At 64.9% G+C, this 115,343-nt stretch carries 96 protein-coding genes, 1 tRNA gene, 1 rRNA gene, 1 pseudogene and 1 riboswitch (1 of these 100 running past the window's edge); of the genes and pseudogenes, 62 read left to right on the top strand and 37 right to left on the bottom strand.

Going from position 1 to position 115,343, the window contains the following annotated elements; genetic code table 11:
* Both rrf and VD964_RS07080 read left to right on the top strand, forming a co-directional pair.
* Window positions 1-107, top strand: a 5S ribosomal RNA gene (gene rrf, locus VD964_RS07075); the annotation flags it as partial.
* Between the two features lie 79 nt (window positions 108-186).
* Window positions 187-263: transfer RNA gene (locus VD964_RS07080), tRNA-Met, on the top strand.
* Between the two features lie 115 nt (window positions 264-378).
* Here VD964_RS07080 and VD964_RS07085 read toward each other — a convergent pair.
* The 3 genes from VD964_RS07085 to VD964_RS07095 all read right to left on the bottom strand — a co-directional run bounded on the left by VD964_RS07085 (window position 379) and on the right by VD964_RS07095 (window position 2,127).
* Complete coding sequence (locus VD964_RS07085; protein WP_324866976.1) at window positions 379-525, bottom strand: hypothetical protein; 147 nt, start codon at window positions 523-525, stop codon at window positions 379-381.
* Between the two features lie 64 nt (window positions 526-589).
* A complete protein-coding gene (locus VD964_RS07090; protein WP_324866978.1) occupies window positions 590-1,000 on the bottom strand; it encodes a cyclophilin-like fold protein in 411 nt (136 codons plus the stop codon).
* A gap of 38 nt (window positions 1,001-1,038) precedes the next feature.
* Window positions 1,039-2,127, bottom strand: a complete 1,089-nt coding sequence (locus VD964_RS07095; RefSeq protein ID WP_324866980.1) for an alpha/beta hydrolase — start codon at window positions 2,125-2,127, stop codon at window positions 1,039-1,041.
* A 363-nt stretch (window positions 2,128-2,490) separates the two neighbouring features.
* Here VD964_RS07095 and VD964_RS07100 point away from each other — a divergent pair, with 363 nt between their 5' ends.
* From VD964_RS07100 to VD964_RS07110, 3 genes are all read left to right on the top strand, one after another.
* The gene (locus tag VD964_RS07100) at window positions 2,491-3,690 is read left to right on the top strand and encodes an MFS transporter (RefSeq protein ID WP_324866982.1); all 1,200 of its coding nucleotides are present in this window, start codon (window positions 2,491-2,493) and stop codon (window positions 3,688-3,690) included.
* Between the two features lie 68 nt (window positions 3,691-3,758).
* Window positions 3,759-4,808: an NAD(P)-dependent alcohol dehydrogenase gene (locus tag VD964_RS07105; RefSeq protein ID WP_324866984.1), complete on the top strand. Its 1,050-nt coding sequence runs from the start codon at window positions 3,759-3,761 to the stop codon at window positions 4,806-4,808.
* A 79-nt stretch (window positions 4,809-4,887) separates the two neighbouring features.
* Window positions 4,888-5,685 (top strand): carboxymuconolactone decarboxylase family protein, encoded by a 798-nt coding sequence (locus VD964_RS07110; protein ID WP_324866986.1) that lies wholly within the window; start codon window positions 4,888-4,890, stop codon window positions 5,683-5,685.
* Between the two features lie 129 nt (window positions 5,686-5,814).
* Here VD964_RS07110 and VD964_RS07115 read toward each other — a convergent pair whose 3' ends face one another.
* A complete protein-coding gene (locus VD964_RS07115; protein ID WP_324866987.1) occupies window positions 5,815-6,711 on the bottom strand; it encodes a LysR family transcriptional regulator in 897 nt (298 codons plus the stop codon).
* Between the two features lie 201 nt (window positions 6,712-6,912).
* On the opposite strand from VD964_RS07115, the gene VD964_RS07120 reads away from it, so the two are divergent.
* The 3 genes from VD964_RS07120 (at window position 6,913) to VD964_RS07130 (ending at window position 8,978) form a co-directional block, all read left to right on the top strand.
* The gene (locus VD964_RS07120; RefSeq protein ID WP_324866989.1) at window positions 6,913-7,308 is read left to right on the top strand and encodes a (R)-mandelonitrile lyase; all 396 of its coding nucleotides are present in this window, start codon (window positions 6,913-6,915) and stop codon (window positions 7,306-7,308) included.
* Window positions 7,309-7,371: 63 nt separating this feature from the next.
* A complete protein-coding gene (locus VD964_RS07125) occupies window positions 7,372-7,836 on the top strand; it encodes a (R)-mandelonitrile lyase (RefSeq protein ID WP_324866991.1) in 465 nt (154 codons plus the stop codon).
* Between the two features lie 191 nt (window positions 7,837-8,027).
* Window positions 8,028-8,978 (top strand): MBL fold metallo-hydrolase, encoded by a 951-nt coding sequence (locus VD964_RS07130; protein ID WP_324866993.1) that lies wholly within the window; start codon window positions 8,028-8,030, stop codon window positions 8,976-8,978.
* A gap of 14 nt (window positions 8,979-8,992) precedes the next feature.
* On the opposite strand, the gene tyrS is transcribed toward VD964_RS07130, so the two are convergent.
* The 4 genes from tyrS to VD964_RS07150 all read right to left on the bottom strand — a co-directional run bounded on the left by tyrS (window position 8,993) and on the right by VD964_RS07150 (window position 12,322).
* A complete protein-coding gene (gene tyrS / locus VD964_RS07135; RefSeq protein ID WP_324867181.1) occupies window positions 8,993-10,237 on the bottom strand; it encodes a tyrosine--tRNA ligase in 1,245 nt (414 codons plus the stop codon).
* Between the two features lie 247 nt (window positions 10,238-10,484).
* Window positions 10,485-11,144: a YcbK family protein gene (locus VD964_RS07140; RefSeq protein ID WP_324866995.1), complete on the bottom strand. Its 660-nt coding sequence runs from the start codon at window positions 11,142-11,144 to the stop codon at window positions 10,485-10,487.
* A 116-nt stretch (window positions 11,145-11,260) separates the two neighbouring features.
* The gene (locus VD964_RS07145; RefSeq protein ID WP_324866997.1) at window positions 11,261-11,374 is read right to left on the bottom strand and encodes a JAB domain-containing protein; all 114 of its coding nucleotides are present in this window, start codon (window positions 11,372-11,374) and stop codon (window positions 11,261-11,263) included.
* Window positions 11,375-11,608: 234 nt separating this feature from the next.
* Window positions 11,609-12,322: a hypothetical protein gene (locus tag VD964_RS07150; RefSeq protein ID WP_324866999.1), complete on the bottom strand. Its 714-nt coding sequence runs from the start codon at window positions 12,320-12,322 to the stop codon at window positions 11,609-11,611.
* Window positions 12,323-12,887: 565 nt separating this feature from the next.
* Between VD964_RS07150 and VD964_RS07155 the strand changes: the two genes are divergently transcribed.
* The 4 genes from VD964_RS07155 to VD964_RS07170 all read left to right on the top strand — a co-directional run bounded on the left by VD964_RS07155 (window position 12,888) and on the right by VD964_RS07170 (window position 18,991).
* Window positions 12,888-15,782 (top strand): DEAD/DEAH box helicase, encoded by a 2,895-nt coding sequence (locus tag VD964_RS07155; protein WP_324867001.1) that lies wholly within the window; start codon window positions 12,888-12,890, stop codon window positions 15,780-15,782.
* A gap of 782 nt (window positions 15,783-16,564) precedes the next feature.
* Window positions 16,565-17,446, top strand: a complete 882-nt coding sequence (locus tag VD964_RS07160) for a hypothetical protein (protein WP_324867003.1) — start codon at window positions 16,565-16,567, stop codon at window positions 17,444-17,446.
* A gap of 469 nt (window positions 17,447-17,915) precedes the next feature.
* Complete coding sequence (locus VD964_RS07165) at window positions 17,916-18,605, top strand: hypothetical protein (protein ID WP_324867005.1); 690 nt, start codon at window positions 17,916-17,918, stop codon at window positions 18,603-18,605.
* Window positions 18,602-18,991, top strand: coding sequence for a hypothetical protein (locus tag VD964_RS07170; protein WP_324867007.1), 390 nt, complete (start codon window positions 18,602-18,604; stop codon window positions 18,989-18,991). Before VD964_RS07165 ends, VD964_RS07170 begins: the two co-directional genes overlap by 4 nt.
* 532 nt (window positions 18,992-19,523) lie before the next feature.
* Here VD964_RS07170 and VD964_RS07175 read toward each other — a convergent pair.
* The 3 genes from VD964_RS07175 to VD964_RS07185 all read right to left on the bottom strand — a co-directional run bounded on the left by VD964_RS07175 (window position 19,524) and on the right by VD964_RS07185 (window position 22,049).
* A complete protein-coding gene (locus VD964_RS07175) occupies window positions 19,524-19,649 on the bottom strand; it encodes a hypothetical protein (protein WP_324867009.1) in 126 nt (41 codons plus the stop codon).
* Between the two features lie 1,533 nt (window positions 19,650-21,182).
* The gene (locus VD964_RS07180) at window positions 21,183-21,413 is read right to left on the bottom strand and encodes a hypothetical protein (RefSeq protein ID WP_324867011.1); all 231 of its coding nucleotides are present in this window, start codon (window positions 21,411-21,413) and stop codon (window positions 21,183-21,185) included.
* Window positions 21,414-21,740: 327 nt separating this feature from the next.
* Window positions 21,741-22,049: a hypothetical protein gene (locus VD964_RS07185; protein ID WP_324867013.1), complete on the bottom strand. Its 309-nt coding sequence runs from the start codon at window positions 22,047-22,049 to the stop codon at window positions 21,741-21,743.
* A 209-nt stretch (window positions 22,050-22,258) separates the two neighbouring features.
* Here VD964_RS07185 and VD964_RS07190 point away from each other — a divergent pair, with 209 nt between their 5' ends.
* From VD964_RS07190 to VD964_RS07205, 4 genes are read left to right on the top strand one after another with little or no spacing between them, the layout of a single operon-like run.
* Window positions 22,259-27,790, top strand: a complete 5,532-nt coding sequence (locus VD964_RS07190; protein ID WP_324867015.1) for a DEAD/DEAH box helicase — start codon at window positions 22,259-22,261, stop codon at window positions 27,788-27,790.
* Entirely contained in the window at window positions 27,787-29,889 is a 2,103-nt protein-coding gene (locus VD964_RS07195; protein WP_324867017.1) for a 3'-5' exonuclease, read from the top strand. The genes VD964_RS07190 and VD964_RS07195 overlap by 4 nt, the downstream gene beginning before the upstream one ends.
* Window positions 29,886-32,747 carry a helicase-related protein gene (locus VD964_RS07200; protein ID WP_324867019.1) on the top strand — a complete coding sequence of 954 codons (2,862 nt, stop codon included), beginning with the start codon at window positions 29,886-29,888 and terminating at the stop codon, window positions 32,745-32,747. The genes VD964_RS07195 and VD964_RS07200 overlap by 4 nt, the downstream gene beginning before the upstream one ends.
* Window positions 32,748-32,764: 17 nt before the next feature.
* Window positions 32,765-36,592 carry an Eco57I restriction-modification methylase domain-containing protein gene (locus VD964_RS07205; RefSeq protein WP_324867021.1) on the top strand — a complete coding sequence of 1,276 codons (3,828 nt, stop codon included), beginning with the start codon at window positions 32,765-32,767 and terminating at the stop codon, window positions 36,590-36,592.
* Between the two features lie 64 nt (window positions 36,593-36,656).
* Here VD964_RS07205 and VD964_RS07210 read toward each other — a convergent pair whose 3' ends face one another.
* The 3 genes from VD964_RS07210 to VD964_RS07220 form a co-directional block, all read right to left on the bottom strand.
* On the bottom strand, window positions 36,657-37,343 hold the full coding sequence (locus VD964_RS07210; RefSeq protein ID WP_324867023.1) for a recombinase family protein: 687 nt from the start codon (window positions 37,341-37,343) through the stop codon (window positions 36,657-36,659).
* Between the two features lie 483 nt (window positions 37,344-37,826).
* Window positions 37,827-38,039, bottom strand: a complete 213-nt coding sequence (locus VD964_RS07215) for a response regulator (RefSeq protein ID WP_324867183.1) — start codon at window positions 38,037-38,039, stop codon at window positions 37,827-37,829.
* 377 nt (window positions 38,040-38,416) lie between these two features.
* Window positions 38,417-40,006: a lysozyme inhibitor LprI family protein gene (locus VD964_RS07220; RefSeq protein WP_324867025.1), complete on the bottom strand. Its 1,590-nt coding sequence runs from the start codon at window positions 40,004-40,006 to the stop codon at window positions 38,417-38,419.
* Window positions 40,007-40,560: 554 nt separating this feature from the next.
* On the opposite strand from VD964_RS07220, the gene VD964_RS07225 reads away from it, so the two are divergent.
* The 4 genes from VD964_RS07225 (at window position 40,561) to VD964_RS07240 (ending at window position 42,515) form a co-directional block, all read left to right on the top strand.
* Window positions 40,561-40,869 carry a hypothetical protein gene (locus VD964_RS07225; protein WP_324867028.1) on the top strand — a complete coding sequence of 103 codons (309 nt, stop codon included), beginning with the start codon at window positions 40,561-40,563 and terminating at the stop codon, window positions 40,867-40,869.
* On the top strand, window positions 40,866-41,048 hold the full coding sequence (locus VD964_RS07230) for a hypothetical protein (protein WP_324867030.1): 183 nt from the start codon (window positions 40,866-40,868) through the stop codon (window positions 41,046-41,048). Before VD964_RS07225 ends, VD964_RS07230 begins: the two co-directional genes overlap by 4 nt.
* A 401-nt stretch (window positions 41,049-41,449) precedes the next feature.
* Window positions 41,450-41,992: a hypothetical protein gene (locus VD964_RS07235; protein ID WP_324867032.1), complete on the top strand. Its 543-nt coding sequence runs from the start codon at window positions 41,450-41,452 to the stop codon at window positions 41,990-41,992.
* Between the two features lie 127 nt (window positions 41,993-42,119).
* Window positions 42,120-42,515 carry a hypothetical protein gene (locus tag VD964_RS07240; RefSeq protein ID WP_324867034.1) on the top strand — a complete coding sequence of 132 codons (396 nt, stop codon included), beginning with the start codon at window positions 42,120-42,122 and terminating at the stop codon, window positions 42,513-42,515.
* A gap of 439 nt (window positions 42,516-42,954) precedes the next feature.
* On the opposite strand, the gene VD964_RS07245 is transcribed toward VD964_RS07240, so the two are convergent.
* Window positions 42,955-44,016 (bottom strand): hypothetical protein, encoded by a 1,062-nt coding sequence (locus VD964_RS07245; protein WP_324867036.1) that lies wholly within the window; start codon window positions 44,014-44,016, stop codon window positions 42,955-42,957.
* Between the two features lie 165 nt (window positions 44,017-44,181).
* On the opposite strand from VD964_RS07245, the gene VD964_RS07250 reads away from it, so the two are divergent.
* The 3 genes from VD964_RS07250 (at window position 44,182) to VD964_RS07260 (ending at window position 46,153) form a co-directional block, all read left to right on the top strand.
* Window positions 44,182-44,772, top strand: a complete 591-nt coding sequence (locus VD964_RS07250) for a hypothetical protein (RefSeq protein ID WP_324867038.1) — start codon at window positions 44,182-44,184, stop codon at window positions 44,770-44,772.
* A gap of 338 nt (window positions 44,773-45,110) precedes the next feature.
* Window positions 45,111-45,467, top strand: coding sequence for a hypothetical protein (locus VD964_RS07255; protein ID WP_324867040.1), 357 nt, complete (start codon window positions 45,111-45,113; stop codon window positions 45,465-45,467).
* A 224-nt stretch (window positions 45,468-45,691) separates the two neighbouring features.
* Window positions 45,692-46,153, top strand: coding sequence for a hypothetical protein (locus tag VD964_RS07260; RefSeq protein WP_324867042.1), 462 nt, complete (start codon window positions 45,692-45,694; stop codon window positions 46,151-46,153).
* Window positions 46,154-46,240: 87 nt separating this feature from the next.
* On the opposite strand, the gene VD964_RS07265 is transcribed toward VD964_RS07260, so the two are convergent.
* Together VD964_RS07265 and VD964_RS07270 are read right to left on the bottom strand one after the other, a co-directional pair.
* A complete protein-coding gene (locus VD964_RS07265) occupies window positions 46,241-46,633 on the bottom strand; it encodes a hypothetical protein (RefSeq protein ID WP_324867044.1) in 393 nt (130 codons plus the stop codon).
* Window positions 46,634-46,667: 34 nt separating this feature from the next.
* Window positions 46,668-47,186 carry a hypothetical protein gene (locus VD964_RS07270; protein ID WP_324867046.1) on the bottom strand — a complete coding sequence of 173 codons (519 nt, stop codon included), beginning with the start codon at window positions 47,184-47,186 and terminating at the stop codon, window positions 46,668-46,670.
* Between the two features lie 200 nt (window positions 47,187-47,386).
* Here VD964_RS07270 and VD964_RS29880 point away from each other — a divergent pair, with 200 nt between their 5' ends.
* Both VD964_RS29880 and VD964_RS07275 read left to right on the top strand, forming a co-directional pair.
* Window positions 47,387-47,617 carry a helix-turn-helix domain-containing protein gene (locus VD964_RS29880; RefSeq protein WP_414637105.1) on the top strand — a complete coding sequence of 77 codons (231 nt, stop codon included), beginning with the start codon at window positions 47,387-47,389 and terminating at the stop codon, window positions 47,615-47,617.
* 636 nt (window positions 47,618-48,253) lie between these two features.
* Window positions 48,254-48,496 (top strand): hypothetical protein, encoded by a 243-nt coding sequence (locus VD964_RS07275; protein ID WP_324867048.1) that lies wholly within the window; start codon window positions 48,254-48,256, stop codon window positions 48,494-48,496.
* A 41-nt stretch (window positions 48,497-48,537) separates the two neighbouring features.
* Here VD964_RS07275 and VD964_RS07280 read toward each other — a convergent pair whose 3' ends face one another.
* From VD964_RS07280 to VD964_RS07295, 4 genes and pseudogenes are all read right to left on the bottom strand, one after another.
* Window positions 48,538-49,806, bottom strand: a complete 1,269-nt coding sequence (locus VD964_RS07280; RefSeq protein WP_324867049.1) for a tyrosine-type recombinase/integrase — start codon at window positions 49,804-49,806, stop codon at window positions 48,538-48,540.
* Window positions 49,807-49,978: 172 nt separating this feature from the next.
* Window positions 49,979-50,770, bottom strand: a pseudogene (locus tag VD964_RS07285) (JAB domain-containing protein); the annotation flags it as partial.
* 109 nt (window positions 50,771-50,879) lie between these two features.
* The gene (locus VD964_RS07290; protein ID WP_324867051.1) at window positions 50,880-51,833 is read right to left on the bottom strand and encodes a hydroxyacid dehydrogenase; all 954 of its coding nucleotides are present in this window, start codon (window positions 51,831-51,833) and stop codon (window positions 50,880-50,882) included.
* A 27-nt stretch (window positions 51,834-51,860) separates the two neighbouring features.
* The gene (locus VD964_RS07295; protein WP_194914376.1) at window positions 51,861-52,529 is read right to left on the bottom strand and encodes a 4-carboxy-4-hydroxy-2-oxoadipate aldolase/oxaloacetate decarboxylase; all 669 of its coding nucleotides are present in this window, start codon (window positions 52,527-52,529) and stop codon (window positions 51,861-51,863) included.
* Between the two features lie 296 nt (window positions 52,530-52,825).
* Here VD964_RS07295 and VD964_RS07300 point away from each other — a divergent pair, with 296 nt between their 5' ends.
* Window positions 52,826-53,914 (top strand): tripartite tricarboxylate transporter substrate binding protein, encoded by a 1,089-nt coding sequence (locus VD964_RS07300; protein ID WP_324867056.1) that lies wholly within the window; start codon window positions 52,826-52,828, stop codon window positions 53,912-53,914.
* Window positions 53,915-54,063: 149 nt separating this feature from the next.
* On the opposite strand, the gene VD964_RS07305 is transcribed toward VD964_RS07300, so the two are convergent.
* The gene (locus tag VD964_RS07305; protein WP_324867058.1) at window positions 54,064-55,032 is read right to left on the bottom strand and encodes a tripartite tricarboxylate transporter substrate binding protein; all 969 of its coding nucleotides are present in this window, start codon (window positions 55,030-55,032) and stop codon (window positions 54,064-54,066) included.
* 664 nt (window positions 55,033-55,696) lie between these two features.
* Here VD964_RS07305 and ykgO point away from each other — a divergent pair.
* The 8 genes from ykgO (at window position 55,697) to VD964_RS07345 (ending at window position 66,294) form a co-directional block, all read left to right on the top strand.
* Complete coding sequence (ykgO, locus tag VD964_RS07310) at window positions 55,697-55,822, top strand: type B 50S ribosomal protein L36 (RefSeq protein WP_012973122.1); 126 nt, start codon at window positions 55,697-55,699, stop codon at window positions 55,820-55,822.
* A gap of 208 nt (window positions 55,823-56,030) precedes the next feature.
* The gene (locus VD964_RS07315) at window positions 56,031-57,518 is read left to right on the top strand and encodes an FAD-linked oxidase C-terminal domain-containing protein (RefSeq protein ID WP_324867185.1); all 1,488 of its coding nucleotides are present in this window, start codon (window positions 56,031-56,033) and stop codon (window positions 57,516-57,518) included.
* 16 nt (window positions 57,519-57,534) lie between these two features.
* Window positions 57,535-58,845, top strand: a complete 1,311-nt coding sequence (locus VD964_RS07320; RefSeq protein ID WP_324867072.1) for an FAD-binding protein — start codon at window positions 57,535-57,537, stop codon at window positions 58,843-58,845.
* A gap of 17 nt (window positions 58,846-58,862) precedes the next feature.
* Window positions 58,863-60,188 (top strand): glycolate oxidase subunit GlcF, encoded by a 1,326-nt coding sequence (glcF, locus tag VD964_RS07325; protein WP_324867074.1) that lies wholly within the window; start codon window positions 58,863-58,865, stop codon window positions 60,186-60,188.
* 219 nt (window positions 60,189-60,407) lie between these two features.
* A complete protein-coding gene (pcsA, locus tag VD964_RS07330; protein WP_324867076.1) occupies window positions 60,408-61,115 on the top strand; it encodes a phosphatidylcholine synthase in 708 nt (235 codons plus the stop codon).
* 97 nt (window positions 61,116-61,212) lie between these two features.
* Window positions 61,213-61,953, top strand: a complete 741-nt coding sequence (locus VD964_RS07335) for a DUF72 domain-containing protein (RefSeq protein ID WP_324867078.1) — start codon at window positions 61,213-61,215, stop codon at window positions 61,951-61,953.
* A gap of 116 nt (window positions 61,954-62,069) precedes the next feature.
* Window positions 62,070-64,895: a DUF2339 domain-containing protein gene (locus VD964_RS07340; RefSeq protein ID WP_324867080.1), complete on the top strand. Its 2,826-nt coding sequence runs from the start codon at window positions 62,070-62,072 to the stop codon at window positions 64,893-64,895.
* 82 nt (window positions 64,896-64,977) lie between these two features.
* On the top strand, window positions 64,978-66,294 hold the full coding sequence (locus VD964_RS07345; RefSeq protein ID WP_324867082.1) for a hydroxyacid-oxoacid transhydrogenase: 1,317 nt from the start codon (window positions 64,978-64,980) through the stop codon (window positions 66,292-66,294).
* A gap of 429 nt (window positions 66,295-66,723) precedes the next feature.
* On the opposite strand, the gene VD964_RS07350 is transcribed toward VD964_RS07345, so the two are convergent.
* On the bottom strand, window positions 66,724-68,520 hold the full coding sequence (locus tag VD964_RS07350) for an acyl-CoA dehydrogenase (RefSeq protein ID WP_324867084.1): 1,797 nt from the start codon (window positions 68,518-68,520) through the stop codon (window positions 66,724-66,726).
* 249 nt (window positions 68,521-68,769) lie between these two features.
* Here VD964_RS07350 and VD964_RS07355 point away from each other — a divergent pair, with 249 nt between their 5' ends.
* Window positions 68,770-69,816 carry a hypothetical protein gene (locus tag VD964_RS07355; protein ID WP_324867086.1) on the top strand — a complete coding sequence of 349 codons (1,047 nt, stop codon included), beginning with the start codon at window positions 68,770-68,772 and terminating at the stop codon, window positions 69,814-69,816.
* A gap of 114 nt (window positions 69,817-69,930) precedes the next feature.
* Window positions 69,931-70,956: a nicotinate-nucleotide--dimethylbenzimidazole phosphoribosyltransferase gene (gene cobT, locus VD964_RS07360; RefSeq protein WP_324867088.1), complete on the top strand. Its 1,026-nt coding sequence runs from the start codon at window positions 69,931-69,933 to the stop codon at window positions 70,954-70,956.
* A gap of 121 nt (window positions 70,957-71,077) precedes the next feature.
* On the opposite strand, the gene VD964_RS07365 is transcribed toward cobT, so the two are convergent.
* From VD964_RS07365 to VD964_RS07380, 4 genes are all read right to left on the bottom strand, one after another.
* Window positions 71,078-71,650 carry a hypothetical protein gene (locus tag VD964_RS07365; RefSeq protein WP_324867090.1) on the bottom strand — a complete coding sequence of 191 codons (573 nt, stop codon included), beginning with the start codon at window positions 71,648-71,650 and terminating at the stop codon, window positions 71,078-71,080.
* 19 nt (window positions 71,651-71,669) lie between these two features.
* A complete protein-coding gene (gene dapE, locus VD964_RS07370; protein ID WP_324867092.1) occupies window positions 71,670-72,818 on the bottom strand; it encodes a succinyl-diaminopimelate desuccinylase in 1,149 nt (382 codons plus the stop codon).
* 138 nt (window positions 72,819-72,956) lie between these two features.
* Window positions 72,957-73,799, bottom strand: coding sequence for a 2,3,4,5-tetrahydropyridine-2,6-dicarboxylate N-succinyltransferase (dapD, locus tag VD964_RS07375; protein WP_324867094.1), 843 nt, complete (start codon window positions 73,797-73,799; stop codon window positions 72,957-72,959).
* A gap of 109 nt (window positions 73,800-73,908) precedes the next feature.
* Complete coding sequence (locus VD964_RS07380; protein WP_324867096.1) at window positions 73,909-74,628, bottom strand: pyrimidine 5'-nucleotidase; 720 nt, start codon at window positions 74,626-74,628, stop codon at window positions 73,909-73,911.
* A 220-nt stretch (window positions 74,629-74,848) separates the two neighbouring features.
* On the opposite strand from VD964_RS07380, the gene VD964_RS07385 reads away from it, so the two are divergent.
* The 4 genes from VD964_RS07385 (at window position 74,849) to VD964_RS07400 (ending at window position 79,348) form a co-directional block, all read left to right on the top strand.
* A complete protein-coding gene (locus tag VD964_RS07385) occupies window positions 74,849-76,582 on the top strand; it encodes a sensor domain-containing diguanylate cyclase (RefSeq protein ID WP_324867098.1) in 1,734 nt (577 codons plus the stop codon).
* Window positions 76,579-77,907 carry a DUF2336 domain-containing protein gene (locus tag VD964_RS07390; protein ID WP_324867100.1) on the top strand — a complete coding sequence of 443 codons (1,329 nt, stop codon included), beginning with the start codon at window positions 76,579-76,581 and terminating at the stop codon, window positions 77,905-77,907. Before VD964_RS07385 ends, VD964_RS07390 begins: the two co-directional genes overlap by 4 nt.
* Before the next feature lie 30 nt (window positions 77,908-77,937).
* A complete protein-coding gene (locus VD964_RS07395) occupies window positions 77,938-78,570 on the top strand; it encodes a hypothetical protein (RefSeq protein ID WP_324867102.1) in 633 nt (210 codons plus the stop codon).
* A gap of 106 nt (window positions 78,571-78,676) precedes the next feature.
* Window positions 78,677-79,348 (top strand): hypothetical protein, encoded by a 672-nt coding sequence (locus tag VD964_RS07400; RefSeq protein ID WP_324867104.1) that lies wholly within the window; start codon window positions 78,677-78,679, stop codon window positions 79,346-79,348.
* 7 nt (window positions 79,349-79,355) lie between these two features.
* On the opposite strand, the gene VD964_RS07405 is transcribed toward VD964_RS07400, so the two are convergent.
* Window positions 79,356-80,708, bottom strand: a complete 1,353-nt coding sequence (locus VD964_RS07405; protein WP_324867105.1) for a pentapeptide repeat-containing protein — start codon at window positions 80,706-80,708, stop codon at window positions 79,356-79,358.
* Window positions 80,709-81,041: 333 nt separating this feature from the next.
* On the opposite strand from VD964_RS07405, the gene ffh reads away from it, so the two are divergent.
* From ffh to thiC, 17 genes are all read left to right on the top strand, one after another.
* Window positions 81,042-82,427 carry a signal recognition particle protein gene (ffh, locus tag VD964_RS07410; RefSeq protein WP_324867187.1) on the top strand — a complete coding sequence of 462 codons (1,386 nt, stop codon included), beginning with the start codon at window positions 81,042-81,044 and terminating at the stop codon, window positions 82,425-82,427.
* 61 nt (window positions 82,428-82,488) lie between these two features.
* Window positions 82,489-82,845: a 30S ribosomal protein S16 gene (gene rpsP, locus VD964_RS07415; protein ID WP_149197599.1), complete on the top strand. Its 357-nt coding sequence runs from the start codon at window positions 82,489-82,491 to the stop codon at window positions 82,843-82,845.
* A 67-nt stretch (window positions 82,846-82,912) separates the two neighbouring features.
* Window positions 82,913-83,494, top strand: coding sequence for a ribosome maturation factor RimM (gene rimM, locus VD964_RS07420; RefSeq protein ID WP_324867109.1), 582 nt, complete (start codon window positions 82,913-82,915; stop codon window positions 83,492-83,494).
* Window positions 83,495-83,553: 59 nt separating this feature from the next.
* Window positions 83,554-84,300 (top strand): tRNA (guanosine(37)-N1)-methyltransferase TrmD, encoded by a 747-nt coding sequence (trmD, locus tag VD964_RS07425; protein ID WP_414637107.1) that lies wholly within the window; start codon window positions 83,554-83,556, stop codon window positions 84,298-84,300.
* Window positions 84,301-84,341: 41 nt separating this feature from the next.
* The gene (rplS, locus tag VD964_RS07430; protein ID WP_109150133.1) at window positions 84,342-84,737 is read left to right on the top strand and encodes a 50S ribosomal protein L19; all 396 of its coding nucleotides are present in this window, start codon (window positions 84,342-84,344) and stop codon (window positions 84,735-84,737) included.
* Window positions 84,738-84,838: 101 nt separating this feature from the next.
* A complete protein-coding gene (gene rpmH, locus VD964_RS07435) occupies window positions 84,839-84,973 on the top strand; it encodes a 50S ribosomal protein L34 (RefSeq protein ID WP_098740538.1) in 135 nt (44 codons plus the stop codon).
* An 8-nt stretch (window positions 84,974-84,981) separates the two neighbouring features.
* Window positions 84,982-85,368: a ribonuclease P protein component gene (gene rnpA / locus VD964_RS07440; RefSeq protein ID WP_324867117.1), complete on the top strand. Its 387-nt coding sequence runs from the start codon at window positions 84,982-84,984 to the stop codon at window positions 85,366-85,368.
* 15 nt (window positions 85,369-85,383) lie between these two features.
* A complete protein-coding gene (gene yidD, locus VD964_RS07445) occupies window positions 85,384-85,710 on the top strand; it encodes a membrane protein insertion efficiency factor YidD (protein WP_324867119.1) in 327 nt (108 codons plus the stop codon).
* A gap of 54 nt (window positions 85,711-85,764) precedes the next feature.
* A complete protein-coding gene (yidC, locus tag VD964_RS07450; RefSeq protein ID WP_324867122.1) occupies window positions 85,765-87,492 on the top strand; it encodes a membrane protein insertase YidC in 1,728 nt (575 codons plus the stop codon).
* A 78-nt stretch (window positions 87,493-87,570) separates the two neighbouring features.
* Window positions 87,571-87,858 (top strand): hypothetical protein, encoded by a 288-nt coding sequence (locus tag VD964_RS07455; protein ID WP_324867124.1) that lies wholly within the window; start codon window positions 87,571-87,573, stop codon window positions 87,856-87,858.
* Window positions 87,855-88,232, top strand: a complete 378-nt coding sequence (locus VD964_RS07460) for a helix-turn-helix transcriptional regulator (RefSeq protein ID WP_324867126.1) — start codon at window positions 87,855-87,857, stop codon at window positions 88,230-88,232. Before VD964_RS07455 ends, VD964_RS07460 begins: the two co-directional genes overlap by 4 nt.
* The gene (gene yihA / locus VD964_RS07465; protein WP_324867128.1) at window positions 88,229-88,912 is read left to right on the top strand and encodes a ribosome biogenesis GTP-binding protein YihA/YsxC; all 684 of its coding nucleotides are present in this window, start codon (window positions 88,229-88,231) and stop codon (window positions 88,910-88,912) included. The genes VD964_RS07460 and yihA overlap by 4 nt, the downstream gene beginning before the upstream one ends.
* Window positions 88,913-88,924: 12 nt before the next feature.
* On the top strand, window positions 88,925-90,220 hold the full coding sequence (locus VD964_RS07470) for a cation:proton antiporter (protein WP_324867131.1): 1,296 nt from the start codon (window positions 88,925-88,927) through the stop codon (window positions 90,218-90,220).
* Between the two features lie 82 nt (window positions 90,221-90,302).
* Entirely contained in the window at window positions 90,303-91,202 is a 900-nt protein-coding gene (argB, locus tag VD964_RS07475) for an acetylglutamate kinase (RefSeq protein WP_194914345.1), read from the top strand.
* Between the two features lie 19 nt (window positions 91,203-91,221).
* Window positions 91,222-91,521 (top strand): hypothetical protein, encoded by a 300-nt coding sequence (locus VD964_RS07480; protein ID WP_324867134.1) that lies wholly within the window; start codon window positions 91,222-91,224, stop codon window positions 91,519-91,521.
* 40 nt (window positions 91,522-91,561) lie between these two features.
* A complete protein-coding gene (locus VD964_RS07485; protein WP_324867136.1) occupies window positions 91,562-92,545 on the top strand; it encodes a magnesium transporter CorA family protein in 984 nt (327 codons plus the stop codon).
* Between the two features lie 79 nt (window positions 92,546-92,624).
* Window positions 92,625-92,758, top strand: a riboswitch (TPP riboswitch).
* Between the two features lie 149 nt (window positions 92,759-92,907).
* The gene (thiC, locus tag VD964_RS07490) at window positions 92,908-94,632 is read left to right on the top strand and encodes a phosphomethylpyrimidine synthase ThiC (protein ID WP_324867138.1); all 1,725 of its coding nucleotides are present in this window, start codon (window positions 92,908-92,910) and stop codon (window positions 94,630-94,632) included.
* 212 nt (window positions 94,633-94,844) lie between these two features.
* On the opposite strand, the gene greB is transcribed toward thiC, so the two are convergent.
* Together greB and VD964_RS07500 are read right to left on the bottom strand one after the other, a co-directional pair.
* A complete protein-coding gene (greB, locus tag VD964_RS07495; RefSeq protein WP_324867140.1) occupies window positions 94,845-95,396 on the bottom strand; it encodes a transcription elongation factor GreB in 552 nt (183 codons plus the stop codon).
* A gap of 100 nt (window positions 95,397-95,496) precedes the next feature.
* Window positions 95,497-98,580: a ribonuclease E/G gene (locus tag VD964_RS07500; RefSeq protein WP_324867142.1), complete on the bottom strand. Its 3,084-nt coding sequence runs from the start codon at window positions 98,578-98,580 to the stop codon at window positions 95,497-95,499.
* 685 nt (window positions 98,581-99,265) lie between these two features.
* Between VD964_RS07500 and VD964_RS07505 the strand changes: the two genes are divergently transcribed.
* Window positions 99,266-100,831 carry an N-acetylmuramoyl-L-alanine amidase gene (locus tag VD964_RS07505; protein WP_324867145.1) on the top strand — a complete coding sequence of 522 codons (1,566 nt, stop codon included), beginning with the start codon at window positions 99,266-99,268 and terminating at the stop codon, window positions 100,829-100,831.
* A gap of 239 nt (window positions 100,832-101,070) precedes the next feature.
* Window positions 101,071-103,605, top strand: coding sequence for a penicillin-binding protein 1A (locus VD964_RS07510; RefSeq protein WP_324867146.1), 2,535 nt, complete (start codon window positions 101,071-101,073; stop codon window positions 103,603-103,605).
* 40 nt (window positions 103,606-103,645) lie between these two features.
* On the opposite strand, the gene VD964_RS07515 is transcribed toward VD964_RS07510, so the two are convergent.
* A complete protein-coding gene (locus VD964_RS07515) occupies window positions 103,646-104,749 on the bottom strand; it encodes a hypothetical protein (RefSeq protein ID WP_324867148.1) in 1,104 nt (367 codons plus the stop codon).
* A gap of 21 nt (window positions 104,750-104,770) precedes the next feature.
* Window positions 104,771-106,207, bottom strand: a complete 1,437-nt coding sequence (locus tag VD964_RS07520) for an MBOAT family O-acyltransferase (protein WP_324867149.1) — start codon at window positions 106,205-106,207, stop codon at window positions 104,771-104,773.
* Window positions 106,208-106,554: 347 nt separating this feature from the next.
* Between VD964_RS07520 and prfB the strand changes: the two genes are divergently transcribed.
* Both prfB and VD964_RS07530 read left to right on the top strand, forming a co-directional pair.
* A protein-coding gene (gene prfB / locus VD964_RS07525) for a peptide chain release factor 2 (protein ID WP_324867151.1) occupies window positions 106,555-107,686 on the top strand; the annotation gives its coding sequence in 2 pieces (ribosomal slippage) (window positions 106,555-106,623 and window positions 106,625-107,686; 1,131 coding nt in all).
* 142 nt (window positions 107,687-107,828) lie between these two features.
* Entirely contained in the window at window positions 107,829-108,155 is a 327-nt protein-coding gene (locus VD964_RS07530) for a peptidoglycan-binding domain-containing protein (RefSeq protein WP_324867153.1), read from the top strand.
* Between the two features lie 2 nt (window positions 108,156-108,157).
* On the opposite strand, the gene VD964_RS07535 is transcribed toward VD964_RS07530, so the two are convergent.
* From VD964_RS07535 to VD964_RS07550, 4 genes are all read right to left on the bottom strand, one after another.
* Window positions 108,158-108,394, bottom strand: coding sequence for a hypothetical protein (locus tag VD964_RS07535; RefSeq protein WP_324867155.1), 237 nt, complete (start codon window positions 108,392-108,394; stop codon window positions 108,158-108,160).
* 203 nt (window positions 108,395-108,597) lie between these two features.
* Complete coding sequence (otsB, locus tag VD964_RS07540; RefSeq protein WP_324867157.1) at window positions 108,598-109,386, bottom strand: trehalose-phosphatase; 789 nt, start codon at window positions 109,384-109,386, stop codon at window positions 108,598-108,600.
* A 963-nt stretch (window positions 109,387-110,349) separates the two neighbouring features.
* Entirely contained in the window at window positions 110,350-110,673 is a 324-nt protein-coding gene (locus VD964_RS07545; protein WP_324867159.1) for a hypothetical protein, read from the bottom strand.
* A gap of 107 nt (window positions 110,674-110,780) precedes the next feature.
* Complete coding sequence (locus tag VD964_RS07550; RefSeq protein ID WP_324867161.1) at window positions 110,781-111,683, bottom strand: ROK family protein; 903 nt, start codon at window positions 111,681-111,683, stop codon at window positions 110,781-110,783.
* 218 nt (window positions 111,684-111,901) lie between these two features.
* Between VD964_RS07550 and VD964_RS07555 the strand changes: the two genes are divergently transcribed.
* Window positions 111,902-114,361 (top strand): ankyrin repeat domain-containing protein, encoded by a 2,460-nt coding sequence (locus VD964_RS07555; protein ID WP_324867163.1) that lies wholly within the window; start codon window positions 111,902-111,904, stop codon window positions 114,359-114,361.
* A 23-nt stretch (window positions 114,362-114,384) separates the two neighbouring features.
* On the opposite strand, the gene VD964_RS07560 is transcribed toward VD964_RS07555, so the two are convergent.
* Window positions 114,385-115,343, bottom strand: the 3' portion of a protein-coding gene (locus VD964_RS07560) for a caspase family protein (protein WP_324867189.1). The gene runs 739 nt beyond the window's last position; only the last 959 of its 1,698 coding nucleotides appear in the window; the start codon falls outside the window, past its right edge — the gene reads right to left on this strand; it ends in the stop codon at window positions 114,385-114,387.

Raw genomic sequence — 115,343 nt, forward strand, 5'->3', positions numbered from 1 at the left:
CATGGCGAGGTGTCAAACACCCGATCCCATCCCGAACTCGGCCGTGAAAAGCCTCCGCGCCAATGGTACTGCGTCTTAAGACGTGGGAGAGTAGGTCGCCGCCAGGTCACTCAGGCTCAAGAGACGTCAAACCGAAGCAAACACGCTGGCATCGTCACGAAGTCCATCACCCCATACCGAGACATCCGCGGGGTGGAGCAGCCCGGTAGCTCGTCAGGCTCATAACCTGAAGGCCGCAGGTTCAAATCCTGCCCCCGCAACCAAATCAAGAAAAGCCGCTGAAGCGCATCGCGCTTCAGCGGCTTTTCGTTGTTGGGCGCATCCACCGGATCCCGATGGGACCCGACGGGGGCCGTGCAGGTCGAGAACGCGGCGGGGTCATTCGCGATGACGCAGCGCTTCGACCACGGCCACGAAGGCCGCTGAAGATTGGCGGCGGCTTGGGTAGCAGAGATGGTAGCCGTCCCAATAGGACGACCAGTCCTGGAGGACGCGCACCGACCGCCCATCGGCAACATACGGCAAGATTATCTCTTCCGGAATGTAGGCAGCGATGCAGAAGGCAATCGGCCGGCATCCGCGCCGCTGCTTACCGTGCGTGCTGGACCTGGACCGAAATCGGGCCGGGGCGGTCGAAGATCGACACATCGCCGGTCACCGTGCCGAGAATGACGATCCCCGGTTGAGGCACGCGTCCGCTTCGATAATAGATCACGAAGTGATCTGGCCCCCACAGGCCGAGCGTCCCGCTTGAAAAGTCGCGTTGCCGCGCGGCCTCCGGCAGAGCTGCCGGCAGGTTGCCGGTCTTTTCCTGACGCAGGTGGTCATGCATCTCGACTGTGATCGGCAACGTCTGCACCAGCGAACGGGTGGCGGCGTTGTCGACCAATTCGGCCGTGACATTTCCCCATTCGGAGGAAATCAGGATGCGGTCTTGCGCCATGGCATGCCCTGTCCATAGAAGTGCGACACCGGCGGCAATCGACGATAAGCGTCGCATGACGTTCTCCTTGAGCTTTGCGTCCTGCGTCACCTCGCCTACGCGGTGAGGTGCTGGTTGAAGAAGCGGGCCAGCTTGTCGAACGGGATCAGGTCCACGCGGTCGTAGAGATCGACATGGCCGGCTCCCGGCACCCAGACAAGCTCCTTCGGCTCCGCGGCGCGCCGATATGCGTCTTCGCTGAACTCCTTGGAGTGAGCCTGGTCGCCCGCGATGAACAGCATCGGACGGGGAGAGATCGTCTCGATGTCGTTGAACGGGTAGAAGTTCATGAACTTGACGTTGCTGGACAGCGTTGGATGAGTGGTGAGGAGAGGCGATCCGCCCTTGGGCGTGTATTCGCCCCGCGGCATGCGATAGAAATCGTAGAATTCGCGCTGAATGGGATGAGTGTCCGCCGTCAGCTGATGCACCGTCCCGCTGGTGTATTTGGTCTCTCCGCCGGTGAACTCCACATAGCGCTGCTCGGCCGCCTCCGCAATGATCCGCTTGCGCTGCTCGACCGTCTGGGAATGCTGGAGCGCATCGCGGTTGGCGGCGCCCATGTCGTACATGCTGACCGTGGCGATGGCCCTCAGGCGCGGGTCGATCTTGGCCGCGCTGATGACGAAGCTCCCGCTGCCGCAGACCCCGATCGCGCCGATCCGTATCCTGTCGACGAACTCCCGGGTGCCCAGGAAATCGACCGCGGCGCTGAATGCCTCGGCATAGATATCCGGCGAAACCAGATTGCGAGGCTGGCCGTCGCTCTCGCCCCAGAACGGCAAATCGATGGACATGGTCACGAATCCTTGCTCCGCCATCTTCGTGGCGTACAGGTTCGCGCTCTGCTCCTTCACCGCGCCCATCGGGTGGCCGACGATGATCGCCGGGGTCTTCGACGTGCGGTCGAGGGTTTTGGGGGTGAAGAGATTCCCGGCGACGGTCATCTGGTATTGGTTCTTGAAGGTGACCTTCTGGAGGCTTACCCTGTCGCTGGTGTAGAAGTTGGCCGCGCCTTTGGACATGTCCTGGGCCATCGCAGCCGGCAGGTCGAGGACCGACATCATGCCGAGCGCGGCAGCACCGGCACCGGTCATCTTCAGGAGCGTGCGCCGGTCGACATCGATGTCGGCGAGCGCGTCCACGGCGCGTTGATCCCCATTTTGCCTGTTCATTGCTGTGGCTCCTCTCACGCCTGGGCTTTCCCACGGGCCCGGTTTCTTCACGGCAAAACTCTAGGCGGTATGGGGCGCGTGCATTAGACGGCGCGTTTCGCTTGCCGTTATGAATTCCGCTCATCAATTCCGGGCACGCAGGGCCGGGGGAATCGGGCTGATTGATGAGTGCAACTCATAACCGCATGCGGTCATCAGCCGCTAATGGCTGACGAGCCCCTCGACCATCTATGCCCCACCGGATGGACCCAACCCTGATGGGCGAGGCCAGCCCCCGGCAGGCGAGGTCCGCCGCTCCGTTGGCGCCCATCCTCCACACGCTCAGGCAATCGCATGCAGGTTCAAGTCACTTCCCAAAGCGGCGCAACCGCGGTCCGGCCGGCGGCGTGGGGCGCCGTCTTCGCGATGTCGCTCTGCGTCTTCGTGCTGATCGCGTCCGAATTCATGCCGGTCAGTCTGCTGACGCCGATCGCCACGGACCTGATCCTGACCGAAGGCCAGGCCGGACAGGCCATCTCGGTGTCCGGCATCTTCGCCGTGTTGACCAGTCTGTTCATTGCCTCGGCGACCGGGCGGCTCGACCGCAAGGCGGTGCTGTCGTCCTTGACCGGATTGATGGTGCTGTCGGGGGCCGTCGTCGCCTTCGCACCGGATTATACGACGCTGATGATCGGCCGGGCGCTGCTCGGCGTGGCGATCGGCGGCTTCTGGTCGATGTCCACGGCAACCGTGATGCGGCTGGTGCCGGAGTCCTCGGTGCCGCGGGCTCTTGCCATCCTCAACGGCGGCAACGCGCTCGCGGCCACCATCGCGGCTCCGCTGGGAAGTTTCCTGGGTGCTTTCGTCGGATGGCGCGGCGCATTCTTCTGTGTGGTGCCGCTCGCGGCTATCGCCCTGGCCTGGCAGTTGATGAGCCTGCCGGCGATGCCCGGCGAACGCCGCTCCGGCACCGGGAATGTGTTCCGGCTCCTCGGCCGGCCGAAGGTAGCCTTCGGCATGGCGGCGATCCTGTTCCTGTTCATGGGGCAGTTCGCGCTGTTCACCTATCTGCGGCCGTTCCTGGAAACGGTGACGGGCGTCGATGTCTCCATGCTGTCGCTCATCCTGCTGGTGGTCGGCGTGACCGGTCTCCTCGGCACGATGCTGATCGGACCGGTGCTGATCCGCAGCCTGTACGGCGTCCTCATCGTGATCCCGCTGCTGATGGCCGGCATCGCCGTGGCGCTAATCGCCTTCGGCGGCTGGGTCGCGGGGACGGTGCTGCTGCTGGGCGCGTGGGGACTGATCGGCACGCCGGCGCCGGTCGGCTGGGGAACATGGCTGTCGCGGACCCTGCCGGCGGATGCAGAGGCCGGCGGCGGCCTGATGGTCGCGACCATTCAGTTCGCGATCACGCTGGGCGCGACCGTCGGGGGGACGCTGTTCGACCTGAGCGGTTATCAGGCCACGTTCGGTATCAGCACCGTCTGTCTCGTGATGGCCGCCCTTCTGGCATTCGGGGCGTCGCGCGCGGCCCGGCTTCAGCCGGCGTGACACGGACCGGCTTCAACCGGCGTGACGGGAACACCTCACACATGACATGTGACTCAAGGAGCACTTCGATGGCCGTCAAAGCCTATGGCACCTATGCCGCCGACAAGCCCCTCGAACCGCTGGAGATCACGCGCCGGGTTCCCGGTCCGCATGATGTTCAGATCGAGATCGCCTTTTGCGGCATCTGCCATTCGGACCTGCATCAGGCGCGCGCGGAATGGGCCGGCACGCAGTGGCCGTGCGTTCCCGGACACGAGATCGTGGGACGCGTGTCGGCGGTCGGCGCGCATGTGTCGGGCTTCAAAGCGGGCGATCTCGTCGGCATCGGCTGCATCGTCGACAGTTGCAGGCACTGCCCGGACTGCGAGGACGGGCTGGAGAACTATTGCGACGCCATGGTCGGCACCTACAATTCCCCGACGCCGGATGCGCCCGGCCATACGCTTGGCGGTTATTCGCAGCGCATCGTGGTGCACGAGCGTTATGTGCTGCGGATCAGGCACCCGGAGAGCCAACTCGCCGCGGTTGCGCCGCTGCTGTGCGCGGGCATCACCACCTACTCGCCGCTGAAACACTGGAAGGCCGGACCGGGGAAGAAGGTGGGCGTGGTCGGCATCGGCGGTCTCGGCCATATGGACATCAAGCTCGCCCATGCGATGGGCGCGCATGTGGTGGCGTTCACCACCTCGGAATCCAAGCGCGAGGCGGCGCTGGCGCTCGGCGCGAACGAGGTCGTGGTCTCCCGCAATCCCGACGAGATGGCCGCCCATGCCAAGAGCTTCGACTTTATCCTGAACACCGTCGCGGCCCCGCATGACCTCGATGCGTTCCTCGTGCTGTTGAAGCGTGACGGGACGATGGCGCTGGTGGGGGCGCCGGCCACGCCGCACCCTTCGCCCAACGTGTTCGACCTGATCATGAAGCGCCGCGCGCTTGCCGGTTCGATGATCGGCGGTATCGCCGAGACGCAGGAGATGCTCGATTTCTGCGCGGAGCACGGCATCGTCGCCGACATCGAGATGATCCGCGCCGAAACGATCAACGAAGCCTATGAGCGGATGCTCAAGGGCGACGTGAAGTACCGGTTCGTGATCGACAACGCCTCCCTGGCCAGCTGATCGCAACGGTCGGGACGAGGGAAAGGGCCGGCCCATCTTGCCGATCGAGGTCTCAGGATTTCGCCGAATGGAGATACCGATGAAACGTTTTGCCGCGACGGTCGCATCCCTCGCTCTGCTCGCCTCCTCGACAGCCCATGCCCAGCAGGGCGCGGCCGCGTCGGACTCCGGAACCCGCAAGATCACACTGACGTCCGAGGATCTTCGGGCGGTCTCGCCGGCGCTGGAGAAGTACGCGCAAGCCGCCGTCGACGGCGATCTGTGGAAACGCCCGGGCCTGTCGCCGCGCGACCGCAGCATCGTCACCGTGGCGGCCCTCATTGCCCGCAACCAGCAGATCGGGATGCCGCGCCACGTCAATTTGGCGCTCGACCACGGCGTCAAGCCGGGCGAACTGTCCGAGATCATCACCCATCTCGCCTTCTACTCCGGATGGGCGAATGCCATGGCGGCGGTGGCGGTCACGAAGGATGTCTTCGCCCAGCGGCGTATCGCGGCCGACCAGCTTCCCCCGGCCTCGCCCGAACCGCTTCCCCTCGACGAAGCCGCCGAGGCACGGCGCACAGCGGGCGTGGCGCAGAATTTCGGCGCGGTGGCCCCGGGGGTCGTGCAATACACGACGGAGGTGCTGTTCCGCGACCTCTGGCTGCGCCCGGATTTGGCGCCGCGGGACCGCAGCCTGGTCACCGTCAGCGCCCTGATTGCCTCGGGGCAGGTCGCGCAGATCCCCTACCATCTCAACCGGGCGATGGACAACGGCCTGACGCGTGAGCAGGCCTCGGAAGCGCTCACCCATCTTGCCTTCCATGCCGGCTGGCCCAATGCCTTCTCGGCGCTGCCCGTCTTCAAGGAGGTATTCGAAAAGCGCCCCGGTTGACGGCATCCCTACAGTGTCGTGCGTTTAATGTGAAACGCACGACACTGTAGCTTTATGTTTGGCGATCGGATTCACGCTCCAAATCGATTCCGATTTTACGCGATCCGATCTAGGCCGCCCGTCCGCTCCTCATGTGCCCCGGTAGCGCAGCGCGTCGACGAGCAGGGCGAAGGCCGGCGAGGACTGCCGGCGGCTCGGGTAGTAGAGGTGGTATCCGGACCAGAGGGGGCACCAATCCTCCAGCACGCGCTGGAGGCGTCCTTCCTCGAGATGCGGCCTCGCCAGATCCTCAGGCACGTGGGCGAGCCCGAAGCCGGCCACCGCCGCATTGAGGATGTGAAAGATGCTGTTGAAGACGAGTTGGCCGTCCACCCGCACCCGCAGTTCGTGGCCGTCCTTCTCGAATTCCCACGCATAGATCCCCCCGTGCGTGGGAAGCCGCAACGTGACGCAGGTGTGGCCGATCAGGTCTTGCGGCGTCCCCGGCACCGGGTGCCCGGCGAAATAGGAGGGCGCTCCAACCACCGCGAAGCGGATGTCGGGCCCGATCCGCGCCGAGATCATGTCCTTGGCCACCTGCTCGCCGAGGCGCACGCCGGCGTCATACCGCTCGGCAACGATATCGGACAGGCCGTAGTCGTTGATGAGTTCGACCTTGATGTCCGGGTACGCGCGCAGGAAAGGCTGCAGCTTCGGCCAGAGGAGGCCGTCGATCGCGTAATCGGTGGCGGTGATCCGGATGGAACCGGCCGGCGTGTCCCGGAATTCGCTCAGGGCGTCAAGTTCGGCCTCGATCTCGTCGAACCGGGGGCCGATGGTCAGCAACAGGCGCTCGCCGGCGTCCGTCGGGGAGACGCTGCGGGTGGTGCGGGTCAGCAGCCGAATGCCGAGCCGCTCCTCGAGTTGGCGAACGGTGTGGCTGAGTGCCGACTGCGAGACGCCGAGCTTGGCGGCGGCTTTGGTGAAGCTCTGCTCCCGCGCGACGGCCAGGAAGGCGATGAGATCGTTGACGTTTTCGCGCGGCATCGATGAAGCCCTTCCACGGGATCGGGCGAGTTCCGGCACTGTACCGGAAACCCGGTCGTCACGTTATCGCCTTCCCGCACATCATTCATGAGCGGTATCGATAGACCCATGCGCGATCCAGCGGCTAATCGCCGGCGCCTGCACCGACTAGAGTCTCGTTGACAGCAGCCCGGCAGGTGCCGCGACCGGAGGATCGAAACCATGCACATCACGCGCGTTGGCTCGCAGCCGTCCACCAAGGGGCCGGAAGAGTGGTTCACCGGCACGGTCCGCATCGACCCGCTCTTCCAGGCGAACGCCCCTGCACGCGCAATGGCCGCCAGCGTCACGTTCGAGCTCGGCGCCCGAACGGCCTGGCATACCCATCCTCTGGGGCAAACCCTGATCGTCACGGCCGGCGTCGGCAGGGTGCAGCGGGAGGGAGGCCCGGTCGAGGAGATCCGTCCGGGCGACGTGATCTGGTTCCCTCCCGGCGAGAAGCACTGGCATGGCGCGTCGCCCACCACCTCCATGACGCACATCGCCATCCAGGAGCAGCTCGACGGCAAGGCCGTCGACTGGATGGAGAAGGTCACCGACGACCAGTACGGCGGCTAGCCGCGTCCGCAGCCGGCCGCCGAAGACCCGCTTCGGAACCACGCAAACCCAGGAAGGATGACCATGAAACGGCTCGTCGCCGTCACCCTCGCGCTTGCTCTCGCCGGTGCGGCACAGGCCTCCGCCGAGAGCATGGTGATCTCGCCGAACGGCTCGCGACCCTCTGCCAAGGGGCCGGATCAGTATTTCACCGGGTCCGTCGTCGTGGATCCCCTGTATCCGGCCAACGATCAGACATCGTCATCGGGTGGCCTCGTCACCTTCGAACCGGGAGCACGCTCCGCCTGGCACACCCATCCGGCCGGCCAGATCCTCATCGTCACCACCGGGATCGGCTGGGTGCAGGAGGAAGGCGGTGCGAAGCGGGAGATCAGGCCGGGCGATGTCATCTGGACCCCGCCGGGGGTGAAGCACTGGCACGGGGCCACCGCTGGCAACGGCATGAGCCACATCGCCGTCACCAATATGGCCGGCGGCAAAAATGTCGAGTGGATGGAGAAGGTCACCGACGACCAGTACCTCAGATAGGTGAAGCGGATCGGCATGGGGCCGCCGAGCCGGTTCCATGCCCCCGCGACCGAATCGGCGAAGGCCCTTCCCGTCCGAGGGATGCAAACGCGTTGCATGGTTTCAAGTGAAACGATATGGTTGGGCCAACCGATCAATGGCGGCCATATCGGACGATGCTTCGATGGAGGCCGCGCCTGGGGAGAAACGGGATGTCCAAGAACTTCGCCTCGCATGCCGACCTGGAGGAAAAGGCGGTCAGCTTCGACCGGCTGTCCGACAACGCCTATGCCTATACGGCGGAGGGCGATCCCAACACCGGCATCGTCATCGGCGACGATGCGGTGATGGTGATCGACACCCAGGCGACGCCGGTGATGGCGCAGGACGTCATCCGCCGAATCCGCGAGGTCACCGACAAGCCGATCCGCCATGTCGTGCTGTCGCATTACCATGCGGTGCGCGTGCTGGGCGCGTCCGGCTATGCGCCGGAGCAGATCGTCGCCAGCGAGGACACCCGCGACCTGATCGTCGAGCGTGGCGAAGCCGACATGGCGAGCGAGATCGGACGCTTCCCCCGTCTGTTCCGCGCCGTCGAATCGGTCCCCGGCCTCACCTGGCCGACCATCACCTTCCGCGGCAAGATGACGATATGGCTGGGCTCGCTGGAGGTGCAGTTGCTGCAACTCGGCCGTGGCCACAGCAAGGGCGACACGGTGGTGTGGCTGCCGCAGCAGAAGATCCTGTTCTCCGGCGACCTCGTCGAATACGGCGCGACTCCCTACTGCGGAGACGCCTACTTCACGAATTGGCCGGCGACGCTCGACGCCATCGCGTCGCTGAAGCCGGAGAAGCTGGTGCCCGGCCGCGGCGCCGCCCTGACCACGCCGGAACAGGTGGAGGAGGGGCTGCGCGGCACCCGCGCCTTCACCAGCGAGTTGTTCGAGCTGGTGAAGCAGGGGGTCGCCGCCGGCAAGGACCTGCGGACGATCTACAAGGACACCTACGCCGCGCTGAAGCCGAAGTTCGGCCATTGGGTGATCTTCGACCACTGCATGCCCTTCAACGTCACCCGCGCCTATGACGAGGCGACGCAGTATCCCGACCCCCGCATCTGGACCGCCGAGCGCGACCTGGAGATGTGGCGCCAGCTGGAGGGCTGACGCCACCGGCCCTGTCAGGGGGTCAGGAGCACGCGGACATGGCGCTTGCGGCCGGCCGACAGAACGGCGGTGGCCGTGAGCGCCGCCGTCTCGTCGGTCACCGGTTCGCCGTCCAGCCGGGCGCCGCCCTCGCGGATCAGGCGGCGCGCCGCGCCTTTCGAGGCGCACAGGCCGGCTGCAACCAGCGCATCGACCAGCGGCACGCCGTCGGCCCCCTCACGCTGCAGGGTGATCTCCGGCAGGCCGTCGCCGCCCGGCGCGAAGGGGGAGCCGGCCGCCGCAGCCGCCTTTTCGGCCTCCGCCGCCCCGTGGCACAGGCGGGTGGCCTCGGTCGCCAGGACGATCTTCGCCTCGTTGATCTCGGCCCCCTGCAGCCGCTCCAGCCGGGCGATCTCGTCCAGCGGCAGCTCGGTGAACAGGCGCAGGAAACGGCCGACGTCGGCATCCTCGGTGTTGCGCCAGAACTGCCAGAAATCGAAGGGGCTGCGCGCATCGGCGTTCAGCCACACCGCGCCGCCGGCGGTCTTGCCCATCTTGGTGCCCGACGCGGTGGTCAGCAGCGGCGTGGTCAGGCCGAACAGCTCGCGCCGCTCCACCCGGCGGGCCAGCTCGATGCCGTTGACGATGTTGCCCCACTGGTCCGATCCACCCATCTGCAGCAGGCAGCCGTGGCGCCGCGACAGCTCCAGGAAATCATAGGCCTGGAGGATCATGTAGTTGAACTCGAGGAAGGTCAGCGGCTGCTCGCGCTCCATCCGCTGGCGCACCGACTCGAAGCTCAGCATGCGGTTGATGGTGAAATGGCGGCCCACGTCGCGCAGGAAGGGCACGTAGTCCAGCCCGTCCAGCCAATCGGCATTGTCCACCATCACCGCGTCGGTCGGCCCGTCCCCGAAGCTCATGTACTGGCCGAAGACGCGGCGCAGTCCGGCGGCATTGGCGGCGATCTGCGCATCGTCCAGCATCGGCCGCGTTGTGTCGCGGAAGCTGGGGTCGCCGATCTTGGTGGTGCCGCCGCCGATCAGCACGATGGGACGGTTGCCGGTGCGCTGCAGCCAGCGCAACGCCATGATCGACAGCAGATGCCCGACATGCAGGCTGGCCGCGGTGGCGTCGAAGCCGACATAGGCGGTCAGCGCGCCGCCCGGCGCCGCGCCGGCAAGGCCCGACAGGTCGTCGGCCGGGTCGCTGCACTGATGGAGGAAGCCGCGCTCGCGCAGGATGCGGAGGAAATCGGCGGCGCTGGATTTGGAAGTCATGGGAAAAGACATGGGACAGGTCTCTTGCGGATGGACCGTTGCCGTCCGGAGACTGTCTCTGTCGGGGAGAAGACCATGGCCGCCGGACTTGCGACGGCATGGTTTCGGGTATGACCGATCGACGCCGCGCTATGTGAGCGGCGGATAATACATCGGAGCGGTGAGGGCGATGCGGTCGGTCATGGAGCCTTCCCTACACGGGGTTGCCGGGAAGATCCACCCCCGACAGGTCAATGCTGCCACCCGCTCAGCGCCTGCCGAGCAGCTGGCGGCGGGCGAGCGCGCGGTGAAGCTGCATGCGCTGGGACACGGTGCGGGGGCGGGCGCCGCGGATTCCGGGGGCGAACAGCCCGTCCAGGTTCTGCCCGAACATCTCCCAACTGCGCAGCGGCCCGGTGTCGATGTGCAGGAAATGCGAGCGCGGATACCAGCCGACTCCGCCGCGCTTGAGGTCCAGCGCGCTGCGGTGCGCATCGGGCAGGCGCGAGGGGAGGGTGATGTCCAGCGCGCGGCCCAGCAGATGCTGGCTGTGCTCCGCCACGCCCAGGCTGCGCGCGGCCAGCATCGCGTTGGTTTCCGGCGTGCGGAAGGCCGACAGGATGGTTGCCTTGGTCTGCCCGACCGCCTCCATGATGTCGGCCAGGAAATCGAGCGTGCCGACGTCGATCGGCCCCTCCTTGTTGGCGCGATGGTCGCGCAGCAGCTTGGAGAGGTCGGCCATCGCGTCGGGCAGCGGACCGGAGGCGTCGCGGTAGGGCCCCTCGAACGTCTCGCCGGTGTGCTGGTTCCTGAGGCTGAGGCGGCGGGGTGCCGCGGGCGCGGCCAGGGCGCGGTCCGACATCAGGACAAGCGCTCCGCAGCCGATCAGCAGGCTTCGGCGCTTCAGGGAGAGGGGCGAGGAGGACATGAAGGGGGCGGGTCTTTCAGCAGGGCACCGTCACGTCAACAAAATGGAGAGCGATTCGCAATTGCAAAGTGGCGGAGCATGGCCCGGCTGCACGGAAAGCAGGGGCCTTACCCCGCTCACAGCAGGCGCTGGGCCTTGAAGCTGGTGTGGCGCCCGCCCTTGCCGATCACCAGATGGTCGTGGACGATCAGGCCGATGGCGTTGGCGGCGCGCACGATCTCCTTGGTCATCTCATGGAGTTCACCGGGAAAGAATGCCGGGCTGTCAATGCCTTAGCCGTGGTGGCGGAACTCGGTTTGACAGAACTTTGACAGCTTTGAGACTAGGAAGAGTACCAGTAATTCTTTCGGACCCGTTGAAACTCCCCCCTGCCAGGAGTACGTTAGCTCCGAACTCTGGACGTACTCTGGGGTGGCGGGGAGTACCCGCACTTGGATCATGGACATCGTGAAGACGTTAGCGTCTCAAATCGAGGGCAGACCCCGCCGCGTTCGCTCCGCCTCCAGGATCGCGTGGAGGTGATTCCGGGCGGTCAGGCGATTGGACTTGGTCGCGGCCTGCCGCAACGCCTCCAGGCCAGCCTGCCACTGGTCTATGACGGCCTGGGGGGTGTCCACCATCTGGATCAGCGGGTGGTTGCCCTCGGGGTCGATCTGGTTGACCAGAAGCTCAGGCAAGCGGGGCAGGGGGCCTCGAAGGTGCGGCGGAGCCGGGAGAGGTGTCACGGGTGCTTGAGGCGGCTCAGGCCGCTCAGCCGGGGCCTGGACGGCCTCCTGGGTGCTCGGCAGCCCGACTGCCCGCCGAGCAAAATCCTCCATGGCTGCCACCCAATCAGCCGACCAGTGGGCTGCCAACTGGAGGGCTCTACCATGCAAATAACGTTGCAAAGATCCTAGCCGAAGTTTAGCCCTACGGTCGAAGTAGCGGTGCCAACGCTTCGGTATCGTTATGGTGTAGAGGTTGGAGGTTTTCACAACCGTGTAGCTGCCCCGGACGGGAATGCGACGGTAGCGAGCCTGCCGGACGACCCAGCCGAACTTCATCAAAACGGGGATCGCGGCCTTTGCTGTGGAATAACCGACTCCCGCACGCTCCGCCAATGTGTCGAGGCTGGGCCGGGATTGCTTGGTCGTCCGGTCGGTGAAGATGTTGACCAGAGCCTCGAACGTGTCGGCCACGGCCCTGCTGAGCGGCCCGACCTTCCGGCTCGACCCACCGGTCCACCGGGCGTGCTCCCGCGAGGCGAGGCACTCGGCGTGGAAGGCGGCCAAGAGCTTGGCCCGCCATTCGGCGAATCGGAGGCCCCGTTCGGCCGGTTCGAATCGGCCAGGAAGTGGCCGGGGGACAGACAAAGACATCCTTCGCTCCAATCTGGAGCGAGACGTGACCCGCCGTTGCCATCCCTCCAATGGAGAGTTGACTGCGGTGCGGCAGCGAAATAGCCTGTGAGCCTGCAAGCAATTCGGCTATTTCGCGATCTGGGTCTCTCCGGCCGGCTGGAACCGGCTGGGGGGTCTCGCTTGCGTTTACATAAAGCCTCTCCTTCGACGGCCACCGGGCCATCGCTGACCGACGACGCTAACTCTTCCTCATCGGGCTCTGCAAGCCTGCCCACGCGACCTACCCCTACGGGGTGGGGCGATTAGTCGTGTCTTTTTTGATTAAGCCTTCTGAAATTTTGCCCGACCATGGCCGCCGGCCTACTCTAAACCCGACCACCGGGTTTTGGAGGCGAGTGTGGACGTGGACGATCTGAAAGAGCGGAAAAAGGCCGAGGATCAGAAGACGCGGGCGAACCGGAAGACCGAAGGATGGATTGAGGTCAAGACCATCGTCCCGCCGCCGCTGGCCCTAGTGATGGACCAGCAGCGGGGCGACCTGCCCCGTTCACAATGGCTGATCCAACGTGCATTGGAAGCCCTGCGGCTCGACGCTGAGCCCATCGCCCTCCAGCGGCGGGGTGGCCGCCCCCGCCGGGTCGCTCCTGAATCCCTCGTGGTTCCCGCCGACGGCCAGTCCTACACTCGCAGTTCCTGGTGGAACCTGACCCGCCGATACCGCGAAAAGCCGCTTCTGGGCTGCATCGGCCGGCGGGACCTGTCAGACGGAACCACAAACTTGGCTTGGGAGTTCAAGGCCCAATTCGGCTCCTTCGACCCGTACCAAGCCGTTTCGTCCATGCGGTCTAATAAGCGGCACTGGCACGGCCGTTGGTGGTCGGTTTCGACCCTAGACGCCGACAAGATTTGCGGCGAGGCCGTCAAGGCCGGAGCAAAGATCGTCGATCTCGACAAGCCGGGCGGGGAGTCCTGGGCCGGGATGGTGATCGAGGTCCGCCCGATGGTCAACCGGCTTACCGAGGTTCCGCGGTGGTGGTCGCTGGAGGTGGACTTCGCGGCGATCCGAGAGATCCTGGACCACCCGACGCTCGCAGCCTTCGCCAATTCCAATTGGCAGGCGACCATTGGGGCCTGGGGTTGGGCTAGGAACAACGCTGAGCGACTCGTCAGCGAGGCGATCACCTCGGAAACCCTGGCGATCATCCGTGAGCGGCTGGCTGACCACGATGTCCAGGTCATCGAGGGCCAACCTATTGGGCTGTCCCAAGACCCGTTCACCGCCGAACGCGACGAACTGGGGCTGCTCGTGACCGTGACCGGCCCAGCCAACGACCGCCGGGCGTTCGACCTGCTGGACGACCAAGGACGGCAGGAGGTTAGCATCAAGCAATGGCCGACGTATCGCGATCGGGTGGGCGAGGCCGGGTTCGAAATCGTCGAGACCGGCTGGCAGGACCGGCAGCCTGTTGCGGTTGATTGGTCGCAGGTTCCCGGCGGAGACCAGCCGGTGAACGGTCGCCGGCTCCGAGACTACCAGCGGGCTGGCGTCGAGTTCATCCTCGGCCACGCCGGTCGGTGCCTAGTTGCCGACGAGATGGGCACCGGCAAGACGGCTCAGGTGATCGCCGCATTCGGGGCCATGGCAGCCCAGCGGCGGCTGGTGATCTGCCCTAAGGCCGCGGTCAATGTCTGGATCCGCGAGATCCAAGCGTGGAACCACGACGCTCAACGAATCGTGGTTGTCAACGGATCGACCGAGGTGCCCGATCTGCCCGACAGCGGCTGGGTGATCCTGACCTTCGACATCCTGACGCCTCGGGCCGAGAAGATCCCGCTCACCGGGTATTCTCCTGAACAATTGGCCGAGGTCCGGGTGGCCTTCATCGCAGGGGGTGCCGAGAAATCCCTCTCGGTCCAGTGGGCCGACCCCAAGCTCCGGACCGATATAGCGGCTCTGACGGTTAAGCTCGACCCTGAGGACGGCGTTACCCTAGAGGCGGTGGGACGCCTCGACATCCCGGTGAGCGGGTTTACCCACTCCCAGCGGCTCAAGGACGCAACTGCTCGCGTGACTGGCGTCCTGCGGCAAGCCTTGCTCGATTGGAACTCTGACGCCCTGGCCGTGGACGAGGCCCACCGGATCAAGAACCCCAAGGCCGCCCGGACCAAAACCGTCCGCCTGCTGGTCCAGGACCCCGGCCGAGCGGCTGTGCTGCTGACCGGCACGCCGATCCGCAACCGAGCCGAGGAAGGGCTCGACCTTCTGGAGGCCGTGGTTCCGGTCCGCGAATATCGCAGCATGCTGGCCACCGGCAGAGTCTCCCACGCGGAACTGACCAAAGCTCTGCTGGAAAAATACATGATCCGTCGGACAAAGACGGAAGTGAACCCTGAACTCCCCAAGAAGATCCGCCAGAGGTTCGATGTCGAACCGGGGCCAAAGGCTCGTTTCTACGTCGATGAATACCTCATGACGATGGACATGGCTCAGGACAAGTATTTCCGAGAACTCATGACAAGCGGCAGCCGCCAACAGGCCAGTAAGGCCGCCATGCCGCTTTGGTCCAAGGCCAGGAAGCTGGTCGGCATGGCCAAGGTCGTGGATGGCATCGTGGCCGAACTGGTCCAGGAGGTGGTGGAGGAACGCGGATCCTGCATCGTGTTCGCTCACCACCTCGACGTAATCGAAACTCTGCGGCAGCAACTAGAGCAAATGGACATGACAGTCGGTGTCATCATCGGCGGTACATCAACAGAAGATCGGGGTGAAATCGAACGAGCATTCCAAGCGGGAGAACTCGACGTTTTTCTCGGTGGTATTATGGCCGCGAGTGAGTCTATCAACCTCTCCTATGCGGATACCTGCCTCTTTGCCGAATTGTCTTGGACTCCCGCCGATTTGTTCCAGGCCGAGGCTCGGGGGCACCGGCAGGGCCAGACGGCCAACGGCTACCATATCTTGACAGCCCTGACCGATTTGGACATGGACCAGATGATGTGGTGGGTGTTGGGCAGGAAAGCGGTGGAGATCGGCGAGACGCTTGGAGAGGAAATCCGGCTCGACTTCGACTGGGACTTGGCCGAGCAAGCCGAGGCTGCCTCGATCCAGCGACTGCTGGAAGCCAAGGCGTGGCAGCAGGCTCAGGCCAACGGCATAAGCGAGGAAGACTTGTCGGAATTCCGCTCACCGGGTTCTGGCAAACGGCCAAGCGGAAAACCAAGCCTGACGACCTATGACCGGTCAGACAATGGTCAAGGTCGCGTTGGTAGTTCGAGGCCGCCAGGGCGACCGGGCTAGGCCACTTCGTCGCAGCGGCCACCAAGTCGTTGGCCAACCTCGGGTTCATTACGAAAGAATGGACGCAATCCCGGCAGGCTTAAGCCGTGACCCTGCTGCCGCTCGGTCGGGCGTGGGTCGAGTGGGCCGGGGGCAGGTCAAGAGCAAATACAGCAACATTCCGGCCGTCACCGTGATCCGCTATGACCGGAATATGATTGAATAGGGGTCGGCTGACAAACCGGATGGGCACAGTCCCGTCGCGACGGTGGGCGATCCGCCGCAGCGTCCTTCGGGGTTTGCCTGGCTACGCCGGACCATCTAACGTAGCAACCTACTGCGGTGCTGCTGCCTCAGAGTCCAGCCCCGGACATGTACGAGCAGTACCGGCGTTGCCCCTAGTAGTACGGGCTCACCGCCGCCGCCACAATCCAGGGCCGGCTGGCGGTACGGCCGGGCCATTCTTCAGCCGACGGCGTACTTTTTGACTGGAGCATTGCAGCCGTGCCCGTACTCCTAGCCCGGTCTCTGCCCGATACTCCCGTACCCCTGCATTCTCGTAACTCCTTGATTCATCACGGATCAGCACGCCATGAAATCTCAGAACGATAAATCACGGGGAATGCCGAAGTATCATTCATCAAACTCATTGGGATCTCAAAGTAACTTCCTGACGTCTCAAATAAAATCCGGACCGTAACGGCGTATTATTGCCATCATATGACGTTTTTCTCTTTGCGTATTCTTCGTTTCAGCGGGATCGTCGGGGCGTCACACACCCACTCCGGACGGAGAAGCCCACCATGAACTCCGACGCCCAGGACCAGATCCCCGACGACGTGCGGTATCAGGTCAGCCAATATTTGAGTCAGCGGGTCGCCGACCTGTCTGCTCCCCCTCGCTGGCGACCGGCGAAATTCATGTTCCACGACGAAAGCGATCCCAAGGCGGTCGAGACCATCATGATGCTCGACACGAAGATCAGTTTCGGCTCCAGGGCGGGTCGCCCTTTCCGCCCCCTCACCTGGGTGATCGGCCAGGAGGGCACCCGCCGTTCCGATGGTCAGCAGACCGCCACCCGGTCGCTGACCACGGTGGGGCGACAGATCGGTCTGCTGACCCTCACCCCGGACGCCATGATCCTCAACAACTTCATCTTCGAGTGGGTGATCAAGATCACGCAGCACCCGACGCTGCAGGTCTTAATCGTTCTCTCCAACATCATGACAACGAACGGCAACGCGGACCCGTATTGGGCGATGTTGAACGCTGCCGACTGGGGCACCATCGCGGCGGACGTGGTGCGGCACCGGGCCGCGATGTTGGCTCGCGACGCCGAGGACCCTTACGTCTCACAGGAGATCGCCGAAGCGGTGGTCGCCCTGCGACGGAAAAAGGAACAGGAAACCGAGGCGGTCGAGGCGGTGTCTCAGGAGCCGGTTCCGCCGGTCCTGGTAGTGGACAACACCTCGAGCTTCAAGAGCGGGATGATCCGGGTTACCCAGCGGGTTGCCCAGATGAAATCCATCCAGACCTTCACGCCCGCTGACGCCAATGCGTGGCGGCTGGAACTCGATGGCTACGTCCGCGATGGGCTGCTGCCGGAGCGAACGGTCGCCGGATTCAAGGCGTGGATCACCCGCAAGGTGAACAGGGGGGCACGGGCAGGAACCGGGGGCGTGTGACAATTTCTCCGAACCGCCCTGCGGGGAGGGGGGGCTTCATGCCCCCCGGAACCCCTCCCGATAGTTCCTCGCCCAGGAGCCTGCGATGCCGCTACCACCCCGCCAGCCTTTTCACCGGCGGAAGCTCCGCCCCCTCCCCGCACCGGAACGCGACAGTGATATTCACCTCCGTTGGACGCTCGAACTCTGTGAGGCCAAGGCCGGCTGAAGTGGTCGCTCGACAACGGCTACGCCGGGGTGAGGGCACAGGCCGACATCCGGGAAGCCCAAACGTGGATCGACGGCTGCCCGCTCACCTACAGCGAGGCGGAGATCATGCGGGCTCTCAAGCCCAAGCTAGACGATTTCAGGCGGCGGCTGGCCTATCGCGTCGCAAAGGGGCAGGACGCCCAGATCATCCAAGACACCATGCCGTCAAGTTCGCTCTCAACTTCACGGGGATCACGCAATGAAAATCGAATGGCAGCGGATGACCAACGACCGCTGGCTCTACCCCCTCTGGCTGATGCAAGTCCAAGACCACCACTTCAACGCCTTGATGGAGCGGTACTGGTTCCGCGGGTACAAGCACGCTATTGCGGCGTTCGGGAAGCGGGCGGAGGAACAGATCTTCTCCCCCACCTCGGACAAGTCCGTCTTCCTCTGGCTCGTCCTGGTGGACCACGAAGCGTGGGAGGCGGCGACCGGACCGACCGCGTGGGCAGATAACTACACGCCATACGAGGGCGAGATCAATCCGCTCCCGGATGAAGACGACCGCAACCTACCGGACTACGAAGATGGCTGGGCGACGGTGGTTGCCACCACCGACTTCGAACACCTGGAGCGGGAACGGATGTGTACACCGCAGACCCTGCTGATGCACACCACCGAGTACCCTACGGAACGAATCGTTCTTGAGGGCGAGGACAACGCCTTCATGGACGACCTTCTGAAGTGGCTCCGGTCCTCGGACATCCGGTATATCTACGGCGGGATGTGGCTGGCCGGGACCATGCTGGGGAAAGCCACCGCCCCTTCCCTCACGTTGTTCTTCTGGAAGAAGGAAGACGTTGAGCGGATCATTGGTATGATCCGCGAGATGACCACCGTAGAGGTCCATGGCCCCACCGAAGCGGGGCAGTGCGGGGAAAACGGAGAGGGTGCGGGGGACGCATGACCGACACCGCCAACCACAAGCCCATGGTGAGCAACCTCGCCGCCCAGATGGGCAAGATCATCTCCCGCCTGTTGAGCGACAACGCCGGGGAGCGGGAGGCCGCCGCCCTAGCATTCGCGAGAGTTGTCAAAGAGAACAACCTGGACCCCGCAGAACTCGTCGTGCTTTGGCCGTACCAGAAGGACCGGCTGCTCGGCAAAGGGTTCCACGGCGTGGTGGACGACCTCTACGCTCAGATGCGGAGGATGTCCGACGAAAAGCTGGCCCTTCTGGACCAGAAGCGGGACGCCGAGCGGGCCATGCTGGAGATGAAGGATCGGTTCGCCGGCATCCGCCGGCTGGCGAACCAGCCGTATCCGCCCTATCTCAAGGACATCCTCGGCTGAGCCCCTGATGGATATGGACGACGCCGAGCGGCGGTGAAACTGCCTGGGTCTCTCCAGCCGGGGGACCGGGGAAATCGCCCTGCTGGACCGGGTGCTGCCTTCCGGTTCGACGGGTTCGCCCCGCTGGTCGTCGCCGACGGCCAGGAGCAATTGCGGATCACCAAGCTGTGGTCATTCCGGTTGACGTGACCAGCGAGGGCGAGTTCGTCAGGAGGTCCTGGTTTCGGTGGGCAAATACATGGACTATTACGGCAGGCTGGTCGCCCAGTGGGCGAGTGAACGATGAAGACCTGGCCCCCGCATCTGGAATGATGGTGATGTCGGTACTCTAAGTGTCGGCAGCAATTAACCGCTCACAGTGGACGCGGACGGGTGCATCAGCCCCGCCTTGGGAGGAGTCTCTCAATAAACCGACTCACCGCGTAGACGGTCCCATCCCGGTGACGGGGCACACGTCGAAGAAACACCCTGAGGCGGCGTTGCCGTAACTGCTGACGGGTGTTGCCTTTGAGGAACTTCAAGCTTGATATCATCAGTCCGAGTTCCAGCCGCCGGGCTCGGGCCGTTGGGCGTCCATCTCTTTCGGCATCACGATTTGTGCGTAGCTGACCGTCAGCAGGGCGTGGAGCGGATTGACGAACTCGACCTCGTACGCCACGCCCTGATGGTACACGCCGCACAACGGTGCCCATGGTGCCGGCGGTGAGGACCCGGCCCTTATGTTCGATGTCTCGGGTCAGCATGACACGCGTCAACTCCTTGATCATCCTCTGTCGCTGCCCCCGGGGGCTGTGTCGGGGTAGTATGGGCTGGAAGAGCCGCCTCAATGTCGTCCTCGTAGCCCCGCTCTCTGAGATCTCGACGGGCGAAGATGACCCAGGGTTGGTCGGGTAAGGAGCCAGTGTCCATAGACGATATACCGCGGTGGCGGCCAGCAGGAGCCCCATCTCGAACGGTCATATGTTCAAGGGGCATCGAACACGATCGGCAAGGCCATGATGGGCAGGCTGATGGTAGCCCAGGCAGGGGCTGCCAAAGCGAACACCGTGCCCCTGTGATCTTTTGGGGTTATGGCACGGTATCTGGCCAGAATGTGCTAAATATTCCAATCATAGGGGCAAGTGCCGCATTAGTCGCGGCACTTCTGCGAAAGGCCAGACAGAGGAGAAAGGGGCTAAACACCCCGCCGACCTCCTGGAACAGGGTTGCTCCACCGAAGACGGGATTTAGTAGGGTTCACCTCGTGTAGGTCGAGTCCGAGAGGTCGGTCCGTCTATAAACAAAACCCAACAAACGATCCAGGCTCTGCGATGACAGCAACCTGGATGGACGTGATGAGTCTTGCAGCGAACCACGTCCTGCCGCTGGTCCGCCTCTGGCGGAATAATCTAAGACATAAATGAGGTACAGCCTAACCGCCTCTGTCCAAGGTCACACTTGGTCGTCTCTGCAAGGTCCAGGCTCCATACGGCATACTGTATTGTGAGTTCGGATAGATCGAGCCCTGTAAGGGCTTGGTCTATCCGCACCACCGGCATGGACCAAGGATTGGAAATTGATCTGGAGTCAGGCTGAGACCAGCGAGACCGATAACCACTCCAGAAGTGCCGACGAACGAGATCTCCCTGGTGAGCGAGCAGAGCGAGTGAGGCAGGGAGATTGAGTGAAGTCGGCCAGACGGCCGCTTTGCGGCCGGCTGTAAGGCAATTCGAAGGCACGTCCAGCACGGCGACCATGGTCTAGTCGTAGGCGGAGAAGGCGGCCGAGCCGAGCCCTGATGCAAACCCCCACTGCTGGACCTGAGCGGCAGTATGCCGGATATCAGGAAGGCCCGACAGGATCAGCCGACAATCTGGGCCACTTTCGAATAGCTCCACGAGTAGCGGCACAGAACATGAGCCCTGAGCCGCTGCGGGCGGACGAATGTGCCTCAGTGCACGGTGGGTGTTGGCGGGGTCAATGCAAGCCTCACCGCCATCATCAGAAGACGGTCGCGACCCACGACGGTAGGCTGTCCCGCGGGGTGAGTCCGGTCAAATTCCCGGATGAGATCGCGGATCTGCTGGAGGCGAGTGTACATGCCGGTACTCTACCTGTGAGCTTGCCCGCTGGCAACTCCAGGCCCACCGGCCAGTTACAGGTCGCTCACGTAAGGCAACGTTGGTTGCAGAGGCTGGTACTAAAGCTGACCTCAGCCCCACGCGTCTTCCAAGCGGGCCTGGACCTCTGGAGAGGAACAACCGACTGTGACCCTCATATGACCGCTGCCGTCCCGCTCAACATCAATGACCAGGACCTGCTGATTGTCTTCTGCGAACGCTTCCAGTCGGCGGAAGTCAAGTTGGTCGAGCAGCAAGAAGGACCAGTGAGGATGGCGGCTTCGATCTCTAGGATGGCGATCCCAGACGTCAGCGATGGTCATCTTGATATCCTCAGTTGTTGGCGATCTGTTACAATGTATTGGTTGTTAGGTATTTACTCTTCGTCCTGCAGTAGCCGTCCACTTGACACATTGGCGATCCATGGCAGGTTGAACTCGGGTGAGGGGTGCCTCATGCAGAAAGTGACGCCGCTAATCACAGCCGCTCAGTTCGTCGATGACTTCCGCCGAATTGGTCAAGGTCCTGGCGGTCCGCGTCGTGAGCGGGAGATGGTCGGGCGTTGCCTAGCTGATAGTAGGTGGGATCCGGTACGGCTAGTGCACAGACGTATTCAGATGGTTCAGCGTCTGCCCAGGTAAATCAACACTTTAAGGGCAGGCTGCATGTATCTTCTGTCTGTGTCTGAGCACTATGGTGGTGAACTCGTGCGGTTCGATGAGCGTTACCACCGCGGTAGCATTCCAGGCCCGAATGGTCTGAAGGTCGGTCAGGAGGTCCCGGTCCCATCGTCCCGTGAACGCGTCAGCCTGCTTCTTACCGGAACAGAAGGTCAATCCGATGCTGCCGCCTTCGGGAAGGCCGATGCGGTCAATACGGAGAGGATGGGTTCGGCTGGTTTTTGAAGCCATGGCGTAGGTTCTAGGGGACAGTTTCCCGAGCAGAATGACATCCAGCATCGGCAATCCATGCTCCGCATAGTGGGACTAAGAAGCGGATTGCATTGAACCCTACATACTCCAGCATGAGTGAGGGCACCATAGGCCCATGGCGGTACGAAATCTGCCACACGCTTGCGACCAGCCGTTGCAATCCTGGTGATTTGTGCGATAGCCTTTGCCCTAAGCAGAAGCCTCGCGTGTAGCAGCAGGCCTCAAGGGGGACCGCTATGGACGTTTTCCAGTTTCGAGCCCGTCTAATTGACGACTATCAGCGATTTTCCCGAAGCTTTACAAAGATAAAATCAGGCGACATCAAAGCCTTCGTTAATGATGAATACCGCAGCGAGCGATTCTGGCCAGCCCCCCTGATCCAGTTGAACCCTAGTTTTGTTTCGGGAGGCGTTATCGACGACTTTGTTGATGAAGGCCTCCTTGATGCTGAATGCCGTAACATATTTCGTATCGGCAAAGAGTCAGGTTCAATGGGGTTGCCGATGCGAGTCCATCGGCACCAGGAGGAGGCGATCCGAATCGCTCAGCGAGCGGAGAGCTATGTACTGACTACGGGTACCGGCTCGGGCAAGTCGTTGAGCTACTTCATCCCGATCATCGACCACGTGCTGCGAGCCAAGCGGAATGGAACCGCGGCAGGAGGGATCACGGCCATCGTGATCTATCCGATGAACGCCCTCTGCAACAGCCAGCTTGAAGAACTTGGGAAGTACCTGAAGGAAGGATATCCAGAGGACGGAGAACCTGTGCGTTTCGCCCGCTACACTGGTCAGGAAAGCGACGTAGAACGGAAATCGCTGGCGGCTAATCCGCCCGATATTCTCTTGACCAACTACGTGATGCTCGAACTTATCCTGACACGGCAGTCCGATGTCGACCGGGCGGTCATCGGAGCGGCTGCGGGTCTAAAGTTTCTTGTCCTTGATGAGCTTCACACCTACCGTGGACGGCAGGGGGCCGATGTCGCCCTGTTGGTTCGTCGAGTACGAGAGCGTCTGAACGCGAATCTGCTGTGCATTGGCACCTCGGCCACCATGGTCAGCGAGGGGGATGCAGCAGCCCGTGGCCGAGTCGTCGCAGAGGTCGCCTCCCGGCTCTTCGGTGCTTTGGTAAAACCTGAACACGTCGTCACCGAGACCCTCCAGAGAACCACCCCCGAGGCGACGCCGATCGATAAAGAGGCATTGGCTTCAGCTATTGCCCAAGGTGTTCCGGTTTCACCCAAGTACGAACAGCTTCAGCAGCACCCCGTCGCCGCATGGGTTGAGGTGAACCTCGGGCTACGCTGGGAAGATAACCGTCCCGGCGGAAAGCTTGTCCGCAATTCCCCGAAGTCATTTCGTCAAGCTGTCGAAATGCTATCCGCGGATAGTGGGCAATCCGTTGCAGTGTGTGAGCAGTACCTCTCGGATTTCCTTTTACGTGCATATGAGATCAAGGACAGTAGCGGGAAAAGCCTTTTTGCGTTTCGTCTTCATCAGTTCATTTCTGGGGCCGGCAATGTCTTTTCGACACTGGAACCCCCAGGTCAGCGGTATTTGACGCTCAATGGGCAGCAGTTCCAGCCAGGTGAACGCGACAAGCACCTTTTCAATGTCTGCTTCTGCCGTGAATGTGGTCAGGAGTACATGCCGGTGTGGGCCGCGATGAATGGCAAGGCCATCACTGCGATTGAACCGCGTCAAATCAGTGAGCGAAGCAACGAAGATGAAGATGTGCGGTTCGGGTACTTCATGCCCGATCCCAGGAATGGCTTCGATCCCGAGGATCTGGAAGGTAGCTACCCTGAGGAGTGGCTCGAGTTCACCAACGGGGCGGCCAAACTGAGGTCGAACTATCGACGGTACCGGCCAATGCCCATCGTGACCAACTCTCGGGGAGAGTTTGACCCTGATGGCATGAAGGGCTGGTTGATCCCGGGGTATTTCCGCTTCTGCCTGTCGTGCCGCATAAGCTATGAGGGGCAACAGCGAAGTGATTTGTCAAAGCTATCTGGACTAAGCACTGAAGGGCGGAGTTCCGCAACGACTGTTTTGACGCTGAACGCTCTCAAGTATCTTCTGCAAGATGCTTCGGGTCTCGACGTCAAGGCAAAGAAGCTGCTCGGTTTTACAGATAATCGGCAGGACGCGTCTCTTCAGGCTGGGCACTTTAACGATTTCATCCAGATCCTCCTGCTTCGCAGTGCTCTGCTGGCAGCGATTCAGAATGAGCCCGGTGGCGTCATTCGCGACGATATCCTGACGCAGCGGGTGTTCGACTACCTGCGGCTGACCCCGCAGGACTATGCGGCGAACCCCGAGGCCAAGGGAGTTGCCGCCGACAATACCAAGCGATCCCTCCGGGATGTCCTGGGCTACCGGCTGTATTTCGACCTCCAACGTGGATGGCGTGTCACAAACCCAAACTTGGAGCAGTTGGGGCTTTTGGCAATCGCTTATCAGTCGCTCGATGAGTGCAGTGCCGACGAGGCTGAATGGACGAGCCGCCATCCGCTGCTTGCCCATGCCTCACCGGAGGTTCGTCGGCAGATCATGCACGACCTGCTGGACACAATGCGGCGTGGCCTCGCCATCAAGACGATCTATCTTGATGCCATCCAGCAAGAGCAGATCCGGAACAGGAGCTTCTCCAGTCTGAGGGAACCTTGGGGTTTCCAAGAGGATGAGCGGCTGTTTTCCGGGGCGGTAATGGTGCCCCGCCCGAAGCTCGCCTCAGCCCGTCTGGATATTCCGGCTCTGCACATTTCCTACCGGTCACGCTTCGGCCGTACTCTGAAGGCTCCGCGGACCTGGGGAGAGCATGGGAGCGTGCACCACCCGAAGAAATTCGACGAGGTGGTCTACAACCGCATCGTCGATGACTTGCTGACGGTCATGACCACATATGGCCTCGTCGAGCCAGTCGAGGTCGTCGGCGGGGGCACTGGGTACCGGGTGGTGGCCGATGTGCTGGAATGGACCGTCAAGACCGAGGGTAAAGTGTCCGGCCGTACAGACAACGAGTTCTTCCGGACACTGTATCTCAACGTCGCAGCTTCCCTCGTCGCGTCCGAACGCTTCCTCCATCAACTGGAGGCTCGAGAGCACACCGCTCAGGTCGAGTCGGATATTCGGGAGCAGCGGGAAGACCTGTTCCGAGCAGCGAAGCTCCCGGTGCTGTTCTGCTCGCCGACGATGGAGCTTGGCATCGACATCGCCTCGCTCAACACCGTCTACATGCGGAATGTGCCTCCGACGCCGGCCAATTACGCCCAGCGAAGTGGTCGTGCCGGACGTAGTGGCCAACCGGCTCTGGTTATCACTTACTGTGCTGCGGGTAGCCCTCACGACCAGTATTTCTTCAGCGATCCTGTCAGGATGGTCGCGGGTTCGGTGAATCCGCCCAACCTCGATCTCGCCAATGAGGAACTTGTCCGGAGCCACCTGAACGCCGTTTGGCTCGCGGAGAGTGGTCAGAAGCTCGGGAACTCCGTTAAGGATGTCCTTAACCTTGAAACGGGGACCGCACTTGATGTGCGGGCCGACATCATGGCCGTCCTGGATGCCAATAAGGTTCGGGAGCGGGCGGCGAAGCGTGGCATTACCATTTTGGCGATGCTAAAGGACGACCTGACGCCCGATACCGCCCCTTGGTACGTGGACCGGTGGCTGGACGACATTATGCGTGGGGCTGCCGGCCAGTTCGAGCGGGCATTCGAGAGGTGGCGGACGCTGTATCGGGCGACCACTCGGCAGATGCAGCGAGCTCACTCGGTTCTGATGAATGCGGCTGCGGCCGAGAAGGAACGGAAAGAGGCCAAGCAACGGTACGATGAGGCTCGAGTTCAGCAGGAGCTTCTTCTTCAGTCGAAGCCGACGATGAATTCGGACTTTTACACCTACAGGTACTTGGCGAGCGAGGGATTTCTACCGGGCTATAATTTTCCGCGTCTTCCTCTTCTGGCTTTCATTCCGGCCCGACGCGAAAAAGTTGGTCGGGACTCCTTCCTCTCTCGTCCTCGTTTTCTGGGGCTCTCTGAGTTTGGCCCTCAATCAATCATCTACCACGAAGGGAGCCAATACCGGGTCAGAAAGGCCATTTTGAGCGTCAAGGACGAGGACAGCGTCACAACATCCGCCGAATTGCCCGTGATGAAGGCTAGGCTATGCCCGGACTGTGGTTACGGCCACTTCGGCGAGGAGCGGGACCATGAGCGTTGCGTGAACTGCGACGCCCTCCTGAGCGGCGGCATTAGCCTCTCGTCGCTGTATCGCATCGAGCAGGTTTCCACTCGCCGGGCAACCCGCATCACCTCCGACGAGGAGGAAAGGCAGCGGCAGGGATACGAGATGATCACCACTCTTCAGTTCGCTGAGGAGGGCGGGCATCGCCGGGTCATCACGACGGAGTTCGCAGAAGGAGGCGAACACCTACTGACCGCAAAATTTGGACCTGCGGCGAAAGTGTGGCGAGTGAATCTCGGGTGGCGGAGGCGGCGGGAGAAGTCAATCTTCGGCTTTAATATTGACGTGACTACTGGAGTCTGGGGGCGTGACGGTCAGGCTCCGGATGATGTCAACGATGATATCGTTGATGACACCAAGACTCTCCAGCGGGTCATTCCTTATGTCGAAGATCATAAGAATATCTTGATCCTGCATCCAGAAACTAACCTAGACGCCCCAGCGATGACGACGCTTCAGTACGCTCTGAAGCGGGGCATTCAGGCAGTCTTCCAGCTTGAAGATAGCGAAGTCGCTGCTGAGCCGTTGCCAAATCGTGAGAGGCGAAATGCTATCCTTTTCTATGAAGCCGCTGAAGGCGGGGCCGGCGTTCTGAACCGGTTGGCCACCGATGTGGACGCTATGGGAAGGGTGGCGATCAGAGCCTTGGAGCTTTGCCACTTTCAGTCAAAGTCCGGCAAATGGGCCGGCCCCGACGATCTTGAGGATTGTGATCACGAATGTGAAGCGGGCTGCTATAAGTGCCTCCTGTCCTACTACAATCAACCCGAACACCGGAGCATCGACCGCTGGAACCGCAAGGTCCTGGAGCTTCTCTGCCGGCTGGCTCGGTCCGTGGGGCGTAAGGGATCAGATGGTCGGTCCGAGGCCCAACAGTTCGCAGAACTGGATCGCCTCTCGAACAGCACTTTGGAAAAGGCGTGGCTCACCCACATGCGAGAGTACGGGTACACGATGCCGGATCGTGCTCAGCCCCTTCTAGCGGACTTCGGCACCCAGCCGGACTACGCGTATTCCACTACTCAAGCTCTGATCTACATCGACGGGCCGCACCACAACGGTGAGCGTCAGAAGCAGATCGATGAGGAAATCACCACACGTCTGAACGACGCGGGGTTTACCGTCATTCGCTTTGGCAAGGATCAGGAGTCCTGGCCTGACGTGTTGGCCGAATTTCCCTGGGTGTTCGGAAAACCTCAAACCTTGGAACTAGAACAGCCGAAAGCAGACCTCTGGGAAGAAATTCTGACGTTGCTCGACCCCAAATGGCAGCCGTTAGCAGCGGGCTTACGAGAAGCGGGAGTGCCCGTCGCATCCGACTGCCACGTGGAACTTTTGAAAGACGGCCGGGTATCGGCTGCTCAAGCGGTATTGCTCTGGAATAGTCCAGAGCCGATCGCTCTGATCGATCGCCGCGATTGGGAGGTCGCTGCGGATGCTGACTACATCTCTGTATCTCCGGATGAGAACCCGAAGGAGGTCGCCAGTCGGCTGCTCGAACGGCTGGGGACCGTGGCATGAACTTTGTGATTGCCAACACCTTCACCGAGAGCCTGACCAAGCTGGCGGCACCCGAGCAAAAACGTGCGAAACAGGCGGCATTCGAATTTCAGATTGATCCGCGTGCTCCGGGCTTCCGGTTCCACCGCGTCGATGGTTCTCGTGACGTCCGCTTCTGGTCCGCCCGCGTGGACGCTGACCTTCGTCTCATTATTCACAAGGATGATGACAACTTCCTCCTGTGCTACGTCGGACATCATGATGATGCCTATTCTTGGGCGGAGCGGCGGAAAATCGCTGTTCACCCCCGGACAGGGGCGGCCCAGATCGTCATCCTCCGCGAGGTCGAGGAGCAAGTACCGATTTGGCCAGCTTCTCCAGCAGCACCAAAGGTCCAGGCGATTTTCAGTGATCAGTCTGACGATCTGCTTCTCGACTTCGGTGTGCCCCAGGAGTGGCTCGATGTTGTCCGTTCGGTGGACCAGGAGGGTCTGATTGGTCTGATCGACAAGCTACCCGAAGAGGCGATGGAGAGGCTCATCACCCTGGCTGCGGGCGAAGTTCCTGCGGCCACCAAGGAGCCGACCGAAACTCCTTCTAATCCGTTCCAGCACCCCGACGCCCAGCGGCGGTTCCGAGTCCTCAACGATCAGGAAGAACTACGCCGAGCCCTGGAATTCCCATGGGAGAAATGGCTAGTCTTCCTGCATCCTGACCAGAAGAAGATCGTCGAGCGACGCTATGGCGGGCCCGCTCGCGTCAGCGGGTCGGCAGGCACGGGCAAGACCGTGGTGGCTTTGCACCGTGTCACCCACCTCGTGAAGGCGAATCCCGCGGCGAGAATTCTACTCTCCTCGTACTCGAAAACGCTTTCGAGGCAGATCGGCCAAAAGCTTCATTTGCTGCTTGGGCCTGAAGTCCCTCGCAACGTCGAGGTCAGCAACCTGCATCGCCTCGCCTATGATCAGTACTTGAAGCTGAGAGGCCTGAAGGGCGTCAACATTGCCTCCGACACCTACATCACCAACGCCATCGATGAAGCTCGACGTTTCTGTGACTGCATGGACCTCTCGGTCTCATTCCTGGCGTCAGAATGGACGGCGATCATCGAGTCCTGGAGCATCCAAGATTGGGACGCCTACCGTTCAGTGTCGCGGGTTGGCCGTGGCGTCCAGCTTGGGCTCAAGCAGAAGCAGCGGGTCTGGAGGATCTTCGAATTTGTCCGACATCGCCTTCGGGACCGGAAGCACGTGACCTTTGGTGATCTTTTTGCGGAGGTCGGCAGGGCCGCCGAGGGCCGCCCGGAGCGGCTCTTCGACCATGTCATCGTGGACGAAGCCCAGGACATGGGCGTGGCCGAACTCCGTTTCGTCCGGGCGATCACCCGTCCCGGAGAGAACGACCTTTTCCTGGCTGGCGACATCGGCCAGCGGATCTTCCAGCCAGGAGCATCTTGGAAATCACTCGGGATCGACGTGCGGGGTCGTTCGCACCGTCTCCGGGTGAACTACCGGACATCCCAGCAGATCCGGCAATTCGCCGAGGCCATCCTTCCAGATCTGCTGACCGATGCCGATGGTGAGACCGAGGAGCGAAAGACCATTTCGGTCTTCGAGGGCCCCCATCCCACGGTGAGAGGGGCCTCTACCGCCGAAGAGGAATCTGCCGTCATCGCCGACTGGCTACGGAGCCTTGTAAAGGAGGGCGTCCAGCCCGGTGAGATAGCCTTGTTCGCTCGATCAAAGACCCTTCTCAAGCGAGCGGAAAGGGCCGCCAAGGCGGCCGGGGTGGAGTGGCGGGAACTCACCGATGACGCCACTGAAGGCGGCAGTGTGTTGGCACTCGGGACCATGCACCGAGCCAAGGGACTCGAGTTTAAGGCAGTAGCAGTCGTGGGCTGCGACAGCGGTGCCCTGCCGCACCCGGCGGCCCTGAAGACCACGGCGGATGAAGCGGAGCGGCAGTCGATCGTCGAGCAGGAGCAGCACCTCCTGTATGTCGCCTGCACCCGAGCCCGCGATAGGTTACTGATCACCTATACGGGCGAGCCAACGGTCTTCCTAACCGCGAGCGATCCTGCTCGCACCGAACCGCACTTCACCAAGAACCGCAGGCAATGATCATGACACTCGTCGAGACATTCCAGCCCGGCAGCCTCGTCAAAGCCCGCGGTCGTGAATGGGTGGTCTTGCCCGACAGCGAAGCTGATCTACTTCATCTGCGTCCCCTCGGAGGAAGTGACGAAGACAGTACGCTGATCTATGTGCCACTGGAGGCCACGCCACCGGTTCCGGCGACCTTTCCCCCCCCGAACCCAGAAATGGCCGGATCGCAGGCGGCAGGGCTCCTTCTGAGGGACTCCCTACGGTTGAAGCTGCGAGCCGGAGCCGGTCCTTTCCGGTCTTTCGGCAACATCTCGGTCGAACCGCGGGGCTACCAGCTTGTCCCGCTGCTGATGGCGTTGAAACTCGATATCGTTCGTCTCCTCGTAGCGGACGACGTAGGGATCGGCAAGACCATCGAGGCTTCACTGATTGCCCGTGAGCTTCTCGACCGCGGTGAAATCCAGCGGTTCACGGTGATCTGCCCACCCCATCTGTGCGAGCAGTGGCAGCAGGAACTGGCGACCAAGTTCAACATCCAGACTGAGGTTGTTCGGACCGGTACAGCCGGTCGGCTGGAACGTGGGCTTCCCGTCGGCAAGTCGATCTTCGATGTCTACCCGTTCACCGTGGTGTCGCTGGATTACATCAAGTCCGACCGACGTCGCGATGAATTCCTCCGGGCCTGCCCAGAGTTCGTGATCGTTGAAGAGGCCCACACCTGCGTCCAGGCTGGCACCGGGACGAAGCATCAGCGGTTCATGCTGCTCAAGGGGCTCGCTGAGAACCCTAACCGCCACATGGTTATGCTCACCGCAACACCGCACAGCGGTGACGATGAGGCGTTCCATAACCTCCTTGGCCTTCTCCGTCTCGACTTCCGCTCCCTCCTCGACCTCCCGGACAAGCAGCGGGAAAAGCTCCGTCAGGAGCTTGCCCTGTACATGGTCCAACGGCGGCGACCCGATATCGCAGAGTGGAAGGACGCGACGATCTTCCCCGACCGTAAAACTGCCGAAGCGACGTACCTCCTGGACGGAGCCTGGGGCAAGTTGTTCGACGAGGTGTTGACCTACGCCCGCCAGATGGTCGAGCGGGCCGAGGAGAAAGGCCTGCTCCAACAGCGAATGAACTGGTGGGCCGCCTTGGCTCTCTTGAGGTGCTTGAGTTCGAGCCCGGCGGCGGCCAGCATCGCCCTGCGGACGAGACTCAAGGCCGTTGAGGGCGTGACGGAAAGCGACCAGGCGGCTGGGGTCGATCGGCAGGCTGCTGAAACCGTCCTTGATGGTGAAAGCGACGACCTGCTAAACTTGGACGAAGCCGTGCCGGCAGGTACCGTGGACGATGCCGACGGGGCGGACGCCAAAATCCTCAAGGGCCTGATTGAACGAGCCGATGCACTCAAGGGACCGAAGAACGACCCCAAGCTTGGCAAGCTCTTAGAGGAACTGCTGAAGCTCGTCGATGCCGGGCACAACCCGGTGGTTTTCTGCCGCTATATCGCCACCGCCCACTATGTGGCCGAGCACCTCGCGGAGATGTTGGGCCGCAAAGGCGTTGAGGTGATCGCGGTCACCGGCGAATTGGCGTCGGAGGAGCGAGAGGAGAAGGTCGGGAGCCTTATGGACTTCGATCGTCGCCTGCTCGTTGCCACCGACTGTCTCTCTGAAGGCATCAACCTCCAGGGCCTCTTCGATGCGGTCATCCATTATGATCTTTCGTGGAATCCGACCCGACACGAACAACGAGAAGGCCGGGTGGATCGGTTTGGCCAGCGGTCTGAGGTCGTCCGGGCTCTCATGCTCTATGGGGAAAACAACCCTGTGGATGGGGCAGTCCTGCGAGTGATCCTCCGGAAAGCGGAGCAGATCAGAAAGCAGTTGGGTGTCCTAGTGCCTTTGCCGGCCGACACCAACAAGATCATGCAGGCCATCATGGAGGCCGTGCTTCTCAAGGGCGGCAGCATCGCCGCTCCCAAGCAGCAGTTGGATCTGTTCGCAACCCAGGAGGCCGAGGTCGAAACCGCCTGGGAGTCGGCCCGCGAGAAAGCCAAGCAGAGCCAGACCATCTTCGCCCAGCGGCGGCTGAGGCCGGAAGAGGTTCTCCCTGAGTGGCAGAAAGCCGTGGCCGTTCTGGGTGGAGAGGACGATGTCGAACGCTTCGTCCAGACAGCCGTCGAGCGTCTTGGTGCTCCCCTGGAAAAGGGGAGCAACGTTTATAGATTGCCGGTGGAGCACCTGCCCATCGGGCTCAAAGAACGACTGAAAGCTGTCGGCATTACCAAGGGACTAAAAGTTTCTTTCCGGAACCCACCTGCAGCGGGTGTCGAATTCATCCACCGCAGTCACGCCATGGTTTCCACCCTGGCCGACCACATCGTCGAGGTGGCCCTGGCTGGTGAGAACAGTGATCTGGCGGCTCGATCAGGGGCAATCTTCACAAAGACTGTGTCGGTCAAGACCTCGGCCTATCTGCTCCGGCTCCGAAGTCAGTTGACGGTCGAGGTCAGGGAGGATACCCGCTTCGTGCCCAGCAGCGTCCTGCTGTCCGAGGAATGCGTCGTCGTTGCCAGCCGAGGCACAGGCAGCCCGAACCTCCTGACCAATGACGAAGCCCTCACACTGATGGCAGCGGAGCCCGCCAAGAACATGGACCCGGCGATGCGTCGTCAGCAGGTTGAGGCAGCCCTCGGACGGCTTCCAGTCCTCCAGGACCTCTTCGCCGATGTGGCAAACCGGCGGGCTACTGAACTTCTGGAAGATCATAAGCGGGTTCGGCAGGCCAGCGATGCCAAGGGCATCCGGTACTCCGTCGCGGCCTGCCTGCCGGTCGATGTGATCGGCGTGTACGTCCTCTTGCCCTCTGTCTCCCTTTGACGGACAGGTCATTTCCCATGCGTCACTCGAAGCAAGATCATGGTTTCGTCGCCATCAGGTTTGAGGGTGGAATTCTCCCATCTGAGTTCCTTCAGAAAGTTGCTGCCTTGGGCGTCCCAAAGCAGACGGAGGCCGATTATGGTCTCGCGAAAGGACTCAAACTGAAGGATGAGATTGGCCGGGCATGGCGAATCGCCCTCGCTGAGTGGCAGGACTATCGGGAGAAGAGGCAACGGCAAGATGTCAAGGAAGCTCTGGCTGGAGTCAGCGGCTGGCTGAACCGCCTGCTGATCGATGTGCTGGGTTATCGGGATCTCCAGCCGGCGACTCCAGCGAGCATCGGGGAGCGATCATTCCCCATCAACTACTGGGCAGGAACTAGCACGATCCCGGTGCTGCTCACGACTTTCGATTATGATCTTGACAAGGGAAGTACGGCTTTTGGCTACGAAGGCCGTCGTCGTTCACCCCACGGACTCGTGCAGGAATACCTGAATGCGGACGCTGATGCTCTTTGGGGGCTTGTAGCCAACGGAAACCGCATTCGGCTGCTTCGCGACAATCCGAGCCTAACCCGCCCGGCCTTTATCGAGGTTGATCTAGAAAGGTTATTCGAGGAAGGGCTGTATTCTGACTTCGCAGCAATGTGGCTAACGTTCCACTTCAGTCGTGTTGTGCCGCGTAACGGGAAAATCTCAGCTGCCATTTTGGAGCAGTGGCGAGATGTAGCCCAAGAGATCGGGGAGCGGGCTCGAGAAAATCTCCGGGAGGGCGTAACTGAAGCACTGCTGCAACTAGGGAATGGATTTATACAGAACCCTGGTAGCGAAAACCTTCGTGCCGCTCTAGCAGATGGCTTGCTGTCGCCTAATGCGTATTTCCAAGAGTTGCTGCGAATCGTCTACCGGCTTCTCTTTCTATCAACAGCCGAGGATCGAGGGCTCTTGCTCACTCCAGAGACATCGGATCGCAGCCGGAACATCTACGAACAGGGATACTCAATTGAACGGCTACGGGAACGAGCCTTGCACCGGCGGAGTTATGACGGCCACTGTGATCTGTGGGAAGGTCTGCAAGTCGTATTCCACAGTCTTGCTGGGCAGAAAAATCCTATCGGTTTACCGGGGCTTGGCGGTCTTTTTGCATCTGACGAGTGCAAGACAATAAATGCAGCTAAAATAGCCAATGCACCTTTGCTTCGCTCTATCCACTCTCTGAGCTTTTTTCAGTCCGGTGGAACGCTGGCACGGATCAACTATCGTGACATGGGTACGGAAGAGTTAGGTTCTGTTTATGAGAGCTTACTCGAACTTCATCCGGTGGTTGACGTGGAGGCTGCACCCTGGCGGTTTAGCTTTACAGGCTTTGATGCTGGCGGAGCAAGCAGAGGAGCAGAACGCAAGACTACGGGATCTTACTATACGCCACCGAGTCTCGTGAGCGTACTAATAGACGATGCACTTAAGCCAGCAATTCGTCAGAAGATAGATCAAAACCCGACTGATCCTATCGGGGCTTTGCTCAGCATTAGCGTGATTGATCCATCTTGCGGAAGTGGACACTTCCTACTTGCGGCTGCTCGCCGTATAGCGATAGAAATCGCTCGCCTTAAATCCGGATCAGATGCACCGGATGAACTCGAACGGCAACACGCACTGCGTAGCGTCATCCAACACTGCATCTATGGCGTAGATCGGAACCCGCTTGCTGTTGAGCTATGCAGAACTGCGTTGTGGATTGAGACTATTGAACCCGGTAAGCCGCTAAGCTTTCTGGATTCACATATCCAATGCGGAGACTCTCTTGTCGGGTTGTATGGTGACAACCTTTTGATAGCTGGGCTGCCTGATGAGGCGTACAAGGAACAAGTACACGACGACGCAGCTACATGTAGAATTCTGCGTCAAAAAAATCGCGTCTCAAATCGGTCAATGCAAGGGGTCCAAGGTAGCTTCTTTGACCTAAGCAGCACGAACGGCCAAGCCGCAAGCTCAGAGATAGAGAGCATGCCGGAGGAGACGTTAGATGATGTGGCTGTAAAAAAATCCCTCTGGAATGCAGCCCTGAGAAATCCTGAAAGAAAGAAGGATGAACTTGCCTGTAATATGTATGTAGCAGCTTTTTATGGCCCCAAGAATGCAGATACGCTTTCCAATATACCGGTAACTGAGGACATAAATCGGGTGCGGTTAGGGCTTCCTGCTCGCCCAGGCGTGGTGGAATGGGTAGAGAAGATCGCAGAAACTCAGCGTTTTTTTCACTGGCATCTTGCTTTCCCGGCAGTATCGCAGGCTGGAGGGTTCGATGTGGTGATAGGAAACCCGCCTTGGGAAACGCTAAGCCCTGATGCGAAGGAATTCTTTGCACCGTATCTGCCCCAAATCCGTTTTATGACTCCGACGCAGCAGGAATCTGCAATTGATGGCCTACTGCAAAATCCAGTACTCGCCCGTAATTGGAGCGAAAATTGTATTTCTCTTTATTCAAGCGTTAGATTCATGAGGAGTAGTGGAAGATTCAAAATGTTTGCTGGGGGTAACCTCGGAAAAGGTGACTTTAACCTTTTCCGGATGTTCGCGGAGCTATCTTTTGACGCCACCAAGAATGGAGGATACTTCTCACAGGTGCTGCCGGAAGGGTTTTACAATGGAGCGAATTCATCGCAAATTCGTAAGGAGTTCTTTGCTAAATCAACAGTGTACCGTTTTTACCAGTTTGAGAACAAAGGACGCCACTGGTGGAAGGCTGTGCATCCTGAAACCCGGTTCTGCATCTATGCAGCAAAGAAGGGGGGGAGCACGGAGTCTTTCCCGGCAACATTCTCCGTGTACACGGAAGATGATCTCGACGACACCAAAAATATAAACATCAGCGTATCTCTTCTAAGGGAGTTCTCCAAGGAAACTGTAGCAATTGTTCCTTTCCCGTCCCAGGCTGAGGCGAGCATTTTTTCGAAACTATTCAAATTCAACAGATTTTCGGAGACGAATTCTGTCGGTCTAAGACGTGTGTACATGCGGGAAATTGACATGGGCAACGACCGCGGGCTCTTCTCTGAAGACACTTCTGCTGTCCCTCTGTATGAGGGGCGTATGGTGGATCAGTACGACCATAGAGCACGAAGGTACGTCTCAGGCCGGGGACGGGCTGCGATCTGGGAGCCGCTGCGATTTGGAAGCACTGAAAAGAGGGTGGCTCCGCAATGGTACATCAATGAGGCGTCTCTTCCGGCCAAGGTTATCGACAGAGTCGGGGCTTATAGAGTCGGATTCTGCGACGTAACCACTCCCTATATTGAGCGGTCTGTAGTAGCCACGCTTATACCACCGGGTGTGGTCTGTGGACACAGCGTACCAACAATATGCTTTGATGCAGGGAGTGAGTGGTACTATCTGGTCCTCCTTAGCATAATGAATAGCATGCCGGTGGACTTTATGTGCAGGAAGCACATCAAACTTCATCTGTCGTACACAATACTGGACGGAATTCCTTTCCCGATTTTGGAAAAGGAAGATGGAGTCACTCTAGAAATATGCCGTCGTGTAGCCAAGCTTGCTTGCTGCGGTGATGAGATGTCAGACTTCTTGACGCTGGTCTCAAGCCAGATTGGAAACCTTGATAAGGTCATTCCGTGTGAGGACGAGGGGCAGCGGTTCAGAACCCAGGCGGAGCTTGAAGCTCTTGTTGCTCGAAATGTCTTCGGTCTCTCTCGTGATGAAATGGAGTATGTTGCTGATAGCTTTACGAAGCTGCGTGAAAGCGATAATAGGAAATATGGTGCATATCGAACTAAATCTGAGATCATGAATGCATGGGACGAAATCGCCGTCCTTCTTCCGGCTTGAAAAAGAAAATTGAGCTATGAGGGCAGAGCCTGCTTATAGGAGATACTCTGCCCATTCGGAAAGATTAACAACTATGGCATCCGTCGCCTTCTGAATACTTCCCACTCCTATGAATGCAATCGCGGACGGTGCTCGGATGCCACTGGCCGCCGCGGGCGGACCGGACACCACGGGCGTTCAGGGCGGCGGCGATGCCGCTCAAGGTCGTGACACCGGCCCGCCGAATTTCGGCGATGATCGGCATGGTCCTGAAGGCGTGTTCATCAGCTTGGGCTTTCAGGCGGGCCACACCAGCCTTGGCGACCTCGTGGATGTTTGGGCTCCCCAGCGGTTCCCCGCGGTCACGTTTCGCCAGCAGAGCCTGACGGGTCCGGTCGGCAATCATCCGGCGTTCCTTTTCCGCTAAAGCCGCCCACAGGTGGAGCGTGAATGAATCGACATCCAGGCCAAGTTCGGCGACGACGAATTGGACCCGGTGCCGCATCAGACCGGAGATGAAGTGCACGTCGCGGCCAAGGCGGTCGAGCTTGGCGACCACCAGCGGACACTTCTCTCGTTGGGCCTGAGCAATGGCTGCGTTCAGGCCGGAACGGTCGTCTTCGACACCCGACTGGACATCACGATAGAATTTGGTGACGACAAGTCCGTTGACTACGGAAAATCGAGTGATCGCCTCTTGCTGTGCATCAAGCCCAAGACCCGACCGACCTTGTTTACTCGTCGAAACTCGAATGTAGCCAACGCACTGCATATGACTCTCCGTCCCGCTTTCGAAGTCAAGACGAACGTCTTGATCTTGTTTTTTCGAAGGTCTCATGGATTTGTGAGTTGTCAAGCGGGGGGAGCCTGTTTAATCCACTGAATTGTTCGCCGGCTCGGTGCAGAGGCGTATCCATTGGCTAGTCGTCCGTCAGGTGGCATCCCTGAGGCGAGCCGACACGTGCCTGTCGTCCATCCGAGCCTCTGGTCGGCGGAATGGAGATCACATGGGAAGCGTTCCCAATAAGATCGCCCGGAGGGTGGCGATCCAGGTCTGATCAAACGTCGTCAACTTGTCCTCGTTTCGAGCGAGCCGGCAGCCTGCACATGATGCCATCGGTGATGGCAGCCGCTTCGCCACATTCTTGATCACCTTGATGCATTGGATGGTCGTAGGGAATGCCTTCGGACAGGTCCAATAATTCCGCTTCCCGGTACGGGTAGAAGATGGCAATCGACGACGGGGTTCGAACCGTCAAGAACGGCTCAGCAACTCCCCGACGCCCATGGTAACCTGAGCCAACTTGTACGGCTTCATGATGACAGTCAAAAGCCCCGGCTCCTGATGCGGAATGGCCTCGCTGTAGCCGGTTGTCACGACCACGGGCAACTCCGGGTCAGTTACCCGAATGGTCCGGATCAACTCCGGACCGCCCAGTCGGGGCATTCTCATGTCTGTCACCAGGATGTCGGCCGGATCGACAGCGTGGGCCGGAGGGCCTCAGCCCCATCATGAGCGATGGCATCTCGGAACCCGTTAGACTCCAGAGCTTCAGCTAAAGCCGTGGCCACGAGATCCTCGTCCTCGGCGACGAGTACGTGAGGTGAGTTCAGCATCTGACAAGCGGCTCCGCTCTACACCCGCTTCATATAGGCTTGGCGGAAACCATCGGAATTATCGGAATTGTCACCAGATGAAACAACCCCTACCGCGTGTCAGATGCTCTGAAAGCCTGTTTAAGAATTGGTCGGAGGCACAGTATGTGATGGGTAAACCGGCATAAACTCCCCTACATGTTGTAGATTTACTGCATTCTCAAACAAGCTCTCAGAGGTGTTTGCAGATCATTGAATTTTCTTGGTGCTTTCAATCGATGCATTCAGTTCAGATTCAATAAATTTCTGGTCGGTCTCGCAACGCATGTAGAAGACTGATGAGTTAGAGAACTTTCCATTTTCCAACGTTTCTTTTGCCCTAATATGATCTTTAATAATATACTCAAATTGCTGGTAGTTTCCATTTCCCCATACAATATTTATGGTTTTTTCATCAATCAAATCAATGCGAGAAATGGATTTAGGCCGCCAGTAAGTCCTTGCTCCCATCAATTCGTAGCGAGCACCAAAATAATCATCTGACAAAAAGATTCTGAAGTAGGCAGAGCATCCAGAATCTCCGCCCCAAGACCCTTTAATCTTGTTGTAGAGAGCTTTTGCTTGATCTGACTTCTTGTCAACGATTTCAGCCGAAGGCACAGCGTGCTGCCCTTGTGTCTGGGCCTGAACCCTTTCAACAAGTGGATCCTTAGTGCTAGGGCTAGGAATTTCATTCCTTGGCGAAGCAGTGTTGAGGGGCGGGGATTGTGATAGAAAAGCAGGTGAGTTTATCTTAGGTTGGCTATTTGATAAGGGATGACTCTCATCCCTTTTGGATTCTTGGGCATCATCCGGAATAGTTGCACTTTCAAGGATCGCAACCAGTTGCTCTGTACGCCTAGCGTAAATTCCAGATAAGCAGTCGATCTTTTTGCTGGAAAGATGAGTGGAGACTATATCAGCTTGCGTCACGCTGCACGAGTTGTCTCGAATAGCTCTCCATGCTTGTTGTGAATTTATAAGCCTTTCACGTGCCGCGTTTTCAAAGACTCCCGATGCATCTTCGAATAGCTGACGCATCTGTTGATCAGCCTCCCGCAGTTCAGGAGCCAAACAAATGAATGCTTCTAGGGCAGATTTTCCGGTGATACAATCAACTCCGGCCGCTTTGGACTGAATAGAGCTATCATTTCCCTGCTTGCCGGTAGTGGCAGCAGAGTTGCTTGCTTGCAAGTTGCTGGCTTGCTTTGCTACCAAAGCAGCAGACATTATGTTAAGAAACTCGTCTCCGTCCTTTTGTGCTCGTTGAACCTGGGAGACGTTCAGTTGCTTTGCCAGCTTATCCCGCAAGCGAATAGGCTCAGGTTGACTGCCGTGTCTCGCCGATATATATGCCCACTTGTATGCTTCTACGGGATTTGCCTGCACCCCTTGACCAGCTTGGTACATTAGGGCTACTCGGTACATGGCATTTTCTACCCCGAGCTTGGCGGCCTCCAAGTACCACTGTATTGCCTTTTGGAAGTCCTGGGGCACCCCCTCACCCAGACGGTACATCGTACCAAGAGTATTGCTCGCTTCCCATTCGCCTTGGGTTGCTGCCTTTTGGAACCAAGTCACCGCCACTGAGGGATCCTTGGCAACGCCTTGCCCTTTGCGATACATCCGTCCAAGGTAGGTCTGGGCTTGGGCATTGCCTGCTTCTGCATCAGGCTTCAGCAATGTGAATGCTGTTACGAAGTCCTTCTGGTTTAAAGCTGCCTCGCCCTCAGCGAGGGCGGCGTAGGCCTCCCCAGAGAGCACGATAGAGACAAGAATTGCTGCTGCGGATATACGCATGATGTTATTCATCCGATTTGAGTGTTACTGAACCGTACAGGAATTGCTCTCGCACACGGCGATGCAGGTCTTTGTCTTTCCGGTTCCGTTCACAATCGTCTGATATACTTCGCGGCGGCCGGACATATCGATCAGGACCATGTCCGACGGAACGGCAGAACAGCCTCGGCCCGCTGCGGCAAACGCTCGGCCGGCAGCTTGCTTCTGAGACGGTGTCGCCGCGATAGCCGAGTTGCCGATTATTGTGGTCATGCTGGTAAGGGCGATTAACACATAGGCAAGAGAATACAAACGTTGCATGGCATTGCCCCTTGAGCGACGGTTCCCTCTGACTGTGCAAACTGCACGCTTAAGCAACCGTTAAGTGCGGAAATCTCGAACATCAGTGACATTGTTATTTCTGCATTGTGCTTCGTATGTCAGGACCTGGCCGAAGCTGCCCTGACCACCCGTTTGGGACCGACAACCGTGCTCTCGGATAAACAATAGGAAGGCTCGGTCACGTCCAATACCGCTACGACTGCATCGCTGACTTCAAACGGCTCGAACGTGCCGTGGAAGCCTTTCCGGGCCAAGGCCCCATCGACGGGCACGCCGTGCTGCTGACGAACACTCGGCAGTGCTGGTTGGGCGATTCTGGTACTGGGACCATTGATGCCGCATTTCGTCTTCCGGAGGGGCGGCGGCTGTCCGGCTCCTTGGCATGGGGCGAGTGGACGGCGGCGGGAATCAAGCGGAACCGCGAGCACGCGGTTGTGCTGAAAGGCTCCAACGTCGCGGCTCAGCGTGATTACGCGGCGGTGCCCGGCACCAATGGAACGTTCCGCTATCTGATGAACAGCGTCACAGCGGACCCGCGATGAGGACCTTCATCCGTCGCAGGGCCAAACAGTTCGGCGGCACCTGCTTCGAGGTCGAGGCTAACGGCCAGCGGATCGCTCTTGATGTCGGTTTGCCGCTGGATGCCACCGCCGACACCGCGTCGTTGCAGCCCGCGGTGGCAGGCTCTCGCAAGCCGGACGACAATCTGCTGGCCGCATGATCTTCGGCAGTATGAGATTCCGGGGAACGGAGGGAGGTGTGAGGTCGGATGGCGGGACAACACCAACGATGTTCATCCGCGGCATCAACGAGGCGTTCACCTCCGCATTGACCTTGGCACACGAGTGGGGAGGTTGGTGAAGGACGCTCGCCGACGATACCGATCTTGTCATCGCCATCCCGTCGAACACTAAATGTTGGCCAGCACCGTTACGCTTCCCTGATCTTGCGGCTGTATTGAGGAGGATAGCTTGCCGCTTCAATCAACGTCGCGAAATTATGGGGGCGACTGCACGAACAGCCCTGGACACAGGCCACATGCGAATGAAGGATATGCAGCGACATAAGATTGTTGCTACAGAGTGCTCCTAGAGCTTTCGGGCTGATCTGGAAGACGCGGGTATGGATCAGATCGGTATAACCTCAGCATTTATTCACAAGCGGGATTGGACCGAAGTCGCGGATGTGGAAGTTAGCGGCTTCGAGTTCACGATTGCTCAACATAATCGAGTGCCTGCGTACTTGGCTGGAAAGCGTCAAGATGACGATCGATTCCGCCGCTTCTTTTGGATCGAGATCAAGCCGTTAGACCGAATCGGCAAGAGACTCGGATACCAGCAACTCCATGTGATAACGCGGATGCTAACGGTGGATTCTGCATGGGCCACCGCAACCGGTGCCATTATGCACAAGTGGCTTTGTTCGATAGTGGGGCCGATCATGATCGGGCGGCACTCCTACTCCGGCACTCAATCACTGTGGGCTGCATTGTCGCGTGATCCCGATCTGGCTGTCGAGATTGTTGATTTGAATACATTTCAAGTGGTTAGCGGAGGGGCTGGCCTGGAGTGCAATGAAGTCGAAATATCTTGCTCTCGCAGTTCCCTAGATGAGCCGTTCCGGCTCGTTGTGAGGCCAGTCGGCTCCGGGTTACTCAGCAGGTGAAGAAATCCGCTTTGGAGCATTGCATGGGAGTAGATGGTGTGTGCGATTGGTCAGCGACATTGCTGACGAGACTATTCAGGTGTGCCGCCCACAGCCATTCAAGATAGCATCCGGCAGAAGAGAAAAGATGAGTGGAGATCTCGACCTTTTTAAGGTGATGAAAGAAGCCCTCGCAGAAGGAGAGGAATTCGATCGGCAGATGATGTCGGCCGGATGGACGATGACGCGGGACATCCGACTACGGGCGTTTCTTCAGCTTTCAGCGGAAAGGCTACCAGAAGGATCACGGTTCTTCATCCGTGACGGAAACTTTTTCCGCGGTGGAGAACTTGTGCACCGGCAGCACTCAATGCCGATTGTGGTCACCAAGTGCGACAACGTCTGGCTGCCGCCCATCCCGGAGATCGTGAGCGATATTTGGGATGAGGTTGCCGCATTGGCTCGGGCTCAGCCGCAGGCCTTCCAGGCCGCGGTGCAGGGTATCCTTGATGTTGATCTGGCATTCGAGACCTATCCGCTGTGAGGATGTTGATGTGCTTCTAGAAACAGCCGCTGGGGCGGTAGAGGCCGCCTCCTCATCCTGCAGCTTAGAATGCGGATGTGGTACGACATGCTCACATGCGGTGCCAGGCATCAACGATAGGTTAACCTCCTACGGGAATACTACTTCCACAGACAAAGTTTGGAGGTCTCGCCATGGCTAGGTACACGGTACAGCGGCTCACAGGCCAAAACTGGGCCACTCATGTTAGCAATATTGCAAGCCAGCAATCCGCCATCGCAAATGCCCAGTCTGTAAAGAAAAGCAATCCAAATCACATAATCCGAGTTGTTGATGATAACGGCAACACAGTAATTCAGTTGTAATAACTAATACCCTCTTCTCCGGAGGGGCGGATTAAATCTCGCCCCTTTGGATTACTGTAATTAAATTGAGTTCATAGGCTCATTATTGCCTTCCTTCACTCCGCATTCCGAGTGAATTGATGGCCTTCCATCAGTGGCCACGCGATGAGGTGATGGGCCACACATTGGAAGTGTTTCACCACTGCCTCTTGCTGAGCGTGGTTGACGAAAGCAAATACGCAGTAGATCAGAGCCAACTCGTCATCATGAATCCAGACATGGCCCATTGACCATTCTTGATCAAGTTGACCGAGCCGTCCGCAGAATACCTCAATGTCATCCTGCAACTCCCATAAGCGATTATTATCCACAGTGATAAAATGGGAATAGGGGGCCAAACCGTCGCACACTTCACGAATATGCGGTGTCATGGGCCAGCCCATGCTTGCGACGCACGCTTCGATGGGCGTGCAGACCGGGTAGTCGATCACCGGGTACCCAGTTCCCTCCAGCTTCTGCAGGAGGTACGGCAGATCGAAGGCCGAAATTCGGTGGTTCCAGAGAGCGACCAGGATCTTGGCATTCAGCGTGATCCACGCGGCGACGAACTCGTGGTCCTGCGGCTCCAAGCTGCCCTCAGTGGTCTGGGCCGCCGGGTTGATTAGCACCTTGGTCGTATCCACGATGTTGGCGTCAGGGCTGTGGGTGTGGGCAACCAGGATCATCGGCAGTTCTTCGGGGGCTATCCTCTGGTCGATCCACACCGACATCGGCAGCCCGGTGTTGTACGGCCGGAGGACGCCCCAGTCGTGCTCCGTCACGATCTCATCGGCCTCGTCCTGGTCTGAGCCGTCGCAGGTCCACCCGACCGCATCCAGGAGTTCGCCATCGTAGATCTCGCCTGCCCAGTAAGCCAGTAGGGCGGGGCGGTGCTGTTCGATCCATTCTCTCAGCCTGCCGAGCACACCGGGGTCGAGGAACATCGGACCATCCAGCACCTCGACGGGATCGAGGCCGACGAGAGCGAAGTCGCTGTTCAGGTGAAACCAGGGCGTGACGACCAACGACGCAGCCTGCGATTTGCCGTCGTGCGTTCTAGCCCAGACGTCCACGGGGAGACCAGTCGTCCGTTGGCAAATTCGCGTCACGTGCAGAGGGTCGACCAAGTCGTAGATCATTTCGCCCCCACCTCGGCTATTCTACAGGGCTATCACGAGTCTGGGAGTTGTCAACCGGCCACCTGTTCGACGTACCGGTGCGAAAGGCTGGAAGATTGGATGCTCTCGCCGACTTGACGACTCCGAAATCCATGAGACGCTGTACAGAGTGGAGTGGAGAAGGCGATGCAAGACCGTATTGAGTTGCCGCCGAACGTTGTCGCGAACAAAACCGGCAGCCATAATGAAGAAGCCATCCGCTTCCGCGTGAAGCAACAGGATTTCCTGGCTATAGTAGCTGCTATCGTGAATAACGAGTGGAGCGGCTGCCTCGACTACCTTGTGCTCTCCGATTGCCACTCATGCCACGACGTGGACACGACCATCTGGTTTACGCTCCCGTCTGAGATCGATCAATTTTTCTCTCTGGTCCGTGGCGTTGAGTTCAGCAGCCACGGCGAAAACACTCAGACTGCCGACGAACTGGAGTACATCGGTGATGAGGACGACGAGGAACCGTCGGGGAGTTCGGTTGACGCTCCGCCGGTCATAATGCACGAACGGACGTGGTTCAACGTCATCGACAGAGGGACCATCGACACGCTGAAGCTTGGCATGTCCTGGGGGCTGGACGGAAAGGATGTCAGCCGGTTCGCGGAAGCTCAGCTTGAACATGCCTCTTGGTGGGCGACGCAATGGGGCGGGTGGACTCCGGAGGAATTGGCCGACTGGCTGCGGCGGGAGGCCGACCGGATCAGCCCGCCTGAGAATGAGTGACGCGACGTGGCCTACTTGCTTCCGGTGGTCTTGGGCGGCAAAATCACCTACGCCTCGCTCCCACTTGCAGCCGGCTAACGAAGGCTGCGGGTGCGTAGGTCACGGGCAGGTGCGAAGTGCTGGCCGCGATCACCGAGGCGGCCACCTTTCTGCCCAGTCTCAAGGCGGGCAGCCCACGACGCCAGATGCCCGGCCGATGGCCGTCCCCCGCTCAAACGTCCAACACGTTTCGCAGGCTCATTGCTATCCTACCATGAAGGTTGGCCGTGAAGTGTGGTGTCGATGCGGTAGCTTGGCCATACTATGGGGGATAGAGCGAATTCGTTGGAGGTGCACGGGTGCCAGAAAGACTCTATAGGTGCTGGGCGATCGCCTATGAATCCAAGGATAATGCGGTTGCAGTCGAGTTTGGAGAAGAATTCTCTATTAGCAAAATTGGTGCTAGGGAAGCAGCATCAATATATGCCGAACGTCTCTTTAATGAGCACGGCGATGAGTGGTTCAAGGTTTCTAGTTACACACCGAGCCATGTTGATGACGAATACGATATGGAGCCAGTGCATTACTTCAGCGAGGGCAAGCGGTTCAGGTATATTGATATTGGGGTGATAGACACCGCCGGCAGAGAATGGGGATATCGCGTGAAGGTAGAAGGACCGCCCCATGCTTTCTATGCCGGGCAGAGCCTGTGGTAGTAAACAGGCTTAACTGGATCCTGTACTTGGATAAGCCTCACCTTTGCCGGCTTCATAGTTTGAAGATCCTGGAGATAAGGAGTGCGATTGTGTCAGACCCCAGTTGCTCTCAGTCCGCAATCCCTCAAACTACCGCTCAGTGTGACGAAGCGGCTCCCGCTGCTGAGGATATAGATTACGACCCTGCGGTGGTTTCCTCGGTGCTCCGGGCCGCAAGAGGGCATTTGGTTGAATTCGATAGCATTGAGGCGGCATGTAGTTATCTCGGCCTCGACGACTTGCACCCAGCCTCTTCTGTCACCGCCGAACACGGCTACTGGATCACTCGCGATGGGGAGGTCCTGAGCGTCGACCGGGAGGGGCACATCGCTGTCCTCATGGACCGCGACGAGTTCATCGACCTCAGCCCTACTCAGCCGTATGCGGACTGGTACACCGCCGCCCTGGACCGTTTCTGGGTTCGGGTTGTGGCCCCGGCCGGTGATCGGCGGCAGTTCCGTTTCCAATACGTGAAGCTTACTTCGGCGACCCGGTCGGAGTTGATCAGGTTGATCGTTGGGCTGGAGCTATACGGTCAGTACATCTTCGAGGCAGCCACCTACCTGACGTTCGCCTCGCGGGAGGAAACGGTCCGGTTCGTTGAGCACTACGACGAGGCCGTGGCAGAGATGGCGACTGACACCTAGAGCATGCGGTGATCTCGCAAGCCAACGGGACCCCTGATTGGGCGGCTTTGGGATTCGGCACCAAGCCCCAGATATCCTCCTGGATGATCACTTCTTCCGCCGCTCAGCATTGCGGCGGTGCAGATAGGGTAGCCAAGGCTGGAGTCTCGGTGACGTGCGGTCCCGCAGGAACACCTCGAACTCCTCATCCGTGGTGTCGTCGGTTAAGGTCATGATCGCGGTCGGCGGCTCCAAGGCGGCTCGGATGATCTCCCGTTGCACCGGCATGAGATCTCGGAAGGACTGGACCAACTCGACGTCTGTCGGGGCCACGTCCAGCAAGGCGACCGGATCATGGCCGCGGAGTTCCAGTAGGTAGCCGACCGCTTTACCCTCGGCAGGGTAGCGGTTCACGATGGTACCATGGGTGCCAGCGGGTACGAGTACGCCGGCTTCGTGCTCAATCTGGCAAACCAGCTTCACGACATCGTGCTCGTCCATCCTGACCTCCTGGCCGCGGAGCCATCTGAGCAGATCATCGTCCGTCATCCGGCGGAGTGTCCGCTGGTAAGCCATCCCGTTTCAGGGGAATCCGAAGCTTAAGGTGCTTGGCTTCGGGATCTGGCTGATCCATCAGCAGCTTTGCCCAGGTAAAACCGTCGCCAACCCCGTACAACCCCAGAGCCTCAGCCTGGGCCAGCTTGCTGTTCACCCATTGGAGAAACGGCTTGTAAGCGTGGGCGATCAGTAGGGCCTCGCGGCTCTGATAGATCAAAGGTGGTCCGCTGCCCGGAGCCGGTAGGTCGCGGCACAAGCGGCAGATCCAACCGGTATCGGTTTTCAGCGGGATGGCATCGAACTCCGCGATCTCATCCCATCTGTCGTCGGGATCAGTCAGGTGTCTCGCCGTCACGACAAGGCTGTCCCTGACCAAGGTGACGAGCACCCAATTAGTCGGGGCGAACTCCCATTCCCTGTCGCCAATCCGACGGAGCGGGATGGCAAAATGGTGCTGGTTCGCCTCATACCACACCAAGAACGTCTTCAGAGACAAGCCTGCTACCACGCGTCAGCCCCACAGAGATGTCCCGAGCCGCCAACCTCGTCGGCGTGCGATCCGTGTACCGCCCCAGTCCACCACAGATTCGCAAGCTGTCAACTCGACTGCCTTCCGCTGATGCACGGTAGCCGGCCGTCCTCCGACATGGTTGCACGTCCGCAGATCAAGATGGCCTGTGGTGTTGAGGCGTGCGTATGCCCCGATCACATGGCGGTCGCCTCCGACCAGGACCGCCTGCTCACCGCAATCAAGCAGGAGATTTGGCGAGAGGTAGCGGGGAGCCCTCGCCTCCGGCCCGGCGGCGATTCCCCGAGGTCCTCGAACTCCGGCATGCCGGCGTCACACCCGCCGAAATCGCCGCCAGGCTCGGGATCAGCCGGTCCAGCGTCTTCCGGGCATTGCGGGAGGCGAAGGTGGTGGCCTGAGTGGCTTGGCCTGGCCGGGTTGATTAGAGGTGTTGCCCACCCGACGAACATCGCCATCGAACCTCTCACCGGTACCGCCTACTTCTCAACGCCATGGCGTGCACGGCAAAGCAAAATGAGCCACTAGCGAGATCGACGGCGTCGGCCAGGAGCGACATCAGCCCTGCGGTGATGTCGCTCCTGATACTGGAGGCTAGCATTCCGGACTACGCCCACCACAACGCTATCATGGCGGCGGACACCAACTTAGCCAGCTTGATTGGCGTCGTGACCAGGGGAGGACGGCCGAGAGAACCGTTCAACGCAGGCGGCGAGGCTGGTCAGGGTGGTCTCATGATACAGCCAGGGTCCTGCTGAGGCCTTGCAGGAGATAGTGATCTCCATGATCGTGGATGATCGCCGTGAAGGTGCCGACCGCAACCGTGACGCTCGGTTCGAAACTGGCCATTTGACGCCTTCCTGGACAAGATACCGTAGGGTTGGGTTGGAATCGTTAATCAGCGATTAACATATGGGCGTATGCCGGGCGATACCTACTAATCGAACGATACGGTCACACATCTATTTTCTGTAGAACCGAAGATTGCGTCAGCGAGCATTTGTGCTAAAGTGAAGCCATCAACAGGAGGGCATCACATGGCGGACATCATCGTGGATCGGACGGATGGCTCGGGGTTCAGCCTGCCGGAGGGTTGGGCCATCGACGCCGACGCCACCGAGGCGGCAAACAGCATGACCGACGACGCATTGCGGGCAGAGGGGCCGAAGCTCTTGGCTGACGCCCTAAACCTCGAAGAGTTTGACCGGGCCGCCACGTGGGCCTGGGCCATGAAGCGGCGAGGGTGCCTGCCGGCGGGGAAGTTCAACAGCAAATCTTGAGACCAGAAGGGCCGGGGGACTCCCCGGCCCTCTCGTTTTGGTCACCCCAGGGCGAATGCCTTTGACGCGTCACGGGACAGAACACGAGCGTAGGTCTCAGCGTGGACGCTGAGCGTATGACCCATTTGCTTGGCGACCAGGAGGGTAGGGACGTGCTGGCGGTGCAGGGCGGCCCAGATGGCGAACGAATGGCGTAGTGAATAGAGGATGCGTCGGTTGCCGGCCCTGTCCACCTTTAGCCCGGCAGCCTGAAGCAGGCGGGTGAAACTGCCCTCCAAATCTCGGTAAGGCATGATTGGATCCTGGTCGGTTTTCGGCGTGGCTAGGGCGTGGAGTTGCCGAAACCAATGGGCCACGTAGGGCTTAAGCATGATCGTTCGGCCCGGTTTGACATCGTTGCCCTTGATGAACAATTCGGCGGTCCGAACCCTGAGGCCCTGTACGCGAGAGTGAGCCTCTCGGATGAAATCCAAATCGACCCATCGGACGTTCATGACCTCGGCCGTCCGCATACCGGTGCAGGCCATGATTTTGATGACGAAGTCCAGTATTCTGCGTTCGCGATAGTGCCGAGAGTTGCCTTTGTTCCTGGGACCACTCTGGCCCTCTCCCCGTGCTTTTTGTCGGTGCTCCAGATAACGGGCCATATCCGCGTTGGGGGCAGGACAAACCTCGAATACCCGCTCACGGGACATCCGGCGGAGCCGGACATATTCACGCCATGTGAAATCGGAACGCTCGGTCTTGTGCCGATCCAATGGTAGATACGCCTGCTTCGGCTTGGCCCGCGGGGTGACCCAGCCAGATCGAACCGCGAAGCGGAACAGGTCATTCACCGCGGTCAACATGATGTTCATGCTGGCCGGCCTGAGGGTTTTGCGAAGTTTCCGGTTCTGTCGCCAGTCCCGAAACCGAACCATGTCAGCGTCGGTGAACTGGTCGATGGCTCGGTCAGCGGCCCACCCTACGAAATCGCGTTGGACCACCAGGGCGTAGTTTTCTGCCGTATCGCCGGAGATCTCGCCTCTGGTCTTTCGAGCCTGGAGGTCCTCCAGGTATTTCGGCAGAACCTGCAAAAGGGTCGGGCTGCTGACCGGAAGGTTTTGGTGCAGCCGCCCCTGAACGGTCAAGAGGGCCGCTTCGGCCACCCGCTTGGCCGCGTCCAGGCTACGCTCCCCCGTGGTCTTTCGGACCCGCGGGTGACCCGGTATTTGGATCACGTACTGCCAGCGACTACTGGACGGCGGAAGATAAAGCGTCAGGTACCGATTGACCTGCACCTGTTCCCGGAAAAATCGCTTTTCGGACATGGGGTTGGCCCAGTACGGACTTTGACAAAAGTTTGACAAAGACCGTACCGCCGGAGCCCCGCGTGGGCAAGCCAGAACCCTTGCGGTGTCTCACTTTTCTCCCTGTTCTGGCACTGTCAAAGTCCTCGCAGGGCCTCTTGAGAAAAAACAAAGAACTCAACGCATTAGGCTCGACAATCTCCTTGGTCATCTCGATGTCGGCCCGGCTGGGGGTGGGATCGCCGGAGGGGTGGTTGTGGACCAGGATCACCGCACTGGCCGACAGCTCCAGCGCCCGCTTCACCACCTCGCGCGGGTAGACGGGGGTGTGGTCGACGGTGCCGCGCTGCTGCACCTCGTCGGCGATCAGCGTGTTCTTGCGGTCGAGGAACAGCAGGCGGAACTGTTCCGTCGGCTCATGCGCCATGGCGGCGGAGCAATAGTCGATCAGCGCCTGCCAGGAGGCCAGCACCGGCCGGTCGATCACCCGCTGCTGCAGGGCGCGCAGGGCGGCGGCTCCGACGATGCGGACGGCGGCGACGGCGTTGTCGGTGCCGAGCGACACGCCCTCCGCCTTCAGCCCGCGCAACCGCTCCGGCGGCGCGTTGACCACGCCCCACAGGTCGCCGAAGGTCCGAATCAGCATTTTGGCGAGCGGCTTCACGTCGCGCCGCGGGCTGACGGCGAACAGCACCATCTCCAGCAGCTCGTAATCCTCCAGCGCGTCGGGTCCGCGATCGAGGAGGCGGCGGCGCAGGCGGTTGCGGTGGTCCAGATAATGGGGATCGCCGTCGGCCGGCTCATCGGCCTGCCCATCGTCCAGAACCGGCAACGAAGCGCTACCCGCGAGCGTGGCATCGGCGATTGAGGCCAGAATTTCCGGAAACGGCAGGAGACCGGCGGTCAGGCCGGCATCGTCCATTTCCGCTCCGCTCCCCACGCCTTCGGCTTTCCTGCCGCGTCCAGTCGTTTTGCGTCCTGCCATCGATCAGCGCCATCCCTATGTATGGCACCGACTATAGCGTCTGAATGCGCGAGCGCACAGGGGGTGTGCTCGCGCTTCAGGAAGTCGGAGTCCGGTCCGGCGACGGTTCTCAGACGATCGCGGTGTCCGGGATGGTGCCGGTCAGCACGGCGCGGACATTGTCGGCGATCATATGGCCGGTGCGGACGCGCGCCTCGTCGGTGGTGGCGCCGATGTGCGGGGTCAGGATCAGGTTCGGCACGCCCTGGAACGGGTTGTCGGCCGGCAGCGGTTCCGTCGCGAAGACGTCCAGCAGGGCGCCGCCGAGATGGCCGCTGGTCAGCGCCGCGGCCAGCGCCGCCTCGTCGACGATGCCGCCGCGGGCGACGTTGACCAGGATGGTGCCGGGCTTCAGCCGGGCGATCACCTCGGCGTTGACCAGATTGTGGGTCTCCGGCGTGTAGGGCAGGTGGAGCGACAGCGCGTCGGCGGTGTCCCAGATGCGGTCGAACGATACCTTCTCCACGCCCATGCGGGCCCAGACCGGATCGTCGGCCGGCACATGCGGGTCGGCGGCGATCACCGTCATGTCCAGCCCCTGGGCGCGGCGGGCGACATGGCGGCCGATGCGGCCGAAGCCGACGATGCCCAGCGTCTTGCCCGACACCTCGCGCCCGATCAGCCGGCCGCGCGGCCATTTGCCGGCGACCACGTCGGGCGTGGCGAAATAAGTTGTGCCGCGCACCAGCATCATCAGGCCGGCGATGGCCAGCTCCGCCACCGACACCTCGTTGGCGCCGGTGGCGGGCAGGACGGCGATGCCGCGCTCCCGGCAGGCCGGCACGTCGATGTTGTCCAACCCGACGCCCAGCCGGCCGACCGCCTTCAGGTTGGGGAAGGCGTCGAAGAAGGCGCCGCGGATCTCCGTCTCGTTGCGGATGCAGATGGCGCGGGCGGTGCTGCCCATCGCATACAGCTCGTCCAGGCGCTTGTAGAGCGTCTCGTCGTAATGGACGTCGAAGTCGCGGCGCAGGTCATCGACGGCGCTCGGCTGCATGAATTCGGAAATGATGATGTCGGGCATGGCGGAAGGCTCGATCAAGAGGGAGGGTCAGAGCGTGATGCCGGCGGCGTCGAGATAGGGCTTCAGGTTCAGCAGCTCGATGGTCGTCTCGCCGGCTTCCAGCTTGTGGCGGTAGGCCTCTTCCGCGGCCTCGCGGGCGGCGGCCTTTTCCAGCGTGTCGGCGGCCAGCGCCTGGGGCACCACCACCACGCCGTCGTCGTCGGCGACCACGATGTCGCCGGCCGACACCATCACGCCGCCGCAGACGATCGTCGTGTTGATGTCGCCCTTGGCGTCGGTCTTGTTGGTGCCCTTCATGTTGGTGCCGCGGCAGAAGACCGGGAAGCCCATGTCGCGGATGGCGACCGCGTCGCGCACGCAGCCGTCGATGACCAGCCCGCCCAGGCCGCGGGCGATTGCCGACGCGGTCAGCACGTCGCCCCAGGGGCCGGCGTCGGTCATGCCCTTGAAGTCGACGACCAGGATGTCGCCCGGCTTCGCCAGCGCCACCGCGATGTGGATCATCAGGTTGTCGGTCGGCCCGCAGGACACGGTCAGCGCCGGCCCGCACAGCCGCATGCCGGGGAACAGCGGCTTGATCGGGTGGCCCATGGCGCCCTTCTTGCCCATCGCCTCGTGCAGGGTGGCGGGGGATTGGGCGCGCAGAGCCTCCACCGTCGCGGCGTCGGGGCGGACGAAATCCTTGTGAACGGTCATGCCGGGAACAGCCTTTCGGGAATGAGCGGCAAACGGACTGTTTGGTGCCGGATGCGCCCTGGAACGGGTGAAACGTGATAGATGAACAAGTAATAGAATATTTAGAGGTAGCTGAAAATATCCAAACGGTGGTTGATCGGCGGAAAATCGCCTCTACGATGGGCGTGCCGCAAGAAAGACGCCGGCTTGGCGTCTGGCGATCGATAAAAAGCAATTGAAAGATGCCGCATCCGACTGCGCGGCGATCCCGGGTTGGCCCCGGCTGTTCAGCGGATGCGAACCGAAGGAGTCGATGTATGGATACGAACGCGCGTCCCGCCGTGCGGGGTGGATCGACAGGAACGGCCGCCGATCCGGTCGGAACCGGACGGTTCGGTGCCCTTTCGCGCGGCCTGCGGCGACGTGCCGCCCGGCTGGCCGGTGCTGCCGGGATCGCCGCCTCCGCGCTGGCTGCGGCCTTCGGGCTGGCAGGGGCGGGCGCGGCCTGGGCGGCCTATCCGGAGAAGCCGATCACCTTGATCGTCGGCTATGCGGCCGGTGGCGGATCCGACTTCATCGTCCGCTCGCTCGCCCCCTTCATAGAGAAGGAACTGGGCGGCAGCACCCGCGTCATCGTGATGAACCGTCCCGGTGCCGGCGGCGAAATCGGCTTCGCCGCCATCGCCGACGCCGCCCCCGACGGCTACACCATCGGGCTGATCAACTCGCCCAACGTCGTGACGATCCCGATCGAACGCCAGGCCCGTTTTTCGCTGGACCGGCTCGACCCGCTCTACAATCTGGTCGACGATCCCGGCTCCTTCGTCGTCCACAAGGACAGCCCCTACCAGACGCTGGCCGATGTCGCCGCCTTCGCCAAGGCCAACCCCAACAGCGTGACGGTCGGCACCACCGGCATCGGATCGGACGACCATCTGGCGATGCTGATGTTCCAGCGACTGACCCAGACCAAGCTGACCCATGTGCCCTTCCCGGGCAGTGCCGACGCCCACCGCGCGCTTCTGGGCCGGCACATCCAGGTGACCTCGATGAACATCGGCGAATCGGCGCGGGCGCGCGAAGGCGATCCCATCCGCATCCTGGGCGTGATGACCGAGGAGAGGTCGGCCCAGGCCACGGACGTGCCGTCCTTCAAGGACCAAGGGTTCGACGTGAAGATGGCGTCGTTGCGCGGTCTGGCCGCGCCGGTCGGGCTGCCGCCGGACATCCGTGCCAAGCTGGTGGATGCCATCGGCAAGGCCGTCCTGCATCCGGAATTCCAGGAGATCGCCCGCAAGGCCTATCAGCCGCTGCGCCTGCTGCCCCCCGACCAGTATGCGGCGGAGCTGAAGACCCAGGAGGCGACCTTCCGTGCCATGTGGAAGGAAACCCCCTGGCTGAAGTAAGGAACTGAGATTTCCTTGAACGAGTCTCGGCCGTCATTCCCGCGAAGGCGGGCTTGCCGGCCGAGAAACGCAAGCTTTGACGCTGGAATGAAAAAGGGCGCCGGCGATTGGCCGGCGCCCTTTCATTTCGCATCAACCTTGCGCAGGTCTTACTTCAGCCAGGGGTTCGTGGCCCACAGCTCGCGCAGTTCCTTGGTCGAGTCGGCCAGTTCGGCGGCATACTTCTCCGGCGGCAGCAGGCGGACCGGCTGGTACAGCTCCTTCGCCTTGGCCTGGAAGCCCGGATCGTTGGCGGCCTTGTCCAGCGCGTCGACCAGCTTGGTGCGGACATCCGGCGGCAAACCCTTCGGAGACGCGATGCCGCGCAGCGAGGACATCAGCGCGGCGAAGCCCTGGTCCTTGAAGGTGGCGATGTCGGGAGCCTGTTCCACCTTCTTCTCGGCCATCACGCCCAGGACGGCGATCGGGTCCTTCTGCTTGTACTGCATCGCCTCGCCGATGTTCACGGCGCTCAGCATGATCTTCTTGTTGGCCAGCGCCGCTTCGTTGGCGGCGGAGCCCTGGAAGGGCACATGGGTGAAGGTCACGCCGGCCTGGCGCTGGAACACCAGCATCGCCAGATGGTCGTCGGAACCGATGCCGGTGGTGCCGACGGTGACGCCGTTCGGGTTGGCCTTGGCGAAGGTCACCACGTCGGCCAGCGTCTTGAACTGCCCTTCGTTGTGGACGGCGAAGGAGCTGGGATCGTCGACCAGATTGTAGAGCGGGTCGAGCCGGTCCAGCGAGTAGCGGGCCTGGCGTTCGATCGGGATGGCGTTGACGTTGGGCGAGTTGATGGCGCCGATGGTGTAGCCGTCGGGGGCGGCGTCGGCGATGGCGGCGAAGCCGATCTCGCCGCCGGCACCGGGCTTGTTCACCACCTCGACCCGGGCGCCGTCGCCCAGCTGCTTCTCAAGGAAGGGCGCCAGGGCGCGAATCAGCAGATCGGTGCCGCCGCCGGCGCCGAAGGCCACGATCATCGTGATCGGCTTCTCCGGATAGGCCGCCTTGGCGTTCGTGGCCGACATGAACATCGCACCGGCCGCAGCCGCCAGAGTCAGAGACTTCCAGAACTTCATGATCCCCCCTTTGATGATGCGCTGCACAGGGTGGGCCGGAGTCGGCAAGCCCTGCGCGGAACGGGGCGGAGTCCGGTCCGTTCCGGCACGAATCGGCACCATCCCGGCGGGATCGGCTGTAATCGTGCGCGGCGGCGGTCCAGATGCCGCTGAATATCTGAGGATGTTCCTACATCAGCAAGAACAGGCCTTCAACTCCGCAGCATACGATTTCGCGTCGTCGCGTCAATACACCGCAGAATATTGCGAAGGATTGGTGAATGTGATGAGGGTTGGCAAATAAATACTGTGTATTGGTTCGGGAGTGTGGTGGCTTTTGTTCGGGTTGGCTTGCGCAGGGCAAGTCGAGAATCATGTGCTGACAGTCGTCTTACGCTCGCCGCCCATCAGCGCCGTCTAACGCGAAGTTGTATATCTTCCGCGCCATTTACCGGATGGCCCGCGCGGTTTCTCTTTATTGGAGAACACAGCGTGGTGCCGTGTCTCCATAATATGTACCGCGTTTTCCGCCTCCCGCACCTGTCGTTCCGTCCATGCGGGCGCGGCGCGAAAGACGGGCGGCGGCGGCCGGTGTTTCGGGGCATTCCCGGGCGTTGACAGTTGGTGGGCACCGCACTATGGTGCGCGCCTTCAATCGAGCCGCCGAGCGTTCAGGAACAGCATCATGAAAATCGTCAACTCCCTGAAGTCGATGAAGACGCGCCATAAGGCCTGCCGCGTGATCCGCCGCAAGGGCCGCGTCTACGTCATCAACAAGCAGAACCCCCGTTTCAAGGCCCGCCAGGGCTGATCGATCCGCAAGGATCGATCGACTGCGAGGCCGGGCATCGCGCCCAGCCTCTCCGTCATCGGGTGTTTACGCAAGAGCCGCGCCTTCGGGTGCGGCTCTTGCGTTTTGAGGTCCCGGCTTCCGATTGCCGCATCGTCTTGTATTAGGATCCCGGCGGATGGTACGTGTGGCGGACGAGTTCGCCGCAACGGGAAAAGGACCGCCCGCCATGAAGATGCCGGTGCCGGACAGCGGGGTGATCGCCCGCCGCCGGGAGATCGTGGAGGCGCTGCGCGCCATCGTTCCCGGCGAAGGCGTGATCGTCGACGAGAACGAACTGCGCGCCTATGAATGCGACGGGCTGACCGCCTACCGCCAGCTCCCGATGGTCGCCGTCCTGCCCAGCACGGTGGAGCAGGTGTCCCAGGTCCTGAAGGCCTGCAAGGCGATGGGGGTGAAGGTGGTGCCGCGCGGGGCCGGCACCTCGCTGTCGGGCGGAGCGCTGCCGCTGGCCGACGGCGTGCTGCTGGGCATGGGCAAGTTCAAGCGCATCCTCGACATCGACTATGCCAACCGCTGCGTCACCGTGCAGCCGGGAGTGACCAACCTCGGCATCTCCAACGCGGTGGCGCATGAGGGCTTCTATTACGCCCCCGATCCGTCCAGCCAGATCGCCTGTACCATCGGCGGCAACATCGCCGAGAATTCCGGCGGCGTGCACTGCCTGAAATATGGGCTGACCACCAACAACGTGCTGGGGCTGGAGATGGTGCTGATGGACGGCACCGTCATCCGGCTGGGCGGCAAGCATCTGGACGCCGGCGGCTACGACCTGATGGGCATCGTCACCGGGTCGGAAGGGCTGCTGGGCGTGGTGACCGAGGTCACCGTGCGCATCCTGAAGAAGCCGGCGACCGCCCGCGCGGTGCTGCTGGGATTCCCCAGCAGCGAGCAGGGCGGCGACTGCGTGGCGGCGATCATTGCCGCCGGCATCATCCCCGGCGGCATGGAGATGATGGACCGCCCCGCCATCCACGCGGCGGAGGCCTTCGTCCATGCCGGCTATCCGCTGGACGTCGAGGCGCTGCTGATCGTCGAGCTGGACGGTCCGGCGGCGGAGGTCGACCACCTGATCGACCGGGTGGAGGCCATCGCGCGGGACAAGGGCGCCTGCTATGCCCGTGTGTCCACCAGCGAGGAGGAGCGGCTGGCCTTCTGGGCCGGGCGCAAGGCAGCCTTCCCGGCGGTGGGGCGGATCAGTCCCGATTACTACTGCATGGACGGCACCATCCCGCGCAAGGCGCTGCCGCTGGTGCTGCAGCGGATGCAGGAGATGTCGGACCGCTGCGGCCTGCGCGTCGCCAACGTCTTCCATGCCGGCGACGGCAACCTGCACCCGCTGATCCTCTACGACGCCAACAAGCCGGGCGAGTTGGAGGCGGCGGAGGAGTTCGGCAACGACATCCTGCGCCTGTGCGTCGAGGTCGGCGGCGTGCTGACCGGCGAGCATGGGGTGGGCGTGGAGAAGCGCGACCTGATGACCGACCAGTTCGACGAGGCCGATCTCCAGCAGCAGCAGCGGCTGAAATGCGCCTTCGATCCCGACGGGCTGCTGAATCCCGGCAAGGTCTTCCCCACGCTGCACCGCTGTGCCGAGCTTGGCCGGCTGCATGTCCACCAGGGGGAACTGCGCTTCTCCGACATCCCGCGCTTCTGAAGGGCCGCCGCTCGCCATGACCATCACCACATTGAAGCCGGAGACCGCCGCGCAGGTGACCGACGCGGTGCGCTGGGCGCTGTCGGCCGGCGAACCGCTGGAGATCCTGGGCAGCGGCAGCCGCCGCGGGCTGGGCCGCCCGGTGCAGGCCGGCCACGCGCTCGACCTGTTCGGCCTGTCGGGCGTCATCGCCTATGAGCCGGAGGAGCTGGTGCTGACCGCGCTGGCCGGCACGCCGATGGACCTGATCCGCAGCATGCTGGCCGAACGCGGGCAGCATCTGGCATTCGAGCCTCCCGAAGGGGGGACTCTCGGCGGGTTGGTCGCCAGCGGGCTGGCCGGGCCGCGGCGCATCTCCGCCGGTTCCGCCCGCGACCATACGCTGGGCATCGCCGGGGTCAGCGGCCGGGCGGAGGCCTACAAGGGCGGCGGCAAGGTGGTGAAGAACGTCACCGGCTATGACGTCCCGAAGCTGATGGCGGGCTCCTTCGGCACGCTGACCGCGCTGACCGAGATCACCGTGAAGGTGCTGCCGGCGCCGGAGGATACCGCGACGCTGCTGCTGTTCGGGCTGGACGACGCGGCTGCGGTGGCGATGCTCGACCGGGCGCTGCGCAGTCCCTACGAAGTGTCGGGCGCCGCCCATCTGCCGGCGGCGACCGCGTCGCGGTCGGGGGTGGCCGACGTGGCGGAAGCGGGCGGGGCGGTGACGCTGGTGCGGCTGGAGGGCTTCGGCCCCTCGGTCGCCGCGCGCGTGACCATGCTGCGCGAGGAGTTGCGGGCCGACGCGGTGCTGGGCCGCGAGGAGTCGCTGGCGCTCTGGCGCGAGGTGCGGGATGGGGCGGGCTTGGGGGAGGTAGTCGCTGATTGCCCCCACCCTAACCCTCCCCCGCCTTCGGCGGGAGAGGGGGCCTTGCAGACGACGCCCCAATCTCCCTCCACCGCGCGAGCGGGGGAGGGTCGGGGAGGGGGCATGAGCACTGCCCAAGTCGCGCACACCCCCCACCTCTGGAAACTCTCCGTCCCCCCCTCCGCCGGCCCCACCACCGTCGAGACCATCAGCCGCAAGCTCGACGTCGAGGTCGTCTACGACTGGGGCGGCGGGCTGGTCTGGCTGGCGGCGCCGCCCGACTCGGGCGCAACCATCCGCGGCGCTCTCTCCGCCGGTGGCCACGCGATGCTGGTGCGGGCGCCGGAGGCGGTGCGCGCGGCGACGGACGTGTTCCAGCCCTTGCCCGAGCCGCTGATGGCGCTCAGCCGCCGGGTCAAGGAAAGCTTCGACCCCAAGGGCATCCTCAACCCCGGCCGCATGTATGCGGGGCTGTAACGGGAAGACCGATCTCGATGCAAACGAACTTCTCGCTGGCCCAGCTGGCCGATGCCGCGATCCGCGACTCGGAGCAGATCCTGCGCAAATGCGTGCATTGCGGCTTCTGCACCGCGACCTGTCCGACCTACACCATCCTGGGTGACGAGCTGGACAGCCCGCGCGGCCGCATCTACCAGATCAAGGACATGCTGGAGAAGGGCGGTCCGCCGCCCGACACCACGGTCAAGCACATCGACCGCTGCCTGTCCTGCCTGTCCTGCATGACGACCTGCCCGTCGGGCGTCCATTACATGCATCTGGTCGATCACGCCCGCGCCCATATCGAGGCGACGCACACCCGTCCGCCGGCCGACTGGGCGATGCGCGACCTGATCGCGCGGGTTCTGCCCAACCCGCGGCTGTTCCGGCTGGCCCTGCTGGGAGCGTCTGTGGGGCGGCCCTTCCGCGCCATGCTGCCCAAGCGTCTGTCCGCCATGCTGGCGCTGACCCCGTCCAGCGTCCCGGCGCCGAGCTACAGCGACCGGCCCGGCGTGCATCCGGCCGAGGGACCGCGGAAGAAGCGCGTCGCCCTGCTGATCGGCTGCGCCCAGCAGGTGCTGGCCCCGCAGATCAACGAGGCGACCATCCGCCTGCTGACCCGCCATGGAGTCGAGGTGGTGGTGTCCAAGGGCGCCGACTGCTGCGGCGCCCTGACGCACCACATGGGCAAGGAGGACCTCGCCCACGCCGCCGCGAAGAAGACCATCGACGCCTGGGCCAGGGAGATCGAGGGCGAGGGGCTGGATGCCATCGTTATCAACGCGTCCGGCTGCGGCACCAGCGTGAAGGATTACGGCCACATGTTCCGCGAGGACTCCGCCTACGCCGTCAAGGCGGCGCGGGTGGCGGATCTCGCCAAGGACGTCACCGAACTGATGGACGAGATCGGGCTGGCCCGCCCGGTGGTGGAGACGGGGCAGGCGGTCGCCTACCACTCCGCCTGCTCCATGCAGCACGGCCAGCGCATCAAGGAGCCGCCGCGCGCCCTGCTGCGCGCCGCCGGATTCCTGGTGAAGGAGATCCCCGACGCCCATCTCTGCTGCGGGTCGGCCGGCACCTACAACATGCTGCAGCCGGAACTGGCGGGGGAACTGCGCGACCGCAAGGTCGCGGCCATCGAAAGCACGGCTCCCCAGGCGGTGGCGGCCGGCAACCTCGGCTGCATCACCCAGATCGCGTCGGGCACCGGCCTGCCGGTGGTCCACACGGTGGAGTTGCTGGACTGGGCGACCGGCGGCCCGATGCCGGAGGCGCTGGCCGGCAAGGCGGCTTTCCGGCAGGGCGGCGCGCGGGCGGCCTGACACCTGCCGTGGGATAAGGAGGGGAAGGGACGCGGGGCGGCGACGCGCGGCGGCGTGGGCGGAGCGGGGGTTTCATACCCCCACAATTCTGTGTTTATCTGCGTTCATCTGTGTCAGAAGATCCGCCCGCTTCACCGCCTTCCGTCCCAGCCCCATTCCGTTCAGGTCATCGCCTTGTCCTTGCCACCGTCCTCCTCGCCACCCACGGAAAACATCGGCATGAGCGCCGGCTATGGAATCACCCATCGCCTGTCGGCCTGGGGCGTTCACATCTTCACGGCCAGCGGCGCCGTGCTGGGGCTGCTCGGCCTGTTGGCGGCGGCGGCGGGCGATGCGAAGCTGTGCCTGATGTGGCTGGGCATCGCGCTGGTCGTCGACGGCGTGGACGGCACGCTGGCCCGCCGCGTCTCGGTCAAGCAGGTGCTGCCGGGCATCGACGGGTCGGCGCTGGACCTCGTCATCGACTACCTGACCTATGTCGTGGTGCCGGCGGTGTTCATGCACCGCTTCGGCCTGCTGCCGGAGGGGCTGGTCAGCATCGCTCTCGCCGCCTGGATCCTGCTGACGGCGCTCTATTGCTTCGCCAATGTCGGGATGAAGAGCGGCGACAATTATTTCGTCGGCTTCCCGGCGATCTGGAACGTCGTCGCCCTCTACCTCTGGCTGCTCGACCTCAATCCCTGGTTCAATGCGGCGGTGGTGGTGGCGCTGGGGCTGCTCACCTTCACCACGGTCAAGTTCCTCCACCCCTTCCGGGTCAAGGCGCTGATGCCGCTGAACATCGCGGTGACCACGGTGTGGCTGCTCTGCTGCATCGCGCTGGTGGTGCTGGAGCCGGCGCGTCCGGGCTGGCTGTTCGGCTTGTGGCTGGCGACCTCGATCTATTACGCCGCCGTCTGCGCCTGGCGGAGCCTGCGCGGTCCCTGATCCTCGGAATTCCACGGTTGGGGAACAGCTCTGCGTGACGGGCGTTGCCTGGACGGCAAGTCCAACGGCAACCCGGCGCAGCAGAGAGGATCCCGCCTTGGCCACGGCTCATCCGATCCGGATCGGCACCGCCGGCTGGAGCATTCCCAAGCTGTCCGCCCCGGCATTCCCAGCCGACGGCACCCATCTGGAGCGCACCGCCCGCGTCATGGCGATGACCGAGGTGAACAGCAGCTTTTACCGTCCGCACAAGCCGGAAACCTGGGCGCGCTGGGCCGCCTCCACCCCGCCCGGTTTCCGCTTCGCGGTGAAGCTGCCCAAGGCGATCAGCCATGAGGCCCGGCTGGTGGGCGCCGACGCCGCGCTGGAGCGCTTCCTGGCGGAGGCCGGGATGCTGGGCGACCGCTTCGGCCCGCTGCTGGTCCAGCTGCCGCCCAGCCTGCGCTTCGACCGTGCGGTCGCGGAGGACTTCTTCGCGCTGCTGCGCGCCCGCTTCGACGGCGACGTGGTGTGCGAGCCGCGCCATGCCTCCTGGTTCACCGATGAAGCTCAGTCCCTGCTGATCGCCCACCGCGTCGCCCGTGTCGCCGCCGATCCCGCCCCGGTTCCGGGGGCCGGAGAGCCGGGCGGCTGGGACGGGGTGCGCTATTGGCGGCTGCACGGGTCGCCGGTGATCTACCGCTCCGCCTACGGGCCGGCAGTGCTGGACGCGCTGGCCGAGCGGCTCCGGCAAGAGGCGGCGCTGCGGCCGGTCTGGTGCGTCTTCGACAACACCGCCGATTTCCATGCCGTGGACGACGCCTTGGCGACGATGGAGCGGCTGCGGGTCCGGTCATAGGCGCAATTCTCTATCGGACGACCCCCCAGCACGACCGAGACAGTGCATTGTTGCAAGGCTATCCTGCCGCGAAATGCCCCCGATAGGAGGGGCAACGGCGTGCAGGTGGTGTGGTTATGGAGTTCGTCGTCCTACTGCTGATCTTCGGCTTCCTCACCCACCGGCTGGACCGGCGGCTGAAGGCGCAGGAGGCGGAAATCGCCACGTTGCGCGGCCGGTTGGACAAGGCATTGGCCGGCGCCGCCCCTCTGCAGGCATCCCCCTCCGCCGAGGCTGAGGCTGCGGCGATGGAGGAACCACCGCCGGAGCAGCTCCCCGAACCGGTCCTTGCCGCCGAAGCGGCTCCCGTGCCCGAAGAGGCCGTGCAGCCTGCGGCACCGGAACCCGCCGCAACACCATCCCCCACGCCGCCGCGGGCGGGCTGGCGCGAGTTGGAGGAATCGCTTGCCTCGCGCTGGCTGATCTGGCTCGGCGGCGGCACCATGGCGCTGGCGGCGGCCTTCTTCATCAAGCTGTCGGTGGAGCATGGCTGGCTCGGGCCCGGCGTGCGGGTGGCGCTTGGGCTGCTCGCCGGCTTCGGGCTGATGGTGGGGGGAGAATGGCTGCGCCGACGGCCGGCCCAGCGCGCCGTCGCGGCGCTCCGGCCCGATTACGTGCCGCCGGCCCTGACCGCCGCCGGCCTGTTCACCGCCTTCGCCAGCGTCTATGGCGGCTTCGCCCTGTTCGACCTGTTCGCCCCGCTGGTCGCCTTCGCGCTGCTGGCGGCGCTGTCGATCGTCGGCATCGGGCTGTCGCTGCTGCAGGGGCCGTTCATCGCCGCATTGGGGCTGCTGGCCGGCTATGTCACGCCGCTTCTGATACCGTCCGACAATCCGGACGCCTGGGGCCTGTTCGCCTATCTGCTGGCGTTGAACGGGGCCGGCATGGCGGTGGTGCTGTATCGCCGCTGGCGCTGGCTCGGCTGGGGGGCGCTGGCCGGTGCGGCGCTCTGGCCGCTGGTGTGGATGATCGACCCGTGGCGCAGCGGCGACGCGCTGCCGACCGGCCTCTACCTGCTGCTGACCTCCGCCCTGTTCCTGGTTCCGGCCGTGCTGGGCGTGGTTGCGGGTACCGCGGAGGACCGGCTGGCGGAGCCGGCGCCCGCCACAGGCTGGCGCAGGGCGCTGCCCGACTGGATCCGGCGCAAGCAGCGCCATCCCGCCGACCGGCTGGCGATGATGGCGATGCGGGTGTTCGGCCTGCTGGTCGCCGCCGTCACCTGGAGCGACGGGCATGACGCGGTGTCGCTGACCGTCCTCACCCTGTTCGCGCTTCTTGCCATGGCCGCCGGCCGGCGGACCGAGCGGATCGCCGGGGTCGCCTGGATCGCGGCGCTGACCGTGCTGCTGTCGCTGGCGCCCTGGAGCCTGCCCTATGTCCCGTCCAGCCCGCCGCCGCTGACTGCGGAGGGACAGCCGCTGATCGTCGCCGATCCGGTCGGCTACCCGGCTGAGGTGGCGCGCTTCCTGTGGGTGGCGGGCGGCTTCGCGGCGCTGTTCGGCATCGGCGGTTTCGCCGCGCTGTGGGGAGCCCGGCGGGCGGCGCTGTGGGCATCCCTGTCGGCCCTGGTGCCGCTTGCCCTGCTGACGCTGGCCTATGCCCAGGTGACGCCGCCGGAAACCGCCATCGGCTGGCCGGCCGCGGCGCTGGGGCTGGCGGCCCTGCTGGTGGCCGGCACCACGCCGCTGGCCCGCCATCGCCACCGGCCGGGTGCGGCGCTGGGCCTTGCCGCCTTCGCCGCCGGGGCGAGCGGCGCCATCGCGCTCGGCGCCACCATGACCCTGCAGGAGGCGTGGCTGACCGTGGCGCTGGCGATGCAGGTGCCGGTGCTGGCTTGGCTGGAGCGTCGGATGACCCTGCGCGAACTGCGCGGGGTGGCCCTGCTGGTGGCGGTCGCCGTTCTGGTCCGGCTGGCGATCAACCCCTATGTGCTGGATTACGAAGGCTATGCCTGGATCGCCTACGGCTATGGCCTGCCGGCGCTGGGCTTCCTGGTGGCGGCGCGGCTGATGCGGACGGCGCCGGATGGCCAGGGAAACATTGGAAGCGGTGACGATCTGGTGGTGATGGTGCTGGAGGCCGGCGCCCTGATCTTCACCACCCTGATGCTGTCGCTGGGCATCCATCGCTGGATGGCCGGCAGCCTGGAGGCGGAGCCGTCCGGCCTGACGGAGGTGGCGCTGCACACCCTGTCCTGGCTGGGGCTTGCCCTGCTGCTGGCGGCGGACCGGCGCTGGAGCGCGCGGCCGGTGGCGGTGTGGGGCCGGCGCCTGCTGGTCCTGCTGGCCGCCGCGACCGCCTTCTTCCTGCATCTGCTGGCGCTGAACCCGCTGTGGAACTTCGAATGGGTCGGCAACTGGCCGGTGGTCAACCGGCTGCTCCTGGCCTATGGCGCGCCGGCCGTCCTGCTGCTGCTCTATCTGTGGTACGACCCGCCGCCGTCGCGCAGCCTGCGGAGCGCCGCGCCGGTCCTGCCGATGCTGCTGATTGCCACCAACCTCGCGCTGGAGATCCGCCGCGCCTTCCAGGGGCCGGTGCTGAACGGCTACGAGATGTCGGACGCCGAATGGTACAGCTATTCCGTCGGTTTCCTGCTGTTCGCGGTGGCGATGCTGGTGGCGGGGATCCGCTTCGGCTGGGGCTGGATGCGCCATGTCGGTCTGGTGCTGGTGCTGGCGGTGGTCGCCAAGGTGTTCCTCAGCGATATGTCGGATCTGGAGGGGATGTACCGCGTCGCCTCCTTCCTCGGCCTCGGCATTTCGCTGGTTGGCATCGGCTGGCTGTACCAGCGGCTGCTGCGCCCGCCCGCCGCCGGCACCCCGCCCGAACCGAAGCCGGAGCCGCCGCATTCTCCCGCGGATGATCTGCCCACTGACAATATGGTGGACCAACGGACGCATTGACACGCCGCGTAGGGAACGCTCCCATACGGTGAAGGATGGGCCGGGACGAAACCCGGCCCCCGCCACCGGAGGAGCAGCGCTCATGGCAAGCGACACGCACGGCAACGCCTATCCCATCCTGCCCGACGGCGAGGAGGGCTTCACCGTCGAGGCGGCGCGGATGAAGTTCGGCCCCGGCATGATGGCCGAGCTGGGCGGCGATGCGCTGTCGCTGGGTATGACGCGGGTGGCACTGTTCACCGACCCGCGCGTTGCGGCGACGGCGCCCTTCGCCATGGCGCTGGAGTCGCTGAAGCGGGCGGGCATGGACCCGGTGGTCTATGACCGTTGCCGGGTGGAGCCGACCAGCGCGTCGTTCCTCGACGCCGCCGATTTCGTGCGGGACGGCGGATTCGACGGCTATGTCTCCATCGGCGGCGGCTCGGTGATCGACACCGCGAAGGCGGCGAACCTCTACGCGACGTATCCGGCCGACTTCCTCGCCTACGTCAACAAGCCGCTGGGGGAGGGCATCCCGGTCCCAGGCCCGGTCAAGCCGCACATCGCTTGTCCGACCACCTGCGGCACCGGCAGCGAGACCACCGGCGTCGCCATCTTCGACCATGTGGAAAAGCAGGTGAAGACCGGCATCTCGTCCCGCTTCCTGCGGCCGAGCCTCGCCGTCGTCGATCCCCGCACCATCGACAGCCTGCCGCCCGGCGCCATCGCCGCCACCGGCTTCGACGTGCTGACCCACGCCATCGAGAGCCACACCGCGCGTCCCTTCCGCTCCCGCCCGCGTCCCGAATCGCCGATGGCCCGTCCGCCCTACCAGGGCGCCAACCCGTGGTCCGACATCGGCAGCCTGCAGGCGATCCGGCTGGGCGGGCAATGGCTGGAACGGGCGGTCAACGACCCCGACTGCGCCGAGGCCCGCGACGCGCTGATGTTCGCGGCGACGCTGGCCGGTCTGGCCTTCGGCAATGCCGGTGTCCACATCCCGCACGCCATGTCCTATTCGGTGGCCGGGATGAACCACAGCTTCACCGCCACCGGCTACGAGACGGTCGACCCGATGGTGCCGCACGGCATCTCGGTGGTGCTGAACGCCCCCGCCGCCTTCCGCTTCACCGGCCCCGCCGCGCCGGATGCCCATCTGCGCGCCGCCGAGGCGCTGGGCGCCGACACGCGCGGCGCTGTGCCGGAGGATGGCGGCGAGTTGCTGGCGACGCGGCTGATCTCGATGATGCGCGCCACCGGCCTGCCGAACGGGCTGTCGGCGCTGGGCTATGGCGAGGCCGACATCCCCGGTCTGGTCAAGGGAGCCGCCGCCCAGCAACGCCTGCTGACCATCGCTCCGCGCCCGGTGTCGGAAGATGACCTGCGCGGTCTGTACGCGGATGCGATGCGTTATTGGTGAGGAGCATCTTGGGGGTGGCACGAATCCCCTCTCCCCCCGCTCACGCGCAAACTTCGTTTGCGCTGACGCGACAGGCGGACCTTCGGTCCGCCGAAAGCGGGGAGAGGGTTAGGGTGAGGGGGACGCACAGCGAGGATTCTCGGAAGGGCACGCAATGCATCCCCCTCACCCCGACCCTCTCCCCGGGGGGGAGAGGGGGGATAGCGCCCGTTTTTCCCGCTGACCGTTGCCCGCGACACCCGCTCGTTATAGGAATGACAGCCTATGCCCGTGCGGAGTCCCCATGCCCCCCGTTGCCCGGTTTCCCACCCCGTTCACCGCTCCACGCCGCATGACGATGGCGGCGTTGAACAGTTGAACAGGGCCCGGAAAACCGTTTCACGGTGTTTCAAACGTTCCATCCACCCCCGCGAAACAGGGGCGCCAACCTCAGAACTGTTCCTCGCTCAGCGCCATCACCGTGTTGCGGGCGCTGGCGATGGTCGGCAGCAGGGCGGGGGCGGTCGCCAGAACCTGCTCTGCGTAGAAGCGCGCGACGATCAGCTTGGTCTCCAGGAAGGAGGCGTTGGCGCCGGGCTGGCGCATGCCCTCCATCGCCTTCATCGCCGAGCGGGCGAGCATCCAGCCGCCGGCCACCGTCCCCCACAGCTTCAGATACGCCACAGCGCCGGCGGCCGCACCCTGCATGTCGCCCTCCACCTGGGTCGCCACCATCCAGTCGATGGCCTTGTCCAGCGCGTCCAGCCCGGCCGACAGCTCGGTCCGGATCACCGCGAGGTCGTCGCCGGGGGCCGCACCCAACTCCTCCACCGTCGCCCGCATGTCGGCGACGAAGGCTCTCGCCGCCACGCCCTTGTCGCGGCCGGTCTTGCGGAAGGTCAGGTCGTTGCCGTGGATGCCGTTGGTGCCCTCATAGATCGGGGTGATGCGGGCGTCGCGGTAATGCTGGGCCGCACCCGTCTCCTCGATGAAGCCCATGCCGCCATGGATCTGCACGCCGGTGGACGCCACCTCGCAGCCGATGTCGGTGGACCATGCCTTGACGATGGGGGTCAGCACGTCGACCCGCGCCGTGGCCGCGGCGCGCACCACCGGATCCTCGTGGTGGCGGGAGATGTCCAGCTGCGTGCCGGCATAGAGCGCCAGCGCACGGGCGGCCTCGGTCTTGGCGCGCATGTCCAGCAGCATGCGGCGCACGTCCGGATGCTTGATGATGGCGACGCCGGAGCCCTTGGGATCGGCCAGATCCTTGCTCTGGACGCGGCCCTTGGCATAGTCGCGGGCCTGCTGGTAAGCGCGCTCGGCGATCGCCACGCCCTGGATGCCGACGCCGAGCCGGGCGTTGTTCATCATCGTGAACATGTATTCGATGCCGCGGTTCTCCTCGCCGACGAGGTAGCCGATGGCCCCGCCGTCGTCGCCATAGGCCATCACCGCGGTCGGGCTGGCCATGATGCCCAGCTTGTGCTCCAGGCTGGCGCAGCGCAGGTCGTTGCGCTGGCCGGGGGTACCGTCGGGATTGGGCAGGAACTTCGGCACGATGAACAGGCTGATGCCCTTGATGCCGGCCGGGGCGTCGGGCAGGCGGGCCAGCACCAGATGGACGATGTTCTCCGTCAGGTCATGCTCGCCATAGGTGATGAAGATCTTCTGGCCGGTGATGCGATAGCTGCCGTCGTCGGCCCGCACCGCCTTGGTCCGCACCGCGGCGAGGTCGCTGCCCGCCTGCGGTTCGGTCAGGTTCATCGTCCCGGTCCATTCGCCGGAGATCATCCGGGACAGATAGACCGCCTTCTGCTCGTCGCTCGCATGCTCGGTCAGCAGATCCACCGCGCCCTGGGTCAGCAGCGGGCACAGGCCGAAGGACAGGTTGGCGGCCTGCCACATCTCGTTCACCGCGAAGGCGACGGTCCAGGGCAAGCCCTGACCGCCGTATTCCGGCTCGAAGGGCAGGCTGTTCCAGCCGGCCTCGGTGAACTGGCCGTAGGCCTCCTTCCAGCCGGTGGCGGTGCGGACGACGCCGTTCTCCAGCTTCGCGCCTTCCTTGTCGCCCACCCGGTTCAGCGGGGCGAGCACGCCGGAGGCGAATTTGCCGGCTTCCTCCAGGATGGCATCGACCAGATCGGGGGCGGCGCTGTCGCAATGGGGCAGGGCGGCGATGGCGTCGAGGCCCACCACCTCGTTCAGGACGAAGCGCAGATCGTCGACCGGAGCGGTGTAGGTCATGGCGGGGCAATTCTCCCAGGGCGGATTTGTAGGGGGCGGATTGTTTTGTTTACCTATACGTTAACATACAGCATCGAATGGCGCTTGGCGAGAGGGCGGGATGCCGCGCTGAATCTCCCTCTCCCCAGGGGGAGAGGGGACCTTGAGGCTAGGCCCGCCGCGCCGCCGCATCAAGTCCCCGCCCGGCTGGCACGATGTCTGCATGGGAGTGTCCGCCTCCCACCGGGGCCTTCACACGGGGATCGACCCATGACCTACGCTTCCGCCCTCGGCAATCCCAGCGACACCGCCGCCCAGCAGGCCCGCGCATCCCGCGGCCCGGCCAATGTGGAGGCCGCCGTTCGCAATGCCAGCGCCCGGACAGGGGTCGATTTTTCCTACCTCATGGAAAAAGCTGCCGTGGAGAGCGGCTATCGCACGGACATTAAGTCCTCCTCCTCCTCGGCGACGGGGCTCTACCAGTTCATCGACAGCACATGGTTGCAGACGATGAAGGAGCATGGCGCCGACCACGGCTACGGCAAATACGCCAGCGCCATCCAGACCCGCGGCGACGGTCGTCCCTATGTCGCCGATCCGGAGATGAAGAGGGAGATCCTGGAACTGCGCAAGGATCCCACCGCCTCGGCCCTGATGGCGGCGGAATACACCCGCGGCAACAAGGAGTATCTGGAGGAGACGGTGGACGGCAAGATCGGCTCGACCGAGCTGTACATGGCGCATTTCCTGGGAGCCGGCGGCGCGTCGAAGTTCCTGAACGCGATGCAGGAGAATCCCGGCCGCACCGCCCGCGACGTCTTCCCCGACGCGGCGGCGGCCAACAAGAACGTCTTCTACGACAAGGCCACCGGCAAGGCGAAGTCGCTGAAGGAGATCTACGACCGCTTCGCCACCAAGTTCTCGGAGAACCCGCTGGCCAACTTCGCCCCGGCCCAGGCGGCGACCGACGCCGTGCGCAAGCAGGACATGCCGGACGGCTTCACCACCCAGGTGCCGATGGCCCCGGCCAAGTCGCTGAACGGCACGCCGCTGTCGATCTACCAGGTGCTGGCGCTGAACGCGCTGGAGACGCCGGACGAGGTCGACAGCATCAGCGGCCGCCCGGCCCGCCTGCGCGACAAGGAGAACCGCCGCATGCGCGAGGAGCCGGTGCGGACCGACCAGACCGCCGGCAACGGCGTCGCCATGGGCTTCGGGCTGGGGCTTGGCCGGATCGTCGGGTCCGAATCGTCGACGCCGGTCGCCGCCGCAACCGCGGGCGCCGCCGGCAAGGATGCCGTGACCAAGGCGGCTTGAGCGGGGCGGCAGCAAGCGGAGCGGGGCAAAATGCCCTACGCTGGCGCTTTGACTTGAGGGACGGATGGGTGCAAGGTCGCGCCGTTTTTTGGCGCTCACCCCTCAGGACCGATCATGAGCAACCAGCAGCCCGCCGTCACCTTCGAGGAAATCCGCGCGCTCGTGCGCAACCTGCCCGGCCCCGACCTGGAGGCCGGCACCGCGGCCCTCCAGCGCGAACGGCAGCTGACCAAGCCGGCGGGCTCGCTCGGCCGGCTGGAGGAGATTGCGCAGTGGATGGCGACCTGGCAGGGCCAGCACCCGGCCGAGGTTCGCCGCCCGCGCGTCGCCGTCTTCGCCGGCAACCATGGCGTGGCCGCCCGCGGCGTCTCGGCCTTCCCGGCCGAGGTGACGGTGCAGATGGTCGCCAACTTCCAGAATGGCGGCGCCGCGGTCAACCAGCTCTGCGAGGTGGCCGACGCCGACCTGCGCGTCTACGAACTGGACCTGGAGAACCCGACCGCCGACTTCACCCAGGGCCCGGCCATGGGTGAGGAGGAATGCTGCCGCACCATGGCCTACGGCATGATGGCGGTGGAGATGGGCGTCCAGCTGCTGGCGCTGGGCGAGATGGGGATCGCCAACTCGACCTCGGCGGCGGCGATGTGCCTCGCCATGTTCGGCGGCGAGGCGGCCGACTGGACCGGCCGCGGCACCGGCATCGACGACGCCGGCCTTGCCCGCAAGATCGCCGCGGTGGAGGCCGGCGTCGCCGCCAACCCGCAGGCCAAGGACGACCCGTTCGAGGCGTTGCGCTGCCTGGGCGGCTACGAGTTCGCCGCCATCGCCGGCGCCATCCTGGCCGCCCGCGTCGCCCGCGTGCCGGTGCTGCTCGACGGCTTCGCCTGCACCGCCGCCGCCGCCGTGCTCTACAAGGCCGACCGCCGCGCGCTCGACCACTGCATGGTTTCCCACCGCTCGGTCGAGCCGGGCCACACCCGTCTGATGCAGGCCATCGGCAAGGAGCCGCTGCTCGATCTCGGCATGCGCCTCGGAGAGGGCTCCGGTGCGGCGCTGGCGATCAACATCGTGAGGTCCGCCGTCGCCTGCCACTCCGGCATGGCGACCTTCGCCGACGCGGGCGTTGCCACGCAGGGGTGATGGGGGGTGTGGGGGCGTTGGATTCCGTAAGTTCTATTGCCCCCTCCCTGACCCTCCCCCGCTTCGCGGGAGAGGGGGAGGGATGGGGAGGGGGCAAGACCGATGGCAAATCAGCAGAGCCTCACAGCATCCCGTCCGCCAGATCGCTGATCGCCGCCGACAGGAACAAATCCAGCATCACCAGCGCCGCCGCGGCCAACCCCGACAGAGACAGGGCGGTGCGCAGGACGAACCACTGGTAGGTCAGCATCGCCATCATCACGCCGAAGACCAGCGCTTCGGACATCCCGGACGGCAGCAGGCCGCTGGCCGACAGGACGATAGCCGGCAGGTAAATCGCCATCTGAACCACGGCCGACCAGTTGTAGGCTGTCAACGCGCCGGGATAGAGCTGCTCCTTGCCCATCAGCGCCGAAATGCGGAACAGGGCGAGCGGGAAGGCCGTCCAGCTGACGACGTAGGCGATGCCCTCCACCGTCACCAGTTGCAGCACCGGCGTGCCGTCAATCTGATCCCACAGCCGGATCGCCAGCAGCAGCGCATAGGCGGGCAGCACCACCAGCGCCGCGTAGAAGGAATTCAGCGCTCCCTCGGGCGTGCGGTCGAAGAACTCCATCCCCGTCCGGTCGAAGCGGGCCAGCCGCCAGGCGCCGGTCAGCGCGGACAGGATGGCGGGGGTGGTCAGCGGCATCATGGCGTCCCGGTTGGAAGACTCACCCGGCAAGGCGCGTGAACACGCCCTTCAGGATGGCCTCGTAGATGTCCGTCAGCCGGCGGAGATCCTCCACCGGACAATATTCGTCGACCTTGTGCATGGTCTGGCCGACCAGCCCGAACTCCACCACCGGGCAGACATTCTTGATGAAGCGTGCGTCCGACGTGCCGCCGGTGGTCGAGTATTCCGGACGGCGCCCGGTCACGCCCTCCACCGCCTCGGCCACCAGCTCGGTCAGCGGGCCGGGCGGGGTGACGAAGCTGTCGCCGGAGCAGTAGACCTCCAGCTCATAGGCACCGCCGATGGCGTCGAAGGTGCGGCGCAGCCACGCCTCGATGCCGGCCGGGGTGTGGGCGTCGTTGAAGCGGATGTTGAAGGTCGCCTTTCCCTGCGCCGGGATGACGTTGGTCGCCGCGTTGTCGACGTCGATGGTGGTCAGCGCCAGGGTGGAGGGCTGGAAATGCGCCGTCCCCTCGTCCATCGGGTGTTCGGTGATGGCGGCCAGCATGCGGACCAGCCGCGGCAGCGGGTTGTCCGCCAGATGCGGATAGGCGACGTGGCCCTGCGCGCCGAACACGGTCAGGAAGCCGGTCAGGCTGCCGCGCCGGCCGATCTTGATCATGTCGCCCAGCGCCTTGGGGTTGGTCGGCTCCCCCACCACGCAGGCGTCGATGCGCTCGCCGCGCTCGGCCATCCAGTCCAGCACCTTGCGGGTGCCGTTGATCGCCACCCCTTCCTCGTCGCCGGTGATCAGCAGGCTGATGGAGCCGGCGGGCGGGCCGTCCTGCAGCCGGCGGGACACGGCGGCGACGAAGGCGGCGATGGCGCCCTTCATGTCGACCGCACCGCGGCCGAACAGGCGTCCGCCCATCACCTCGCCGGCGAAGGGATCGACCGTCCAGCCCTTGTCCCCCGGCGGGACCACGTCGGTGTGGCCGGCAAAACAGAAGTTGAGGCCTTCGGTGCCGAGCCGGGCGTAGAGATTCTCCACCGGCTCGGTCCCCTCCTGCTGGAAGCGCAGGCGGTGGCAGGTGAAGCCCATCGGCGCCAGCGCCGCCTCCAGCACGCCCAGCGCGCCGTCGTCGCGCGGCGTGACGCTGGGGCAGCGGATGAGATCCTGGGCGAGGGCAACGGGGTCGATGGTCATGAGGCTCTTTTCCAACCGGCCCGGCCTCCGCCGGTCGTCATCCCCGCGAAGGCGGGGATCCAGGTGCAGGGGCCGGAGTGCTGTATGCGAAGCCTGGACCCCCGCCTTCGCGGGGGTGACGGTGGAACGGCTGCCAGATCAATCCCGCAGCAGGTCGTTGATGGCCGTCTTCGACCGGGTCTTCTCGTCGACGCGCTTGATGATGACGCAGCAGTACAGGCTCGGGCCGGGCGTACCGTCCGGCAGCGGCTTGCCGGGCAGCGAGCCGGGGACGACGACCGAATAGGCCGGGACGCGGCCCATGAAGACCTCGCCGGTGTGGCGGTCGATGATCTTGGTCGAGGCGCCGATGTAGCAGCCCATGGAGATGACCGCGCCTTCCTCGACGATCACGCCCTCGACGATCTCCGAACGCGCGCCGATGAAGCAGTTGTCTTCAATGATGACCGGGTCGGCCTGCAAGGGTTCCAGCACGCCGCCGATGCCGACGCCGCCCGACAGGTGGACGTTCTTGCCGATCTGGGCGCAGGAGCCGACGGTGACCCAGGTGTCGACCATGGTGCCGCTGTCGACGTAGGCGCCGACATTGACGAAGCTGGGCATCAGAATGACGCCGGGGGCGACATAGGACGACTTGCGGGCGATGGCGCCGGGCAGGGCGCGGAAGCCGGCGTTCTGGAACTGGCCTTCGCTCCAGTTCTCGAACTTCGGCGGCACCTTGTCGTACCAGGAAGAACCGCCGGGGCCGCCGGGGATCATCTCGTTGGCGTTCAGGCGGAAGGACAGCAGCACCGCCTTCTTCAGCCACTGGTTGACCTTCCAGCCGTCAGCGGTCTTCTCCGCGACGCGCAGGTCGCCGGCATCCAGCGCGTCGAGCGCCGCGTTCACGGCGTCGCGGACGGAACCGGTGGTGGCGGTGGTGAGATCGGCCCGGTTTTCCCAGGCGGCGTCGATGGTGGCCTGCAGGCTGGCGTGGCTCATGGCGCGGTCGTTCTGCTGTCGATTGTCCAAGGGACGGCACCATGGAGCCGCATCGCGCCCGCTGTCAACCATACCCGCGGCCGACAATAGCCTGTTTGCGACAGAGTCCTTAGGGGCCCGCCACCGCGGCCAGCCAGGACGGCAGGTCGTCCACGGTGTGGTCGATGTGGACCCCGGCGCCGACGCCGGCCTTCTCGTATTCCTGCTCGCCGCGGACCCAGACCGTGGTCATGCCCAGCGCGTGCGCGGGGGCGAGGTTGCGGGCGATGTCCTCCACCATGCAGGCGTCGGCGGGGTTGACGCCGTGGCGCTCCACCAGGGTGGCATAGGGGCGGGGGTCGGGCTTCGGCACATAGCCTGCCGCGGTGATGTCGAACACCGCCTCGAACCTGTCGATGATGCCGAGCCGGCCGGCGACGTTCTCCGCATGGCGGACCGAGCCGTTGGTGTAGATGATCTTGCGGCCGGGAAGCCGGTCGAGCGCGTCCGCGAGCTGGGCAGAGGGCTGGACACCGGTGACGTCGATGTCGTGGACATAATCCATGTAGGCCACCGGATCGACGTCATGCTCGCTCATCAGGCCGCGCAGCGTGGTGCCGTAGTCGCGGAAGAACTGCTTCTGCCGCACCCTGGCCTCGTCCATGCCGATGTTGAAATGCGCGGCGATGAACTCGTTGATGCGGAGGTCGACCTGGGCGAACAGGTTGCAGGACGCCGGGTAGAGCGTGTTGTCGAGATCGAAGATCCACACCGCGCGGTCCCGCAGCGCGGAGGGGAGCTTGGTGATGGGGGCGGGCGCCGGTGCGGCGGGAGAGGTCGGGGCGGTCATTCCCGAAGAATGGGGCCGACGCCGGCCGGCCGCAAGCCGCTTCACAAGGTCGCAGCCGCCACCTGTCCTATTTGCGGGCCAAGGCAATGCGGAGTCCTCCGCCTCGTTGGTTGATTGAAGATTAACCCCTAAAGGGGTAGCATGAACCGGACTCTGCAACGGTTTGCAGCCTAAGGTTTTTCGCCCCGCCCGCTTCGTGGATTGCCCATCTGGGATCGCCGTGGACCTGCTCCTGACCACCGGTACCTCCGCCGCCCCTTCCGCCGCCACCGGCGGCCAGACCGGCCCCGTGACGCTGGTCGCGCTGTATCCCGGCCCGGCCCTGCGGCTGGATTCCGCCCTGGCCGTCGCCGAAGCCAATGCGGAGGCGGAGGACATGATGGACAGCGATCCGCGCTGGCTGCCCGATCTCCGCGGCTGGCTCTCTGCGTCCAGCGTGGCGCCGGGCCTGCGGTCGGTGCCGGTGGAGTCGCTGCGCGGGATCATGATCGTCGAATGGGCCGGCGTGCCGCTGCCGGACGGCGGCTTCCTCCTGCTGGGACGCGACGACACGCTGGAACGGCAGCTGCGCCACACGCTGACCGAGTCGCGCCGACGCTACAAGGATCTGGTGGAGGTCTCCTCCGACTTCGCGTGGGAGACGGGTCCCGACGGCACCTTCGTCTTCGTCAGCCACAAGGGCGCCCTGGGATATCCGGCCGACGCGCTGATCGGCCGCGATCCGCGCAGCCTCGCGCTGGAAGAGACGGAAGACCTGCCGATGCCCTTCGACTGCCGCCGCCCGGTCGATCAGACCGAGCTTTGGCTGAAGGGCGCCGACGGCACGCCGGCCTGCATCGTCGCCTCCGCCCTGCCGCTGTTCGGGCCGCAGGGCGACTGGATCGGCGCCCGCGGCGTCTGCCGCGACGTGACGGAGCAGGTGCTGCGTTCCAACGAACTCGCGCGCATCCGGAACCGCGAAAGGCTGCTGGGCCACATCGTCCACACCCTGCGCGACCGTCTCGACGCCGCGGAGGCGCTGGCCGTGGCCGCGACGGAGACGGCGCGGGCGCTCAGCGCCGACGGCTGCCGCATCTACCGGGCGGAAGAGGGCAGCGGGGAGGGCGGTCGCGTCGCCCTGTCGCTGGTGGCGGAGTTCGGGGCCGAACTGCCGGAGGTCGGCACTGCATTGCTCGACCGCATCGCCAACGGCAAGGGGCTGGTGGCCGACCGGCTGGGCGACATTCAACTGATCGGCGAGCGGACGGAATACCGGCAGGCGGTGAACGGCGCGCTGCTGGTCTGGCGCGCCGGCGATTCGGAGCCGTGGGACGACGACGACCGGCAGCTGATGTCGGGCGTGGCCGACCATATCGGCATCGCCCATGCCCATCTCGCCTACCAGGAGCGGCTGCGCCGCCTGTCGGAGCGCGACGGGCTGACCGGCCTGTTCAACCGCCGCACCTTCTTCGAACGGCTGGAGGAGTCGATCTCGCGGCCGGACAGCGGCCCGTCGGCCCTGCTCTATGTCGACCTCGACAACTTCAAGGCGGTCAACGACCTGCACGGCCACCAGCAGGGCGATACGGTGCTGAAGGCCATCGGCACGCTGCTGACCACCGGGGTGCGGCCGGGCGACCTGCCGGGCCGGCTGGGCGGCGACGAGTTCGTGCTGTGGCTGGGCCGCACCGACGAGGCGAAGGCCCGCATCGTCGCCGAACGGCTGCTTAAGGGCATGCGCGAGCTTGCCCACCTGTCGGCCAGTCCTGAGAAGCCGTTGGGCCTGTCGATCGGCATCGCCGTCCACGCCCCCGGCCGCGGCGAGACGGTGCGGGAGTTGACCGACCGCGCCGACGCCGCCATGTACGACGCCAAGAAGAGCGGCAAGGGCCATTACGCCCTGGCCCCCGCCTATCAGGCGTCCGCTTCCGTAGAGTCATCTTCCGACTTTTCCGCCGCGGAGCCCGCATCGTGACCCCGCCTGCCACCCAGCGACCCGAAACGCTCGATCCCGCCGATTACGAATCCGCAAAGCGGATGGTGCAGAGCGAGGATCCGGCGGTCCGCCGGAAGGTCGCCGAGCATCCCAAGACCCGCCCGGAGCTTTTGTATTTCCTTGCCGCCGACGCCGCGGCGGAGGTGCGGCGCGCCATCGCCACCAATGCCGGCACCCCGCGTCAGGCCGATCTGCTGCTGGCCAAGGACCGCGAGGTCATGGTGCGTCAGGCGGTGGCGCGGAAGATCGCCCGCCTGTTGCCCGAACTGTCGGCCGATCAGGCGATCCAGATCGAGCGGCTGACCGTGGAATGCCTGGAGACGCTCGCCCGCGATCAGGCGACGGAGGTGCGCGGCATCCTGGCCGAAGCGCTGAAGGATCTGCCCAACGCCCCGCACGGCGTGATCAACCGGCTGGCCCGCGACGTGGAACTGTCGGTCTGCGGCCCGGTCCTGCAGCATTCGCCGATCCTCACCGAAGAGGATCTGACCGATATCATCATGAAGGGGCCGGTGCGTGGCGCGATGACCGCCATCGCCAGCCGGCAGAACGTCACGGCGTCGGTCGCCGACGCCATCGCGCGGTCGGATGACGAGGCGGCGGTGACGGCGCTGCTCGGCAACCCGTCGGCCCAGATCCGGGAGGAGACGCTCGACCGCATCCTCGACCAGGCGCCGCAGCACGAGCCCTGGCATTCACCGCTGGTCCGCCGTCCGCGTCTGCCCGCCCGTGCGGTGGCGCGTCTGGCCAGCTTCGTCGCCGACAATCTGCTGAAGGTTCTCCAGGACCGCGACGACCTCGACCCCGCCGCGGCGCGCGGTCTGGTGGAGGCGGTGCGCCAGCGGGTGGGGCAGGCGGCCGGCGCCGCGCCCGGCCTGCCGCTCGGCCCCGTGGATTTCGGTGAGGAGGCGGTCGGTGGTGCCGCCGCCGGACCGGAAAAGCCGGTGGAACGCCCCAGCGACAAGGCGGCACGCCTGAACAAGGAAGGCAAGCTGACAGAGAAGCTGATCGAAGGATCGATGGTGGAGGGCGACCGCGGCTTCGTCATGGCGGCGCTGGCGGAGCTGTCGCAGATCGAGTTGGCGGTGGTTGACCGCATCGTCGCCACCCATGCGCCGCGCGCCGTCACCGCACTGGTGTGGCGTGCCGGCCTCACCATGCGTTTCGCCCGGCAGGTCCAGTTGCGGCTCGCCCAAATTCCGCCGAAAACGGCGCTTAATGCTCGCGACGGCACGCACTATCCGATGACCGATGAAGAGATGCGCTGGCAGCTCGAATTCTTCGGCGTCGAGGCGAAGGCGTGACGTTCCGTTCCCTTTCCGGTTCTTCCTGGCATGCGTGTCGCTTTCCTCGCCTTTTTCGTCATCCTGATTGCCGCTGCCACCAGCTTCGCCGCCCCGCCGCGCGAAACGCCGGAGGAGCGGGCGGTCGCCGCGACCTTTGATGCTGCCCGAACGGCGCTGACCGAACAGCGGGGATCGGCGGTGATTCCGCTGCTCACCCGCAATTCGGTCAAGACGCTGGAGTCGGTGCGAGACGCCGCCCGCCAGCCCGGCGAGGCGCCGCTGCAGCGGCTGGAGCCGGCGGAGCGTTTTGCCGCCATGGGGCTGCGCCGCTATCTCGGCCCGTCGGACCTGCGCCGCATGTCGGTCGGCGACATCGCCAACCATGCGCTGAAGGCCGGTTGGCTCGGACCCAACGTCATCTCCCGCAGTTCGCTGGGGCCGGTACGGGTGAAGGGTGACCGCGCCTCGGGCCTGCTGATGGTGGACAACCGGCCGGCGCTGGTCCCCGCCGACTTCGTGCGCGAAGGCGGGGCGTGGCGAATCGACCTCGCCAGCGTCTTCACCTTCGGCAGCCAGATGCTGAAGGGCTTCGCCGCCATGTCCGGCAAGGACGAGACCGCCTATATCGACGATCTGCTCAACAGGTTGCCGGCCAAGCCCGGGGCCACGACGTTCCGCTGAGGCGGAAAAGGAACTACCCCGTCCCGCCGCGTCCATCCGCGCGATTGCGGGATTCCCAGTCGTTGCGTAGACTCGCGCCCGCTTCCACCATGTGTTGGCGCTGACGATGACCGCACCGGCGATGACCGCACCGGAAGACTCCAGTCCTTCAGCCGCCTCCGGCCGCACCGTGCCCTGCGGCGCCCGTTTCCGTGCCGCCGTGCTGGACCTGGCGGCCATGCGCGGCGTCGGGGTGACGGTGCTCACCGCCGCCGCCCTGCTGCTGGCTCCGGAGGGCGGCGTCGACCCCGGTCCGCACGATGCCGGCGGGCAGGCGGTGCTGGAGGTGGGGAGCGCCGCCTCGTCCGATGCCGCGTCCGACGCCGCGATCCGCAAGGCGCTGGCTGCGGCGCTGGCGCTGGCCGATCCCGGCGCCCGCATCCTTCCGGGCGAGGATGTCCGCCGGCTGGAAGCTGCGGTCGAGACGCTGGGATATCGCAACAAGACGCTCGCCCATGCGCTGCAGCGCCTGTCCTTCCAGCCGCTGGACGGCCGCATCACCGAGGTGCGCGACGCGGCCCAACTGTTCGGCTTCGTCAATGAATGGTGTTTCGACGAGGATCAGGTGCGGCGGCGTTTCCGCGAACTGGCGCCGGTCTACCACCCGGATACCGGGATCGTCGCCTGCCGCGAGCGGATGGGCCAGTTGATCGACGCCCGCAACCTGCTGGTCCACCATGTCCGCAGCGTCTACGGTTCCGGCGACTGGATGGCGAAGCGCGGCGGACCTTCGGCGTGACCTGACCTCAGCCCGCCAGCCCGATCGCCTCCTCGACGATTGCCTGGTCCAGCGTGGCGCCGTCCAGCACCGCGCCGGTCAGGTCGGCCCCGGTCAGGTCGGCTTCGCTCAGATCGGCCCCGGTCAGGTCGGCACCCGCCAGATTGGCCCCGGCCAGGTTGGCCTTGCGCAGGTCGGCGTTGCAGAGCAGCGCCATGCCCAGCCGGGCGCGCTGCAGGTTGGCGCGCCAGATGTGGCCGCTCATCGTCTGGATATGGACGGGGCCGAGCTGGACGCCGGTCAGGTTGGCGCCGGTCAGGGTCGCCCGCTCGAAATTCACGCCGCGCAGATCGGCGTTCGACAGGTCGGCCTTGCGCATGTCGGCCAGCGACAGATCGGCTATCGCCATCGCCGCACCGGTCAGCGTGGCGCCGCGCAGCGCGATGCATTGCAGGATGGCCGCGGACAGGTTGATGCCGTCCAGCTTCCGCCCCGACAGGTCGAGCGCCGACAGGTCGGCGCGCTTGCCGGCCTTGCCGCCGCTGTCGATCCAGGACAGATGCTCCACCAGGATGTCGCGCAGATCGTCGTCCGGATTTTCCAGCGTCTTCGCCAGAACCGCCGCCTGGATGTTGGGGGAGCGCAGCTGGGCCGCGTCCAGGATGGCGCCGATCAGGGTGGCGCCGCTGAAATTGGTGCGATTGATGGCGCAGCCCGTCATCACCGCTCCCGACAGCCGGGCACCCGACAGGTTCGCCTCCGTCAGGTCGGCGTCGGTCAGGTCGCAACCGGTCAGGTTGGAGCCGGTCAGGTTGGCGCGCATGAACTTCGTGCCGCGCAGGATGGCGTCGGTCAGGTCGGTCTGCATGACGAAGGCGTTGGCGATCTTCGCCCGCGACAGGTCGGCGCCGCGGATGGTCGCCGCCGTCAGCTCCGACGTCAGGACGCTGTCCTCATACTGGTGGGAGAACATCTCGCCGCTGGAATCGTAGTGCAGCAGGGTGCCGTCGCGCAGGTCGACCTCGACCAATGTGGCTTCGCTCAGAACCGCGCCGCGCAGGCAGGCGCCGCGCAGATCGGCCCGGCGCAGGTCAGCCTTCTCCAGGTTGGCCAGCCGCAGGTCGGCGGCATAGAGGTTGGCGTTGGCAAGGTTGGCGCCGGTCAGCCGCGCGCTGAACAGCTTGGCGCCCGACAGGTCGGCGTCCGACAGGTCGATGCCCGAAAGGTCGAGATGCGACAGGTCGCGCATCTTCAGATTGGCGCGCACGCCGCCCGGCTGGCTCTTGCGGAAAGCCTGGTGCCGCAACAGGATCGCGTTGAGCTGGCTCTGGGTCAGCTTGGTTCGCGGGCCGTTGGAACCAAAGCCCTGGGCGGACGACATCGCCGGGATACCTTCTCTATTTGGTTACTCATAATCCGAAGGAGTCGCCAAAAATTCGTTAAAGTGCGAAGATTTGTGACAAGTGTCGGACGGATAACCACCGGGCGGCAAGGGCGACCTTCGGCCGAAGGCGCGGAGGTCCTTCTGGTGGTTGACTCTCCAAGCCAGCTTCTCTATGGTCCGCCGACCTGTCTCCCGCCAAGTCGATAGACCGGGTACCCCGGCCCAATGCCGGGTATCTCCGCCAGTCCGCGAATGTCGCGCACTGGCGCTTTCGTGCTTGTGTGGGCGGCGGCACTGACGCTGGACCCGGAACTGGGGAACGAGTATCGCATGTTCGAAGGCCTGACCGGACGCCTGGGCGACATCTTCGACAAGCTGCGCCGCCGTGGCGCGCTGACCGAGGAGGACGTCTCCGCAGCACTGCGCGAAGTTCGCGTGGCGTTGCTGGAGGCTGATGTCGCGCTGCCCGTCGTCAAGCAGTTCGTCACCCAGGTGAAGGAACGCGCCGTCGGGCAGGAGGTGCTGAAGTCGGTCACCCCCGGCCAGCAGGTCATCAAGATCGTCCACGACAACCTCGTGGAGATGCTGGGTGAAGGCGCGGATATCAACCTGAACGCCGCGGCGCCGGTGCCGATCCTGATGGTCGGCCTGCAGGGTTCGGGCAAGACCACCAGCACCGCCAAGATCGCGCTCCGCTTGAAGACGAAGGACCGCAAGAAGGTCCTGATGGCCTCGCTGGACGTCCGCCGTCCGGCCGCGCAGGAGCAGCTGAAGGTTCTCGGCGAGCAGACCGGCGTCGCCACGCTGCCCATCGTGCCGGGCCAGGACCCGGTCGCCATCGCCAAGCGTGCCATCGAGACCGGCCGTCTCGAAGGCTATGACGTCGTCATGCTCGACACCGCCGGCCGCCTCGCCATCGACGAGGAGCTGATGGCGGAGGTCGCGGCTGTCCGCGACGCGACCAAGCCGGCGGAAACGCTGCTGGTCGCCGACGCGATGACCGGCCAGGACGCCGTCACCGTCGCCACCAATTTCAACGACAAGGTCGGAATCACCGGCATCGTGCTGACCCGCATCGACGGCGACGCGCGCGGCGGTGCGGCCCTGTCGATGCGCCAGATCACCGGCAAGCCGATCAAGCTGCTGGGCGTCGGCGAAAAGATCGACGCGCTGGAGCCCTTCCACCCCGACCGCATCGCCGGCCGCATCCTCGGCATGGGCGACGTGGTGTCGCTGGTGGAGAAGGCCGTCGAGACCATCGACAAGGACGAGGCCGAAAAGCTCGCCCGCAAGATGGAGAAGGGCCAGGGCTTCGACCTCGACGACATGGCGATGCAGTTGAAGCAGCTCCGCAAGATGGGCGGCATGTCCGGCCTGATGGGGATGCTGCCGGGCATCGGCAAGATCAAGGACCAGCTGAAGGACGCCAACGTCGACGACGGGATGATCAAGCGCCAGGAGGCGATCATCTCCTCGATGACCAAGGCGGAACGCAAGAACCCCGACATCATCAAGGCTTCGCGCCGCAAGCGCATCGCCGCCGGTTCCGGCACCTCGGTGCAGGAGGTCAACAAGCTGCTGAAGCAGTTCGAGACCATGCGCGGAATGATGAAGCAGGTGCAGAAGCTTGGGAAGAAGGGGATGCTGCGCGGCGGCCTGGGCAATTTGCTGCCGAAGGGACTCGGCGGCTTCGGCGGGAAGGGGCCTTTCGGCTGACCTGACCGCCTTTCGAAATCACCTGATACCTGTTTGACTTGAGAAGAGAAAGTTTCGACCAATGGCTCTGAAGATTCGTCTGGCTCGCGGTGGTGCGAAGAAGCGTCCGTTCTACTCGATCGTCATCGCGGACGCCCGCAGCCCGCGTGACGGCCGCTTCATCGAGAAGATCGGCACCTACAACCCGATGCTGCCGCGCGAGCACGAGCAGCGCATCATCCTGAACGCCGAGCGCGCCAAGCATTGGCTGTCGGTCGGCGCCCAGCCGACGGACCGCGTCGTTCTGTTCCTGGCCAATGCCGGCCTGGTCGAGAAGCCCGCCGTCCGCGAGACCCCGAAGAAGTCGGCTCCGAAGGCCAAGGCGCAGGAGCGTCTGAAGGCCGAGGCCGCCGCCGCCGCGGCTGCCGCCGAGGGCTGACAAGGGTGAGGGTGGGCCTGATGGCCCGCAGGGTTGAGGTCGTGACGACGTGCCGGGTGCTCCTACGATGACCGCCAAGATCTGTGTCGGCCAGTTCGCGGGATCGCACGGCGTGCGGGGGCTGGTGAAGCTGCGCAGCTTCACCGCCGAACCCGCCGACATCATGGCCTATGGCCCGCTGTCCGACGAAGCCGGCGCCCGCCGCTTCACGGTGACGCTCCAAGGCATGGTCAAGGACAACTTCCTGGCCAAGGTCGACGGGGTGACGAGCCGGGAACAGGCGCAGGCGCTGGCCGGTGTGCGGCTCTACGTGGACCGCGGCGCCCTGCCGTCGACGGAGGACGAGGACGAGTTCTACCACGCCGACCTGATCGGCCTGCGTGCGGAACTCGCAGACGGGAGCCTCTACGGCACGGTGAAGGCGATCTACGACTTCGGCGCGGGCGACGTGCTCGAAGTCCGGACCGCCGGCGGGCCGCTGGAGATGCTTCCCTTCTCCAAGGCCTGCGTGCCGGTGGTGGATGTCCGGGGCGGCCGCATCGTCGTCGATCTTCCGGCCGTGATCGAAGCCCGCGAGGGTTCCGATGACGAGGCGGAGGAGGACGAGGGGGAAGAGGGCGGAGACCAGCGCGGGGAGGAGGGGCCGTGAATCACGGCGCCGACGGTCCGCGGGTCTGGACGGCCAAGGTTCTGACGCTGTTCCCGGAAATGTTTCCGGGGCCGCTCGGCCACTCACTGGCCGGCAAGGCGTTGGAAAATGGAGTCTGGGCGCTGGAATCGGTGGACATTCGCTCGTTCGCGCGCGATAAACACCGCTCCGTCGACGACACCCCCTTCGGCGGAGGGGCCGGCATGGTCATGCGGCCCGACGTGCTGGACGCGGCTTTGACCGCGACGGCGGGACCTGTGGGGGCACCGGGACGCGGCCGGGCGATCTATCTGTCGCCTCGCGGACGGGTGCTGAACCAGGAACTGGTCAAGGAGTTGGCCGCCACCCCGGTGGTGACGCTGCTCTGCGGCCGGTACGAAGGGGTGGACCAGCGGGTCCTCGATGCGCACGGCCTTGAAGAGGTCAGCCTCGGGGATTTCGTGCTGTCCGGCGGGGAACTCGCCGCTCTGAGCCTGATGGATGCCGTGGTGCGCTTGCTCCCCGGCGTCATGGGCAACGTGGAGACGGCGGGGGAAGAGAGTTTCGAACGGGGGTTGCTCGAATACCCCCACTACACCCGGCCGGCGGTCTGGACCGACGGGCAGGGTGTGGAGCGCGCGGTGCCGGAGGTTCTGCTCTCTGGTCACCACGGGAAGGTCAAGGCCTGGCGGCTGGCCGAGGCGGAGAAGATCACGGAGGCCCGACGGCCGGACCTGTGGTCGCTCTACCAGGCGAGCCGCCCGGCAGTAACTGTTACGAACAAGGGTCGACGGCAGGCTCGCCGGCGCGACCCGAAACCGGAGTGACGGTCCGCCGCGAGGCGCGCCGATAGAAAAGGGGTAGTGCTATGAACCTGTTGCAGCAGCTCGAGCAGGAGCAGATCGAGAAGGCCCTCGGCGGCAAGACGATCCCGGAGTTCTCCTCGGGCGATACCGTCCGCGTGAACGTGAAGGTCGTCGAAGGCACGCGCGAGCGCGTCCAGGCCTATGAAGGCGTCGTCATCGCCCGCAAGAACGCCGGCGTGAACAGCTCCTTCACCGTTCGCAAGATCAGCTATGGCGAGGGCGTGGAGCGCGTGTTCCCGCTGTACTCCCCGCGCATCGACTCGATCGAGCTGGTCCGCAAGGGCGCCGTCCGTCGCGCCAAGCTGTACTATCTGCGCGATCTGCGCGGCAAGGCCGCCCGCATCGCCGAGCGCACCACCGGCCGCGGCATGGTCAACGGCCGCCGGGCTGCCGAGTAAGGCGCCTACCGGTTCGTTCCAGGTTCATAGGTTCGGCGCCCGGCCCTGCGGCTGGGCGCTTTCGTCCCGTCACCATCAGCAAAGCTTAAGGAGTAGGCGCCATGAAGCGCACGTTCCAGCCCTCCAAAATCGTGCGTAAGCGTCGCCACGGCTTCCGCCACCGTATGTCGACCGTCGGCGGCCGCAAGGTCATCGCCCGTCGCCGCGCCCGCGGCCGCAAGGTTCTGAGCGCCTGATCCCCGCGATGGCGGCGCCGGACCTCAAGGTCGGGCGCCTGATGCGGCGGCCGGAATTTCTGGCCGTGGCCGGGACACGGCGCAAGCACGTGGCTCCCGGCCTGATCCTCCAGGTGCGCCGGCACGACGACAAGCAGCGGCCCGCCGATGGCGGTCCGCCGATCCGTCTCGGACTGACGGCGAGCCGTAAGGTCGGCAACGCGGTGGTGCGCAATCGCGCCCGCCGCCGTTTGCGTGAGGCCGCGCGGCAGATACTGCCCATCCATGCCGCACCGGGCCATGACTTCGTCCTGGTCGCGCGCGGCGACACGGCCGAGCGGCCGTGGACCGATCTGCTCGGCGACCTGACGGCCGGGCTGAAACGCCTCGGCCTGTGGCGCGAGGCGGAAGGGTAGGGGGCCCGCGACGTCATGTTTCGCATCGCCGGCCTCAGCCCACTCGCGCATCTTCTCCGCGCGCTCGTCTATCTCTATCGCTGGACCTTGTCGCCCTTCGTGGGCTGGCATTGCCGTTTCCAGCCGACCTGCTCCTGCTACGCCATCGAATCGCTGGAAAAGCACGGCGCCATCCGGGGGGGATGGCTGACGGTGCGCCGGCTTGGGCGTTGCCATCCCTGGGGCGGGTCCGGCTGGGATCCCGTGCCCGATCCCCTGCCGCCGGGGGCGTCGCCGCCCCATCGCTGCGGCTTGCCGGAAAAAGGGCATGCGGCGGTTGCCCAGCCCGGCGAAAACCCGTAACAAGGCCGCGCACACGCCGACCTTCTTCAAAGGCCCCACGGCAACCGGGACGCCATGACCGACCAACGCAACCTCATCATCGCGATTGCCCTGTCGATCGCCATCCTTCTGGGCTTCCAGTATTTCTACGAAAAGCCGCGGGTGGAGCAGCAGAAGCAACTCGCCGCCCAGCAGGCCGCCCAGACGGAGCAGTCAGTGCCGGTGCCGGCCCCCGGCGTGCCCGCCCAGCAGCCCCCCGCAACGGCTGAGGTCGCGAAGGAGCGCCCTGTCCTGCTCGCCGAGCAGTTGGCGGCCGGCACCCGCGTGAAGATCGACACGCCGGCCCTGCACGGCTCCGTCAATCTCGTCGGCGGCCGTATCGACGACCTGGCGCTGGCCCAGTACCACGAGACCCCGGACCCCAAGAGCCCGGAGATCGTGCTGCTGGCCCCGGCCGGCACGCCCGCCGCCTATTACGCCGAGTTCGGCTGGGTCCCGCAGGGCGCCGGCATCGCCGCCCCGACCGCGACGACCCGCTGGACCGCCGACGGCACCGCGCTGACCCCCGAAAAGCCGCTGACCCTGACCTGGGACAACGGCCAGGGCCTGGTGTTCGAGCGCAAGATCGCCGTCGATCCGGACTTCATGTTCACGGTGACGCAGACGGTCCGCAACACCGGCGCCAACCCGGTCACCCTGCTGCCCTACAGCCTGGTGTCGCGCACCGGCACGCCGCAGACCTCGGGCTACTACATCCTGCATGAAGGCCCGCTGGGCGTCTTCAACGGCACGCTGACCGAGCGGTCCTACGACGACCTGCGCAAGAAGGGCACGGAGCCGATCGAGACCACCGGCGGCTGGCTCGGCATCACCGACAAGTATTGGCTGGTGTCGGTGATCCCGGACCCGGCGCAGAAGGTCACCGCGCGTTTCGTCCATAGCACCGTCGCCAATGCCGACCGCTATCAGGCCGACTTCATGGGCGATGCGGTCACCGTGGCGCCTGGCGCCTCGGCCGAGACCACCGGCCGACTGTTCGCCGGCGCCAAGCAGGTGAAGCTGCTGGACGCCTATTCCGAAAAGCTGAACATCAAGAACTTCGATCTGGCGATCGACTTCGGTTGGTTCTACTTCCTGACCAAGCCCTTCTTCTACGCGCTCGACTTCTTTGGGCAGGTGCTGGGCAACTTCGGCCTCGCCATCCTGCTGCTGACCGTCTGCGTCAAGGCCGTCTTCTTCCCACTCGCCAACAAGTCCTACCAGGCGATGAGCAAGATGAAGGCCCTGCAGCCGAAGATGCAGGAGCTCCGCGAGAAGTTCAGCGACGATCAGGCGCGCATGAACCAGGAATTGATGGCCATGTACAAGCGCGAGAAGGTCTCGCCTGTGTCGGGCTGTCTGCCGATCCTGATCCAGATCCCGGTGTTCTTCGCGCTCTACAAGGTCCTGTTCGTGACTATCGAGATGCGGCACGCCCCCTTCTTCGGCTGGATCCACGACCTGTCCTCGCCAGATCCGACCACCATCTTCAACCTGTTCGGCGTGATCCCCTGGGATCCCCCCGCCATGCTGCATCTCGGTGCCTGGCCGCTGATCATGGGCGTCACCATGTGGCTGCAGCAGAAGATGAACCCGGCCCCGCCGGACCCGATCCAGCAGAAGGTGTTCCAGTTCCTGCCCATCGTCTTCACCTTCATGCTCGCCGGCTTCCCGGCCGGTCTGGTGATCTACTGGGCCTGGAACAACCTGCTGTCGGTCGCCCAGCAGTGGACCATCATGCGCCGCATGGGCGTGAAGGTCTGATCATCGGATCTTCCGCCTGATATAACCGCCGGTAAACCTTCCTCTTGACGGAAGTTTGCCGGCGGTTATTTTTTTGTGATGTACGACCTCACCATCAAGAAACAGGCGGCCAAGGCCATCGCTCGGCAGCAGCCCGCCGTCCGTGCCCAGATCGCGGTCGACCTGGAAGCTCTGGCGGCCAACCCGGACGACCCCGAGCTTGATGTGGAAGCGATCGTCGGGACCCCTTATCTCCGTCTGAAGTTCCGCAATCCTGCTCGGGCGTTCCGGACGATCTTCATTAGGGACGAAGAGGTGAGGATCATCGATGTCCGCGCGGTCGAACCCCGTGGGCAAGCTTACGACGTCAGGAGGCTGCAACGATGAGCGTGCAGTATATAGCCGGCAAGGACGGCAAAGCCGAATATGCCGTCGTTCCCATTGCCGATTTCGAGGCCTTGCGGGCCCGCGCGATGGACCATGACGACATCCGCGCCGCGTTGGATTCCGAGGACGACGAGGATCTTCCCTGGGCCGTGGCGCGCCGGCTGATCGACGGCGAGAATCCGGTGCGGGTCTGGCGCGAGCATCGCGGCCTGTCACAGGTCGAGCTTGCCGCCGCCGCCGGGCTGACGCCAAGCTATGTCTCTCAGATCGAGTCGGGGCGCAAGAGCCCGACCGTCGAGGTCTACCGGGCGCTAGGAACGGCGTTGGGGCTTATGATCGACGACCTGATTCCGCAACCGAAAGCAGATCCATGACCACCCCCGACACGCCGACCCCCAACACCCCCAACATCGTTTCCGGCTTCGACGAGGCCGCGCTGGAGGCCGGGCGGCTGCTGTTCGCCAAGGAGTGCGACTTCGTCTGGGGCGCCAACGCGCTGAACCAGTTGCCGGAGGCCGATCTGCCGGAGGTCGCCTTCGCCGGGCGGTCGAATGTCGGCAAGTCGAGCCTGGTGAACGCGCTGACCGGGCGCAAGACGCTGGCCCGCACCTCCAACACGCCGGGGCGCACGCAGCAGCTCAACTTCTTCAACCTCGGCAACCGGCTGAAGCTGGTGGACATGCCCGGCTACGGCTATGCCAAGGAATCGAAGGAAAAGGTGGAGGCGTGGAACGATATGGTCCGCCGCTTCCTGCGCGGGCGGGTGACGTTGCGCCGCGCGCTGGTGCTGATCGATTCGCGCCATGGGCTGAAGCCCAACGACCATGAGATCATGGAGATGCTGGACCGCACGGCGGTGCCCTATGTCGTCGTGCTGACCAAGGCGGACAAGGTGAAGCCGACGGAGTTGGACAAGATCCGCCGCGACACCCAGGCGGGGCTGAAGAAGCACCCCGCCGCCTTCCCCGACATCCACGTCACCAGTTCCGAAAAGGGCACCGGCATCGCCGAGCTGCGCGCCAGCCTCGCCGCGCTCGCCCTGGCCGTGGACTGAGGGGCGGCGGCGATGGGTGGCCTCTCCCCCGCGCTGCTGTTCCTGATGCAGGCCCTGCTGCTCATCGCCGGGCCGTTCCTGCTGTGGCGGCTCGGCGGCGGGCGCCACGTCGCGCCGATGGTGGTGATCCAGATCCTGTTCGGCGTGGCGCTGGGGCCGTCGCTGCTCGGCAGGCTGGTGCCGGACCTGTGGGGCGTGCTGTTCGCGCCGGCCGCCCTGGCGCCGCTGTCGGGCCTGGCGCTGATGGCCGTCGTCTTCTTCGCTTTCCTGACCGGGCTGCACCTCGACCCTGCCGATTTCCGCGGGCGGGGCGGCGCCTTCGCCACGGTGGCGCTGTCCAGCATGATCGTGCCGACACTGATGGGCGGAGCATTGGGCTGGTGGCTGGCCGGCGCCTTTCCCGGCATGACGGGACCGCACGCCACGCCGGGCCTGTTCGCCGCCGGCTTCGGCATCTGCGTCGGCGTCACCGCCCTGCCGGTGCTGGGTGCCATCCTGCGCGAGATGGATTTGCTGGGTGATCGGGTCGGGCGGTTGGCGCTGGGCTATGCGGCGGTGAACGATGCGCTGCTGTGGCTGCTGATCACCGCCGTGCTGGCCTGGGCCTCGGCGGATGGTGCGTCGGCGGGCGGCGGCTGGGCGGTCGCCTGGGTGGGAATGCTGGGCTTCGCCTATGTCGGGGTGACCGTCCTGATCGTGCGTCCGCTGCTGGACCGCCTGCTGGAGCGGGTGGCGCCCGAGGGACGGATGGGGGACACCGCGGTGGTGGTGACCTGCGCGGCACTGCTGTCCTCGGCCGCGGTGACCGAACTGATCGGGCTGCACTACATCCTGGGCGCCTTCGTCGCCGGCACCGCCATGCCGCGCCGCTATGCCGCCGCGATCCTCGACCGGCTGGAGCATTTCTCCACGCTGATCCTGCTGCCCTTCTTCTTCACGCTGACCGGGCTGAAGGTGAACCTGACGCTGGACGATCCGGCGCAGTGGACGGTCTTCGCGCTTGCCACCCTGGCGACGCTCGTCGGCAAGATGGCCGGCACGACCTTGCCCGCGCGCCTGACCGGGGAGAGTTGGCCGGACGCGCTGCGGTTGGGCACGCTGATGCCCTGCAAGGGGCTGATGGAGGTGATCGTGCTGACAGTCCTGCTGGAGGCGGGGGTGCTGTCCGGCGCCTGTTTCTCGGCCATGGTGCTGATGGCGGTGGCGGTGACCGCGCTGACCCAGCCGATGACCCGGCTGGCCGGATGGTGGCGCCCGGCCGGCGCGGCATCGGCCGCAGCCGCAGGCGGCCGGCACGGGGGTATGTGACCGTTAAATTGACCCCTAGGCAACCGGCCGGCCTTTCCGTTAAAGAAGCCCAACCGTCCACCCCGACAAAGGGCATCCTCCCGTGCAGACTCCCACCCGTGACGAGTGGCTCGCCAAGGCCCGTACCCTGTCCGAAGCGCTGCCCTACATGCGACGCTATGCCGGGAGCACCTTCGTCATCAAGTACGGCGGCCACGCCATGGGCGACGCCAGCCTGGCGGAGCTGTTCGCGCGCGACATCGTCCTGCTGAAGCAGGTCGGCATCAACCCGGTGGTCGTCCACGGCGGCGGCCCGCAGATCGGCCAGATGCTGGAGCGTCTGAAGATCAAGTCCAGCTTCATCGACGGCCTGCGCGTCACCGACAAGGAGACGGTCGAGGTGGTCGAGATGGTGCTGGCCGGCTCCATCAACAAGCAGATCGTCGCCGCCATCAACGGCGCCGGCGGCCGTGCCGTCGGCCTGTCGGGCAAGGACAGCAATCTGATCACCGCCCGCCGTCTGGAGCGCGTGCAGCGCGACCCCGACAGCAACATCGAACGGGTGCTGGACCTCGGCTTCGTCGGCGAACCGTACAAGGTCAACCCGCAGATCCTGCACGCGCTCGCCCAGTCGGACATCATCCCGGTGATCGCGCCGGTCGGCTTCGACGTGAATGGCGACACCTACAACATCAACGCCGACACGGCGGCCGGTGCGGTCGCGGCGGCGGTGAAGGCGGCGCGCTTCTTCCTGCTGACGGACGTCGCCGGCGTCCTCGACAAGGAAAAGAAGCTGATCGAGAAGATGTCGTTGGAGGATGCCCACAAGGCCATCGCCGACGGCACCGCGTCCGGCGGCATGATCCCGAAGATCGAAACCTGCATCGGTGCCGTGGAGCAGGGCGTCGATGCCGCTGTTATCCTGGATGGCCGCGTGCCGCATGCGCTGCTGCTGGAAATCTTCACCGAAGGCGGCGCCGGCACCCTGATCGGCAAGGCCTGACGCTGCAATAGGGGGGCCGATGACCGACCTGCGCAAGGACCTGCTCCGCCAGATGAAGGCCATCCGCGACCGGATGGACCCGAAGCTGGTGGAGCGCGCCAAGTTGGCGGCGTTGGGCAAGGTCCCCTACGACAGCGACGCCGCCAAGGAGGCGGTCGGCCATTTCCTGGATGCCAAGCGGGATGGCGGTGCCTTCCGCCGCAAGCTGGAACAGGCGCTGAAGGCTGAGGGGGAGACGCTGGACCTCGACACCGAGGCGAAGTCGCCCCCGCCGGTTAAACCGCCCGAGAAGCCAAGACGCGGCGGCCGGATGACGTAAGCGCTCCCCCGCCGCCTCGAACCACGCAAGGAGCACAGCCTTGCTGCATGTCTTCGTCAACGACGGCGGTCTGCTGCGCTGGGCTAGGGAGGCTGCGGACGACGTTGGGCCGCTGCCCGACGCCACCGTCTGGCTGGATCTGATCAACCCGACCGCCGACGACTTGGCGCGCGCGGAGGCGCTGATCGGCACCAGCCTGCCCACCCGCGAGCAGATGGCGGAGATCGAGGAATCGAGCCGCCTGCGCGTGGCCGGTGGGGCCCTGACCATGACCGTCACTGCCCTGGTCTGGGCCGACACCGACGAGCCTCGCATCGCCACCGTCAGCTTCGTGCTGGCCGGGCGCCGGCTGGTCACCATCCACGACATCGATCCGCAGGCCCTGCTGGCCTTTCGCCGCCGCGCCACCCATGGGCAGGTGTCCGCTTCCCGTGGCGAACTGGTTCTGGCGGCGCTGGTGGACGGGATGGTCGACCGCACCTCTGCCGTGCTGCGGCGGACCGGAGTGGAGCTGGACGTGCTGAACCGCCGCTTCTTCCGCGGGCGCAAGCTGCGCTCCCGCGGCGAGACGCTGGACGATGCCCAGACGCTGAAGCGCATCGGCCATGCCGGCCACCTGATCGGCAAGGCCCGCATCAGCCTGGCCAGCCTGTCGCGCATGACCGATTTCCTGGCGCGCGGCGACGGCTGGAACTCCGGCAAGGCGACGCGGCGCTGGGCCAAGACGACGCTGCAGGATTTGCGCGGGCTGGACCAGTATGCCCGTTTCCTGGCGGGCAAGGTCGCGTTGGCGCTGGACACGGCGCTGGGCCAGATCAATGTGGAGCAGAACGAGATCGTCAAGATCGTCTCGGTCCTGACCGTCCTTCTGTTCCCGCCGACCCTGGTCGCCAGCATCGGCGGCATGAATTTCGAAGAGATGCCGGGGACCGACTCGCTGTTCGGCTATCCAAGCGCCCTGGGGCTGATGCTGCTGTCGGCACTGCTGCCGATGATCTATGTCCGTCTGAAACGCTGGATGTGACGCGGTATCCATACAGTGTGGCTTGCGGATCGTCCGCGGTTCTTTCCTTTTGACAGGGGCCGCCCGTCCCGGCAGGATGGGCGCATTCCAGGGGGGTCCCGACAGGGGGCTGAGATACCAACGGCCGGACGGCGCCAAGCGTCTTCGGCAGCGTGGTGACCCTTCGAACCTGATCCGGGTCATACCGGCGAAGGGAGGGACCTCGTGACGGGCTGAAAACAGGCCCCGTCCGGCCGTAGCAACGCCCGCAGTGGGGAAGCCCATAGTGTTGGGCGCCCAAATTGGGGAGCGGCCCGCACGAAGACACCGAACCTCCGTCCGCAGTCCCGGGTTTGTCCGCCCAACTCCGACGGAGAAACCCAATGCCAAAGGACTTCAACGAAACCGCCATCCGCATTTCGACCGGCCCGTTGCCGTCGTCGCGGAAAATTTACGTGCCGGGTACGCGCTTTCCCGACCTGCGGGTTGCGCTGCGCGAAATCGCGTTGTCGGGCGGCGAACCGCCGCTGACCGTCTATGATTCCTCCGGACCTTACACCGACGAAACCGTGGCGATCGACGTGCGGGCCGGGCTGGCCAAGCACCGCCGCGACTGGATCCTGGCCCGCGGCGATGTGGAGACCACCGACAGCGGCGTGCTCCGCGCCAAGGACGGCGGGGCCGTCACGCAGATGGCCTATGCCCGCGCTGGCATCGTCACCGCGGAGATGGAATACATCGCCGTCCGCGAGAATCTCGGCCGCGCTACGGCGCTGGAAGCAGCCCGCGACGGTGAGGATTTCGGGGCCGAGATTCCCGACTTCATCACCCCGGAATTCGTCCGCGACGAGGTGGCGCGCGGGCGGGCGATCATCCCCTCCAACGTCAACCACCCCGAGTCGGAGCCGATGATCATCGGCCGGAACTTCCTGACCAAGATCAACGCCAACATCGGCAACTCCGCCGTGACATCCTCAATCGAGGAGGAGGTGGAGAAGATGGTCTGGTCGATCCGCTGGGGGGCCGACACGGTGATGGACCTGTCGACCGGTGCCGACATCCACCAGACCCGCGAATGGATCCTGCGCAACTCCCCGGTGCCCATCGGCACGGTTCCGATCTATCAGGCGCTGGAGAAGGTGAAGGGCAGGGCCGAGGACCTGACCTGGGAACTGTTCCGCGACACGCTGATCGAGCAGGCGGAGCAGGGCGTCGATTACTTCACCATCCATGCCGGCCTGCGGCTGGCCCATATCCCCCTGACCGCCAAGCGGGTGACCGGCATCGTTTCGCGCGGCGGCTCGATCATCGCCAAATGGTGCCTGGCGCATCACCGCGAGAGCTTTCTCTACGACCATTTCGCCGACATCGTCGAGATCTGCCGCACATATGACGTGGCCCTCTCGATGGGCGACGGGTTGCGGCCGGGCAGTCAGGCCGACGCCAATGACGCCGCCCAGTTCGCCGAGTTGGAGACCTTGGGCGAGCTGACCAAGATCGCCTGGGCGCGTGACGTGCAGGTGATGATCGAAGGGCCGGGCCATGTGCCCATGCACAAGATCAAGCACAATGTCGAAAAGCAGCTGGCTCTGTGCGGCGAGGCGCCCTTCTACACGCTGGGGCCGCTGGTGACCGACATCGCGCCGGGCTACGACCACATCACCAGCGCCATCGGTGCGGCGATGATCGGCTGGTTCGGGACGGCGATGCTCTGCTACGTCACGCCGAAGGAGCATCTGGGTCTGCCCGACCGCGACGACGTGAAGGCCGGCGTCATCGCCTACAAGATCGCCGCCCATGCCGCGGATCTCGCCAAGGGTCATCCGGCGGCCAGGCTGCGCGACGACGCCATGTCGCGTGCCCGCTTCTCCTTCCGCTGGCGCGACCAGTTCGCCCTGTCGCTCGATCCTGAGACGGCGATGGCCTACCACGACGAGACCCTGCCGGCGGAGGGAGCGAAGACCGCGCATTTCTGTTCGATGTGCGGGCCGAAATTCTGTTCGATGAAGATCACGCAGGAAATCCGCGACGCCGCGGAGTCCGGCATGGCCGAGATGTCGCAGAAGTTCCGCGAGTCGGGCGGGGAAATTTACCAGCCGGCGGGGTGAGTGAAGTCTTGGCAGTGATGCCCCCTCCCTAACCCTCCCCCTCTTCGAGGGAGAGGGGACTGCCGCCGCTCCTTCGCATAGCCTTCGCAAAGGTCCGGCCCCCTCTCCCGCGAAGCTCTCGCACAAAGCTCCGCTTTGTGCTGACGCGACAGGCGGACCATAGGTCCGCTGAGAGCGGGGGAGGGATGGGGAGGGGGCATTAACGCCGCCACTCACCCCGCGTACCTGATCTCCAGCACCTCCACCTGCTCCATCCCCGCCGGTGTGCGGACGTCCACCAAGTCGCCTTCCCGCGCCTTCAACAGCGCGCGGGCGATGGGGGAGATCCAGCTGACATGGCCGCGGTCGGGATCGACCTCGTCGGCGCCGACGATGGTGATGGTGTTCTCCGATCCGTCCTCGCGGGCATAGGTGACGGTGGCGCCGAAGAAGACCTGTTCGCGGTTCTTCTGGTCCTGCGGATTGACCACCACCGCCGATTCCAAGCGCTTGTTCAGGAAGCGGATGCGACGGTCGATCTCGCGCAGGCGTTTCTTGCCATAGAGATAATCGCCGTTCTCCGACCGGTCGCCGTTGCCGGCGGCCCAGGACACCACCTCCACCACCTTCGGCCGCTCCACCCGCAGAAGGTGGCGCAGTTCCTCCTGCATGCGCTGGAAGCCGGGCGGGGTCATGTAGTTCTTGAAGCCCTGCGGTAGCGGTGCCGGATCTTCGAGATCGTCGTCGTCAGGCGTGTCGTTCTCGCGGGTGAAGGCCTTGCTCATGGTCCGACCTGTCCTGTGGCAGGGAGATAACGTCGGGGAAAAGGAAAAGGCGCCTCGCGGCGCCTTTTCCCGTTCCAGAGGTCCCAATGGGCCGTTCGGCTTACCGCTTCCACCAGCCGCGACGCGGCTTCGCGGAGGCATCGCCGTTGTCGCCGGCCGCAGCAGGAGCCGCAGCAGGTTCCGAAGCGGCTGTCGGAGCCGGCTCGGGCGCTGCCGGAGCGGCGGCGGGAGCGGCTTCGGCCGGAGCGTCGGCAGCGGCCTTGCGCTTGCGCGACGCCTTCTTGGCCGGAGCCGTGTCGGTCGCGACCTCAGCCGGGGCTTCCGCGGCGGCGGCCTTGCGCTTGCGGCCCTTGGCCGGCGCTTCGGCGGCGGCAGGCGCGGCGGCGGGAGCGGCCTCGACCGGAGCCTCGGCAGCGGCCTTGCGCTTGCGCGACGCCTTCTTGGCCGGAGCCTGCTGCGTCACCGGCTCGGCAGCAGCTTGCGCCGGGGCTTCCACCGGAGCGGCGGCCTTGCGCTTGCGGCCCTTTGCCGGCGCTTCGGCGACCGCCGGGGCGGCCTCGACCGGGGCTTCGGCAGCGGCCTTGCGCTTGCGCGACGCCTTCTTGGCCGGAGCCTTCTCGGCGGCGGCTTCGGCCGGGGCCGGAGCGGTCACTGGCGGCTCGGTCGCAGGCATCGGAACCGGAGCCTCTTCCGTGACGGGTGCCGGAGCGTTCTCGCCGGCCAGGATCCAGTCGAGGTCGGAAGCCTCGACAGGAGCCTGAACAGGAGCGGCTTCGGCCGGAGCGGCAGGAGACTGGTCGGCAGCGGTCTCCTCGCCGCCCTCCAGCCCTTCCGCACCCTCGCGGCGCGACCGGCGGCGACCACCGCGCTTGCCGCGGCGACGCTTCTTACGGCCTTCGCCGTTGCGATCGCCGGCATCGGCGCCGGTCTCCTCGTCGCCTTCGCCTTCGCCTTCGCCTTCGCCGTCGTCCTCATCCGAGTCGTCGTCTTCGGCCGGCTCGGAGATGGCAGCGCCGGGGATTGCCTCGGCGGCAACCGGCAGGCCAGTCTCGGCAGCCTCGTCGCCCGTCTCGTCGGATTCCTCGGCGTCCTCGCCCGCACCGGCGGTCTCGCCCTCGACGCGGCCTTCCTCGCGGTCACGGCCACGGCCACGGCGGCGACGGCGGCGACGGCGGCGATCCTCGCCATTGCCATCGCCATTGGCGCCGTTGGTCTCGACGCGCTCGTCGGTCTCCTCGACCTGGGCGGTCTCGACGTCGGCCTCCTCCTCGACCGGCTCGACGACCGGTTCGGCGGCGAGCGCACGATCGGTCTCGGCCATGACGCGGTCGGCGCTGACCAGCGGGCCATCCTCGTCCGGCATGCGGGCCTTGTTGCGCTCCAGACGATGGTCCGGGGCGATCAGGCCGTCGTCGGCCTGCACCATGACGTGGAAGCTGTGACGCTCCTCGATCTTGGCCAGCTCACCGCGCTTCTGGTTGAGGATGTAGAGCGCGATGGAGGTCGGGACGTAGATGGTGATCTCCGACGACCGCTTTCGGATGCCCTCTTCCTCGATGGCGCGCAGGACGTGCAGCGAGGCGGATTCGACCGAGCGGACGACGCCGGTGCCCGAGCAGTGCGGGCAGCGCTCGAAGTTGGTCTCCAGCAGCGACGGGCGCAGACGCTGGCGCGACAGCTCCAGCAGGCCGAAGGCGGAGATGCGGCCGAGCTGGATGCGTGCCCGGTCGTTCTTCATCGCCTCCTTCATGCGGCGCTCTACGGCGGCGTTGTTCCGCGGCTCCTCCATGTCGATGAAGTCGATGACGATCAGGCCGGCCAGATCGCGCAGACGCAGTTGGCGCGCCACCTCGTCGGCGGCCTCCAGGTTGGTCTTGTAGGCGGTTTCCTCGATGTTGCGCTCGCGGGTCGACTTGCCGGAGTTGACGTCGATGGAGACCAGCGCCTCGGTCGGGTTGATGACGATGTAGCCGCCGGAGCGCAGCTGCACCACCGGGCTGTGGATGGCGTCGATCTGGGTTTCCACCTGATAGCGGTGGAACAGCGGGATCTGGCTGTCGCGGTACAGCTGGACGCGCTGGGAATGGCCCGGCATCAGCATGTCCATGAACTCGCGCGCCGTGCGGAAGCCGGCCTCGCCCTCGACCCAGATCTCGTCGATGTCGTTGGAGTACAGATCGCGGATCGACCGCTTGATCAGGTTCGCCTCTTCATAGATGAGGCAGGGCGCCGACGACTTCAGCGTCTGTTCGCGGATGTCGTCCCACAGGCGCAGCAGATATTCCAGGTCGCGCTTGATCTCGGGCTTGGAACGCTCCAGACCGGCGGTGCGCAGGATGACCGCCATGCCGTCGGGAATGTCGAGATCCGACAGGATTTCCTTCAGGCGCTTGCGGTCGGCCGGGTTCGTGATCTTGCGGGAGATCCCGCCGCCGCGCCCGGTGTTGGGCATCAGCACGCAGTAGCGGCCGGGCAGCGACAGGTAGGTGGTCAGGGCGGCACCCTTGTTGCCGCGCTCCTCCTTCGTCACCTGGACCAGCAGGACCTGCCGGCGCTTCACCACTTCCTGAATCTTGTAGGAGCGCAGCGGGCGCGAGCGGCGGCGCTGGGTCTCGACCTCTTCATCCTCGTCGCCGCCGACCATGTCGGGGGCGTCGGCGGACTGGGCGGCATCCTGGGCGGAGGCCTCGGACGGTGCGGCCTGCCCCTCGGAACCGGCCTCGTCGGTGCCGTTCTCGTCCTCACCGTCCTCGTCGCCGGCATCCTCGTCGGACGCCTCCGGCGCGATGGGGGAGGGCATCGGCGACCATTCCTCGACCACCTGCTCGGGGCGGATCGGCTCGCCCATCACGGCGCCGTCGGCGGCGGCCTCGGCCCGGGCTTCCGCCTGCTCCTCCAGCCGGCGCTCTTCGGCCAGCAGGGCTTCGCGGTCGGCGACGGGGATGCGGTAATAGTCGGGATGGATTTCGGAGAAGGCGAGGAAGCCGTGGCGGTTGCCGCCATATTCCACGAAGGCCGCCTGGAGCGAAGGCTCGACCCGCGTCACTTTCGCGAGGTAGATGTTGCCCTTCAGCTGCTTGCGGCTGGCGATCTCGAAGTCGAGTTCTTCCAGCCGGTTACCATTGACCACGGCGACCCGGGTTTCTTCCGGGTGCGTGGCGTCCACCAGCATGCGCTTGGCCATATACGGTCCTCAACGGCGCGACCCAGGGAACCCGCGCGACCGGTCGGGCCGCCTGGACGCAGCGTCTGTTGTGGGCGAAGCATACGGCACGACGGACCGGAACCGCCGAACGGCGCTGACGAGAGCAGCCAGGACGGCCCGGTCGACACGCGCCGGGCTGCCGCCTTGCGGCCACAGCCAGCTTCGAGGTTTCGTCCTCTCACCGCCAATCCGAACGCGCCACCCCGCGACGTCCCTCCGGCGCGGATGGCCGGACAGGCGGTGTCGGAGGCGACGCCGCAGCCCCTTGGACGGCCCCGTGACCGGCGATCGGCTGACCTCCGGATCGATGGAATCGAGTACCGGGGATCAGCGAATCGGCGCTCACCTTGGGAGTCCGACCCGAATCTGGCGAATTGCGGTCTGTCGCAAAGATACCATAGACAAGCGATCCCTCTTGCACAACGCGGAAATGCGCCGATTCGGCGAACAAGTTCGTCCCGGGGAAGCGTAAGCGCGACTTTCCCCCGGAACCGCGAGTCGGGCTGCTGCCGGGATGCCCGCGGCGGCCGGGCTGCGGGGCACTGTTGCAGGAACGGCACCCCGGCCCGGAATTGAGACCGGCTGTGACGTTCCGCGTTGAAGGCGTTGAATTGGCTAGGCTATAGCTGATCGTCCGCCCGCCGTCCGCCACCGGGGAGACACGATGCAACGGCCGCCCAGCCTGCCGACCGCCGCCATGCCCGACCGCCTGCCGGCCGCCGCCCATCCCAAGTGCGGGGCCGGGCGCGGGGCGGTGATGAGGGGGTTTGCGCGTGCGCTGGGCGCGGTGCTGCCGGTCCTGCTGGCGCTGGTGCTTCTCGCCGGCCTTCCCGCCGCCCAGATCGCCGCCGCCCAGACCGCCGCCGCCCAGACCACGGCGGCGCTGCCGTCCCCGCCGCCGCGCACCGCAGTGGTCGATGCCCGGCTGGGCATCCATCCCGACAAGACCCGTTTCGTGCTGGAGGTGAGCGACCCTGTCTCCTTCAGCGTGTCGCTGGCCGCCGACCCCTACCGCATCATCGTCGACCTGCCCGATCTGGTCTGGCCCGGCGGATCGCTGCCGGTGGAGGGCAAGGGGGTGGTCGCGCGCTATTACCACGCGGCGGGCGGCTCCCGCGGCACGCGCCTGACCTTCGAAACCGTCGGTCCGGCCAAGCTGCGGGAAGGCTACATGATCCCGCCGCGCGACGGCCGTCAGCCGCGCCTTGTCCTCGACCTGGAAAAGACGACGGTGGCGGAGTTCCGCCAGCTCGCGGCGGTATCCGGTTCCAAGACGGGCTCGGGCGCGGCGTCCGGCACGGCGTCCGGCAAGGGTCAGCTGACGATGGGTGCGGTCGTGGCGTCGGCGATGACCGTCCCGATGCCTGTTCCTGCTCCGGCGCCATCTCCTCAGGACGATCCGCCAGCCAGCGGGCTCGTCTCAACCCCGCCGCCCTTCGCGCCGCTGCCGCCGATTCCACCGGCACAGCTGATTCCGGCCGCGTTGCCGTCCGCCCCTCCGCTGCCGGACAACAAGCCGTCCACCGTGGCGGAAAAGCCGCTGATCGTGCTCGACCCCGGCCATGGCGGCCAGGATCCCGGCGCCGTCGGCGTCGGCGGCATCTATGAGAAGGACATCACGCTCGCCGCCGCCCGGGAGGTGAAGCGCCAGCTGGAGGCGACCGGCCGCTACCGTGTCAGGCTGACCCGCGACGCCGACGTGTTCATCCGCCTGCGCGACCGCGTGGCCATCGGGCGCGAGGCCGGGGCCGACCTGTTCATCTCGCTGCATGCCGACAGCATCAGCAGCGGCGACATGCGGGGCCTGTCGATCTACACCCTGTCGGACAAGGCGTCGGACCGCGAGGCGGAGATGCTGGCCGCCAAGGAGAACCGGGCCGACGCGCTGGTCGGGCTCGACCTGTCGGGCGAGAACCAGCTGGTCGCCAACATCCTGATCGACCTGGCCCAGCGCGATACGAAGAACCATTCCAAGCGTTTCGCGACATTGGCCCTGCAGAGTCTGGGGCGCGAGGTGCCGCTGATCCCCAGCAAGCCGCACCGGCAGGCCGGCTTCGCCGTGCTGACGGCGCCCGACGTGCCGTCGGTGCTGGTCGAGATGGGCTATCTGTCGAACCGCAAGGATGCCGGGCTGCTGTCCTCCGCCGCGCACCGCGAACGGCTGGGCCGCGGGCTGGCCCGTACCATCGACGCCTATTTCCGCTGGCTGCACGGCGCTCAACGCAGCTGAGCTTGCCGGGCCGGGCTAGCGGGGCTGTGGCTTGGCCGGGCGGCTTACCCCCTCCGCGCGGGCGCTTTTTCGCGGGCGCCCTCTGCGCGTCACATTTTCCTGACATGACGGGAACGGGGGCGGCACTTCGCATCGCGGCGGTGTAGGATGCGCCGCCCAGTCAGACGCGCCTTGCGCTCCGCATCCCGGAAACGGGACGGTGCCGGCCGCGCCGTTCGTCGTTTCTTGCAGGATCGGTCATGCGCCTTCTTCTGTCCTTGCTGATGGCCTTCGTGATGCTGGCTCTTGCCGGTGCCGGGGGGTTGGTCTTCCTGTTGGACCACTACGACCAGGACCTGCCCGACTACACCAAGCTGGCCAACTACGAGCCGCCGGTGACCACGCGCATCTATGCGGGCGACGGGCGGCTGATGGCGGAATTCGCGTCGGAACGCCGCATCTTCGTGCCGATCGACGCCATGCCGCGCCAGGTCATCAACGCCTTCATGGCGGCCGAGGACAAGAATTTCTACGCCCATCAGGGCGTCGATCCGCTCGGCATCCTGCGCGCGATCCTGACCAACATCGAGAATTTCGGCCGCGACCGCCGCCCGGTCGGCGCCAGCACGATCACGCAGCAGGTCGCCAAGAACATGCTGCTGACCAACGAGGTGTCCTTCGCCCGCAAGATCAAGGAGGCGATCCTGGCGGTCCGCATCGAGCGGGCCTTCACCAAGGACCGCATCATGGAGCTGTACCTCAACGAGATCTTCCTGGGGAACCGCTCCTACGGCGTGGCGGCGGCGGCGCTGAACTATTTCAACAAGGCGCTGGACGAGCTGAGCATCGAGGAGGTCGCCTTCCTGGCGGCCTTGCCGAAGGCGCCCTCCAACTACAATCCCGACCGCCAGCATGATGCCGCCGTCGCCCGCCGCAACTGGGTGATCGGCCGCATGTCGGAAGACGGCTACGTCACGCCGGACGAGGCGAAGGCTGCCCAGGCCCGGCCGCTGCTGACCCGCAAGCGCGACGAGCAGGAGGTGGTGACCGCCGAGTATTTCGCCGAGGAGATCCGGCGTGAGCTGGTGAAGCTCTATGGCGAACAGGCGCTGTATGAGGGTGGCCTGTCGGTGCGCGCTTCGATGAACCCGCAGCTGCAGGCGGCGGCGACCAAGTCGCTACGCGACGGGCTGGTCGCCTACGACCGCCGCCACGGCTGGCGCGGGCCGGTGGCGAAGATGGAGAATTTCGACAATTGGCCGAAGAAGCTGGCCGCCATGCCGCCGCCCGCGGGCTCTGACGGCTGGAAGCTCGCCGTCGTGCTGAAGGACGACCAGGCGGACGGGCTGGACATCGGTGTGGCCGACGGCAGCCGCGGCCGCATCCCGCTGTCGGAACTGCGCTGGGCCCGCGCGGCCAAGGAGGGCGAGGCCGTGGGGCCGGCGATCCGCAAGCCGTCGGACGTCGCCAAGCTGGGCGATATCCTGCTGGTGGAGGCGATCAGCGGCCCGGCGGCGAAGGAAGAGGACGAGAAGCCGGCCAAGAAGGGCGCCCAGGCGGCCGCAAAGGAACTGCCGCCGGGCAGCTACGGCCTGCGCCAGATCCCGCAGGTGCAGGGCGGCCTCGTTGCGCTCGATCCCCACACCGGCCGCGTGCTGGCGATGGTCGGCGGCTTCTCTCCCGCCATGAGCGTGTTCAACCGCGCCACCCAGGCGCTGCGCCAGCCCGGTTCTTCCTTCAAGCCCTTCGTCTATCTGACGGCGCTGAACCAGGGCTTCACCCCGTCGTCGCTGGTGATGGATGCGCCCTTCGCCTTCGATCCGGGCGGCGGGCAGCCGGTCTGGCGGCCGGAGAACTACAGCCACGAGTTCTACGGCCCGACCCCGCTGCGCGTCGGCATCGAAAAGTCGCGCAACGTCATGACCGTCCGCCTCGCCCAGCAGATCGGCATGGACAAGGTCAAGGCCCTGGTCGAGAAGTTCGGCATCGTCGACAACCTGCAGCCCTACCTGCCGATGTCGCTGGGCGCCGGCGAAACCACGGTCCTGCGGCTCGCCACCGCCTACGCCATGCTGGACAATGGCGGCAAGCGGGTGGTGCCGACCTTCATCGACCGCGTCCAGGACCGCAACGGCAAGACCGTCTTCCGCCACGACAACCGCGCCTGCGAGGGCTGCACCAACGTAGCCTGGAAGGACGGCATGACCGTTCCCGCGGTGCCCGACACCCGCGAGCAGGTGAACGATCCGCGGACCACCTACCAGATCGTCTCGATCCTGGAAGGCGTGGTCCAGCGCGGCACGGCCGCGTCGCTGAAGTCGCTGGGCAAGCCGCTGGCCGGCAAGACCGGCACCACCAACGACAGCCACGATGCGTGGTTCGTCGGCTTCTCGCCCGATCTGGTGGTCGGCACCTACATCGGCTTCGACCAGCCGCGCTCGCTGGGCAGCCGCGAGACCGGCGGCTCCGCCGCGGTGCCGGTGTTCAAGGACGTCATGCAGGTGGCGTTGAAGGACAAGCCGGCGACGCCCTTCCGCGTTCCGCCCGGCCTGCGCCTCGTCCGCGTGAACCCGGCCAACGGCCAGCTGGCCCAGCCCGGCGACAGCCGCGCCATCTGGGAAGCCTTCCTGCCCGGCACGGAACCCAATCCCGACCAGCCGCAGCTGGTGCTGGACGGTTCGGTCCAGGGGGCCGGCGCGATGATGGGAGACCCGAACGCGGGCTTCGACGGCGCCCAGCCGGGCGTCCAGGCGCCGCCGCCGGCGGCGACGCTGGGGACCGGCGGGCTTTACTGAGCGAAAATGAAAGGGGGCGTCCTTGCGGGCGCCCCCTTCTTCAATGGGTGGAGGCTGCTCCCTCCACCGTCCCTGCCGCCGTCCCTACCACCGTGCCCGCCGCCGTCAGCGAGGCGATGGCGTCCACCGGACAGCTGCCGAGCGGGCGCAATTCTGGTTCCAGTGCCGCGAACATGGCGCGCACGCCGTCCTCGTTGACATGCAGGGCGTCCATGAACAGCTCGTCCTTGTCCACCGCGCGACGGGCGTCGATCACGGTCACGCCGGACGGCAGGCGGCTCCTCATCTCGGCGAAGAAGGCGTCGAAATTCTTCAGCTTGCCGGCATAGGTCGGGAAATAAGGGGTGATGACCACCGCCACCCGGGTGCCTTGCGACTGGGCGCTGCGGATGATGCGGTCCATCGCCTGCCAGTTGGCGTCGGCGGCGGTCATCATCTCTTCCGGTGCGGCGGCGAGCTGGGCCTTCATCGGTTCGGGGATGGCGCCGACTAGCGTGCGGTCGGCGGCGGGCTTCAGCAGGCCGGCGATCAGCCGCATGGTCTGGTTGTTGTTGAAGGTCATCAGGTTGAAGGCGTGGTTGGCCATCCACAGTTCCCGGTTTTCCTGCCGGACGAAGGCGTCGATGCGCGGCGAGTAGTAGGCCAGCAGCGGCAGGTCGGCGAGGTCGTGCGGGTTGTCGACCAGACCGGTCGGCTCCAGGACCAGCAGGCGCGGGGCGCCGTGCCGCTCGACGTAATCCTCCCACAGCAGGGCCGACAGCACGGTCGGCGCCCCGCCCATGCCCAGGTTCAGCGCCCGGCCGCAGGTCATGTCCTGCAGGGTGGAGACCGGGAAGTGGTTGTCCGCCCGCGAGTTGCCCAGCACCAGCACGTCCGCCGGCCCGCGGGTGGGGCGGGCGGCCTGACCGGGGGCGGAGGCGAGGGCCGCCTTGACCATCAGGGCGCCCGGCGTCTCGTCCGTGCGTCCGGCCGGTTGCCTGTCGGGCTTGGCGGCCGGCACGTCTTCCGGCTCGACCGGACGGTAGATCGCCATGAAGCGGTCGCTGGAGCGCAGAAGCAGGTCGCCCAGCGCCGAAGCCAGGACCCGGTCCATCGCCGTGACGGTGGCGAGGATCAACGCGATGCAAGCCAGAAGGCGGTACATGGGAGGATCTCCGTCCGGTCTTTAGAACTGGAAGTAAATGAAGGCATGGTTGGCGAAGCTGCCGAACAGCAGCATCACCAGGATCAGGGCGGAGCAGGCCATCGACCGCGCCACCACGTTGGTCCCGGCATAGCGGCGACCCGCGCCGCGTTCGATCAGCGCATCGACCATCAGCACGATCAGGCCGGCAACGGCGACGCGCAGCAGCGAGCTGGCCTGGAGGTTGCCTTGCTGCAGCCCGAAATCGCCGTGGGTGATGATGCCCAGGATGGTCCAGACCGTCTGCAGGCTGTCGGCGCGGAAGGGCAGCCAAGTCAGGGTCACCACGATGAAGACGAGCCCGATCATCACCAGCCGCCCGGCGGCCAGCATCGGGCCGCTGAGGCGCACCGGGCTGACGGCGGCCAGCCGGCGCACGCCGTCCTCCACCAGCATCAGCCCGCCATGCAGAGCCCCCCACAGGACGAAGGTCCAGTTGGCGCCATGCCACAGGCCGGAGATCAGCATGGTGATGACGACGTTGCGGATGCGCAGCCAGCGCGTCCGGCTGCCGCCCATCGGCACATAGACGTAGTCGCGGAACCAGGTGGACAGCGAGATGTGCCAGCGCCGCCAGAAATCGCGCATGCCGGTGGCGAAATAGGGCCGGGCGAAGTTCTGGCACATGGTGTAGCCGAAGATCTGCGCCAGCCCGATGGCGATCAGCGAATAGCCGGCGAAGTCGCCGTAGATCTGCAGCGAGAAACAGACCAGCCCGATCACATGCTGGAGCGCGTTGAAGAACTCCGGCTGGTGGAATCGTGCATCGACGACCACGGCGGCGTTGTCGGCCAGCCCGATCTTCAGGAAATAGCCCCAGATCACCTTCTCCAGGCCGGCGAAGCGCTCCTCGAACGGGATGTCGCGCGGGCGCTGCTGGATTTGCGGCAGCAGGTCGCGCGCCCGGACGATCGGGCCGGCCACCAGCTGCGGGAAGAAGGCGACGAAGGTGGCGTAGCGCACCAGCGACCGTTCCGGCTGCTTCACCTCGCCGGTGTAGAGGTCGATGCCGTAGCTGAGATTCTGGAAGGTGTAGAAGGAAATGCCGACCGGAAGCAGGATATCGAGCGTCCGCCGTCCGACGTCGATGCCCAGTGATGCGAGCGCGATCTCCGCGCTGTCGGCGAAGAAGTTGTAGTATTTGAAGAAGAACAGCATGCCCAGGTTGGCGCCCAGGCTAATGAACAGGTACAGCTTCTTGGTCTGGCGGTCGGGCGAGTCGGCGATCTTCAAACCGCAGTAGAAGTCGATGAAGGTGCTGAGCGCCAGCAGCGCGCAGAACCGGTAATCCCAATAGCCGTAGAAGATGTAACTGGCCACCAGCAGGAAGGGCGTGAAGGCGCGCGTGCGCGCCAGCGCCATGAAACCGGCGCTGAACACGGTGATGAACAGCAGGAAGTTCAGGCTGGTGAAGCTCATCGTGCCCCCGGCAGAGATGCTCGCGCGTCTGCGCAACCGCGCAAGAAAGGCGAAGTTCGGAGCCGAAGATAACCACGATTTCGGGGATTTCCCGCCGCCGCGGTAGGGTTGTGCCCCCGGATATGGGACGTACTCTGAAATGAGCCGGGCGGATGATTCCAAACGGCTAGGACCGCCAAGCCGGGACTGGGCCATACACGAAAGTGGCAAGCCCTCGCCGATGGCGGAGCCCGGTTGGGACTATCCCCGCCTGCTTCGCAGTCATTAAGGGGGTGCAAGCCGGGGAGCGAGCCGCTACATATGCAGCCGACAAACCCTTCAACTCTGGCTGACGAGGAGGCACCGCCATGCGGGCCGAGATCGAAGCGGCCGCCGGCGAGATCAGAGAATCGCTGGCGCTGCTGAGGAGGCATCTTTGACTGGGACAACGCACTGCGACGTCTCGACGAACTGAACAACCTCGCCGAGGACCCCAAGCTTTGGGACGATCCCTCGCGGGCCCAGACCATCATGCGCGAGCGCACCCAGCTGGATGCCTCGGTTTCCGGCTACCGGTCGCTGGAGCGCGACCTGTCCGACAGCCTGGAACTGATCGAGATGGGCGAGGCGGAGGGGGACGCCACCGTCGTCGCCGATGCGGAGGCACAGCTCTACGGCCTGCGCGACCGCGCCAACAAGCTGCAGATCGAAAGCCTGCTGTCGGGCGAGGCCGATGCCAACGACTGCTTCGTCGAGGTGAATGCCGGCGCCGGCGGCACGGAGGCCCAGGACTGGGCGCTGATGCTGATGCGCATGTACACCCGCTGGGCGGAGCAGCACGGCTACAAGGCCGAATGGCTGGACGAGACGCCGGGTGAAGAGGCCGGGATCAAGTCCGCCACCGTGCAGATCAAGGGTCACAACGCTTATGGCTGGCTGAAGACCGAGGCCGGCGTGCACCGTCTGGTGCGCATCAGCCCGTTCGACAGCCAGGCGCGGCGCCAGACCAGCTTCGCCGCCGTTTCGGTGTCTCCGGTGATCGACGACAAGATCGACATCGAGATCAACGAGAAGGACTGCCGCATCGACACCTACCGCGCATCGGGCGCCGGCGGCCAGCACATCAACAAGACCGACTCGGCGGTGCGCATCACGCACATCCCGACGAACATCGTGGTGAGCTGTCAGCAGGAACGGTCGCAGCACAAGAACCGCGCCAAGGCGTGGGACATGCTGCGTGCCCGCCTGTACGAGCGGGAATTGAAGATCCGCGAAGATGCGGCGGCCGCGCTGGAAGCCACCAAGACCGACATCGGCTGGGGCCACCAGATCCGCTCCTATGTCCTGCATCCCTACCAGATGGTGAAGGATCTGCGGACCGACGTGGAGACCTCGCAGAGCCAGGCGGTGCTGGACGGTGCGCTCGATCCCTTCCTGGAGGCGGCGCTCGCCTCCCGGATCAAGGGGCAGAGCGACGACGCGCACGCCGCAGGCGGCTGACCGGTCGGACCATGGGAAAGGGCGGCCGCTTGCGGCCGCCCTTTTCGATTCGGCGCCTTTTCGGAATTGCCGATCTGGAATGGAAGGCTAGGCTCGGCTGTTTCAACAGGCAGCCACTCCAACGATCAGGAGCACCCGATCCATGAACAGACGTCTTCTCCCGGCGCTCGGCAGCGCCATGTTGTGCGGCACCCTGCTGCTGGCGACCCCGGCCTTTGCCGCCTGCGAAACGGACAATCTGCCGGACGAGATGCGTCTGGCCTTCATTTCCGGCGCGCAGGAGGCACTGAACGAGCACGGTTTCAACGCCGGAACGGTGGACGGCAAGATGGGATCGCGCACCCGCTCCGCAATTCGCGCCTATCAGCGTGCGGCGAAGCTGCCGGTGGACGGCTGCGCCACCCAGGGCCTGCTCGATCACCTGAACTTCAGCCAGCCGAAGATCTACGGCCCGAACAAGCCTCGCTGACCTTAGGCCAGCATGTCGAGCAGCCGCCGGCTGTTCTCCTGCGTCGCCTGCAGAACCTTTGCGTTCGCGGCGAAATCCACCTGGGCGGAGGTCAGGTCGAGGACCACCGCCGGGTCGAGGTTGCCCGCTGCGATCTCCGCCGACGCCATTTCAGTGCGGGCCTGAGCGTCCTGCAGGCCGTCGAGCGCACTGGCCTGCGGCCGGTAGGGCGTGGCGGAGGTGGCCGATCCGATATCCATGGCAGGCTGTCCGGCTGGTTGAGCGGTCAGGATAGGGCGGCGGGGGTTTAGGGTTGGTGAATGGGGTGGTGTCGGCCAGCGAATGCCCCCTCCCTAACCCTCCCCCACCTTCGGTGGGAGAGGGGACTGCCGCCGCTTTGCACAAGGCACCCTCTCCCTCGAAGAGGGGGAGGGTTGGGGAGGGGGCAGCCGCCGAAGCGACCTCACCCCTCCGCCAGCCAGTCCGCCAGCCGCCCGAGAAAGGCCGCCGCCTCCGCCGGATCATGCAGGCTCCAGGTTGCCGCCGTCTCCGCTGGGCTTTCCATCACCCGGATGCCGATCCCACGCCCTGACAGCGCGCGGAAGGCGTCCTCGTCGGTCTCGTCGTCGCCGAGATAGATCGGTACTGTGCCGTCCCCCTCCAACCCCAGCGTCTCCAGCAGGGCAAGGACCGCGCGGCCCTTGTCCCAGGGAAGGTTGGGGCGAAGCTCGAACAGCTCCTTGCCGCCGGTCACGCGCAGCCGCGCATGCTCCTGTGCCACCGCGCGGACGGTGTCCGCCACCACGGGCTTTTCGGGCGGAGCGACCTGACGGGTGTGGATGGCGATGGCGAAGCGCTTGCGCTCCACCAGCGCACCGGCGATCCCGCCCAGACGGTCGTGCAGACTCCGTTCGGCGGCGTCGAGGTCGGGGACATACTCGACGCCGACCTGCCGGCGCAGGTCCGGTCCGCGCAGGTCGAAACCATGGCTGCCCGCATAGACCAGATTGTCCAGCGCCACCATCGCCGCCAGATCGTCCAGGTCGCGGCCGCTGACGAAGGCGACCGGGCACAGGGCCGACAGCCGCCGCACCACTGCGCGCGCCTCTTCCGGCATCAACGCCAGTTCCGGCCGGGGCGCGATGGCGGCGAGCGTGCCGTCGTAGTCGAGGAACAGGGCAGGGGTGCGGTCGCCGACCGCCGCGGTGAAGGCGTCGAATTCCGAGAACGCGGAAGGTGGGAAGTGGGTCAAGGGACAAACCTCGCGCCGCTGCCTGAGAGATGCGGCGGCTGACCGGGGGCCGGCGCGCCACTGCTGTGGTAACGGCCGGAAACGATGGGTGGCTTGTGCTCCGGCAAAAGGACCGGCTGAATGTGGCCGATCTGCAACAGGCCCCTCTAAAAGCTTCGGCCCCACGCAGGGGCCGGCTTTGGGGGTTGCGGTGCCCCCGGGTTCTGATAGTGTTGCAGTGCAGCAAGCGATTGCTGCTTCGCCCTTCTTGGGCGTTTCCTCCCTAAACTCAAGGCCGCTGTACTCAGCGGCCTTTTTCTTGCCAGAAAGCCCCCTGGTAAGGCAACCCCTGACAAAAGTCATAGCGCTGCGATTTGCTTGGGAAATCGACCGGCGAATGGTGGGGCTCATGGGCGTTTTTGACGCTTAGGGTGAACCCCTGCATCCCGCCGCAGCATGGTGCAGGACATCGCTGGGCGCCAGAAAATCATTTGAATACAATGCATTGCAGAATGTGGCATCCGTGCATGCGATGATGCAGGCGCCGGCGTCCAATGGCGCGCAGGGTTGGGAGAGGGGCCGAAGCGGCACCGCAGGACGTTGCCGAGGCTGAGAATTTTCCCCGCTTTTTTCTGTCGGCTGCCGTCTTTGCTGCGGTACGGGGGTGAAAAACCGCCGCAGGCGTACGGAAGCACTGCACCCGCGTCGCGAACTGTCGTATAGAATCCGACGACACGCCCATCCGCCGCAATCCACAGGAGCCGTTCCCATGGACATCGCCATCATGGTCCTCGCCGTCGCCTTCTTCTTCTGGCAGACCATCTCCGACTGAGTCGGCTTCGACGCGACCGGCTGAGCCGCTCGGCGGGCGAACAGTCGCCAATCGAAACGTCAGCAGCCGAAAAGTCAGCAAGCGAAAAAGGGCGGTCCCGGCGGGCCGCCTTTTTTCGTGTGTCAGAAAACAGTCCAAACCCGGCCGCCGTCTCAGTCGGCGGCGATGGGCGGCTCCAGCCGGGAATGGGCAGAGGCGATCAGTTGCAGCGTCTCCATGATCGAGCCGATGGCCTCATGCAGATCGGCCTGCTCGTCGCCGGGCAGCGTGGCAAGCACCGCCTCCAACTCCACCGCTGCGTCCTGCAAGCTGGCGCAGGCATGTTCCAGGTGGCGGCTGGTGCCCTGGCCAACACCGGGATCATTTGCAAAATGCAAACGCGCCGCCGGTTTTCCGGCCCGCGTCGCGTTCCGGTTTGCAAAATGCAAATGGACGCCGTTCCCCGTGGCCCGCGTCCCCAATTTCTTCCGCATCATGGGCGTATCCCCGTTCGGTCTGAACGGAGAATGCGCAAGTCCCGTGCCACTGCGTGACCGCTGGTTGCGGCCGATCTCGCAAAAATGGCCCCGTAAAATGGTCAGACTTATTCCGGCCACAGGCGGGCAGCGCCGCGCATGCCGCTTTCCCCGCCATGACGGGCTACGGCCATCCGGGTCTTCGGCGCGGCCGCCAATGCCCAGGTCCCCCAGCGCCGCGTCACCGATTCGCACAGGCCGGGCAAGGCGGACAGGCCGCCGCCGACCACCACCATGTCGGGGTCCAGCAGGTTCAGAACCGGGGCCAGCGCGCGGGCCAGCGCATCGGCATGGCGTGTCAGCGTCGCGGTTGCGGCCGGATCACCTGCCAGGGCGCGGGCGGCGATCTCCTGCGGGTCCGCCGCATTGCTGGTGCCGTCGCCCCCGGTCAGATGCCGGTGCAGGCGTGACAGCCCGGCTCCGCACAGCACGGTCTCCAGGCATCCGGTCTTGCCGCAGCCGCAGGGCACCGGCGGACCGTCGGCTTCCTCGCGCCAGGGCAGGGGGGCATGGCCCCATTCGCCGGCCAGCCCGTTGGCCCCCGGCAGGATGCGTCCGTCCACCACGATGCCGCCGCCGACGCCGGTGCCCAGGATGACCCCGAACACCACCGCCGACCCGACCGCGGCGCCGTCTGTCGCCTCCGACAGGGTGAAGCAGTTGGCGTCGTTGGCGATCCGCACCGGGCGGCCGATCCGCCGCGCCACGTCCTCGGCGAAGGGACGGCCGGCGAGCCAGGGCAGGTTCACCGCGCGCACCATGCCGGCGGGGGGATCGACGATGCCGGGCAGGCTGATGCCGACGCCGCCGGTGCCGAACGGGTCGAGCGCCGCCACCGTCTCCGCCAGGGCGTCCAGCGTGGCGTCGTAATCGCGGGGGGTGGGGCGGCGGTGGCGGGCCAGTTCCGCGCCGTCCGCGCCGAGCGCCACGGCCGCGATCTTGGTGCCGCCCAAATCGATTCCGACTCGCATGCCTGTCGCCGTCCAGATGGAGATTCAATCGAGGATTTCGGGGGCAACCCTATACCGCTCCCCCGTCCGGCGGACCAGCGGCGCGTTCGTGCCGGAAGGGTCAGTCCACCCACCCCGGAAGAGAGGGGGCTACCGCCCTTTGCTCTGTCGGGGCTTGGGGGGCGCATCACTAGAGTCACACAAGCGCTTCCTTCACTGATCGGCGTCTTGAGATGTCCATGGACCGTTCTGCCCCGAAACACACTTCGCGCGCCCGGCGCGCCGCTCCGGGCCACCACGATCCCGTTCACGATTCCGCCGGTGCCGCGGCATCGGCTGCCGAAATCCGTGATGGACTGGTATTGGCCTTCCTGGCCCGCAAGAGGCTTCTGGTGCTGGTCGGCGATGCGGGGTCGGGCCGTCCCGCCCTGTTCCGGCAGCTGGTGGAGCATGTGGAGGCCGATGGCGCCATGGCGCTGCCGGTCACGGCCTCGGTCGGTGCCGAAGTGGAGGATCTGGTCGCTGCCGCCGGTGCCGGGGCGCTGCCCGATCTGGCGCCGGGCGAGGATGGCGAGGGCGATTTCGACGCGCTGATCGCCGCATTGGAGGACCGGCTGGAACTGGCCGGGTCCGGCTTGCTGGCGGTCGACAACGCCACCGTGCTCGCCCCGCCGGTGCTGGCCGATCTGGTCGACCTGACGCGGGCCGAGACGCCGGCCGGCCGTTTCCTTCAGGTTCTTCTCTGCGGCACGCCGGAGTTGGAAGGGACGTTGGCGCGCGCCGGGCTGGCCGATGAGCTGCGCGACATGGGCGTGATCTACCGGATGGCGCCGGGCGGCGGTTTTCCCGACGAGTTGCCGTCGATGTCCGCCGTGCAGGCTGCGCCGCGTCCGGCGCCGATGCTGGCCGTTCCGCCCCAGGTGCAGGAGGCCGATCCGGCCTGGGTGGATCGTCGCGGTCCGCAGCAGGCCCCGCAGCAGGCCCCAGCCCAGCCCGCCGCCACGCCGGCCAACGACTGGCCGAGGGACGGCTGGGCGGGAGACGGCAAATCGGGAGAGCATGACTGGAGCGACCGCGGTCCCGACGCAATGGCCGCAAGGGGAATGCAGGCCGGTGCCATGCCGGCGGACGCCATGCCCATCGGGGCCATGCGGGCGCCGCGCCGGACCGGGCTTTATGCCGGTGCGGCACTGACCACGCTGGTGCTGCTGGGTGCCGCCGGTGCGGCCATCGCCACCGCCGTGCCCGGCGCCTCCCCCGACCGCGCTCTGGCGCTGATCGAAGAGGGATGGGGCCGGGCGCGCGATGCGGTGGACCGTACGGTGCAGGGGCTGATCGGCAACGATGTTCCGTCCGCCAGCGGTCAGCATGCCGCGACCGATCTGCCGCCGGTTGCACCCTCCGCGCCGCCGCCCGCCGCCCAGCCGCCCGTGGCGCTCGGCGTCCAGCCCGGGCAAAGCAATGCCGCGCTCCCGGCCGCGCCGTCGCCGGCCGGCACACTGACCGTGACGAAGCAGGCCACAGCCCAGCCTTCGCCCCCCGCTCCCACTCAAACCGCTCCGGTGCAGACGGCAGCCTTGCCGCCGGTCCAATCGCAGGCGCCGGCCGCCGCACCCGTCGCTGCTGCCCCGGCAGCGCCGGCCGCAGGCAATGCGGAAGCGGCGCCGGGTGCCGCCTCGCTGCCGCCGCTGGAGGAGCCTTCCGCCACGCCGATTCCACAGGTGCCGCAGTCGGCCGTCCCGGATGCGGAGATCGCGCAGCGCGTACGCATGATGGTCGATCAGGCCCGCCGCCAGATCGCCGGCAAGCGCCTGACCACGCCACCCGGCGACAACGCCTATGAGACGGTGCAGCGCATCCGCCAGATCGCGCCGGCGGCGCCGGAGGCGACCGAACTGCTGGCCACCATGGAGGACACCTATCGCCGCTGGGCGATGCTGGCCGAACGTGACGGCGACTGGTCGGAAACCAAGCGCTTCTATGAGCGGGCGCAGATGCTTTCGCCCAACAGTCCGGACCTCGCGGAACGGATCCGCGCGGCGAGCGAGCAGCGCGCCTATACCGGTCCGGCCATGGGCGGTTCCGGAACGGCGGGTGGAAGCACGGCCGTGCCGGTGAGGGCGACACCGGGCCTGCAGGATCGCGAATCGGTGCTGGCCCTGCTGCGCAACCCGGCGGAGCTGTCGCGCACGCTGCAGGGCGGCGCCAGCCCCGACAGCCGGCTCGACAGCGGCAAGACCCTGCTGATGGTCGCGGCCGAACAGGGACTGACCGACGCGGTGCGCGTTCTGCTGGACCGGCGCGCCCGCAGCGACCTGCGCACCTCCGATGGGGCCACGGCCGTGATGTATGCCGCCTGGGGCGGCCATGACGCGGTCGTCCGGGCGCTGGCCGACGGCGGGGCGGACCTCGACACCACCAACAGCGACGGCAAGACGGCGCTGATGGCCGCCGCCGCCCGCGGCCACCAGGAGGTGGCGCGGACGCTGATCCAGCGCGGGGTGATGGTGGACCGCACCACCGCCTATGGCTGGTCGGCGCTGATGTATGCCGCCAACAACGGGCACGAGGCAGTGGCCAAGCTGCTGCTCGACCACGGCGCCAACCCGTACCGCATGGATGCCAACGGCAACTCCGCCCTGACCCTGGGCGCGCTGCAGGGGCATGTCCAGGTGGTGGAGGCTCTCAAGCCGCGCTGATCAGCCGCGCTCGGACAAGACGGTCACTGGTCGAGGCGGACGGAGCCGCGCCACATCCCGGCGCTCTGTCCGCCATTGCCGTAATGGAATACGCCCGGCCCATCCGGCTGGCCGTTGCTGAAACGCCCGGCGAAACGGCTGCCGTCGGTGAAGGTCATCACGCCATAGCCGGACATCAGGTCGCCTGACCATTCGCCCTCATAGGTTTGCCCGTTGGCGAAGCGGTAGACGCCCGCACCCTGGCGGATCGGCCGCCCCAGGCCCGAGCCCGATGAAGGCTGCACCCAGGTGCCTTCATAACGGTCGCCGGCCGAGAAACCATAGCTCCAATAGCGGCTGTCGGGCCGGCTGCGCGCCCGCTCCGCCGCGGTGCGGGCATCGCCAAGCGCGCGCATCGCCTGCTGCTGCGCCGCAACGGCCGGGCCGTCGGGCTCCGTGGATGCGGTGCCCGGCGGTGGCGTGGGGAAGCTGCGCGGCTCTTCCGTCCGGATCGGATCGGAACTGCCGGTGGCCGGCGGCTCGGCGGCCGGATCGCCGAAGGAGGGGCCGGCCTCCACGGTCCCGCGGGAACGGGCGGCCAGCGGCGACGGGTCGGCCCAGCGGGCGGCGAGGGTCCCGGCGGTGACGTAGCCGTTCCGCCCGGCCGAATCCCGCACGCGCAGCCAGCTGCCTTCCGGCACCGCCTCCAGCACCGTCACCACGGTGCCGGCCGGCAGCTGCGCAATGCCGCGGGCACCCACCGCCGGACGGTCGAACAGCACGCCGGACTTGGCCACCTCATACTCGCCCGGCGGCAGGCTGGGGCTGGTCACCGCCGGCGGCGGCTCCTTTGGGGGCGGCTCTTTCTTCGTCTGGGTGGGCTGGTCCTGGGGCGGCACGTCGGGCGATGGGGCGGCCGGCGGTTTCGGCGCTGCGGCGACGGCCGGCACCAGGACCAGCGTGGTGCCCAGCCGGTCCTGCAGCCAGGGCAGCTGGCGCCCTT

Origin of the sequence: Azospirillum sp., from assembly GCF_035628975.1 — a bacterium.
Classification (GTDB): Bacteria; Pseudomonadota; Alphaproteobacteria; order Azospirillales; family Azospirillaceae; genus Azospirillum.

Excerpts from the sequence above, each read along its gene's own strand:
- VD964_RS07090 (WP_324866978.1), bottom strand. The coding sequence starts at position 1,000 with ATGCGACGCTTATCGTCGATTGCCGCCGGTGTCGCACTTCTATGGACA.
- VD964_RS07100 (WP_324866982.1), top strand. The coding sequence starts at position 2,491 with ATGCAGGTTCAAGTCACTTCCCAAAGCGGCGCAACCGCGGTCCGGCCG.
- VD964_RS07105 (WP_324866984.1), top strand. The coding sequence starts at position 3,759 with ATGGCCGTCAAAGCCTATGGCACCTATGCCGCCGACAAGCCCCTCGAA.
- VD964_RS07110 (WP_324866986.1), top strand. The coding sequence starts at position 4,888 with ATGAAACGTTTTGCCGCGACGGTCGCATCCCTCGCTCTGCTCGCCTCC.
- VD964_RS07115 (WP_324866987.1), bottom strand. The coding sequence starts at position 6,711 with ATGCCGCGCGAAAACGTCAACGATCTCATCGCCTTCCTGGCCGTCGCG.
- VD964_RS07120 (WP_324866989.1), top strand. The coding sequence starts at position 6,913 with ATGCACATCACGCGCGTTGGCTCGCAGCCGTCCACCAAGGGGCCGGAA.
- VD964_RS07125 (WP_324866991.1), top strand. The coding sequence starts at position 7,372 with ATGAAACGGCTCGTCGCCGTCACCCTCGCGCTTGCTCTCGCCGGTGCG.
- VD964_RS07130 (WP_324866993.1), top strand. The coding sequence starts at position 8,028 with ATGTCCAAGAACTTCGCCTCGCATGCCGACCTGGAGGAAAAGGCGGTC.
- tyrS (WP_324867181.1), bottom strand. The coding sequence starts at position 10,237 with ATGACTTCCAAATCCAGCGCCGCCGATTTCCTCCGCATCCTGCGCGAG.
- VD964_RS07140 (WP_324866995.1), bottom strand. The coding sequence starts at position 11,144 with ATGTCCTCCTCGCCCCTCTCCCTGAAGCGCCGAAGCCTGCTGATCGGC.
- VD964_RS07145 (WP_324866997.1), bottom strand. The coding sequence starts at position 11,374 with ATGACCAAGGAGATCGTGCGCGCCGCCAACGCCATCGGCCTGATCGTC.
- VD964_RS07160 (WP_324867003.1), top strand. The coding sequence starts at position 16,565 with ATGAACTCCGACGCCCAGGACCAGATCCCCGACGACGTGCGGTATCAG.
- VD964_RS07165 (WP_324867005.1), top strand. The coding sequence starts at position 17,916 with ATGACCAACGACCGCTGGCTCTACCCCCTCTGGCTGATGCAAGTCCAA.
- VD964_RS07170 (WP_324867007.1), top strand. The coding sequence starts at position 18,602 with ATGACCGACACCGCCAACCACAAGCCCATGGTGAGCAACCTCGCCGCC.
- VD964_RS07180 (WP_324867011.1), bottom strand. The coding sequence starts at position 21,413 with ATGACCATCGCTGACGTCTGGGATCGCCATCCTAGAGATCGAAGCCGC.
- VD964_RS07185 (WP_324867013.1), bottom strand. The coding sequence starts at position 22,049 with ATGCTGGATGTCATTCTGCTCGGGAAACTGTCCCCTAGAACCTACGCC.
- VD964_RS07190 (WP_324867015.1), top strand. The coding sequence starts at position 22,259 with ATGGACGTTTTCCAGTTTCGAGCCCGTCTAATTGACGACTATCAGCGA.
- VD964_RS07195 (WP_324867017.1), top strand. The coding sequence starts at position 27,787 with ATGAACTTTGTGATTGCCAACACCTTCACCGAGAGCCTGACCAAGCTG.
- VD964_RS07200 (WP_324867019.1), top strand. The coding sequence starts at position 29,886 with ATGATCATGACACTCGTCGAGACATTCCAGCCCGGCAGCCTCGTCAAA.
- VD964_RS07205 (WP_324867021.1), top strand. The coding sequence starts at position 32,765 with ATGCGTCACTCGAAGCAAGATCATGGTTTCGTCGCCATCAGGTTTGAG.
- VD964_RS07210 (WP_324867023.1), bottom strand. The coding sequence starts at position 37,343 with ATGCAGTGCGTTGGCTACATTCGAGTTTCGACGAGTAAACAAGGTCGG.
- VD964_RS07220 (WP_324867025.1), bottom strand. The coding sequence starts at position 40,006 with ATGCGTATATCCGCAGCAGCAATTCTTGTCTCTATCGTGCTCTCTGGG.
- VD964_RS07230 (WP_324867030.1), top strand. The coding sequence starts at position 40,866 with ATGAGGACCTTCATCCGTCGCAGGGCCAAACAGTTCGGCGGCACCTGC.
- VD964_RS07235 (WP_324867032.1), top strand. The coding sequence starts at position 41,450 with ATGGATCAGATCGGTATAACCTCAGCATTTATTCACAAGCGGGATTGG.
- VD964_RS07240 (WP_324867034.1), top strand. The coding sequence starts at position 42,120 with ATGAGTGGAGATCTCGACCTTTTTAAGGTGATGAAAGAAGCCCTCGCA.
- VD964_RS07245 (WP_324867036.1), bottom strand. The coding sequence starts at position 44,016 with ATGATCTACGACTTGGTCGACCCTCTGCACGTGACGCGAATTTGCCAA.
- VD964_RS07250 (WP_324867038.1), top strand. The coding sequence starts at position 44,182 with ATGCAAGACCGTATTGAGTTGCCGCCGAACGTTGTCGCGAACAAAACC.
- VD964_RS07265 (WP_324867044.1), bottom strand. The coding sequence starts at position 46,633 with ATGGACGAGCACGATGTCGTGAAGCTGGTTTGCCAGATTGAGCACGAA.
- VD964_RS29880 (WP_414637105.1), top strand. The coding sequence starts at position 47,387 with ATGCCCCGATCACATGGCGGTCGCCTCCGACCAGGACCGCCTGCTCAC.
- VD964_RS07275 (WP_324867048.1), top strand. The coding sequence starts at position 48,254 with ATGGCGGACATCATCGTGGATCGGACGGATGGCTCGGGGTTCAGCCTG.
- VD964_RS07280 (WP_324867049.1), bottom strand. The coding sequence starts at position 49,806 with ATGTCCGAAAAGCGATTTTTCCGGGAACAGGTGCAGGTCAATCGGTAC.
- VD964_RS07290 (WP_324867051.1), bottom strand. The coding sequence starts at position 51,833 with ATGCCCGACATCATCATTTCCGAATTCATGCAGCCGAGCGCCGTCGAT.
- VD964_RS07295 (WP_194914376.1), bottom strand. The coding sequence starts at position 52,529 with ATGACCGTTCACAAGGATTTCGTCCGCCCCGACGCCGCGACGGTGGAG.
- VD964_RS07300 (WP_324867056.1), top strand. The coding sequence starts at position 52,826 with ATGGATACGAACGCGCGTCCCGCCGTGCGGGGTGGATCGACAGGAACG.
- VD964_RS07305 (WP_324867058.1), bottom strand. The coding sequence starts at position 55,032 with ATGAAGTTCTGGAAGTCTCTGACTCTGGCGGCTGCGGCCGGTGCGATG.
- ykgO (WP_012973122.1), top strand. The coding sequence starts at position 55,697 with ATGAAAATCGTCAACTCCCTGAAGTCGATGAAGACGCGCCATAAGGCC.
- VD964_RS07315 (WP_324867185.1), top strand. The coding sequence starts at position 56,031 with ATGAAGATGCCGGTGCCGGACAGCGGGGTGATCGCCCGCCGCCGGGAG.
- VD964_RS07320 (WP_324867072.1), top strand. The coding sequence starts at position 57,535 with ATGACCATCACCACATTGAAGCCGGAGACCGCCGCGCAGGTGACCGAC.
- glcF (WP_324867074.1), top strand. The coding sequence starts at position 58,863 with ATGCAAACGAACTTCTCGCTGGCCCAGCTGGCCGATGCCGCGATCCGC.
- pcsA (WP_324867076.1), top strand. The coding sequence starts at position 60,408 with ATGAGCGCCGGCTATGGAATCACCCATCGCCTGTCGGCCTGGGGCGTT.
- VD964_RS07340 (WP_324867080.1), top strand. The coding sequence starts at position 62,070 with ATGGAGTTCGTCGTCCTACTGCTGATCTTCGGCTTCCTCACCCACCGG.
- VD964_RS07345 (WP_324867082.1), top strand. The coding sequence starts at position 64,978 with ATGGCAAGCGACACGCACGGCAACGCCTATCCCATCCTGCCCGACGGC.
- VD964_RS07350 (WP_324867084.1), bottom strand. The coding sequence starts at position 68,520 with ATGACCTACACCGCTCCGGTCGACGATCTGCGCTTCGTCCTGAACGAG.
- VD964_RS07355 (WP_324867086.1), top strand. The coding sequence starts at position 68,770 with ATGACCTACGCTTCCGCCCTCGGCAATCCCAGCGACACCGCCGCCCAG.
- cobT (WP_324867088.1), top strand. The coding sequence starts at position 69,931 with ATGAGCAACCAGCAGCCCGCCGTCACCTTCGAGGAAATCCGCGCGCTC.
- VD964_RS07365 (WP_324867090.1), bottom strand. The coding sequence starts at position 71,650 with ATGATGCCGCTGACCACCCCCGCCATCCTGTCCGCGCTGACCGGCGCC.
- dapE (WP_324867092.1), bottom strand. The coding sequence starts at position 72,818 with ATGACCATCGACCCCGTTGCCCTCGCCCAGGATCTCATCCGCTGCCCC.
- dapD (WP_324867094.1), bottom strand. The coding sequence starts at position 73,799 with ATGAGCCACGCCAGCCTGCAGGCCACCATCGACGCCGCCTGGGAAAAC.
- VD964_RS07380 (WP_324867096.1), bottom strand. The coding sequence starts at position 74,628 with ATGACCGCCCCGACCTCTCCCGCCGCACCGGCGCCCGCCCCCATCACC.
- VD964_RS07395 (WP_324867102.1), top strand. The coding sequence starts at position 77,938 with ATGCGTGTCGCTTTCCTCGCCTTTTTCGTCATCCTGATTGCCGCTGCC.
- VD964_RS07400 (WP_324867104.1), top strand. The coding sequence starts at position 78,677 with ATGACCGCACCGGCGATGACCGCACCGGAAGACTCCAGTCCTTCAGCC.
- VD964_RS07405 (WP_324867105.1), bottom strand. The coding sequence starts at position 80,708 with ATGTCGTCCGCCCAGGGCTTTGGTTCCAACGGCCCGCGAACCAAGCTG.
- ffh (WP_324867187.1), top strand. The coding sequence starts at position 81,042 with ATGTTCGAAGGCCTGACCGGACGCCTGGGCGACATCTTCGACAAGCTG.
- rpsP (WP_149197599.1), top strand. The coding sequence starts at position 82,489 with ATGGCTCTGAAGATTCGTCTGGCTCGCGGTGGTGCGAAGAAGCGTCCG.
- rimM (WP_324867109.1), top strand. The coding sequence starts at position 82,913 with ATGACCGCCAAGATCTGTGTCGGCCAGTTCGCGGGATCGCACGGCGTG.
- trmD (WP_414637107.1), top strand. The coding sequence starts at position 83,554 with ATGTTTCCGGGGCCGCTCGGCCACTCACTGGCCGGCAAGGCGTTGGAA.
- rplS (WP_109150133.1), top strand. The coding sequence starts at position 84,342 with ATGAACCTGTTGCAGCAGCTCGAGCAGGAGCAGATCGAGAAGGCCCTC.
- rpmH (WP_098740538.1), top strand. The coding sequence starts at position 84,839 with ATGAAGCGCACGTTCCAGCCCTCCAAAATCGTGCGTAAGCGTCGCCAC.
- rnpA (WP_324867117.1), top strand. The coding sequence starts at position 84,982 with ATGGCGGCGCCGGACCTCAAGGTCGGGCGCCTGATGCGGCGGCCGGAA.
- yidD (WP_324867119.1), top strand. The coding sequence starts at position 85,384 with ATGTTTCGCATCGCCGGCCTCAGCCCACTCGCGCATCTTCTCCGCGCG.
- yidC (WP_324867122.1), top strand. The coding sequence starts at position 85,765 with ATGACCGACCAACGCAACCTCATCATCGCGATTGCCCTGTCGATCGCC.
- VD964_RS07455 (WP_324867124.1), top strand. The coding sequence starts at position 87,571 with ATGTACGACCTCACCATCAAGAAACAGGCGGCCAAGGCCATCGCTCGG.
- VD964_RS07460 (WP_324867126.1), top strand. The coding sequence starts at position 87,855 with ATGAGCGTGCAGTATATAGCCGGCAAGGACGGCAAAGCCGAATATGCC.
- yihA (WP_324867128.1), top strand. The coding sequence starts at position 88,229 with ATGACCACCCCCGACACGCCGACCCCCAACACCCCCAACATCGTTTCC.
- VD964_RS07470 (WP_324867131.1), top strand. The coding sequence starts at position 88,925 with ATGGGTGGCCTCTCCCCCGCGCTGCTGTTCCTGATGCAGGCCCTGCTG.
- VD964_RS07480 (WP_324867134.1), top strand. The coding sequence starts at position 91,222 with ATGACCGACCTGCGCAAGGACCTGCTCCGCCAGATGAAGGCCATCCGC.
- thiC (WP_324867138.1), top strand. The coding sequence starts at position 92,908 with ATGCCAAAGGACTTCAACGAAACCGCCATCCGCATTTCGACCGGCCCG.
- greB (WP_324867140.1), bottom strand. The coding sequence starts at position 95,396 with ATGAGCAAGGCCTTCACCCGCGAGAACGACACGCCTGACGACGACGAT.
- VD964_RS07500 (WP_324867142.1), bottom strand. The coding sequence starts at position 98,580 with ATGGCCAAGCGCATGCTGGTGGACGCCACGCACCCGGAAGAAACCCGG.
- VD964_RS07505 (WP_324867145.1), top strand. The coding sequence starts at position 99,266 with ATGCAACGGCCGCCCAGCCTGCCGACCGCCGCCATGCCCGACCGCCTG.
- VD964_RS07510 (WP_324867146.1), top strand. The coding sequence starts at position 101,071 with ATGCGCCTTCTTCTGTCCTTGCTGATGGCCTTCGTGATGCTGGCTCTT.
- VD964_RS07515 (WP_324867148.1), bottom strand. The coding sequence starts at position 104,749 with ATGTACCGCCTTCTGGCTTGCATCGCGTTGATCCTCGCCACCGTCACG.
- VD964_RS07520 (WP_324867149.1), bottom strand. The coding sequence starts at position 106,207 with ATGAGCTTCACCAGCCTGAACTTCCTGCTGTTCATCACCGTGTTCAGC.
- VD964_RS07530 (WP_324867153.1), top strand. The coding sequence starts at position 107,829 with ATGAACAGACGTCTTCTCCCGGCGCTCGGCAGCGCCATGTTGTGCGGC.
- VD964_RS07535 (WP_324867155.1), bottom strand. The coding sequence starts at position 108,394 with ATGGATATCGGATCGGCCACCTCCGCCACGCCCTACCGGCCGCAGGCC.
- VD964_RS07545 (WP_324867159.1), bottom strand. The coding sequence starts at position 110,673 with ATGATGCGGAAGAAATTGGGGACGCGGGCCACGGGGAACGGCGTCCAT.
- VD964_RS07550 (WP_324867161.1), bottom strand. The coding sequence starts at position 111,683 with ATGCGAGTCGGAATCGATTTGGGCGGCACCAAGATCGCGGCCGTGGCG.
- VD964_RS07555 (WP_324867163.1), top strand. The coding sequence starts at position 111,902 with ATGGACCGTTCTGCCCCGAAACACACTTCGCGCGCCCGGCGCGCCGCT.